The organism is Pantoea allii (genome assembly GCF_002307475.1).
Lineage (GTDB): Bacteria > Pseudomonadota > Gammaproteobacteria > Enterobacterales > Enterobacteriaceae > Pantoea > Pantoea allii.
Genome location: NZ_NTMH01000057.1, coordinates 1 through 103,016, shown reverse-complemented (window position 1 = coordinate 103,016; position 103,016 = coordinate 1). Strand labels below are relative to the sequence as shown.

At 53.4% G+C, this 103,016-nt stretch carries 83 protein-coding genes, 4 tRNA genes, 1 rRNA gene and 3 other RNA genes; 20 read left to right on the top strand and 71 right to left on the bottom strand.

Translation table 11 applies throughout. The features are described from left to right. From CMR03_RS24905 to pepQ, 5 genes are all read right to left on the bottom strand, one after another. A 16S ribosomal RNA gene (locus tag CMR03_RS24905) occupies nucleotides 1-1,447 on the bottom strand; the annotation flags it as partial. A gap of 407 nt (nucleotides 1,448-1,854) precedes the next feature. Continuing rightward, a complete protein-coding gene (hemG, locus tag CMR03_RS24900) occupies nucleotides 1,855-2,391 on the bottom strand; it encodes a menaquinone-dependent protoporphyrinogen IX dehydrogenase (protein WP_096012953.1) in 537 nt (178 codons plus the stop codon). An 18-nt stretch (nucleotides 2,392-2,409) separates the two neighbouring features. Further along, nucleotides 2,410-3,861: a Trk system potassium transporter TrkH gene (gene trkH / locus CMR03_RS24895; RefSeq protein WP_063877935.1), complete on the bottom strand. Its 1,452-nt coding sequence runs from the start codon at nucleotides 3,859-3,861 to the stop codon at nucleotides 2,410-2,412. A 31-nt stretch (nucleotides 3,862-3,892) separates the two neighbouring features. Continuing rightward, nucleotides 3,893-4,510 (bottom strand): IMPACT family protein, encoded by a 618-nt coding sequence (locus tag CMR03_RS24890; RefSeq protein ID WP_096012952.1) that lies wholly within the window; start codon nucleotides 4,508-4,510, stop codon nucleotides 3,893-3,895. Beyond that, the gene (gene pepQ, locus CMR03_RS24885; protein WP_096012951.1) at nucleotides 4,510-5,841 is read right to left on the bottom strand and encodes a Xaa-Pro dipeptidase; all 1,332 of its coding nucleotides are present in this window, start codon (nucleotides 5,839-5,841) and stop codon (nucleotides 4,510-4,512) included. The genes CMR03_RS24890 and pepQ overlap by 1 nt, the downstream gene beginning before the upstream one ends. A 185-nt stretch (nucleotides 5,842-6,026) precedes the next feature. On the opposite strand from pepQ, the gene fadB reads away from it, so the two are divergent. Continuing rightward, nucleotides 6,027-8,210, top strand: a complete 2,184-nt coding sequence (gene fadB / locus CMR03_RS24880) for a fatty acid oxidation complex subunit alpha FadB (protein ID WP_096012950.1) — start codon at nucleotides 6,027-6,029, stop codon at nucleotides 8,208-8,210. Between the two features lie 10 nt (nucleotides 8,211-8,220). Then, complete coding sequence (fadA, locus tag CMR03_RS24875) at nucleotides 8,221-9,384, top strand: acetyl-CoA C-acyltransferase FadA (RefSeq protein ID WP_063877931.1); 1,164 nt, start codon at nucleotides 8,221-8,223, stop codon at nucleotides 9,382-9,384. Between the two features lie 66 nt (nucleotides 9,385-9,450). Here fadA and fre read toward each other — a convergent pair whose 3' ends face one another. Then, a complete protein-coding gene (gene fre / locus CMR03_RS24870) occupies nucleotides 9,451-10,152 on the bottom strand; it encodes an NAD(P)H-flavin reductase (RefSeq protein ID WP_063877930.1) in 702 nt (233 codons plus the stop codon). A 42-nt stretch (nucleotides 10,153-10,194) separates the two neighbouring features. Then, complete coding sequence (gene ubiD, locus CMR03_RS24865; protein ID WP_096012949.1) at nucleotides 10,195-11,679, bottom strand: 4-hydroxy-3-polyprenylbenzoate decarboxylase; 1,485 nt, start codon at nucleotides 11,677-11,679, stop codon at nucleotides 10,195-10,197. A 302-nt stretch (nucleotides 11,680-11,981) separates the two neighbouring features. Here ubiD and rfaH point away from each other — a divergent pair, with 302 nt between their 5' ends. After that, the gene (gene rfaH / locus CMR03_RS24860) at nucleotides 11,982-12,470 is read left to right on the top strand and encodes a transcription/translation regulatory transformer protein RfaH (RefSeq protein WP_063877928.1); all 489 of its coding nucleotides are present in this window, start codon (nucleotides 11,982-11,984) and stop codon (nucleotides 12,468-12,470) included. Here the strand turns inward: rfaH and tatD are convergent. From tatD to udp, 9 genes are all read right to left on the bottom strand, one after another. Further along, complete coding sequence (tatD, locus tag CMR03_RS24855) at nucleotides 12,467-13,249, bottom strand: 3'-5' ssDNA/RNA exonuclease TatD (RefSeq protein WP_096012954.1); 783 nt, start codon at nucleotides 13,247-13,249, stop codon at nucleotides 12,467-12,469. The genes rfaH and tatD overlap by 4 nt on opposite strands. A 98-nt stretch (nucleotides 13,250-13,347) precedes the next feature. After that, nucleotides 13,348-14,106 carry a Sec-independent protein translocase subunit TatC gene (gene tatC, locus CMR03_RS24850; RefSeq protein ID WP_063877927.1) on the bottom strand — a complete coding sequence of 253 codons (759 nt, stop codon included), beginning with the start codon at nucleotides 14,104-14,106 and terminating at the stop codon, nucleotides 13,348-13,350. Continuing rightward, complete coding sequence (gene tatB / locus CMR03_RS24845; protein WP_096012948.1) at nucleotides 14,106-14,831, bottom strand: Sec-independent protein translocase protein TatB; 726 nt, start codon at nucleotides 14,829-14,831, stop codon at nucleotides 14,106-14,108. Before tatB ends, tatC begins: the two co-directional genes overlap by 1 nt. A gap of 3 nt (nucleotides 14,832-14,834) precedes the next feature. Next, the gene (tatA, locus tag CMR03_RS24840; protein ID WP_063877925.1) at nucleotides 14,835-15,089 is read right to left on the bottom strand and encodes a twin-arginine translocase TatA/TatE family subunit; all 255 of its coding nucleotides are present in this window, start codon (nucleotides 15,087-15,089) and stop codon (nucleotides 14,835-14,837) included. Between the two features lie 110 nt (nucleotides 15,090-15,199). Next, entirely contained in the window at nucleotides 15,200-16,837 is a 1,638-nt protein-coding gene (ubiB, locus tag CMR03_RS24835; RefSeq protein ID WP_063877924.1) for a ubiquinone biosynthesis regulatory protein kinase UbiB, read from the bottom strand. Then, nucleotides 16,834-17,439 carry a ubiquinone biosynthesis protein UbiJ gene (gene ubiJ / locus CMR03_RS24830; RefSeq protein ID WP_063881074.1) on the bottom strand — a complete coding sequence of 202 codons (606 nt, stop codon included), beginning with the start codon at nucleotides 17,437-17,439 and terminating at the stop codon, nucleotides 16,834-16,836. The genes ubiB and ubiJ overlap by 4 nt, the downstream gene beginning before the upstream one ends. Before the next feature lie 11 nt (nucleotides 17,440-17,450). Continuing rightward, nucleotides 17,451-18,209, bottom strand: coding sequence for a bifunctional demethylmenaquinone methyltransferase/2-methoxy-6-polyprenyl-1,4-benzoquinol methylase UbiE (gene ubiE, locus CMR03_RS24825; protein ID WP_063877923.1), 759 nt, complete (start codon nucleotides 18,207-18,209; stop codon nucleotides 17,451-17,453). A 76-nt stretch (nucleotides 18,210-18,285) separates the two neighbouring features. Then, complete coding sequence (gene rmuC, locus CMR03_RS24820; RefSeq protein ID WP_063877922.1) at nucleotides 18,286-19,785, bottom strand: DNA recombination protein RmuC; 1,500 nt, start codon at nucleotides 19,783-19,785, stop codon at nucleotides 18,286-18,288. Nucleotides 19,786-19,939: 154 nt separating this feature from the next. Further along, nucleotides 19,940-20,701 (bottom strand): uridine phosphorylase, encoded by a 762-nt coding sequence (gene udp, locus CMR03_RS24815; protein WP_063877921.1) that lies wholly within the window; start codon nucleotides 20,699-20,701, stop codon nucleotides 19,940-19,942. 303 nt (nucleotides 20,702-21,004) lie between these two features. Here udp and CMR03_RS24810 point away from each other — a divergent pair, with 303 nt between their 5' ends. Then, the gene (locus CMR03_RS24810) at nucleotides 21,005-21,841 is read left to right on the top strand and encodes a dienelactone hydrolase family protein (protein WP_096012947.1); all 837 of its coding nucleotides are present in this window, start codon (nucleotides 21,005-21,007) and stop codon (nucleotides 21,839-21,841) included. A 64-nt stretch (nucleotides 21,842-21,905) separates the two neighbouring features. On the opposite strand, the gene metE is transcribed toward CMR03_RS24810, so the two are convergent. Then, a complete protein-coding gene (gene metE / locus CMR03_RS24805) occupies nucleotides 21,906-24,176 on the bottom strand; it encodes a 5-methyltetrahydropteroyltriglutamate--homocysteine S-methyltransferase (RefSeq protein ID WP_096012946.1) in 2,271 nt (756 codons plus the stop codon). Between the two features lie 138 nt (nucleotides 24,177-24,314). Between metE and metR the strand changes: the two genes are divergently transcribed. Next, nucleotides 24,315-25,244 carry an HTH-type transcriptional regulator MetR gene (metR, locus tag CMR03_RS24800; RefSeq protein ID WP_063877918.1) on the top strand — a complete coding sequence of 310 codons (930 nt, stop codon included), beginning with the start codon at nucleotides 24,315-24,317 and terminating at the stop codon, nucleotides 25,242-25,244. 72 nt (nucleotides 25,245-25,316) lie between these two features. Then, a complete protein-coding gene (locus tag CMR03_RS24795) occupies nucleotides 25,317-25,796 on the top strand; it encodes a YehS family protein (RefSeq protein ID WP_063877917.1) in 480 nt (159 codons plus the stop codon). Nucleotides 25,797-26,025: 229 nt separating this feature from the next. Here CMR03_RS24795 and CMR03_RS24790 read toward each other — a convergent pair whose 3' ends face one another. Beyond that, nucleotides 26,026-26,886, bottom strand: coding sequence for a carboxylate/amino acid/amine transporter (locus tag CMR03_RS24790; RefSeq protein WP_063877915.1), 861 nt, complete (start codon nucleotides 26,884-26,886; stop codon nucleotides 26,026-26,028). A gap of 358 nt (nucleotides 26,887-27,244) precedes the next feature. On the opposite strand from CMR03_RS24790, the gene glpT reads away from it, so the two are divergent. Next, nucleotides 27,245-28,585 carry a glycerol-3-phosphate transporter gene (gene glpT, locus CMR03_RS24780; RefSeq protein ID WP_096012945.1) on the top strand — a complete coding sequence of 447 codons (1,341 nt, stop codon included), beginning with the start codon at nucleotides 27,245-27,247 and terminating at the stop codon, nucleotides 28,583-28,585. Between the two features lie 40 nt (nucleotides 28,586-28,625). On the opposite strand, the gene yigL is transcribed toward glpT, so the two are convergent. Both yigL and pldB read right to left on the bottom strand, forming a co-directional pair. Then, entirely contained in the window at nucleotides 28,626-29,426 is an 801-nt protein-coding gene (gene yigL / locus CMR03_RS24775) for a sugar/pyridoxal phosphate phosphatase YigL (RefSeq protein WP_063877913.1), read from the bottom strand. Between the two features lie 54 nt (nucleotides 29,427-29,480). Then, nucleotides 29,481-30,473: a lysophospholipase L2 gene (gene pldB / locus CMR03_RS24770; protein ID WP_096012944.1), complete on the bottom strand. Its 993-nt coding sequence runs from the start codon at nucleotides 30,471-30,473 to the stop codon at nucleotides 29,481-29,483. A 114-nt stretch (nucleotides 30,474-30,587) separates the two neighbouring features. Between pldB and rhtB the strand changes: the two genes are divergently transcribed. Further along, nucleotides 30,588-31,211: a homoserine/homoserine lactone efflux protein gene (gene rhtB, locus CMR03_RS24765; protein ID WP_063877911.1), complete on the top strand. Its 624-nt coding sequence runs from the start codon at nucleotides 30,588-30,590 to the stop codon at nucleotides 31,209-31,211. A 73-nt stretch (nucleotides 31,212-31,284) separates the two neighbouring features. Here the strand turns inward: rhtB and rhtC are convergent, their stop codons facing one another. The 3 genes from rhtC to pldA are packed head-to-tail and all read right to left on the bottom strand — an operon-like array spanning nucleotide 31,285 to nucleotide 34,646. Further along, the gene (rhtC, locus tag CMR03_RS24760; protein WP_096012943.1) at nucleotides 31,285-31,908 is read right to left on the bottom strand and encodes a threonine export protein RhtC; all 624 of its coding nucleotides are present in this window, start codon (nucleotides 31,906-31,908) and stop codon (nucleotides 31,285-31,287) included. Between the two features lie 12 nt (nucleotides 31,909-31,920). Further along, nucleotides 31,921-33,747: an ATP-dependent DNA helicase RecQ gene (recQ, locus tag CMR03_RS24755; RefSeq protein ID WP_063877909.1), complete on the bottom strand. Its 1,827-nt coding sequence runs from the start codon at nucleotides 33,745-33,747 to the stop codon at nucleotides 31,921-31,923. Nucleotides 33,748-33,770: 23 nt separating this feature from the next. Further along, entirely contained in the window at nucleotides 33,771-34,646 is an 876-nt protein-coding gene (pldA, locus tag CMR03_RS24750; RefSeq protein WP_063877908.1) for a phospholipase A, read from the bottom strand. Nucleotides 34,647-34,836: 190 nt separating this feature from the next. Here pldA and CMR03_RS24745 point away from each other — a divergent pair, with 190 nt between their 5' ends. Further along, nucleotides 34,837-35,307, top strand: coding sequence for a thioesterase family protein (locus tag CMR03_RS24745; protein WP_063877907.1), 471 nt, complete (start codon nucleotides 34,837-34,839; stop codon nucleotides 35,305-35,307). Between the two features lie 58 nt (nucleotides 35,308-35,365). Here the strand turns inward: CMR03_RS24745 and CMR03_RS24740 are convergent, their stop codons facing one another. Further along, on the bottom strand, nucleotides 35,366-35,839 hold the full coding sequence (locus tag CMR03_RS24740) for a nuclear transport factor 2 family protein (protein ID WP_063877906.1): 474 nt from the start codon (nucleotides 35,837-35,839) through the stop codon (nucleotides 35,366-35,368). 233 nt (nucleotides 35,840-36,072) lie between these two features. Between CMR03_RS24740 and CMR03_RS24735 the strand changes: the two genes are divergently transcribed. Then, nucleotides 36,073-36,450: a winged helix-turn-helix transcriptional regulator gene (locus CMR03_RS24735; RefSeq protein WP_096012942.1), complete on the top strand. Its 378-nt coding sequence runs from the start codon at nucleotides 36,073-36,075 to the stop codon at nucleotides 36,448-36,450. A gap of 120 nt (nucleotides 36,451-36,570) precedes the next feature. Next, nucleotides 36,571-37,470: an EamA family transporter RarD gene (gene rarD / locus CMR03_RS24730; protein ID WP_096012941.1), complete on the top strand. Its 900-nt coding sequence runs from the start codon at nucleotides 36,571-36,573 to the stop codon at nucleotides 37,468-37,470. Here the strand turns inward: rarD and CMR03_RS24725 are convergent. From CMR03_RS24725 to CMR03_RS24685, 10 genes are all read right to left on the bottom strand, one after another. Further along, nucleotides 37,441-38,493 carry an AbrB family transcriptional regulator gene (locus CMR03_RS24725; protein WP_096012940.1) on the bottom strand — a complete coding sequence of 351 codons (1,053 nt, stop codon included), beginning with the start codon at nucleotides 38,491-38,493 and terminating at the stop codon, nucleotides 37,441-37,443. The two genes, rarD and CMR03_RS24725, sit on opposite strands and share 30 nt — an antisense overlap. 97 nt (nucleotides 38,494-38,590) lie before the next feature. Beyond that, nucleotides 38,591-39,544 carry a magnesium/cobalt transporter CorA gene (gene corA, locus CMR03_RS24720; protein ID WP_014606985.1) on the bottom strand — a complete coding sequence of 318 codons (954 nt, stop codon included), beginning with the start codon at nucleotides 39,542-39,544 and terminating at the stop codon, nucleotides 38,591-38,593. Between the two features lie 167 nt (nucleotides 39,545-39,711). Continuing rightward, nucleotides 39,712-39,768, bottom strand: coding sequence for a YsgD/CorL family protein (gene ysgD, locus CMR03_RS25965; protein WP_349887138.1), 57 nt, complete (start codon nucleotides 39,766-39,768; stop codon nucleotides 39,712-39,714). Nucleotides 39,769-39,835: 67 nt separating this feature from the next. Then, nucleotides 39,836-41,998 carry a DNA helicase II gene (uvrD, locus tag CMR03_RS24715; protein ID WP_096012939.1) on the bottom strand — a complete coding sequence of 721 codons (2,163 nt, stop codon included), beginning with the start codon at nucleotides 41,996-41,998 and terminating at the stop codon, nucleotides 39,836-39,838. Between the two features lie 54 nt (nucleotides 41,999-42,052). Beyond that, nucleotides 42,053-42,769 (bottom strand): 5-amino-6-(5-phospho-D-ribitylamino)uracil phosphatase YigB, encoded by a 717-nt coding sequence (yigB, locus tag CMR03_RS24710; protein WP_096012938.1) that lies wholly within the window; start codon nucleotides 42,767-42,769, stop codon nucleotides 42,053-42,055. After that, on the bottom strand, nucleotides 42,766-43,671 hold the full coding sequence (xerC, locus tag CMR03_RS24705; RefSeq protein ID WP_063877900.1) for a tyrosine recombinase XerC: 906 nt from the start codon (nucleotides 43,669-43,671) through the stop codon (nucleotides 42,766-42,768). Before xerC ends, yigB begins: the two co-directional genes overlap by 4 nt. Beyond that, nucleotides 43,668-44,372 carry a DUF484 domain-containing protein gene (locus CMR03_RS24700; RefSeq protein WP_063877899.1) on the bottom strand — a complete coding sequence of 235 codons (705 nt, stop codon included), beginning with the start codon at nucleotides 44,370-44,372 and terminating at the stop codon, nucleotides 43,668-43,670. Before CMR03_RS24700 ends, xerC begins: the two co-directional genes overlap by 4 nt. Further along, nucleotides 44,369-45,193 (bottom strand): diaminopimelate epimerase, encoded by an 825-nt coding sequence (dapF, locus tag CMR03_RS24695; RefSeq protein WP_063881073.1) that lies wholly within the window; start codon nucleotides 45,191-45,193, stop codon nucleotides 44,369-44,371. Before dapF ends, CMR03_RS24700 begins: the two co-directional genes overlap by 4 nt. Before the next feature lie 29 nt (nucleotides 45,194-45,222). Further along, nucleotides 45,223-45,432: an LPS translocon maturation chaperone LptM gene (lptM, locus tag CMR03_RS24690; RefSeq protein ID WP_063877898.1), complete on the bottom strand. Its 210-nt coding sequence runs from the start codon at nucleotides 45,430-45,432 to the stop codon at nucleotides 45,223-45,225. A 136-nt stretch (nucleotides 45,433-45,568) separates the two neighbouring features. Continuing rightward, nucleotides 45,569-48,127, bottom strand: a complete 2,559-nt coding sequence (locus CMR03_RS24685) for a class I adenylate cyclase (RefSeq protein ID WP_096012937.1) — start codon at nucleotides 48,125-48,127, stop codon at nucleotides 45,569-45,571. A gap of 311 nt (nucleotides 48,128-48,438) precedes the next feature. On the opposite strand from CMR03_RS24685, the gene hemC reads away from it, so the two are divergent. Genes hemC through hemY form a run of 4 tightly spaced genes read left to right on the top strand, consistent with a single transcriptional unit; the run spans nucleotide 48,439 to nucleotide 52,462 of the window. Then, nucleotides 48,439-49,380 carry a hydroxymethylbilane synthase gene (hemC, locus tag CMR03_RS24680; protein WP_063881072.1) on the top strand — a complete coding sequence of 314 codons (942 nt, stop codon included), beginning with the start codon at nucleotides 48,439-48,441 and terminating at the stop codon, nucleotides 49,378-49,380. Continuing rightward, nucleotides 49,377-50,105: a uroporphyrinogen-III synthase gene (gene hemD / locus CMR03_RS24675; protein ID WP_096012936.1), complete on the top strand. Its 729-nt coding sequence runs from the start codon at nucleotides 49,377-49,379 to the stop codon at nucleotides 50,103-50,105. The genes hemC and hemD overlap by 4 nt, the downstream gene beginning before the upstream one ends. A gap of 24 nt (nucleotides 50,106-50,129) precedes the next feature. Beyond that, on the top strand, nucleotides 50,130-51,263 hold the full coding sequence (hemX, locus tag CMR03_RS24670; RefSeq protein ID WP_096012935.1) for a uroporphyrinogen-III C-methyltransferase: 1,134 nt from the start codon (nucleotides 50,130-50,132) through the stop codon (nucleotides 51,261-51,263). A 2-nt stretch (nucleotides 51,264-51,265) separates the two neighbouring features. Beyond that, nucleotides 51,266-52,462, top strand: a complete 1,197-nt coding sequence (gene hemY / locus CMR03_RS24665; RefSeq protein WP_063877894.1) for a protoheme IX biogenesis protein HemY — start codon at nucleotides 51,266-51,268, stop codon at nucleotides 52,460-52,462. 694 nt (nucleotides 52,463-53,156) lie between these two features. On the opposite strand, the gene CMR03_RS24660 is transcribed toward hemY, so the two are convergent. The 17 genes from CMR03_RS24660 to trxA form a co-directional block, all read right to left on the bottom strand. Further along, a non-coding RNA gene (locus CMR03_RS24660) (RtT sRNA) lies at nucleotides 53,157-53,287 on the bottom strand. A gap of 32 nt (nucleotides 53,288-53,319) precedes the next feature. Further along, nucleotides 53,320-53,396, bottom strand: a tRNA-Pro gene (locus CMR03_RS24655). Nucleotides 53,397-53,416: 20 nt separating this feature from the next. Next, nucleotides 53,417-53,503 (bottom strand) — tRNA-Leu (locus tag CMR03_RS24650). Nucleotides 53,504-53,519: 16 nt separating this feature from the next. Then, nucleotides 53,520-53,595: transfer RNA gene (locus CMR03_RS24645), tRNA-His, on the bottom strand. A 95-nt stretch (nucleotides 53,596-53,690) separates the two neighbouring features. Then, nucleotides 53,691-53,767, bottom strand: a tRNA-Arg gene (locus CMR03_RS24640). Nucleotides 53,768-53,925: 158 nt separating this feature from the next. After that, complete coding sequence (wecG, locus tag CMR03_RS24635) at nucleotides 53,926-54,666, bottom strand: lipopolysaccharide N-acetylmannosaminouronosyltransferase (protein ID WP_096012934.1); 741 nt, start codon at nucleotides 54,664-54,666, stop codon at nucleotides 53,926-53,928. Between the two features lie 36 nt (nucleotides 54,667-54,702). Then, nucleotides 54,703-56,046: an ECA oligosaccharide polymerase gene (wzyE, locus tag CMR03_RS24630; RefSeq protein ID WP_096012933.1), complete on the bottom strand. Its 1,344-nt coding sequence runs from the start codon at nucleotides 56,044-56,046 to the stop codon at nucleotides 54,703-54,705. Then, the gene (locus CMR03_RS24625) at nucleotides 56,043-57,110 is read right to left on the bottom strand and encodes a TDP-N-acetylfucosamine:lipid II N-acetylfucosaminyltransferase (protein ID WP_096012932.1); all 1,068 of its coding nucleotides are present in this window, start codon (nucleotides 57,108-57,110) and stop codon (nucleotides 56,043-56,045) included. Before CMR03_RS24625 ends, wzyE begins: the two co-directional genes overlap by 4 nt. Further along, the gene (gene wzxE, locus CMR03_RS24620; protein ID WP_096012931.1) at nucleotides 57,107-58,357 is read right to left on the bottom strand and encodes a lipid III flippase WzxE; all 1,251 of its coding nucleotides are present in this window, start codon (nucleotides 58,355-58,357) and stop codon (nucleotides 57,107-57,109) included. The genes CMR03_RS24625 and wzxE overlap by 4 nt, the downstream gene beginning before the upstream one ends. Further along, complete coding sequence (rffA, locus tag CMR03_RS24615) at nucleotides 58,357-59,487, bottom strand: dTDP-4-amino-4,6-dideoxygalactose transaminase (RefSeq protein WP_096012930.1); 1,131 nt, start codon at nucleotides 59,485-59,487, stop codon at nucleotides 58,357-58,359. The genes wzxE and rffA overlap by 1 nt, the downstream gene beginning before the upstream one ends. Further along, nucleotides 59,474-60,181 (bottom strand): dTDP-4-amino-4,6-dideoxy-D-galactose acyltransferase, encoded by a 708-nt coding sequence (rffC, locus tag CMR03_RS24610; RefSeq protein WP_063877888.1) that lies wholly within the window; start codon nucleotides 60,179-60,181, stop codon nucleotides 59,474-59,476. Before rffC ends, rffA begins: the two co-directional genes overlap by 14 nt. Nucleotides 60,182-60,217: 36 nt before the next feature. Further along, entirely contained in the window at nucleotides 60,218-61,477 is a 1,260-nt protein-coding gene (gene wecC, locus CMR03_RS24605) for a UDP-N-acetyl-D-mannosamine dehydrogenase (RefSeq protein ID WP_096012929.1), read from the bottom strand. After that, complete coding sequence (wecB, locus tag CMR03_RS24600; RefSeq protein ID WP_096012928.1) at nucleotides 61,474-62,604, bottom strand: non-hydrolyzing UDP-N-acetylglucosamine 2-epimerase; 1,131 nt, start codon at nucleotides 62,602-62,604, stop codon at nucleotides 61,474-61,476. The genes wecC and wecB overlap by 4 nt, the downstream gene beginning before the upstream one ends. Before the next feature lie 10 nt (nucleotides 62,605-62,614). Further along, nucleotides 62,615-63,664: an ECA polysaccharide chain length modulation protein gene (gene wzzE / locus CMR03_RS24595; RefSeq protein WP_063877885.1), complete on the bottom strand. Its 1,050-nt coding sequence runs from the start codon at nucleotides 63,662-63,664 to the stop codon at nucleotides 62,615-62,617. A 27-nt stretch (nucleotides 63,665-63,691) separates the two neighbouring features. Beyond that, complete coding sequence (wecA, locus tag CMR03_RS24590; RefSeq protein ID WP_063881071.1) at nucleotides 63,692-64,777, bottom strand: UDP-N-acetylglucosamine--undecaprenyl-phosphate N-acetylglucosaminephosphotransferase; 1,086 nt, start codon at nucleotides 64,775-64,777, stop codon at nucleotides 63,692-63,694. Between the two features lie 278 nt (nucleotides 64,778-65,055). Further along, nucleotides 65,056-66,315, bottom strand: coding sequence for a transcription termination factor Rho (gene rho, locus CMR03_RS24585; protein WP_063877884.1), 1,260 nt, complete (start codon nucleotides 66,313-66,315; stop codon nucleotides 65,056-65,058). Between the two features lie 342 nt (nucleotides 66,316-66,657). Further along, on the bottom strand, nucleotides 66,658-66,990 hold the full coding sequence (gene trxA, locus CMR03_RS24580) for a thioredoxin TrxA (RefSeq protein WP_003851963.1): 333 nt from the start codon (nucleotides 66,988-66,990) through the stop codon (nucleotides 66,658-66,660). 117 nt (nucleotides 66,991-67,107) lie between these two features. Here trxA and rhlB point away from each other — a divergent pair, with 117 nt between their 5' ends. Beyond that, nucleotides 67,108-68,400: an ATP-dependent RNA helicase RhlB gene (rhlB, locus tag CMR03_RS24575; protein ID WP_063877883.1), complete on the top strand. Its 1,293-nt coding sequence runs from the start codon at nucleotides 67,108-67,110 to the stop codon at nucleotides 68,398-68,400. A 7-nt stretch (nucleotides 68,401-68,407) separates the two neighbouring features. Next, complete coding sequence (gene gppA, locus CMR03_RS24570) at nucleotides 68,408-69,892, top strand: guanosine-5'-triphosphate,3'-diphosphate diphosphatase (RefSeq protein ID WP_096012927.1); 1,485 nt, start codon at nucleotides 68,408-68,410, stop codon at nucleotides 69,890-69,892. Nucleotides 69,893-69,922: 30 nt separating this feature from the next. Here gppA and rep read toward each other — a convergent pair whose 3' ends face one another. Next, nucleotides 69,923-71,944 (bottom strand): DNA helicase Rep, encoded by a 2,022-nt coding sequence (gene rep, locus CMR03_RS24565; protein ID WP_063877881.1) that lies wholly within the window; start codon nucleotides 71,942-71,944, stop codon nucleotides 69,923-69,925. A 157-nt stretch (nucleotides 71,945-72,101) separates the two neighbouring features. On the opposite strand from rep, the gene ppiC reads away from it, so the two are divergent. Then, nucleotides 72,102-72,383, top strand: coding sequence for a peptidylprolyl isomerase PpiC (ppiC, locus tag CMR03_RS24560; protein WP_063877880.1), 282 nt, complete (start codon nucleotides 72,102-72,104; stop codon nucleotides 72,381-72,383). Here ppiC and CMR03_RS24555 read toward each other — a convergent pair whose 3' ends face one another. After that, on the bottom strand, nucleotides 72,384-74,441 hold the full coding sequence (locus tag CMR03_RS24555; RefSeq protein WP_096012926.1) for an AsmA family protein: 2,058 nt from the start codon (nucleotides 74,439-74,441) through the stop codon (nucleotides 72,384-72,386). 63 nt (nucleotides 74,442-74,504) lie between these two features. Further along, nucleotides 74,505-75,278 carry a cyclic-guanylate-specific phosphodiesterase gene (pdeH, locus tag CMR03_RS24550; RefSeq protein WP_063877878.1) on the bottom strand — a complete coding sequence of 258 codons (774 nt, stop codon included), beginning with the start codon at nucleotides 75,276-75,278 and terminating at the stop codon, nucleotides 74,505-74,507. Nucleotides 75,279-75,546: 268 nt separating this feature from the next. On the opposite strand from pdeH, the gene kdgK reads away from it, so the two are divergent. Beyond that, on the top strand, nucleotides 75,547-76,479 hold the full coding sequence (gene kdgK / locus CMR03_RS24545; RefSeq protein ID WP_096012925.1) for a 2-dehydro-3-deoxygluconokinase: 933 nt from the start codon (nucleotides 75,547-75,549) through the stop codon (nucleotides 76,477-76,479). 568 nt (nucleotides 76,480-77,047) lie between these two features. Next, a complete protein-coding gene (locus tag CMR03_RS24540; RefSeq protein WP_063877876.1) occupies nucleotides 77,048-77,920 on the top strand; it encodes an alpha/beta hydrolase in 873 nt (290 codons plus the stop codon). A 4-nt stretch (nucleotides 77,921-77,924) separates the two neighbouring features. Here the strand turns inward: CMR03_RS24540 and CMR03_RS24535 are convergent, their stop codons facing one another. From CMR03_RS24535 to CMR03_RS24450, 17 genes are all read right to left on the bottom strand, one after another. Continuing rightward, on the bottom strand, nucleotides 77,925-79,433 hold the full coding sequence (locus tag CMR03_RS24535) for a M16 family metallopeptidase (RefSeq protein WP_096012924.1): 1,509 nt from the start codon (nucleotides 79,431-79,433) through the stop codon (nucleotides 77,925-77,927). A gap of 245 nt (nucleotides 79,434-79,678) precedes the next feature. Next, nucleotides 79,679-80,968 carry a dicarboxylate/amino acid:cation symporter gene (locus CMR03_RS24525; protein WP_172823917.1) on the bottom strand — a complete coding sequence of 430 codons (1,290 nt, stop codon included), beginning with the start codon at nucleotides 80,966-80,968 and terminating at the stop codon, nucleotides 79,679-79,681. A gap of 218 nt (nucleotides 80,969-81,186) precedes the next feature. Beyond that, nucleotides 81,187-83,196, bottom strand: coding sequence for a biofilm formation regulator HmsP (gene hmsP / locus CMR03_RS24520; RefSeq protein WP_096012923.1), 2,010 nt, complete (start codon nucleotides 83,194-83,196; stop codon nucleotides 81,187-81,189). 205 nt (nucleotides 83,197-83,401) lie between these two features. Next, the gene (locus CMR03_RS24515) at nucleotides 83,402-84,409 is read right to left on the bottom strand and encodes a family 8 glycosyl hydrolase (RefSeq protein ID WP_096012922.1); all 1,008 of its coding nucleotides are present in this window, start codon (nucleotides 84,407-84,409) and stop codon (nucleotides 83,402-83,404) included. A 9-nt stretch (nucleotides 84,410-84,418) separates the two neighbouring features. Next, on the bottom strand, nucleotides 84,419-84,865 hold the full coding sequence (bcsD, locus tag CMR03_RS24510) for a cellulose biosynthesis protein BcsD (protein WP_096012921.1): 447 nt from the start codon (nucleotides 84,863-84,865) through the stop codon (nucleotides 84,419-84,421). Further along, on the bottom strand, nucleotides 84,865-88,671 hold the full coding sequence (locus CMR03_RS24505; RefSeq protein ID WP_096012920.1) for a cellulose biosynthesis protein BcsC: 3,807 nt from the start codon (nucleotides 88,669-88,671) through the stop codon (nucleotides 84,865-84,867). The genes bcsD and CMR03_RS24505 overlap by 1 nt, the downstream gene beginning before the upstream one ends. 11 nt (nucleotides 88,672-88,682) lie before the next feature. Beyond that, nucleotides 88,683-91,598 carry a cellulose biosynthesis cyclic di-GMP-binding regulatory protein BcsB gene (bcsB, locus tag CMR03_RS24500; protein ID WP_096012919.1) on the bottom strand — a complete coding sequence of 972 codons (2,916 nt, stop codon included), beginning with the start codon at nucleotides 91,596-91,598 and terminating at the stop codon, nucleotides 88,683-88,685. Further along, nucleotides 91,595-93,700: a UDP-forming cellulose synthase catalytic subunit gene (bcsA, locus tag CMR03_RS24495; RefSeq protein ID WP_063877864.1), complete on the bottom strand. Its 2,106-nt coding sequence runs from the start codon at nucleotides 93,698-93,700 to the stop codon at nucleotides 91,595-91,597. The genes bcsB and bcsA overlap by 4 nt, the downstream gene beginning before the upstream one ends. A 54-nt stretch (nucleotides 93,701-93,754) precedes the next feature. Beyond that, the gene (gene bcsQ / locus CMR03_RS24490) at nucleotides 93,755-94,558 is read right to left on the bottom strand and encodes a cellulose biosynthesis protein BcsQ (protein ID WP_063877863.1); all 804 of its coding nucleotides are present in this window, start codon (nucleotides 94,556-94,558) and stop codon (nucleotides 93,755-93,757) included. After that, complete coding sequence (gene bcsO, locus CMR03_RS24485) at nucleotides 94,549-95,148, bottom strand: cellulose biosynthesis protein BcsO (RefSeq protein WP_096012918.1); 600 nt, start codon at nucleotides 95,146-95,148, stop codon at nucleotides 94,549-94,551. The genes bcsQ and bcsO overlap by 10 nt, the downstream gene beginning before the upstream one ends. Before the next feature lie 859 nt (nucleotides 95,149-96,007). Beyond that, nucleotides 96,008-97,036, bottom strand: coding sequence for a dipeptide ABC transporter ATP-binding subunit DppF (gene dppF / locus CMR03_RS24480; protein WP_096012917.1), 1,029 nt, complete (start codon nucleotides 97,034-97,036; stop codon nucleotides 96,008-96,010). Further along, the gene (gene dppD / locus CMR03_RS24475; RefSeq protein WP_096012916.1) at nucleotides 97,026-98,012 is read right to left on the bottom strand and encodes a dipeptide ABC transporter ATP-binding protein; all 987 of its coding nucleotides are present in this window, start codon (nucleotides 98,010-98,012) and stop codon (nucleotides 97,026-97,028) included. The genes dppF and dppD overlap by 11 nt, the downstream gene beginning before the upstream one ends. Nucleotides 98,013-98,024: 12 nt before the next feature. Continuing rightward, entirely contained in the window at nucleotides 98,025-98,927 is a 903-nt protein-coding gene (gene dppC / locus CMR03_RS24470; protein ID WP_063877858.1) for a dipeptide ABC transporter permease DppC, read from the bottom strand. Between the two features lie 9 nt (nucleotides 98,928-98,936). Next, nucleotides 98,937-99,956, bottom strand: coding sequence for a dipeptide ABC transporter permease DppB (gene dppB, locus CMR03_RS24465; RefSeq protein WP_063877857.1), 1,020 nt, complete (start codon nucleotides 99,954-99,956; stop codon nucleotides 98,937-98,939). 203 nt (nucleotides 99,957-100,159) lie between these two features. After that, the gene (gene dppA, locus CMR03_RS24460) at nucleotides 100,160-101,770 is read right to left on the bottom strand and encodes a dipeptide ABC transporter periplasmic-binding protein DppA (RefSeq protein WP_063877856.1); all 1,611 of its coding nucleotides are present in this window, start codon (nucleotides 101,768-101,770) and stop codon (nucleotides 100,160-100,162) included. 910 nt (nucleotides 101,771-102,680) lie between these two features. Further along, nucleotides 102,681-102,810, bottom strand: a non-coding RNA gene (locus CMR03_RS24455) — RtT sRNA. Between the two features lie 34 nt (nucleotides 102,811-102,844). Beyond that, nucleotides 102,845-102,974: non-coding RNA, RtT sRNA (locus CMR03_RS24450), on the bottom strand. Nucleotides 102,975-103,016: the final 42 nt, after the last annotated feature.

Genomic DNA, 103,016 nt, shown 5'->3' with positions numbered 1-103,016 from the left:
GGTTAAGCTACCTACTTCTTTTGCAACCCACTCCCATGGTGTGACGGGCGGTGTGTACAAGGCCCGGGAACGTATTCACCGTGGCATTCTGATCCACGATTACTAGCGATTCCGACTTCACGGAGTCGAGTTGCAGACTCCGATCCGGACTACGACGCACTTTATGAGGTCCGCTTGCTCTCGCGAGGTCGCTTCTCTTTGTATGCGCCATTGTAGCACGTGTGTAGCCCTACTCGTAAGGGCCATGATGACTTGACGTCATCCCCACCTTCCTCCGGTTTATCACCGGCAGTCTCCTTTGAGTTCCCGACCGAATCGCTGGCAACAAAGGATAAGGGTTGCGCTCGTTGCGGGACTTAACCCAACATTTCACAACACGAGCTGACGACAGCCATGCAGCACCTGTCTCAGAGTTCCCGAAGGCACCAAAGCATCTCTGCTAAGTTCTCTGGATGTCAAGAGTAGGTAAGGTTCTTCGCGTTGCATCGAATTAAACCACATGCTCCACCGCTTGTGCGGGCCCCCGTCAATTCATTTGAGTTTTAACCTTGCGGCCGTACTCCCCAGGCGGTCGACTTAACGCGTTAGCTCCGGAAGCCACTCCTCAAGGGAACAACCTCCAAGTCGACATCGTTTACGGCGTGGACTACCAGGGTATCTAATCCTGTTTGCTCCCCACGCTTTCGCACCTGAGCGTCAGTCTTCGTCCAGGGGGCCGCCTTCGCCACCGGTATTCCTCCAGATCTCTACGCATTTCACCGCTACACCTGGAATTCTACCCCCCTCTACGAGACTCAAGCCTGCCAGTTTCAAATGCAGTTCCCAGGTTAAGCCCGGGGATTTCACATCTGACTTAACAGACCGCCTGCGTGCGCTTTACGCCCAGTAATTCCGATTAACGCTTGCACCCTCCGTATTACCGCGGCTGCTGGCACGGAGTTAGCCGGTGCTTCTTCTGCGGGTAACGTCAATCACTGCGGTTATTAACCACAATGCCTTCCTCCCCGCTGAAAGTACTTTACAACCCGAAGGCCTTCTTCATACACGCGGCATGGCTGCATCAGGCTTGCGCCCATTGTGCAATATTCCCCACTGCTGCCTCCCGTAGGAGTCTGGACCGTGTCTCAGTTCCAGTGTGGCTGGTCATCCTCTCAGACCAGCTAGGGATCGTCGCCTAGGTGGGCCGTTACCCCGCCTACTAGCTAATCCCATCTGGGTTCATCCGATAGTGAGAGGCCCGAAGGTCCCCCTCTTTGGTCTTGCGACGTTATGCGGTATTAGCCACCGTTTCCAGTGGTTATCCCCCTCTATCGGGCAGATCCCCAGACATTACTCACCCGTCCGCCACTCGTCACCCGAGAGCAAGCTCTCTGTGCTACCGTCCGACTTGCATGTGTTAGGCCTGCCGCCAGCGTTCAATCTGAGCCATGATCAAACTCTTCAATTTAAGTTTGATTTGCTGAAACCAGTTCAGCGGTGCTCATCTGTAAAACGTCATAATGAATTTCATTATGTGTTCACTCGTGAGACTTGATATTTTTTACGTCCGGAGACGCTGATATCAATCCTGCGAGTGCCCACACAGATTGTCTGATAAATTGTTAAAGAGCAGTGCGAACAGCGGGTTAACCGTCTGTCGCGAGGTGGCGTATATTACGCTTTCCTCCTTCAGAGTCAACCTCTTTTTCAGAAGTTTTTCTCCGGCGGTTCAGTTTCCCGAACCTCTCAACACCGCATTCCGTAAGCCGTTGTGCCGTGTCGATGGAGGCGCATTATAGGGCGTTCGCGCGGCCTGACAAGGGTTAATTGCAAAAATATTACTGTTCGTCTCAAATTTCGCCAGATCGCGTTATTTCAGTACGATTTGCCTGGTAACTGTGCAAAATCCCTGGCAAAACGCTGTACCTGCTGCCAGTCGGTATATTCCACTTCTTTCGTCGCATCAGTTTCCCCCCCGGTCATGCGCATTATTAACTGAATCATGATCCGGTCAAACCAGCGATAGCGGGGATAATAGAGCGCACCAGCGAAAACAGCACAGCAATCAGGCTGCCAGGGCGACTGCGTTAAGAACTTGACGGTATAACCATTCGTTTCGGGCGTACGCTTCTCTGGCTTGCGCGCCGTCAGGTTAACGGAGAAGAAACCGCTTACGCGCTGCTGCAACGCAGCCAGATTATGCTTCACAAATTCACTTACCACTGGCTGGAAATGGCCATAGCGGATTGAAGCACCAATCAACACCCGATCGTACTGTTGCCAGTCAATGGCCTTTGCATCCTGGATATTGATGACATCGCAAGATTGCTGCCCCTTGATCTTATCTGCGATAGCAGAAGCTATTTTTTGCGTTTGACCATCACGGGTCGAAAAGAGAATTAACGCTTTCATCATCTGCATCCTTATTAGTTATTCTCGCCAGAAGGTCGGCGTGAATAACACCAGCAATGTGAATACCTCAAGGCGACCAAACAGCATAGTAGAAATCAAAATCCACTTTGCTACATCGTTCATAGAGGTGAAGTTATCAGCGACCACGCCCAGACCCGGGCCAAGATTGTTTAATGTCGCGGCGACCGCAGCAAATGCAGAGAAATCATCAACGCCGGTGGCAATAATCGCCAACATGCTAATCAGGAACACCAACGCGTATGCCGAAAAGAATCCCCATACGGCTTCAAGGATACGTTCCGGCAGTGCGCGATTGCCCAGTTTAATGGTGTAGACCGCATTGGGATGGACAAGGCGCTTAAGTTCGCGATTACCCTGTTTGCACAGCAGCAGAATACGAATCACTTTTAAACCGCCGCCCGTAGAACCCGCACAGCCACCAATAAATGCAGAACACAACAGCAACACCGGTAGAAACAGCGGCCAGCGCGCAATACTGTCTGTGGTGAATCCCGCAGTGGTTGCCATGGATACGACCTGGAAAAAGGCCTGGTTCAGCGTTTGCCAGCCACTGTCATACACATTGTGGAGCCACAAGACGATGGTGCAAATCAGCACCAGCGTCAGTTGCACCCCGATAAACATACGGAACTCAGGATCGCGCCAGTAAGCCCGCAGGCTGCGGTTACTGAGTAATGAGAAATGTAGGCCGTAGTTACAACCGGAGATCAGCAGGAACACCGCCACGATGGTGTTGATCGTTCCACTCTGGAAATAGCCGATACTGGCATCGTGCGTTGAAAAACCGCCAATGGCGATAGTAGAAAAACTGTGGCCGATTGCATCAAAGGCAGGCATCCCGGCAAACCACAGGGCCAGCGCACAGGCGACTGTCAGTAAAACATAGATGAGCCAGAGCGTCTTGGCCGTTTCCGCAATGCGCGGGCGCATTTTGTTGTCTTTCAACGGGCCAGGCATTTCAGCACGATACAACTGCATGCCACCGACGCCCAGAATCGGCAGGATAGCCACGGCCAGCACAATGATCCCCATGCCGCCAAGCCACTGCAACATCTGGCGATAAAACAAGATGGCCTTGGGCAAGGAGTCCAGCCCCACCAGCGTGGTCGCGCCCGTGGTGGTCAGGCCGGAAAAGGATTCAAAAAAGGCGTCCGTAACGGAAAGATGCGGCTGCTCGGCGAAGATAAACGGCATGGCACCGACGCTGCCCAGCACGGTCCAGAACAGCACAACAATCAGGAAGCCTTCCCGGGGTTTCAACTCCGTTTTCTTCTTACGATTCGGCCACCACAGTAACGAACCGATCACCAACGCCATCATAAAAGTCTGGCTGAAGGCTCGTCCGGCACCGTCACGATAAATCAGCGCAACAAGGCCGGGTAAAATCATCGTTACCGAGAAGAGGATCACCAACAGACCGACAATGCGGGTAATGGCGCGAAAGTGCATTAAGCCGTTCCTTTAATCAAAGAGAAGAACATCATGGTGTAAGCGGAAGAAGCGTTAACGCACCCCGGCTGAAGTCTGACAGATTTTGCTTGAATCCATCAATTTGTCCATAAGGCAGCGCCAGTGTCAGAAAGATACGCTCAAGATACTCACTTTCTGTGATGCTGCCTTCAAAGCGTTGCACCAAACGCTCAATATCACTCAACTGGCCGTAATCACATTGCAGGGTAAACTGCTTTACCGGCACTTTCCGCTGACGCGCCAGCTGTTTTAATCCTTGCTGAACGCCGCCACCATACGCTTTCACCAGGCCGCCCGTGCCTAACATGATGCCGCCGTAGTAACGCACAACCACTGCGGTAATTTCTCCGATATCGGCACCCATTAACTGCGCCAGCATGGGTTTACCTGCCGTACCGGAAGGCTCACCATCATCGGAAAAGCCCAACTGCTGTGAGTCGTTGGGCGCACCCGCGACCCAGGCCCAGCAATGATGGCGGGCAGTGGGATGATCCTGCTTTACCTGCTGGACAAAAGCACGCGCCGCTTCCACGCCACAGGTGTGAGCCAGCAGCGTAATAAACCGGCTCTTCTTGATCGTCTCTTCACTGACGCTCAGCGCCTGAGCAGGAATATCAAAAGCCTCCATCAGGCAAGGTGCAGGTCGCGCGTCATGTTTTCGACGCGGTTCGCATGGATAATCACGTTGTCCTCAATGCGGATACCGCCATAAGGCTTAAGCGCATCCAGTGCCTGCCAGTTAAAATGCGAACTGAATTTACCTGCACGCAACAGGGCCAGCAGCGAATCAATAATATAGAAGCCGGGTTCAATGGTTAACACCATTCCCGGCTGGATCACCCGGGTACAGCGTAGGTAAGGATATTGCGCAGGTGCAGCAAGATGTGTACCGCTTTCATCCTCCATAAAGCCGGCGACGTCATGCACCTGCAAACCCAGCGGATGACCTAAACCGTGCGGCATAAAAGGGCCCGTCAGATCGTCGGCGACCAATGCCTCTTCACTTATACCGTGGACCAAATCAAACGTCGTCAGCAATTTCGCAATACGCTGATGCATTTGCAGATGATAATCGGTGTAGCGCACGCCCGCTTTCAGCGTGGCAATCAAAGCCAGCTCTTCCGCGTTCATCGCCTCAACCATTTTGGCATACAGCGTTCCGCTTTGTGCGGCATAACTGCGGGTCAGGTCGGCGGCATAACCTTGATATTCCGCGCCGGCATCAATCAGGAAACTGTAGCGTTTAGCTGGCGGTTGATGATCCAGTTTGGTGTAGTGGAGCACGGCGGCATGTTCATTCAGAGCGATGATATTGCCATAGGGCACATCGGTATCCCGATGCCCGGTTGCCGTCAGGTAAGCCTGATTGATATCGAACTCACTCAGGCCAGCTGAAAAGGCCTCTTTCGCTGCACGATGCCCGGCCACGGCAATTTTTTGCGCCTGACGCATACAGCTGAGTTCGTAGTCGGTTTTAATACTGCGGTGATAATGCAGGAAATCGATCACCCCTTTTGGATTGATATTCCCCGCGTTGATACCCAGCTGTGCCGCGCGTTCGGGCACCGGGCCAATATAGGCCACGTTTTCACGCTGGGCAGGAAGGAGATCGCCAACAGCATTCGCGTTTGCCAGGCCGACAATCTCAATATCATCGGTCCAGAAACTGTGCGGGAGAGGTTCAACGTTGTGCCAGTAGTCCACGGGCGAATAAAACCACAATCTCGGTTTGTTCACGCCATCAATCCACAACCAACAGTTTGGTACCTGTGTCACGGGCACCCAGGACTTAAATTGCGGGTTAACCTTAAACGGATAGGTATGATCATCCAGAAACACGGTGAGCAACTCGCCAGAATGGATCAGCATTGCATCCAGTTTATGACGTGCTAATACCTGCTGAGCACGTTGTTGCAAGGTAGTGATATGCGCGTGATACAAGCTTTTCAATGAATCCATTGCCGCCTCTCCAGTATCCAGAAAAGCCGCAGTTTATCACAGCCGAAATGCGGATGCCGGGTTCAGCGCAGCTGTGATCTTGTTAGCAAATAAACAAAGACTTGTTTGCAAAATATTAACATCACTCCCAAACTCACGATCATCTGGTATGACCAGATCACCTTTCGCGGTTTCAGGAGACGTACATGCTCTACCAAGGCGCTAACCTCACTCTTAACCAGTTGGATGATGGCATCGTCGAGCTGGTGTTTGATGCCCCCGGCTCCGTTAATAAGCTGGATACACAAACCGTCGCCAGCCTCGGCGAAGCGATTGCCGTGCTGGAGCAACATGCCGATCTGCGCGGCGTGCTGCTAAGTTCAGCCAAACCCGCCTTTATCGTGGGAGCTGACATTACCGAATTTCTGGCGCTTTTTGATGCGCCAACGGAAAAGCTGAGCCAATGGCTGACCTTCGCCAACAGCATTTTTAATCGCCTGGAAGATTTGCCGGTTCCCACCATCGCCGCGATCGATGGCTACGCGCTGGGCGGTGGCTGTGAATGCGTTTTAGCAACCGATTTGCGGGTTGCCACACCAACCGCCCGCTTAGGCTTACCCGAAACCAGGTTGGGTATTATGCCGGGCTTTGGCGGCAGTGTTCGCTTACCTCGCCTGTTAGGCGCTGACAGCGCGCTGGAAATCATTGCGGCAGGTAAAGACATTGACGGTTTAGCCGCACTGAAGCTTGGCCTGGTCGATGCGGTTGTCAGCCCTGATAAACTGCGCGATGCCGCGCTGACGATGCTTAAAGCGGCAGCCAGTGATGGCAGCTGGCGGGCACGTCGCGCCCCTAAATTAGCCCCGTTAAAGCTGAGCCCTGTCGAGGCCGCAATGAGCTTTACGATCGCTAAAGGCATGGTCATGCAAACGGCCGGAAAACATTATCCCGCGCCGATCACTGCCGTTAAGACGATTGAAGCCGCAGCCGCATTAGGCCGTGACGATGCGTTAAAACTCGAAACGGCAGCGTTTGTTCCTCTGGCACAGTCTGACGTGGCCCGCGCGCTCGTGGGCATTTTCCTCAACGATCAGTACATCAAGGGCCTGGCCAAAAAACGCAGCAGTGAAAGCGGCGCGCCAAAACAGGCAGCCGTGCTGGGCGCCGGTATTATGGGTGGCGGCATCAGCTATCAGTCGGCGTGGAAAGGCGTGCCGGTCAAGATGAAGGATATTAATCCGCAGGCGCTTACCCTTGGCATGAATGAAGCCAGTAAGCTTCTGAACAAACAACTGGAACGAGGCAAGATAGACGGGAATAAGCTGGCCGCCGTCATTGCAACCATCCAGCCCACGCTGGATTATTCCGGGTTTGATCAGGCCGATGTTGTGGTTGAAGCCGTGGTGGAAAACCCGCAGATCAAAGCCAGTGTGTTAGCGGAGACTGAGAAACACATGCGTGCCGATGCTATCCTGGCGTCGAATACCTCTACAATTCCCATCAGCCAGCTGGCCCAGGCGCTGCAACGTCCTGAAAACTTTTGTGGGATGCACTTCTTCAATCCGGTCCCTCGTATGCCACTGGTAGAAGTGGTTCGCGGTGAGAAAACCAGCGAAGCCACCCTGGGGAAAGTTGTGGCATGGGCCAGTAAAATGGGCAAAACCCCCATCGTGGTCAATGACTGTCCGGGCTTCTTCGTTAACCGTGTCCTGTTCCCTTATTTTGCTGCCTTCGGCATGTTGCTACGAGACGGCGCGGATTTCCGTCAGATCGATAAAGTGATGGAAAAGCAGTTTGGCTGGCCGATGGGGCCTTCCTGGCTGCTGGACGTGGTGGGGATTGATACAGCACATCATGCGCAAAGCGTGATGGCGGATGGTTTCCCACAGCGAATGAAAAAGGATTATCGCGATGCTATCGATATTCTGTTTGAAGCAAAACGCTTTGGTCAGAAAAACGGTAAAGGCTTCTGGCGTTGGGAAGAAGACAAAAAAGGGAAGCCCAAAAAAGTGCCTGATGCTGAGGTAGATGCCTTGCTTGAACCTGCCTGTCAGCCAAAGCGGATATTTAGTGACGAAGAGATTATGAACCGCATGATGCTGCCGATGCTGAATGAAGTTGTCCGCTGCCTTGAAGAGAAAATCATTGCCTCCCCTGCCGAGGCGGACATGGCGCTGGTATATGGTCTGGGATTCCCACCATTCCGTGGAGGGGCTTTCCGTTATCTCGATACGCTGGGTAACAGTAACGTCGTGGACCAGGCGAAACGCTATACGGCACTGGGCGGTCTGTATGCGCTACCGGCCCTTTTGTCCGAAAAAGCGCGCCACCATGAAAGCTGGTATCCCGCCGTCAAACCGATTGATGAAGCCGCGTTCAGAAGCGCCTGAGGGAATAAAAATGGAAAATGTAGTCATTATTGACGCGGTGCGTACACCAATGGGTCGTTCCAAAGGCGGCGCTTTCCGCCACGTGCGTGCTGAAGACCTGTCTGCGCATGTTATGCGGGCGCTGCTAAGCCGCCAGCCGGCGGTCAATGCAGCAACGCTGGATGACGTTGTCTGGGGCTGCGTACAGCAAACGCTGGAGCAAGGTTTCAATATTGCCCGCAACGCCGCGCTGTTGGCAGAAATCCCGCATGTCGTCCCGGCTACGACAGTCAATCGCCTGTGTGGCTCGTCAATGCAGGCGTTACACGATGCCGCCCGCGCCATTATGGTCGGTGATGCTCATGCCTGTCTGATCGGCGGTGTCGAACACATGGGACATGTCCCCATGAGCCACGGCGTTGATTTTCATCCCGGCTTAGGGCGCACTGTTGCGAAAGCGGCAGGGATGATGGGATTAACCGCAGAGATGCTGGCGCGCATGCACCACATTAGTCGCGAGCAGCAGGATGCATTCGCTTTGCGCTCCCATCAACGTGCCTGGCAGGCGACACAGCGCGGCGATTTCGCAAATGAAATTGTTGCGATACACGGCCACGACGCCGACGGCGTGCTGAAACGCTACGACTTCGACGAAGTGATCCGTGAAGATACCAGCCTGGAAGGGCTTGCGGCACTGCGACCTGCATTTGATCCCGTGACCGGGACGGTCACTGCAGGCACATCCTCAGCCCTGTCGGATGGGGCTGCCGCCATGCTGATTATGAGTGAAAGCCGGGCACGGGAACTGGGCCTGAAACCACGCGCCCGTATTAAAAGTATGGCGGTGGTGGGCTGCGATCCCTCGATCATGGGTTACGGTCCGGTACCTGCCAGCAAGCTGGCTTTGAAGCGCGCGGGGCTGAGCGTGAACGACATTGACATCTTCGAGCTTAACGAAGCCTTTGCCGCGCAGGTTCTGCCCTGCATTAAGGATTTGGGCCTGTCAGACAAACTGGATGAGAAGGTCAACTTAAATGGCGGTGCTATTGCGTTGGGCCACCCGCTGGGCTGCTCAGGCGCACGCATCAGTACGACGTTGCTGAACATTATGGAACGCCGCGATGCGCAGTTTGGCCTGGCATCAATGTGCATTGGCCTGGGTCAGGGCATCGCCACCGTGATTGAGCGCGTTTGATACGTTGGGACGTTATTATGGGATTGACCCGCCTGTCAGGGGCGGGTTTTTTCTTTCTGCGTGCGATCAGATAAAGGCAAAGGCATCGCCATACATCTGTGATTCGACTGCGCCACGCTCTGAACAGAAGCGATCGCGGGCAATTTTAGCCATTTCAAAGCGCCCGGCGATATAGATCTCATGCTCACTCAGGGTGGTAAAGTCCTGCATCACTGCCGTTAATACGGTGCCTGAACGCCCCTGCCAGCCAGCTTCAGGCTGTTCCACCACCGGAATCACCTTGAGATTAGGATGCTTGATAGCCAGCGCGTCTAGCTCATCCATATCGTACAGGTGTTTCAGCTCACGGCCGCCCCAGTAGATCGCAATGTCACGGTCAGGCTTCTGTGAAAGTGCCGTCAACAAAATGGATCGCGCATAGGAAAAGCCCGTGCCACCCGCAATTAAAATCAAGGGCTTGTCACTCTCTTCACGTAACCATGCATCGCCGTGAGGAATATCAACAACGATTTGCCCGTCTTGCTGGATGCGGTCCATCACGGCCATCGCATAGAGGTTGAGCTCCGACGCCCCGATGTGCAGCTCAATGATTTCGGTTTCCATTGGCGTAGAGGCTACAGAAAACGGGCGCTTATCACGCTCATCCATCACTACCATAAGATACTGTCCTGCACGAAAGCTAAAATCCGCCTCCGGAATCAGACGAACGCGATACACCGTGTCGGTAATCGCTTCAACTGAAGTTACTTTACAGCTTAACGTTGTCATGCGTTCCCTCTGTCGGGTCGTCTTTATGGTTATTGCGCGCCATCAACGCTGTGATGGCTGTTCAAAAATACCGAGGTCATCCCAGATAGCGTCGATACGCGCAGTGACTGCCGGATCTTTAACAATCGGCGTGCCCCACTCTCGTTCTGTCTCGCCCGGCCATTTATTGGTCGCATCCAGGCCCATCTTGGAACCCAGTCCTGAAACCGGTGACGCAAAATCAAGATAATCGATTGGCGTGTTTTCCACCAATACGGTATCGCGCGCCGGGTCCATTCGCGTAGTAATTGCCCAGATAACGTCGTTCCAGTCCCGGGCATTAACATCGTCGTCACACACAATAACAAATTTGGTGTACATGAACTGCCTAAGAAATGACCAAACGCCAAACATCACGCGCTTGGCATGACCGGCATACTGTTTTTTAATCGTGACGACCGCCAGACGGTAGGAGCATCCTTCCGGTGGCAAATAGAAGTCGACGATTTCCGGAAACTGTTTAACCAGAATAGGCACCAGCACTTCATTTAACGCCACGCCCAGAACGGCAGGTTCATCTGGCGGACGTCCTGTGTAGGTTGAATGATAAATAGGCTGATGCCGCTGCGTAATATGCGTAACGGTAAAAACCGGGAAGCTGTCGACTTCATTATAGTAACCGGTGTGGTCGCCATAAGGACCTTCTGGGGCCATATCGCCGGGTTCAATATAACCCTCCAGCACGATTTCCGCGCTGGCAGGCACTTCCAGATCGTTGGAAATGCATTTAACCACTTCGGTTTTGTTACCCCGCAGCAGACCCGCAAAGGCATATTCTGACAAGGTGTCCGGGACGGGCGTCACCGCGCCAAGGATGGTTGCCGGATCCGCGCCCAGCGCAACGGAGACCGGAAAACGCTCGCCTGGGTGGGCTTTGGTCCACTCCAGATAATCAAGGGCGCCGCCGCGATGAGAAAGCCAGCGCATGATAAGGCGGTTTTTACCAATAACCTGCTGGCGATAGATGCCCAGGTTCTGCCGCTCTTTGTGCGGCCCGCGGGTTACGGTGAGCCCCCAGGTAATCAGCGGAGCCGCATCGCCGGGCCAGCATTTCATGACGGGAATCCGCGTCAGATCGACGTCATCGCCGCTGAAAACCTCTTCCTGACAGGGTGCATTGCGCAACCTTTTGGTGGGCATATTCAGCACCTGCTTAAACTGCGGAATTTTGCTGAACAGGTCACGGAAGCCTTTCGGCGGCTCAGGCTCTTTTAAGAAGGCCAGCAGTTCACCCACCTCACGCAGTGCACTGACCTCTTCCTGTCCCATTCCCATGGCAACGCGCTTTGGCGTACCGAACAGGTTGCACAGGACGGGCATGTCGTAACCCTTTGGGTTTTCAAACAACAGTGCCGGGCCACCTGCTCGTAAGGTGCGGTCCGCAATTTCCGTCATTTCCAGTTCGGGGTCGATCTCGTGCGATATACGCTTCAGTTCACCACGCTGTTCAAGCAGCGCAATAAAGTCTCTTAAATCCTGATATTTCATGCGGCTTCAACTTTCCGGCCAGAGTGAATGGGTCATTATAGGGCTGATTGTGGGGGATGTGTTGAGCTTTATGCACCGCATCCTCTCCCTTACCTGTCACTGACGGCAATCAGGCGGCTTGCGGCAATAATTTTTGCCCCGTTGGTTGCGAATAATTCACAGTTATTCACTTTATGCGGTGGTACTCACCATTCAGAACAATCTTAGTTTATTTTCCATGCAACGCCGCTTTCCAACCCCCAATGCGCTATAACTCTGGCTGGAGGTTTGCTATTCTTAGCGTCCATTCATTGGGAGCAGTTATGGAATCCTGGTATTTACTCTATTGCAAACGTGGGCAGCTATTGCGTGCGAAAGAGCATCTTGAGCGGCAAGACGTAAATTGCCTGAGTCCGATGATCGCGCTGGAGAAAATCGTGCGTGGTAAGCGAACTACCGTCAGTGAACCGCTGTTTCCAAACTATCTGTTTATTGAGTTTGATCCGGAAGCCATTCATACCACAACCATAAGCAGCACGCGTGGCGTCAGCCATTTTGTCCGCTTTGGTACGACGCCGGCTACCGTGCCTGCCGTGGTTATTGATGCGTTACAAACCGACGTGCCTCAAACGCTGCTCGATCCCGAAACACCGCAAAACGGTGATGAGGTGATCATCACCGAGGGAACGTTTGAAGGCTTGCGGGCGATTTTTTCAGAGCCGGATGGCGAAGCGCGCTCAATCCTGTTGTTGAATCTGCTGAACAAACAGGTCGTACGCAGCGTGGACAACCGGCAGTTCCGCAAAGCTTAGATCAGCCTAAATAGCTTACGCGCATTGTGATCCACCTGTTTTGCCAGCGTCCCGGCATCTTCGCCGCGCCAGATTGCGACCTGCTGCAGGATATGCGGCAAAAAGCAGGGTTCATTCCGTCTTGATGTAGGACGGGGGCGCATATCACGTGGCAGCAGATAGGGCGCATCCGTTTCCAGTAATAATCGATCGGCGGGAATCAGCGGCAACATCTCACGCAGCGCGATACCACGGCGTTCATCGCATACCCAACCCGTAATGCCTACTGACAGCCCCATTTCCAGGCAGGCCGTTAACTCTTCACGCGTGCCGGTAAAGCAGTGAATGACGGCGGCAGGCAGTTTAGGCAACCAGGGTTCAAGCACGGCGGCAAAACGCGCATGCGCTTCCCGACAGTGAAGAAACACGGGCATATTCAGCTCAGCGGCCAGCGCCAGCTGCGCATCAAACGCATACTCCTGCTGCTGGTGAGCGGCCAGGTTACGATTGAAATCCAGTCCGCATTCACCGATTGCCACCACCTCTTTTTTCTCAGCCAGGCGGCGCAACGTGCTCGCAATCTCCGCTGACCATTCACTGGCATGATGTGGATGCACGCCAGCAGTTGACCAGCAATAATCCTGATGGGCCTCTGCCAGTTTTTGCGCCTGCTGACTTTCAAGCGCGTTGGTGCCGGTAATCAACATGCCGGTGACGCCCGCTTCGCGCGCGCGTGAGATCACCTTTTTCCGATCGGAGGCGAACTGCGTGCTGGTCAGGTTTACACCGATATCAAACATATTTTTTCCACTCTTTATCATTAACACCATAAACAAAAACCGCCTGGCGGCGGTTTTTGACTTGACTCTCCCGCCTGTGCGGGATGCTGGATCTGACATCAGGAGTCGGCGTTATCTTCCTCATCCTCTGCCTGACGGCCTTTCCCCACATAGTAACGTGAGAAGAATACGCCGACTTCAAACAGGCAGTACATCGGAATAGCGAGCAAAGTTTGGGAAAAAACATCTGGCGGTGTGAGCAACATCCCAACAACAAACGCACCAACCAAAATATAGGGGCGTTTCTTTTTTAAATCGTCGGGGTTAGTGATGCCCGTCCAGCAGAGCAGCACAATCGCAACCGGCACTTCAAACGCCACACCAAATGCCATAAACAATGTCATCACGAAATCGAGATAGTTGGTGATGTCTGTTGCGATGGTCACGCCCTGCGGAGCCGTTTTAGCGAAGAAGCCAAAAGCCAGCGGAAAGACGATGAAGTAGGCAAACGCCACGCCAACGTAAAACAGCAGGGTGCTGGAGAACAGTAACGGCATGACCAACTTGCGTTCATGACGATAAAGGGCTGGCGCGACAAAGGCCCAGACCTGATAGAGGATAACCGGCACGGCAAGAAACACCGACACGATCATCGTCAGCTTAATCGGGGTAAAAAAGGGTGACGCGACATCAGTCGCGATCATGCTGGCACCCGCAGGCATCTGATTAATCAACGGCGATGCCACCGCGTGGTAGATGTCGTTAGCAAAGTAGATCAGGGCCAGAAAGATGACCAGCACAGCACCAATACAGTTCAACAGACGCTTACGCAGCTCAATCAGATGGCTGATAAGTGGTTGGGTATCTTCAACGGCCATTATCGTTCATCACTTGCAGAAGGAGTAGAAACTGAACTTGCTGACGGCGCAGCGCTTTCGGGCTTAACCGCAGGTTGTGCATCGACACGCGCTGGCGACTGTGCCGGTGCACTGGCGAGCCCAGGCGCAGGATACGACTGAACCGGCGCGGGCTCAGCACGGCTGGCAGTCGGTTGAGAAGCAACAGGTTCAGGTGTCGTCGGCGGTGCCTGTACAGGTGCAGGGTACGACTGGACCGGCGCGGGCTCAGCACGGCTGTCAGTCGGTTGAGAGGCAACAGGTTCAGGTGTCGCCGGTGGTGCCTGTACAGGTGCCTGCGCCTGATGCTCACTGGTCGCGGGGGTAACCGGGTGCAGCGTATCAGCGGTCGATGTATGTTGTGGAGAATGAATGGTATTGGCTTCGTCTTCGTCTCTTTCAATATCAATGCTCTGCTTTACCGAGCGCTTCATTGAATCCGCCGTTTTACGCAGCTCTTCCATGGATTCTTTAAGCTCGGGCGACAGCGTGCCCCGACCAGCCTCCTCCACCTTTTTCAGGCTGTCCTGCAACTCCTGCAGCTTCAGCTCTTGCGCCAGCTCACTTTGCACGTTGGCGGCCAGCGAGCGAATCGCTCTGATCCAGCCCATGACCGTTTTAACCGCAAGCGGAAGCCGTTGCGGGCCAAGAACGATCAGCCCGATCACGAATACCAATACCAATTCACCAAAACCAATATCGAACACGGTTTACACCTGCTTGTCGTTCTTGACTTCGTCTTTTTGAGCCGACGTTGGCTGCTTATCCGCCAGCGTTTTGGCATGGAAATCAGCGTCCTGCTCTTTCGGTTGATCCTTTTTATCGTCTTCATCGCCCATGGCTTTCTTAAAACCACGGATAGAAGAACCTAAATCCGAACCCAGATTACGTAATTTGTTGGTACCGAACAGAAGAACCACAATCACGGCAATAATTAACAGCTGCCAAATACTAATACCGCCCATGAGATAGCCTCGATTTTTTTGTTAAACGCTGTGGCGTAATGCCCTACAGAAACCCGTATTTATTCGGGCCCGAATCAGCGACATTACCGTGTTTCTGGCGCAAGTGACAATCAGTTTGTCTTACGCCAGCCAATTAACCAGCTGACAAAGCCCGCCGCCATTAATGCCGCCGGGAACAGGTCCCATTCAGGCCTGCTGAGGAGCACCGCCGTTCCGCTAATCAGCAATGTCGCACCTACGCCAAACAGGTAACGAGCCTGATGCTGACGTGTACGTTGGACACTTATATCGTTCGCGAGTTTATCCACGCTGAGACGTAGCTGCTTATGCTGACGCAAACTGTCGTAAAACAGCTCTGGCAGCTCTGGCAATTTTTCTGCCCAGTAAGGGGCTTTTTCTTTCACGGCACGGATAATCGCCGGAATACCGATCTGATCCTTAATCCAGTCCTCAAGGAACGGTTTTGCCGTTTTCCATAAGTCCAGTTGCGGATAGAGCTGGCGACCAATCCCTTCGACATACAGTAAGGTTTTTTGCAGCAGCACCAACTGGGGCTGCACTTCCATATTAAAGCGACGCGCTGTGTTAAACAGGTTCAGCAGCACGTGACCAAACGAGATTTCCGCTAGCGGTTTCTCAAAAATAGGCTCGCATACGGTACGGATGGCAAACTCGAAATCTTCAACATTGGTGTCGGCTGGCACCCAGCCCGAGTCGACATGCAGCTCCGCGACTTTGCGGTAATCACGGTTGAAGAAGGCAATAAAATTCTCTGCCAGATAGCGCTTATCTTCTTTATTGAGCGATCCGACAATGCCGCAGTCGATACCAATATACTGCGGGTCTTCAGGATGATCGTAGCTGACAAAGATATTGCCGGGGTGCATGTCGGCATGGAAGAAACTGTCGCGGAAAACCTGCGTAAAGAACACCTGAACGCCGCGCTCCGCTAACAGCTTCATGTTAACGCCGTGCTGCTCCAGCGTTGCCACATCAGAGATAGGAATGCCATAAATGCGTTCCATCACCATCATGGTTTCACTGCAATAGTCTGAGTAAACCTCCGGCACATACAGCATGCGGCTGTTTTCAAAGTTCCGTCGCAGTTGAATCGCATTGGCCGCTTCGCGTAACAGGTTTAACTCATCAATCAGGGTTTTCTCGTAATCCCGAACCACCTCAACCGGGCGCAGACGGCGGCCATCGGGCAGCAGACGGGGCACCCAGCGGGCAATGCGGTAAATGAGCTTCATGTCCGCTTTAATGACCGGCAGGATATCCGGACGGATGACCTTGATGACGACTTTTTTACCTGTGGATTTTAGCGTTGCCGTATGAACCTGAGCGATAGAGGCCGAAGCCAGTGGGATAATCTCGAAATCATCAAACCAGGATTCAATCGGTGCGCCCATTGAGGCTTCGATCTGCGCTTTAGCCTTGACCCCATCAAAGGGGGCAACGCGGTCCTGCAGGACCGCAAGTTCATCGGCAATCAGCGGCGGAAACAGATCACGACGCGTTGACAGCATCTGCCCAAACTTGATCCAGACCGGGCCTAACTGCTCCATGGCCATACGTAAACGTACGCCAAGGAGTTCTTGCTTGTGCTGGTTGGGGATCCAGAAAATACAGCGGCGCCACAGTCGCAGTGGAAGCGTCAGACGCATCTGTGGAATCAGTTCATCAAGGCCGTACGTCAAAAACACCTTAATAATAAAATATAACCGGCGGATCTCTCCAAAACTCATTTCGCCTCCAGCTGTGCCAGACGCGCATCAAGCGCCTCAAGCGAACGTTCCATCGCGCTAACCTCCTCAGAGAACCAGGCAAATTCCAGCGCACCAGGCGCCACCCGCCACTCTTCTGTTAATGCCTGACCAAGGTAGTCCTGACGCCGTTGTGTTTCTGCTTTGAAAAAGCGCAATGCACGCTGTGCACCCTGACTCATCCCCTGAGCGGCAATGTCACCGACCCAGGGGGCAAGGTATTCAGCAGGGTCCAGCTCGGCCAGATCCATTAGCGCAGAAAAGTGCTGAACCACCTGCAAGTCACCTTCAACCTGTAACTCACCGCTGCGAATCAGCGTCGTAAGCTGCTGGCGATCGCGTAATTTTGGCAAGGATTTGAGCTGTGTAATGACCGTGCAGTCACTCTTGTCCTGCCAGTCACTGAGCACGTCCAGTTGCTGTTCGCTAAATACCAGCACCAGCGGCCAGGATAGCTCAGTTAAACGTAACGTCAGTACCTTACCGACAAGGCGCTGGCGTGCGCTTTTCAGGCCACGGTCACGATACAGTATGCGGTTTAACGCCGTCTCAATACCGGCGGTGATTACGGGTGTTAAGGTCATCGCCATAATGGTTAAAATTTGAACCCACGATGAAGCGCCACGATGCCACCTGTCATATTGAAATAGGTGGTGTTTTCAAATCCTACGTCATTCATCATCGCTTTCAGGGTTTCCTGATCGGGATGCATACGAATGGATTCAGCAAGGTAACGATAGCTTTCCGCGTCCTGAGCGACCAGTTGCCCGATACGTGGCAGAACGTGGAAGGAATAGGCATCGTAGGCTTTGCTCAGCGGTTCGATAACCGGTTTGGAGAACTCCAGCACCAGCAAACGTCCACCCGGCTTCAGCACGCGGAACATCGACGCCAGCGCTTTCTCTTTTTCAGTCACGTTACGCAGGCCGAAAGAGATAGTGATGCAGTCAAAATAGTTATCAGGGAACGGCAGTGCCTCGGCGTTAGCCTGCACATAGCTGACGTTACCTACCACGCCCAGATTGCGCAGCTTTTCCCGGCCCATCTTCAGCATTGAGCTGTTAATGTCAGCCAAAACGACCTGACCGGTTTCGCCCACCAGGCGCGAGAATTTTGCGGTTAAATCGCCTGTCCCGCCCGCCAGGTCCAGCACACGCTGGCCGCGGCGCACGCCGCTGCTGTCAATGGTAAAACGCTTCCAGACTCGATGGACGCCAAACGACATCAAATCGTTCATCAGGTCATATTTTGCCGCTACGGAGTGAAACACGTCCGCGACTTTGTCGGCTTTCTCGCTTTTGGCGACCGTCTGAAAGCCAAAATGGGTGGTTTCCTGCTGTGATTCATCTGCCATCGGTTTTACCTGCTCCACAAACAATACTTACCGAAGTGTATCAGAGTCATGGAGGTCAGGCACGTTGGCGACCTGCTTATTCGCGAAGGTGCCGGACCTGCTCATGATGTTCGTCTGGATGGTTCTCATCATCTGGCGCGCTGTCGTGCTCATTTTCAGGCATAGCTTGCTCGACCAGGTGCGGGTTAATGGCGCGTTTGACTTCTACGCCCAGATCGCGAAAGCCTTCCGCCTGTGCGATAAGATTGCCCCGCCCTTCTGCCAGCTTTTTCATTGCCTCGCGATAGCTGTTCTGCGCCTTATCAAGGCTATGACCAATCCCGCTCATATCATCAACAAACAGCCGCATTTTGTCATACAGCCGGGAGGCCCGCTCTGCAATGCGCTGTGCATTACGACTCTGATGCTCATAGCGCCAGAGATTGTTAATCGTCCGCAGGGCCACCAGCAGCGTAGTCGGGCTGACCAGCATGATGTTCTGCTGAAGGGCTTCACTGATTAATTCTGGCTGACGATCAATAGCCAGCAGGAAGGCCGGTTCAACCGGAATAAACATCAACACATAATCCAGCGAGCGTAAACCGGGTAATTGTTGATAATCTTTGCGGCCCAGTAGACGAATGTGCCCACGCAGGGCGCTGACATGTTCCTGAATGGCCTGTTCACGCTCAACGTCATCATCGGCATTAAAATAACGCTCGTAGGCCACCAGCGTCATTTTGGCGTCGATAACCACATCTTTTCCCTGCGGCAGGCGGACAATCACATCAGGCTGCATACGACTTTGCTGTTCGTTCTGCATGCTGACCTGAATATCATACTCATAGCCTTCACGCAGCCCTGAGGCTTCCAGTACCCGACTCAGTACCACTTCGCCCCAGTTGCCCTGAATTTTGTTGTCGCCTTTCAGCGCCTTAGTGAGGTTAAGCGCCTCCTGAGCCATCTGGGCATTTAACTGCTGTAACTGACGAATTTCATGGGTCAGCGTGTGCCGCTCACGGGCTTCCGCGCCAAAGCTTTCATTCACCTGGCGACGAAAACCATCAAGCTGTTCCCGGAGCGGCCCTATCAGGCTGTTCAGGCTTTGTCGATTCTGTTCATCGACCCGACGTCCACTGTTTTCAAAAATTCGGTTGGCAAGGTTTTCAAACTGCGCGCTGAGCCGCTGCTCACTGTTTGTCAGCAGGCGCTGTTTTTCTTCCGCTGCGAAGCGGGTTTCTTCCAGGCGAATCGTGACCTCACGCAGTTCCGCTTCCTGGGCGCTGTTCACTTCCAGCTGGTTCCGCAGTTCACGAGTGAGCTGTTCACTCTCGTTGCGCCAGTAATCAAGCTGTTGCAGGCGCTCACTGGCCCCACTTAATGAACCATGAAGCTGCCTCAACTCCTGCTCGCGCTGCTGCACCTGCTGCTGAAGCTGCTCGATTTGCTGTTGCTGACGCTGCTGCGCCTCGTTGAGCAAGCGGCGTTCCGTGGAAAAGCTGGCTAACTGATGGCCGACGCGCATTTGCGCCAGTATCCAGCCCACACCAAGGCCGACAAGCGCCAGGCAGATGCTGATAATGATGTGCTGATCCATATTTTCCCCGCTGGTCAGACTAATGAGGGAAAAGGTAAATTCGCACTGTATGAATGTCCAGATATATTTACTGGCGTTGGAAGCGGTGACGCAACAATCTGTCTGGGATGAGACAGGCAGGCCTGATCACTCGCCTGCCTGTTAAAACAGGGGATTACAGTAAACGGCGCGCGGCTTCTACCACGATTTTCACCGCATCGCTTTCCGTCTGCTTCATCGTCACGGCATCCGGAATTTCTTTCTGCGTACGGTTGACGATCACGCCCGCCACCATTCCCGCTCTCAGCCCCTGGCTGGCACACATGGTTAACAGGGTCGCCGACTCCATCTCGTAGTTCAGCACGCCCATCTGCTGCCACTCCTGCATCGATCCCTGGAAACGGTTAACGACGCGACCGGAAAAGGTATCGTAACGTTCCTGACCGGGATAGAAGGTGTCAGAGGAGGCCGTAATACCGATATGCGTTTTGGCACCACAGGCTTCTGCGGCCGCCACCAATGCTGTAGTACAGGTGAAATCCGCCACCGCCGGGAATTCCATGGGGGCGAAATGCAGGCTTGCCCCGTCCAGGCGTACTGAGGCCGTTGTGACCAGAACATCCCCCACGTTGATATGCGGCTGAATCGCCCCCGTTGTGCCCACGCGCAGGAAGGTACGCACGCCAAGCTGCGCCAGCTCCTCGACGGCAATTGATGTCGAAGGCCCGCCAATCCCTGTGGAACACACGACAACCGGCTTGCCATCCAGCTTAGCCAGCCAGGTGGTGAATTCACGATGAGAAGCCAGGTGCTGTGCATCTTCCATCAGCCCGGCAATCTTTTTTACGCGCTCAGGATCGCCGGGAACAATGGCCAGCGTCGCCCCCTGCAGATCAGCTTTGGTCAGGCCAAGATGGAAAACGTCAGACTGTGTCATATCAGACTCCGGGTTAAGGAAAATTTTCACGCCACTTTACGTCACCGGGCGAGGTAAATATGTGACTAAATTCACTTAAGAAAATGAAAGTTACATTTTCTAAGAAAAATAGGGTGATCAATATCACACATCCATTCATCGCCTTGTGTATTGCTACATATGGTGATGTGGAAGCTATCGCGGGAATGTTAAAGAGAAGTGTAATTTTATTGGTTAACCACTCTGTTACTCCCTGTCTGGAACCTGTCACAGGTGGCCAGGCTATAGTTACGTGATTGCGCCTATGCTTGCACGGAGAGAATGATGAAGACCGACGATAATATGACACAAAAATCAGCTGCAGGCGCGTTTGCTCCGGCAGTTCAGCCCACAGCATCAACCACGATTATTACCGACAGCCCCACCATCCATTCGGGGGAAACCTCTATTCCGAGTCAGGGCGAAAACCTGCCGGCTTTTTATGCGAAACCGCAGTCAGCAGACGGTCCTTTGCCGGTGGTGCTGGTGGTACAGGAAATTTTTGGCGTTCACGAACACATCCGCGATATCTGTCGTCGGCTGGCGCTGGAAGGCTATCTGGCGGTCGCGCCAGAACTGTACTTCCGTGAAGGCGATCCGAATGACTACCATGACATTCCGACGCTGTTTAAAGAGCTGGTCAGCAAAGTGCCTGACAGTCAGGTGCTGGCGGATCTCGATCACGCAGCGAACTGGGCTGCCCGTAACGGTGGGGATATTCGCCGCATGGGGATTACCGGTTTCTGCTGGGGTGGACGCATCAGCTGGCTTTATGCCGCGCACAACCCGCAGCTGCGCGCCGCCGTGGCCTGGTATGGTCGTCTGGTTGGCGAAAAAACCATGAAGCAGCAAAAGCACCCTATCGATATCGCCGTCGATTTGAACGCACCGGTTCTGGGATTATACGGTGGTCAGGATGACGGCATTCCGCTGGAGAGCGTCGAGCAGATGCGTCAGGCACTGCATGCGGCCAATGCCAACGCTGAGATTATTGTTTATCCCGATGCCGGACATGCTTTCAACGCTGACTATCGTCCGAGCTACCACGCAGAATCGGCAACCGATGGCTGGGCGCGCATGTTAGCCTGGTTTACGCAATACGGCGTTGCACCCGCGACGTGATCAAAAAAAGGGGGCGCGCAAGCGCCCCAACATACTGACAACGTATTGACACAACACCAGGAAATCAGGCGGTTTCACCCCGCAGGTTTTTTGCCGCTTTAACCATGTTAGCCAGTGCCTGTCGGGTTTCGCGCCAGCCACGGGTTTTCAGGCCGCAGTCCGGATTCACCCACAGACGTTCTTCTGGAATACTTTGTGCCGCCTTACGTAACAAATTTTCTATCCACTCGACATCGGGTACGTTGGGCGAGTGAATATCGTAAACACCGGGCCCGATTTCGTTTGGATATTCGAACGCGTTAAATGCATCCAGCAAATCCATATCAGAACGCGACGTTTCGATGGTAATCACGTCCGCATCCAGTGCCGCAATGGATGCCATGATGTCGTTAAACTCGCAATAACACATGTGCGTGTGAATCTGTGTGTCGTCTTTGGCGACGGCGGCGTTTAACCGAAACGCCTCTACCGCCCAGCGCAGATAGTCGGCCCAGTCTGACTGATGCAGCGGTAAGCCTTCACGCAGTGCAGGCTCATCAATCTGAATGATGCCAATACCGGCGGCTTCCAGATCGGCAACTTCATCACGCAGCGCCAGCGCAATCTGTTTGGCGATCGTTTCACGTGACACATCCTCACGCGGGAATGACCAACAAAGAATCGTTACCGGACCCGTCAACATGCCTTTTACCGGCTTATCGGTGAGTGACTGAGCATACCTCGCCCACTCGACGGTAATGGCTTCCGGACGGCTGACATCACCAATGATCACCGGCGGTTTAACACAACGTGAACCGTAGCTTTGTACCCAACCATTTTGCGTAAACACGAAGCCATCCAGATTCTCGCCGAAGTATTCCACCATATCGTTGCGTTCGGCCTCGCCATGAACCAGCACGTCCAGCCCCAGACGCTCCTGTTCAACAATCGCCTGCTTGATGTGCCCGGCAATACCGGTACGGTAATGCGCGCTATCTATTGCGCCTTTTTTGAAGTCGAGCCGCAGGCCACGAATTTCGGGGGTTTGTGGAAAGGAGCCGATGGTAGTGGTCGGCCACGCGGGCAGATTGAAACGCTGGCGCTGTGCTCTGGCCCGCTCGGGGTAAGCACTGGCGCGCGCGGTATCTTTGGCCTGAACGTTTGCCAGACGCTGCGCAACAGCCGCATTGTGAACGCGGCTTGAGTGAGCGCGTGCCTGAACCGGCGCGCTCCACTCCACCAGGGAGCCGGGATCGTTGTGATTAAGCGCCGTGCTCAGTAGCGACAGCTCACGACATTTTTGCAACGCAAAGGCAAACCAGCTTTTCACTTCATCGTCCAGACGGGTTTCTACGCTGAGATCGATGGGGCTGTGCAGCAGTGAGCATGAGGTACCAATCCACAGGTGCTTGCGAGAGCCCACCAGCGGCTGCAGGCGTTCAAACCAGTGGCTGAGATCGGCACGCCAGACGTTACGACCATTGATGACACCGACAGACAGCAACCACTCTGCGGGCAGTTGTTGGTTCAACCGCTGAATGTCATCTTTGCCCTGCACCAGATCCACATGCAGGCCTTGCACGGGCAGTGACCTGATGACATCCAGGTTCTGACCGATGCTGTCAAAATAGGTGGTGAGCAGCAGTTTGCTATAACCCTGTAATGCAGCGTAAGTGAGTTTAAACGCATCACGCCATGCCTGCGGCAGTTCCAGCGCCAGGGCGGGCTCATCAATCTGTACCCACTCTATGTTGCGCTTTTTCAGTTCGGCCAGGATCTGCTGATAAACGGGCAGAATGTCGTTCAGCAGTGACAGACGATCAAACGGCACACCTTTTACTTTCCCCAGCCAGAGGTAGGTTACCGGGCCTAACAATACGGGCTTGATGTGATGACCCAGCGCCAGCGCCTCGTCCACGTCATCCAGCAGTTGAGTCCAGGTTAATGAAAACGACTGCCCTTGAGTGAATTCTGGCACGATGTAGTGATAGTTGGTGTTAAACCATTTGGTCATTTCCGCCGCTGCCGCCGGCTCACCCGTCGGTGCACGACCACGGCCCAGGCGGAACAGCGTATCCAGATCAACGGAGCCATCGTTGTTTTGATGGCGAGCAGGCACATTGCCCAGCATCAGGCTGGTCGTCAGAACGTGATCGTACCAGGCAAAATCACCGACCGGCAGCACATCGACGCCGGCCTCTTTCTGTTGTTGCCAGTGGCGGGCGCGCAGTTCGCGACCCACCGCCAGAAGTTCTTCCTGCGTGATGTTGCCAGCCCAATAACTTTCTTGTGCTTTTTTCAGCTCACGACGCAGGCCAATACGTGGAAAACCGAGAGTATGATTCAGGATAGTCATTCACTATTCTCCAGAAATTCTTCGGCTTTAGCGGGTCGCTAAAGATGTTTAGCCGTCCAGATGTTTACACCGCTATATTCTGCGGGTACTGTATGTTCCTCAAGCGCAAATTATTCAGTTTCGATGTGAAGGACTCTCATGATCGAATTCAAACACCTCCGGACGCTTCAGGCTCTGCAGAATACGGGCTCGCTGGCAGCGGCAGCGGCTCAGCTTCATCAGACACAGTCGGCGTTATCACATCAGTTCAGCGATCTGGAACAGCGGCTGGGATTCCGTCTGTTTGTCCGTAAAAGTCAGCCATTGCGTTTTACGCCGCAGGGCGAAATTTTATTGCAGTTGGCAGAGCAGATACTGCCGCAGATTCAGCAGGCACTTCAGGCCTGCCACGAGCCGCATCAGACAACCCTGCGCGTGGCGATTGAGTGTCACAGCTGTATCCAGTGGCTTACGCCGGCATTAGATAAGTTTCGCCAGAGCTGGCCCCAGGTGGTGATGGATTTTAAATCCGGCGTGACCTTTGATCCGCAGCCCGCCCTGCAGCAGGGGGAACTGGATATTGTATTAACCTCGGATATCCTGCCGCGCTCAGGCTTGTTCTATTCCCCGATGTTCGATTTCGAAGTCCGACTGGTGCTGGCACCGGATCATCCTCTGGCACAGGTTGAACATATTTCCCCTGACGATCTGGCGGATGAAGTCCTGATGATTTATCCGGTACAACGCCAGCGGCTGGATATCTGGCGTCACTTTCTGCAACCTGCTGGAATCAGCCCTGCACTTAAGAACGTCGATAACACCCTGTTAATGATTCAGATGGTATCGGCGCGCATGGGAATTGCGGCACTGCCGCACTGGGTGGTAGAAAGCTTTGAAAAACAGGGACTGGTGATCACCAAAACGCTGGGCGACGGCTTATGGAGCCGCCTTTATGCCGCCGTGCGCGACGGGGAACAGCGTCAGCCGGTACTGGAAGCCTTTATGCGTTTTGCCCGTCAGCATGCCTGCGAGCATCTGCCGTTCGTCAGGGACGCCGCGCATCCTGCTAAGGTTTTATCGCGTGAGTGACAAAGCTGCACGGTAGCAGGCAAAATCCCCTATAATGCGCAGCCTGTCGATTTACCATGAGAAGATCTCACCATGACTAACAACGATATTCTGCGCAGCGTGCGCTATATGCTCGATCTGAACGATGCCAAAATGGTGGCGATTTTTGCGCTGGCTGAATGTGAGGTTGCTCAGGCTGATATCACCAGCTGGCTGAAGAAAGATGAGGATGCGGCATTCCGTCCCTGCCCCGATGTTGTGATGGGATATTTCCTTAACGGTTTAATTTTTCATCGCCGTGGCAAAAGTGAAGACGCGCCCGCGCCGTCCATTGAGCGCAAGATGAACAACAACATCTTCATGAAAAAGCTGCGCATCGCGTTTGATTTAAAAACGACGGATATTCCTGAGGTGCTAAAAAAGGCCAATTTTACGGTTTCTCAGGCAGAGATTGGCGCGATCTTCCGCAAACCGGATCATAAAAATTACCGTGAATGCGGTGACCAGATTCTGCGTAATTTCCTTAAAGGGCTGACGATGATTCATCGGCCCGCCACAGGCAAACCCGCTTAAAACGCAGCTCGATGGTATTTCACCCGGTCGGGAAAGCAGACATCCGTGCCCGTTTGCTTTCCTGCCTGACGCGCAGAGGCTGTGTACTGCCGCTCGCTCGCGAAATATGTCATCACGAGTAAGCATAAGCCGTTCAGCCTTTAGCGCATCAGGCGTTACTCGCCGGACGAGGCGCCCGGCGCGCCTTCTCATCCCTCACTGACCTTTTTTCCCGCTAAGGTCAGCCCGGCTATTTCGCGCTGTTACCGACTACCCAGCGCTTATGTACCCACAGCGACGCCATAATCACGAGGGCACCAGCGATAAAGCTTGGCCAGTGCGGTTTTTGCTGCCATATCGCAAGGTTAACCAGCAATCCGGCCGGAACGTGCATGTTATTCATAATGCCCAACGTGCCGGCATCGACCTGCGTTGCCCCATAGTTCCACATAAAATAACCCAGTCCCGACGCCGCAACGCCCAACCATACAAGGATTCCCCACTGCAGCGTCGTCGTGGGTAATTTGTTGGGATTGCCCCAGGCTGCCCAGGCAATAATAGCTATCAGCACCGCGCCCAGATAAAACCACGAAAACGCCGTGTGCTGCGGCATCGGCCGGGTTTCCTGCAAACGTTTATAGCCCACCATCCCGGCCGCGAAGCAGATATTGGCTAACTGCACTAACAGCAGACCAAACCAGAAGTTTTCGCTGACTTTGTCGTAGCGAATAATCGCCGCGCCCGCAACGGCCAGCAAGGCACTGAAAATGTATCCGACGCGCAGAGGCCTCCGACTTATCAGGTCGTAGATCAAGGTGACATAGAGCGGCGTCATGACGGTAAACAGCAGGAATTCTGACACGCTCAAATACAAATAGGCTTCAAAACTCAGTAAATACATAATGCCCAGTTGCAGCATCCCGACCAGCATATAGAGCAAGAGCGTTGAAGGCCGGTAGCCACGCCAGCGCAGGAACGGCAGAAAGACAATGGCGGCCAGCGCCAGGCGCATCAATACGGAAAACCAGCTGTCGACCTGCCCGGCAAGGTACTCACCGATCAGGCTAAAAGAAAATGCCCACAGAATGGTAGTAACGATCAATAAAAGCACGGTAACAACCCCGAAATAAACAGAGCGTCAGTGTAAACAAAGTCCTGAATCAGAGCCGATTTATCTGGTTGACATCTGGTTACTTACCAGGCATTCAGGCGTTATCCTTTTTCTCTGCCTGTTTTATCCTTCCCACACCACGCCTGTTGCCGCCAAAAATGTGCGAAAAAGCGCATCTGCCTGGCATTTTCGCGCTTTGCTGTAATAAAACTGTAACAAATTTGTCATTCATCACAGTAAACAGCACTGCCTCTGTCTATTCTCTGCGCGAAATGGTGCATCGCGAGCACCATTTTTTTATGTTTCGACCCAACCTGCTGGGGAATCAAAACCATAATGCGCCCGGAGGGCCACCATAATGTTAAGTATTTTTAAACCTGCACCACACCAGCCCCAGGTGGCAGAGGATCGTGTCGATCCCCTCTATCGCCGCCTGCGTTGGCAGATCTTCATCGGTATTTTCTTTGGCTATGCGGCTTACTATCTGGTCAGGAAAAATTTTGCCCTGGCCATGCCTTATCTGGTTGAACAGGGCTTCTCGCGCGGCGATCTGGGGTTTGCGCTTTCGGGCATCTCTATCGCTTACGGCTTTTCCAAGTTCATTATGGGTTCGGTATCGGATCGCTCTAATCCCCGCGTTTTTTTACCTGCCGGATTGATTCTGGCCGCTGTCGTGATGCTGTTCATGGGGTTTGTTCCCTGGGCGACCTCCAGCATTATGGTGATGTTTGTCTTGCTGTTTATCTGTGGCTGGTTCCAGGGGATGGGCTGGCCGCCCTGCGGACGCACCATGGTGCACTGGTGGTCGCAAAAAGAGCGTGGCGGTATTGTGTCGGTGTGGAACTGTGCGCATAACGTCGGCGGGGGAATTCCTCCCCTGCTGTTTTTGCTGGGAATGGCGTGGTTTAACGACTGGAAAGCGGCCCTTTATATGCCCGCCTTCGGCGCGATTGCCATTGCAATCCTGGCCTTTGCGCTGATGCGAGATACACCACAGTCCTGTGGCCTGCCGCCTGTTGAGGCTTATAAAGACGATTATCCGGCGGATTACAACGCGAGCCATGAAGAAGAATTCACCGCAAAACAAATCTTCATGAAGTATGTCCTGCCAAACAAATTACTGTGGTATATCGCCCTGGCAAACGTGTTTGTTTATCTGCTGCGTTACGGCATTCTGGACTGGTCGCCGACGTACCTCAAAGAGGTAAAACACTTCACCCTGGATAAGTCATCGTGGGCTTACTTCTTCTATGAATATGCAGGAATTCCCGGCACGCTGTTGTGCGGCTGGATGTCAGATAAAGTCTTTCGCGGAAACCGTGGAGCGACGGGCGTGTTCTTTATGACGCTGGTCACCATCGCGACGGTGGTTTACTGGCTTAATCCGCCAGGAAATCCCGGTGTAGATATGGCCTGCATGATAATCATTGGCTTTTTGATCTATGGTCCGGTGATGCTGATAGGGCTACATGCGCTGGAACTCGCACCGAAAAAAGCCGCCGGGACGGCAGCCGGTTTTACCGGATTGTTCGGTTATCTGGGCGGTTCGGTCGCAGCCAGCGCCATTGTGGGTTACACGGTGGACTATTTTGGCTGGGATGGCGGCTTCCTGGTGATGATTGTGGGCTGTGTGCTGGCGGTGATTTTGTTACTGCTCACCATGGTCAGCGAGCATAAACACAAACAAAAACTGGCGTAACCGTCAGAAGGCCGGTTCGCCGGCCTTCTGCGCAGGCGCGCTACGATAAATACAACTTTCTTAGCGTTGCCGGCACCGCATCCTCGGCGTTGCTGCCAATCACTTCCAGCTCCGGCAGGGTATCTTTCAGACGCTGGTGCGCGTTAGCCATAATGCAGCCCTTGCCTGCCATACTCAGCATTTCTACGTCGTTCATACCATCACCAAAGGCAATACAGTCTTTCAGCGTAAAGCCTAACTGTTTCGCTACGGATTCAAGTGCATGACCTTTAGAAACACCGCCCGCCATCACCTCCAGACAGGTCGGCAGTGAAAAGCTGACGTTAACGCGATCGCCCCAGCGCGCTTCAATCGCCAGCTCCATAGGAATCAGATGCTCAGGCTCTTCACAGGTGAAAAAGACTTTGCTGATGCCGTCAGTCGGCAATATACCCGGTTCATAAACCTGATAATGGAAATCGGATTCGCGAAAATAGTCTTTCTCTGCCGGGCTGCAACGGCTGACAAACCACTCATCATCGCGATAAACGTGCGTCAGCACTTCCGGATGATGGTACTGCAGCCCAAACAGATCCTGGGCAATATCCATATCCAGATTGTGGCTAAAAATCAGCTCTCCTGCGGGATTGTGCACGCGCGCGCCGTTTGACGTAATCATATACGCCGGAATACCCAGCTTGTCGCGCATTTGCCCAACATCAATATGATGGCGGCCCGTGGCGAAAATAAAGTGAATGCCTTGTGCAACCAGCTGTTGCAAGGTTTCGCGGGCATCAGGCGTGAGGCGATGTTCGGGGGAAAGCAGTGTGCCGTCCAGGTCGGACACAACAATGTGGTACATGAAAACCTCGGGTATCTGTGTCGGTTGGCCGTAGCCGGTAATGTAAACGGAGTACTAATGATGCGACAAAAAGAAATCGACGATCGCATTGAGTGCTTCAGCACGCATGCTGTCTTTTTCAAACAGGATCTCGTGGCGCGCACCTTTAATGATCTGGGGTTTGCGTCCCTCACAGGGATGCCCCGCCGCCGCCATGGCGGTACAAAAAAGATCTTGTGAGCGGTTATCTACCACGCTGTCTTCGCTGGCCTGCAGCAGCAGCAGCGGGGTCGTCATTTTATCCACCTGACTGAAGATGTTACGTCCGGCATGAATGCCTTCCCGAACCCAGTGATAAGTGGGTCCGCCAACACGAATGGCCGGATCGTCCGCATAAAAACGCAGGCTGCGCCGATAACGCTCATGGCTGTGTGTCAGGCGATTAATGCCAAAAGGATGCGCCCGCCAGCGCCCTGTGCCTAACGCATAGCCATCGCGCACGGCAGGCCTTTTTTCCGCCCAGTCGAGTATTTTATGCGCCAGAAAAGAGGGTAACGGCAAAGCAATGCCAAACATCGGCGCGACCAGTGCCGCAGCATGAAACGCACCAGGCTGACGCGCCAGAAACAGGGCCAGAATCGCCCCGCCCATCGAATGGGCTAACGCATAACGCTGCTGGTAATGACGGCTTACAATCTCTTTGAGATAAAGCGTTTCGAGATCATCAACATAGTGGGAAAACTCCACGACATGTCCACGATGAGAGTCGTCCAGCAGGCGATCCGATCGTCCCTGTCCCCGATGATCGAACACGATCACGTCAAATCCGCAGTGGAACAGATCGTAAGCCAGCTCGGGGTATTTAACGTAGCTCTCAATGCGCCCGGGTACGATCAAAATAACGCGCTTGTGTTTCGGTGAAATGAACCGGACATAACGTAACGTCAGATTTTCAACGCCGGTAAATTCACACTCTTCACGGCTGTGCCAGAAATCAAGCAATGGGCCGGTAGCAAAGGCGGCAAACGCCTGTTCACGTTGCAGCCAGCTTGCTCTGTGTTGCTTCATCCGCCCTCCTGGTTGCCGAAAAAAAAGAGTCTGAACGGCCGCATGATGCCCGTAGCCCTGCGCATCATTCTGGCGTATTGTGTCACACTTCAGACGCGACAGGGAGTACAACCCATGACCATCGAATGGTGGCTGACCTATCTTCTTACCACCACAATTCTTAGCCTTTCGCCCGGCTCTGGTGCCATTAACACCATGAGCACCGGCATCAGTCACGGTTATCGTGGCGCGGTCGCGTCTATTTCTGGCTTGCAGGTCGGTCTTGCACTGCATATCGCCCTGGTGGGGATCGGTCTTGGGGCGCTCTTTTCCCAGTCGCTGCTGGCGTTTGAGATTTTAAAGTGGGCTGGTGCAGGTTATCTGGTCTGGCTGGGCATCCAACAGTGGCGCACTGCGGGTGCCATTGACCTTAACGCCATGTCGAAAGCCATGCCGCGTCGTCGTCTGTTCAAACGGGCGGTGATGGTGAACCTGACCAATCCGAAAAGCATTGTGTTTCTGGCGGCGCTGTTTCCCCAGTTTATCCTGCCTCACCAGCCACTCATGCTGCAGTATCTGGTACTGGGCGTAACAACCGTCCTGGTGGATATCGTGGTTATGATTGGCTATGCCACGTTAGCCACGCGCATTGCAGGATGGATTAAAGGACCTAAGCAGATGAAGCTGATGAACCGCATTTTCGGCGGCTTATTCATCGCGATTGGGGGACTGCTCGCCAGCGCCAGACGTATCGCCTGACCGGGCCGAGGCTGCCGCTGACAGTGACCCTGTCGGCGGCTGCATTAGCGCTGAAGTGACCGATAATCGGCTATCAGCGCGACAGGATCAGATGAATGCCAAAACCAGCGAACAGCACGCCCGCCACGCCATCCACCCACTTGGCAGCACGTTGATATTTATCCCGCATCCACGGCAGGGAAAAAATAGCGGCGACCAGAGAAAACCACGCAAAAGTCTCGACACTTATCAGCACGAACAGCCCCCAGCGTTCCAGCTCGCCCATGTCGTTACCGATAAACAATGAGAAGACGCTACCAAAGTAGATCACCGCTTTCGGGTTAGACAAGTTGGTCAGCAGGCCTTTAATAAAGCTTCTGCCTTTCTTTGGCAGCTCGGCGACAGGTTCCTGCTGGACGGGCTGCTTATGACGCTGGCGCGCTGAGCTGATTAACTGCCATCCCATCCATAACAGATAAAGTCCGCCTCCGACCATGATGATTTGGTGTAACCAGGCCATCTTTTGCAGAATCAGATGCAGGCCCATTAATGCCACCCCAGCCCAGACCATAACGGCCAGCGTAATGCCCAAAACACCCAACATGGCTTCTTTGCGCGAACGACTGGCGGCGGTTTGCGAGACAAAAAAGAAATCGGGGCCGGGGCTCATCAGCGCAACAAGATGGACCAGGGCAATGGTACTGAACAAGATCAACATGGTAACGCCTCTTTACTCTTCATCGAGATGTTCTTTAATCATCAGCAAAAAGGGCTTACCAAAACGTTCCAGTTTGCGATGACCTACCCCATTCACGCTCAACATTTCAGACGCACTGACCGGCATCTGCTCAGCCATCTCCAGCAACGTGGCGTCGTTGAATACCACATAGGGAGGAATATTCTCTTCATCCGCAATCGCTTTACGCAGCTTGCGCAGTTTAGCAAACAGCTTGCGGTCATAGTTGCCACCATAGACTTTTGCCGACCCGCTGCTTTTCGGTCTGGCGGTTATCAGTCTTGGCACCGCCAGCATCAGCGGGACTTCACCGCGTAATACCGGTCGGGCGGCTTCCGTCAGCTGCAGCGCGGAGTGCATAGCAATGTTTTGCGTAACCAGTCCCAGATGAATTAACTGACGCAAAACACTGACCCAATGCTCATGGCTGTTTTCTTTACCCAGCCCATACACGGGCAGCTTGTCGTGTCCCTGCTCACGGATGCGGTGATTATTGGCACCACGCAATACTTCAACAATGTAGCCCATACCAAAACGCTGGCCGACACGATAAATACTGGAAAGCGCCTTCTGGGCCTCCACCAGGCCGTCATAGCGTTTAGGTGGATCGAGGCAAATATCACAGTTTCCGCAGGGTTGCTGTCGTCCTTCACCAAAGTAGTTCAGCAGCACCAAACGACGACAGGTCTGCGCTTCGGCAAACGCATTCATCGCATTCAGTTTATGACGTTCAATATCCTGTAACGGGCCGGGCTGCTTCTCTTCAAGGCATTTACGTAGCCAGGCCATATCAGCAGGATCGTAGAGCATCATGGCTTCCGCAGGCAGGCCATCACGTCCGGCGCGTCCTGTTTCCTGATAATAAGATTCTATATTGCGCGGAATATCGAAGTGCACCACAAAACGCACATTCGGCTTGTTGATGCCCATCCCAAATGCCACGGTCGCCACCACGATTTGCAGATCATCGCGCTGGAATGCTTCCTGTACGCTGGCGCGCTGCGCGCTATCAATACCGGCATGATATGCCCCGACGCTCAGGCCACGGCTTTGCAGACGCGCTGCCGTATCTTCGACTTTTGCCCGGCTGTTACAGTAGATAATGCCGCACTTACCCCGTTGATCCTGCACGTAGCGCAGCAACTGATCGGTCGGCTTAAACTTTTCCACCAGGGTGTAACGAATGTTCGGACGGTCAAAGCTACTGATTTGAATCAGTGGGTCCTGCATATGAAGCAGGTTAACGATATCAAGACGGGTCGTTTCGTCAGCGGTCGCCGTCAGGGCCATCACAGGCAGATCGGGGAAACGCTGGCGCATCTTACCCAGCGCGCCATATTCCGGACGGAAATCGTGCCCCCACTGCGAAATACAGTGCGCCTCATCCACGGCAAGCATACAGGGCTGCCAGTGCGCCAGGCTTTCAAGGAAGTTGTCCATCATCAGACGTTCTGGCGCAATATAAAGCAGCTTAACGCGCCCATTGCGGCAATCCGCCATCACGGCCTGCTGCTGCTCGCGCGTCATGGTCGAATTCAGACAGGCTGCGGCCACGCCGTTCGCCAGCAGTTGATCTACCTGATCTTTCATCAGAGAGATTAATGGTGACACCACCAGCGTCAGCCCCTCGAGCACCAGCGCAGGGATCTGATAGCAGAGTGATTTACCGCCGCCGGTTGGCATCACCACCAGACAATCCCGCCCACTCAGCGCTTCATTGATAATGGCCTGCTGACCGGGACGAAACTGCTGGTAGCCAAAAGTATCCTGCAATACCTGCTTAGCCAACGCTTCCTGATTAAGAACTGCCGAGGTTGCCACTGTATTCCTGACTTAATGGTTAATTAGAACAAATCGTTAAGCGTTACACCTACGCCCAAACGTGTCTGACGGTGGTTATAGTCAATAAGGGATTCGCCATAGCCGCTGAACAGCTGGGTGTAGAAACGCACGTGCGTAGTAATCGGGTAGCTCCAGCCCAGCGTAGCGCCGCCATAGCCGCTATTCCAGTTATAGTTGCCTTCCACGCTGAAAATGCTGTCACCCATCGCGTAACCCACTTTGGCACGGTAGTAGCCCATGTATTTCGTAATATCGGGGTTATCATCCGTACTGGCGCTTTCAGAAATACGGAACCAGGGTTTGATCTCCACCAGGAAATTACCGTTTTGCGCCATCAGGCGGGTATAAACGCGGTTCCAGCTGCGGGAAGTCGGATCGCTGCGACCATTGGACTGATGATTAACGCCCACTTCAACATCACGCAGCGTCCAGCCAGCGAGAGAGTAATCTGTCGCCCAGCCCAGGAAAATCTGTGGCTCGTAGTTCGTCTCCCGGAAAGGTGACGACTCTTTTTTATTCGATACCTGCCACCATGAGCGCTGCGTGTAAGACGCCGCTAACACGGAGTTATCACCCACGATGCCGCGCCATAGCGGAAATGCCAGGCTGAGCTGGAATTTCACTTCGTCTTTGCGTGCGTTTTTTGCCCAGTTATAAGAGGAAATCGCCTCTTTATTGATGTCGCTGGTGTACGTGTACAGCAGATAGTTATTTTCGTAAGGATAAAGCACAAACGGATTGTCGTGCTGCTCCAGCAGATTGGCAATAATGCTGCCCCTCACCTGCGGTGCGTCGTGAACGTGTTTGATCGTGGCTTCGTCCGCCTGCGCCAAAGCAGGAAGTAACATTGCCGCCAGCAAGGCGCGATGCTTACGCATAGGATTCTCCGGTGAAAACTGCGTATTCATAAAAGCGAATGGGTGTCTTAAAAAGCAGGACATTCTACACACAAATGTGAGCGAACATCAGCGCTGATTTCCTAAACTGGAAAGCCTGTCGAGCGAAGCATAGAATAAACAACTTGTTAACATCTACAGTTTATTTGCCAGCTATTCAGGACTAAACACCATGTCATCCGTGCTATTGACTCAGCAGGAAGCTCGCCGCCTGGTCGGTGAAATTTTTATTTATCACATGCCGTTTAATCAGGCTCTCGGCCTGGAGCTGGATCGCCTTGACGCCGACTGCGCTGAAATTAGTTTTACGAACAAAACCATGCTGGTCGGCAATGCCGCTCAGCAGATCCTGCACGGTGGCGTGACCGCCGCCGTACTGGATGTGGCAGCAGGTATGGTGTGCGTCAGTCATGCGTTGACGCGTGATGAAAGTATTCGCGAGGAGGTGCTGCGCCAGCGGCTGGCTCGTATGGGAACGATTGATATGCGGGTTGACTATCTGCGTCCCGGTCGGGGCGAGCGTTTTATTGCCACCAGCCGTTTGCTGCGCGCCGGGAATAAAGTCTCTGTCGCACGGGTTGAATTACACAATCAGCAGGGTGACTACCTGGCGACCGCCACGGCAACCTATCTGACAGGCTGACAGGGAAAAGGAACGTGGGGCTGCCGCGCTGGCGCCCCACGTCTGCGTCAGCTGGGCATCAGAACAGGGTATTCGCATTAGCCGATTTTTCAGGCACCTCCTGAACCACATCCCAGTGCTCAACAATTTTTCCTTTTTTAACCCGGAAAATATCCGTCACGGCCCGACCACGATCGTTTTTACCATTGGTTGAGTGCACATGTAGCCACACCAGATCGCCATCCGTTGCACTGCGTACGATGCGTGCTTTTGACTGCGGGTTTTTCCTGAAAAAATCGGAAAAAAAGTTAACAAGCGGTGCCTTACCATTGGGCAATCCGGGATTGTGCTGGCGGTAATCGTCCGCCACAACCCGGGCCGCTTCTGCGACATTATGGTGATTAAAAAATTGATCATAGAAGTTGAGCACCAATGCACGATTAGCCTCTTCCGTCTTGAGATCGCGGCCGTCGCCGGGTTGCGCGGCGTAAACCGCGCCCGCTGTCAGGATACCTACCGCCAGCAACAGGTTTTTCAGAAAGGTGGTCATCATTATTCTCCTTGCGCATTTGTTATGGCGCTAACCGCTACGCGCCCGAAAGTCAGTCCTGACAGGCCGCCAAAGATGAGCCGGACTCGCCATCAGGTTTTGATATCACACCAGGTCACAAAAATAGACTGGTCACGTTGTGGATGTTACATTCGCCAAAAATGGTTAACAAGAAGTCACGTTGTGATGACCCAGTCACGTGAACGTGACTATTGACGCTGCGCAGGAACTCACCGATGCCAAAATCTTTACCCGCAACCTTTACTTACGAGCAACCTTGTCCCATCCGTGACGTACTTGACCGGATAGGTGATAAATGGAGTTTATTGATTCTTGAGGCGCTGGCCGAACAGACGCTGCGGTTCAATGAGCTTCACCGTCATATCGGGGATGTTGCCCGCCAGGTCCTGTCGCGCAGTCTGAAACGGCTGGAAATGGACGGTTATATCCTGCGGACGCTCTATCCGGAAGTGCCGCCACGGGTTGAGTACAGCCTGACGGATTTAGGCCGTTCATTTCTCAAACCCATGCAGCAACTGATTGAGTGGGCAGACAGCAATCATCAAACCATTTGTCTTGCTCGCCAGCGCGCCCTTGAGCCGGATAAAGACTGACCCTGTTTTATCACCCTATCTGGCTACAGAGATAACGAAGACTGCGGTAATATTGCGGCCCTCTGTCACGCCGCTTCACCTTAGTGACCTCCGGTACAGGACGAATTTTCAGGATATGTTATGGACACCCAGCAAACCCGTCAGGGAATAGGTTTTGCGCTTGGCGCGTATTTCATTTGGGGCATTGCGCCCGCCTACTTCAAAGTAGTCAAGGCCGTTCCTGCCACCGAAATCATGACCCACAGGGTGATCTGGTCAGCCCTGTTCATGCTGTTATTGATCACACTGAGTCGCAGTTGGGGCCAGGTCAGAAGCGTGCTGCGTCAGCCCAAAAAAGTGTGGCTACTGGCACTCACGGCGGTCACGGTGGGAGGGAACTGGCTGCTGTTTATCTGGGCGGTGAACAACCAGCACATGCTGGAGGCAAGCCTGGGCTATTTTATCAACCCATTGATTAACGTTGTATTTGGCATGATTTTTCTGCGTGAACGCTTTCGTCGTCTGCAGTGGCTGGCGGTGGCCCTGGCGGCCTTCGGCGTGCTTTTGCAACTGTGGCAATTTGGCTCTGTGCCGGTGATTGCTTTAGGCCTGGCGTTCAGCTTTGCGTTCTACGGCTTAATGAGAAAGAAAATTCAGGTCGATGCCCAGAGCGGCATGCTGATAGAAACGCTGTGGCTGTTTCCGCTGGCCGCACTCTACCTGTTTGGCTTTGCCGACAGCAGCACCAGCCACCTTAGCGCCAATCCCATGAGCCTGAACCTGCTGCTGATCGCCGCAGGCATCGTCACCACCATTCCGCTGATGTTCTTCGCGGCAGCCTGTACCCGACTGCGCCTGTCCACGGTGGGCTTCTTTCAGTATCTTGGCCCGACGCTGATGTTCCTGCTGGCGGTGCTGTTTTATGGCGAAACGGTTACGCCAGATAAAATGGTGACCTTTGGGTTTATCTGGCTGGCGCTGCTGGTCTTTATTCTGGATGCCGTGGCATTTTCAGCGCGGAGCCGTGCGCGCAAAGCGTGATATAAAGCGCGCCATTGCCGGGCCGGTCAGAAGAATGGTGAACAAGCGCAGAGTCTGCATCGCCATCACAAACGCCATATCTACCCGGCTTCCGGCAGCAATAATCGCCACCGTGTCCAGTCCACCCGGACTGGTGGCGAGATAGGCGGTCATCAGATCGATATGCAAAACGCGGGTTAACATCCAGGCCAGTCCACCGCACAGCAACATCAGGCCAAAAATTGACAACAGCATCTGCGGCAACGTACTTAACGCCAGTTTGAAAATCGGTCGGGTAAAGCGTAACCCCACGCTCCAGCCAATCAAGGCGTACGCCAGCGCAAGTAGCCATTCAGGCATCTGCAGCACTGCCGTGCCGGTTGAATGCAGCGTGGCGCCAATCAGTGCCGGTATCAGTAATGCCCCGGACGGAATACGCAGCCATGGCCCCAGCCAGGCGCTGCAGATGACCAGGCACATCGTTACCAGAAAACCGCCGTTAAGCGCGGGAAACCATATCAGTGAACCCGCATGACCGCCGTCGCCCAGCCCGATACGCGCCACCATGGCCGCCGCGCCCGCAACAAACAGCACACGCAGATACTGCATAAAAGCAACCAAACGCACGTCGGCACCGAATTCGCCCGCCATCGCCACCATCGCTGAGGCACCGCCCGGTGAAGACCCCCACGCGCCCGTGGGACCGGGAAGCGGGCTGAAACGCACCAGCAAAAAGCCCGACAGGCCACTGGCCGCCAGCGTCAGCAGCAGTACCGCTAACACAACAGGCCAGTCCTGTAACAGCGGCGTCAGGATAGAAGGTGACAGGCTCTGCGCAATCATGCAGCCCAGTACCGCCTGCGACAGCAGAAATAACCGCTTATTAATACGCAGTGTGGCACCGGACAGGCCCATGACCACGCCAACGATCATCGGCCCCAGCAACAGGGCGGCAGGTACGTGAAAATACTGGAAGATCGCACCGAGTAATACTGATGACACTAACAGCAGCAGCCACTGCCAGCGCAACGAAAGAGAGTCCATAAAAAAATCAATCAATTATGAAAATTGAGCGGGTAGATTAGCAGAATTAAGGCGGCAGGCCAGCAAAATGGGCCGAATTAACAGCCCGTGCTGATGATTAAAGCCAGTTTTTACGCTTGAAATAGAGATAAGGCGCAAGGCCTGCAAGCATCATCAGGCAAATGGCGCCAGGATAGCCAAAGCTCCACTTCAGTTCAGGCATAAATTCAAAGTTCATGCCGTAGCTGGATGCCACCAGCGTTGGCGGCAGGAAAACCACGGATACCACCGAGAAGATCTTGATGATGCGGTTCTGCTCAATGTTGATAAAACCCATCGCTGCCTGCATCAGGAAGTTTACCTTCTGGAACAGCGACTCATTGTGTGGCAACAGCGACTCGATATCCCGCAGAATTTCACGCGCCTGCTCCAGTTGGTTGCCTGGCAAACGTGCCTTACGGACCAAAAAGTTAAGTGCACGCTGGGTATCCATCAGACACAAACGCACCTTCCAGCCGATATCTTCCAGCTCGGCTAATCGTGATAACGCCTGGTCGTATTCCTCACCCTGCTGGCCTTCCATGATGACGCGGCTGAGCTTTTCCAGAGCGCTGTAGATGTTTTCAATCTCGTCCGCCAGCTGTTCAATTTTCGTCTCGAACAGATCAAGCAGCAGCTCATAAGCGTTGCCATCAATCAGTGTCTGGTTACGGGCGCGCATACGGTAAAGGCGAAAGGCGGGGAGTTCACGTTCGCGCAGCGTATATAAACGCCCTTCGCGGATGGTAAACGCAACGGTTGAGTTGCCAGCGTGATCTTCGGCATCCTCAAAGAAGAAGAAGGAGTGAATGTGCAGGCCGTCTTCATCTTCGAAGAAACGCGCCGAGGCTTCAATGTCTTCCAGTTCAGGGCGCGTTGCCAGGCTCTGGCCCAGTTCGGATTGCACGCGATCGCGCTCGCCTTCTTCAGGCTCGACCAGGTCAACCCAAACTGACGTGGTCAGTTTATCGCTTTCATCTTCCAGTTCCAGACGCGTCAGGCGGCTGTTATCAAGTTTAAATGCGCTCAGCATAGCAAGACTCCCCATTGCAGACTTTATGGGACAACGCTGTCGGCCGGTCTGAATTCAGACCCGCGAACCTGAACACGGATAAAGGATAAATCAGTGCTGACTCGTGCGACGGATTAAAAAGGGAGGTCGCTGATAACCGCTAAGGCTACCAGCGTAATGAGATAGCCTTAGATGTTATTCCTGAAAACCAGGTTAATGAGCCAGCATCGACTGGGCGTGTCCAAGGCATTGTCCTCTCATGATAATAGTGCGCGCATGTTACGCTGAGACGAAAAAGTCGTCAACACGCGACTAAACGGTTTCCAGTTTGGCGTAGGCTGCCACCAGCCACTTGATCCCTTGCCCCTGAAACGCCACCTGCAGACGGCTGTGTTCACCGCTGCCCTCCAGATTAACGATAGTGCCTTCACCAAACTTGGCGTGACGAACCCGTTGCCCCAGCGAGAATCCCGTGTCGCTTTTGGTCATCGGCGTGCCCATGCGTTGATGACTGACCGGGCGCGTTACACTGGCGCGTAAGCGCACTTCTTCGACACAGGCTTCCGGCAGCTCGCCAATAAAACGCGAGGGCCGATGGTAGACTTCTTTACCGTAGAGACGGCGGGTTTCGGCGTAGGTCAGCGTGAGCTTCATCATCGCGCGCGTGACGCCGACGTAAGCCAGGCGACGCTCTTCTTCCAGTCGACCACCTTCATCCAGCGCCATCTGGCTAGGGAACATGCCCTCTTCCATGCCGACGATAAACACCTGGCTGAACTCCAGCCCTTTCGCAGAGTGCAGCGTCATCAGTTGGACCGCGTCCTGCCATTTATCCGCCTGCCCTTCCCCGGCTTCGAGGGCCGCATGGGACAGGAATGCCTGGAGCGGCATCAGATCTTCATCTTCATCCTGGTAGCTGAACTGGCGCGTGGCCGTCACCAGTTCCTCAAGGTTTTCGATACGGGCCTGGCCCTTTTCACCCTTTTCCTGCTCGTACATGATCCACAGGCCAGAGTCCTTGATAACTCTGTCGGTCTGCACGTGCAGCGGCATCTCCGCGGTTTCGCTCGCCAGTGAATCCACCAGCTCACAAAAGCGCTGCAGCGCTGAGGCCGCGCGGCCGGCAAGGGCGCGCGACTGGAGCAGCTCACGCGTTGCCTGCCATAAGGTCATCTGTTTTTCGCGTGCTGTCTGACGTACCACATCCAGCGTGCGGTCGCCCACACCACGCGTTGGCGTATTCACGACTCGCTCAAAGGCCGCGTCGTCGTTGCGGTTAGCCATCAGTCGCAGATAGGCCAACGCATCTTTGATTTCCTGACGCTCGAAAAAGCGCATACCGCCATAAATACGGTACGGCATACTGGCCTGCAGCAGGGCCTCTTCCAGCACGCGCGACTGGGCATTGCTACGATACAGGATGGCGCAATCCGCCAGCGCATTGCCGTTTTCCATCCAGGCTTTGATGCGGTTGACGACAAAGCGTGATTCATCCAGCTCGTTAAAGGCACAGTAGACAGAAATGGGTTCACCATCGCTGCCGTCGGTCCACAGCTCTTTCCCCAGTCGGCCGCTGTTGTTGGCGATCAGGGCATTCGCAGACTTCAGGATGTTGTTGGTCGAGCGGTAGTTTTGTTCCAGACGAATGGTATCCGCGCCGGGAAAATCCTTCAAAAAGCGCTGGATATTTTCCACCTGCGCACCACGCCAGCCGTAAATGGACTGATCGTCATCACCGACGATGATCACTTTGCTGCTGTCGCCCGCCAGCATGCGAATCCAGGCATACTGAATATTGTTGGTATCCTGAAACTCATCCACCAGAATGTTAGTGAAACGCTCTCGGTAGTGATTCAGGATGTGGGGTTTGTTTAGCCACAGCTCATGCGCCCGCAGCAGCAGTTCTGCAAAGTCGACCAGCCCGGCGCGATCGCAGGCTTCCTGATAGGCCTGATAAATCCGTAGCCAGGTTTGTTCTACCGGATTGCCATAGCTCTCAATATGCTTTGGCCGCAAACCTTCATCTTTCTTGCCGTTGATGTACCACATGCCCTGACGCGCTGGCCACTGCTTCTCATCCAGGTTCATCGCTTTGATCAGGCGCTTCAGCAACCGCAGTTGGTCTTCACTATCGAGGATCTGGAAATCCTGCGGCAGACCCGCGTCAAGATGGTGAGCACGCAGCAGACGGTGTGCCAGGCCATGAAACGTCCCTATCCACATTCCGCCCTGACTGGTGCCAATGAGCTGCTCGATACGGTGGCGCATTTCTGCCGCCGCCTTGTTGGTAAAGGTCACCGCCATAATGGAGTACGGCGAACAGTTTTCTACCGACAATAGCCAGGCGATACGGTGCACCAGAACGCGTGTTTTTCCGCTGCCCGCGCCCGCCAGCACCAGCAGGTTACTGCGCGGGGCCGCAACGGCATCGCGCTGTTTGTCATTCAAACCGTCGAGCAGTTCAGAAACGTCCATAAGCACCAATAAGTCAGAAAATGCGAAGCATAAGACTGGATAAATTTACAGCCATTATAACAGCGAGGTCAGTGATGCCAACTGTGAAATTTCAACGTGCGGCAGCAGGCGGGCATCATCAATGTGCATCAGGTTGCCCTTACGCAGATTAATCCAGCAAGCTTGCATGCCAAAACGAATCGCGCCAGCCACATCGGTAGTGAGATCGTCGCCGACGTGCAAAATATATTCTGGGGCGATATCAAGGCGTTGTGCAGCCAACTGATACATATCCTGCCACGGCTTGGCGCGTCCATCCGGTCCTGCCCGCAGTGAAAACTGGAAGTAGTTTGCCAGACCGAGTTTTTCAGGCTGGGCATTGCCGTTGGTGATGGCCACCAGCGGCACTTTTTTCGCCAGGGCTTTCAGCGTGTGATGCGTTTCAGCCGGCATATCCACCTGGCTGCGCCACTGATGAAACACATCCATTACCTGCGCCGCGCCCCTGGCGGCTTCGGTTGCCGTTAAGCCGGCATGACACATAACATGTTCTACCGAACGGCGACGCCATTCAGACACATCATGGTAGATATCGGGTTCACGTAAACATAGCTGATTACGTGATTCGGCCACGTCTTCAGGCGTAACGTGACGCAGTGCCGGATGGAAAGCCTGCAGGGCCGCATGGGATGCTTCTGTGGTTTTACGAATCACAGGATAGTTGTCATAAAGCGTGTCATCTAAATCGAAAGTGATTGCTTTAATGTCACGCAGAGGGCGATAAAACTTCATTCACTCTTTCCTCGTTTGGCGCGGGGATGGGCGGCATCATACACCGAGGCCAGGTGCTGAAAATCAAGATGGGTGTAGATTTGTGTGGTCGAGAGATTCGCATGGCCCAGTAATTCCTGCACGCCACGCAGATCGCCGCTCGACTCCAGCAAGTGGGTGGCAAAAGAGTGACGCAGCTTATGGGGATGAATGTGGCTGGTCAGGCCCTGCTTAATCCCCCACTCTGCAAAACGCTTTTGCACATTACGCGCCGAGATACGAGAGCCGCGACTGGAGAGAAACAGCGCATCATCTGCGGGATTAAACGCGATACGCAGCGGCAACCACTGCTGAATCCAGCTAACGGCGGTGCGGCCAATCGGCACGCGTCGCTCCTTGCTGCCTTTTCCTGTCACCCACACTTCGCCCGCCTCAAGATCGACATGGCGACAATCCATATTGACCAGCTCGGAAAGACGTAATCCCCCGCCATACATGACTTCCAGCATGGTGCGATCGCGTATTGCCAGCGGATCATCAAGGTCAATATCCAGTAACTGGCTGACATCATCAACGTCGATATTTTTTGGCAGGTGGCGGCCATTGCGCGGTGTGGCGATCCCTTTCGCCGGATTGGCAGGCAACATGTCCTGGCTCACCTGCCAGTCAAGAAAACTGCGCAATGCGGACAGGCGCAGCGCCAGACTACTGGCGGCCAGACCTGCGCGCCGGCTGCGGGCGGCCATGCTGCGGACCATAGCCGGATCGAGCTGTGACCATGCGCTGATTTTCATCTCGTCGGCAATCGTCACCAGTGCGGCCAGCTGACGCGCGTAGCTGCTCAGGGTGAGAGGGCTGAGCTGGCGTTCAACCTTCAGGTGGCGCAGAAAGCCGTCAACGGTTTCCTGCAACACGCTGCTCATGCGCGCTCCACCCAGCGCTCCAGCAACGCAGGCATCATCTGTGAAAGGTGTTGCAGCAGTAGAGTTCCCATACCCGACTGATAGTGCAGGCTGTCACGGCTACTGAAGATAATGATGCCAAGCTCACCGTCGTCACCCATCAACGACATGGCCACTGAGCCAATGGCTTTTGCCTGCGGCAGCAACAGCAACAGTTCCGGGCCATTAATACTGCCCAGATAGTGCTGTTCATTACCGAAGCGCTGAATGCGAAGAGGTTCGAAAGCCTGACGCGCCAGGCCAAGCTGCACAAAGTCAGACGGCGCGCCCAGCCGCCACCGGTCATTAAACAGGCGGATATTAGCGCCCGCAAGGCCAAGATCGCGCGCCCAGCGGTGCAGGCGATTAAGCATATCCTGCAATGAGCTGGCGGCGGCCAGGTGACTTTGCAGCGAGAGCAGCCGCGCGAATAACTGCTGGTTCGCGGTGGCCTGCTCCATCAGCAGCGTGATCTCTTCTTCCAGCCGCTGAATGTGGTTGCGCTGGCGCGCCATGTGCCATTCCACCAGCGATACGCTTCCGCGAACCGGATGCGGCACCGCCATCTGTTCGACCTGACGCGCGTTGCGCATAAAGAAGTCAGGATGCTGTCGCAGATAGTCACTGACGGCCTGATCGTCCAGCAGGACAGCATTTTCCGCCTGCTCTTCGATATTTTTCATAAGTGAATAAACCCATCGTAAACATGTGTGGCCGGGCCGGTCATATAGAGCGGCTGTCCGACGCCTTTCCAGGCGATATGTAACGAACCGCCTGGCAAATCAACGCGTACTTTCTGGCTTAAAATACCCTGCTGGATACCACAGGCCACCGCTGCGCAGGCACCACTGCCGCATGCCTGCGTTTCGCCTGCACCGCGCTCATAGACGCGCAGCCGGATGTGCTCCGGATTAATGATTTCCATAAAGCCAACGTTGACGCGCTCCGGGAACCGCTCATGGCTTTCCAGAACCGGGCCTAAAAGCTCAACCTGGGCAGTTGTCGTGCTTTCCACCTGGATCACGCAGTGTGGATTGCCCATAGAGACGGCACCGAACATCACCGTTTGCTCCGCGACGCGTAGCAGATAAAGATTCTCGGCTTTATTGGCGCGAAAAGGCACCTGCTGGGGTTCGAAATTGGGCTCGCCCATATTCACGCGCACCAGATCGTCCGGCGTAACGCTTAACACCATGCGCCCCGCCTGGGTGCTCACGCGAATATCGCTTTTATTGGTTAGCCCTTTTAACTGAACAAAACGGGCAAAGCAGCGTGCGCCATTACCACACTGCGCGACTTCGCTGCCATCAGCGTTAAAAATGCGATAGTGAAAGTCGAGATCGGGATCGTAAGGCGGTTCAACAATCAGTAACTGATCGAAGCCAATCCCCAAATGGCGATCGGACAGCCGGCGGATCAATTCCGGCGAGAAAAAGACGTTTTGCGTCACGGCGTCCACAACCATAAAGTCATTGCCGAGACCGTGCATTTTGGAGAACTGCATTTTTTGCTCCGCCGGATGCGCCATAAGTGTTATTTCATTTGTGAGCTTGAATCACCCGTCACCAGACCACCCACATCCGCTTTAGACGCGTCGGTTTTCTGTTTTTGCGTTGATGCTGGCGTCGGCGCAGTTTGTTTTGGCGTGTCCTGCGGTGGGAAGTAGAGCGGTCCTTTCAATCCACAGCCTGCAAGGCTTGTCAGTGCCATTGTCATCGCTAACAGGCTTATCACTTTCTTCATTCTATATGCTCTTCATATCCTGTGACCTGGATGCTTATCATCGCAGTTGAAGGTGGAAAAGCAACAGGAAATGCCAGCAAATCACGTGAGCGTTGTGGCAAGCCTTAAAGATAGCGTCACAGCGGGCCTGTAGAACTCAATGCACCTGATAGCGCGGCTGATAATCGTTGTTGTCGTTATCAGGCTGCGAGGCACAGAGTTCGGTGAGTGCCTGATTTCTGAATGGAATGACCTGATAACGTTCGCCGGTGTTCACGATCTGGTAAAACTGCGGCAGGTTAAAATTGATAAAACTTGAGCCGTAAGTGAAGCGATCGTGTGACGAGGAGTAAAAACGGCTAACGTCGCGCACCAGCTCTTCTTTGCTGCCTTCGCAGTGGTGATACACCTCAACACGGTTGCTTTCATCCAGAATATAAATGTTGAAACCCCGATCGTCGGTGGTGTCCTCAAAAAAGAACTGGATGATGCCTTCGCTGGCGTAGCCATTGACCACAGGCGGCAATGGCGTCTGATTCGACTCGACCTTAATCGACAGGCCGTGGAGCTTGTTGTTGGAGATGGCACCATAAAACTCAACGGCATTTTCCAGCTTCTGAACCGACACACCCATGCGTTCAAAGAACAGTCCCCAGGTCTGGCCGGCCATGCGCAGTGCTTTGAAACGCCCAGGCTCCTGACGCGTACTGGAAAGACGCAGTTCAATACATTCTGACACCAGCTGCTGCACGCGGGTACGGATTAATCCACGGAGATGCTGGCTGTAACAGAACACCTCCACGGTGTCAGGCGGTGAAGCATCCTGATGCATTTTGCCAAGAATCGTTTTCAGCCCTTCAATCATCGCCTGTTCGCCGCTGAAGTGCAGTGTACGAACTTCATTCCATGAGTTGCGATACAGCAGATCGATACTGCCAATCAAACACTGCTGCTGCTGGCCAAAGCTGAACACATCAAGCTTGCGGAAATCGAAGTGCACCACCTGGTTACGAAACGCCGAGGTCGGATCGTGCTCAAGGTTAACGATGATGGCCAGATGGCGAATTTCACACGGGCTGTAAAGCGCCTTAGGCGTTGGCGCAGGCAGACGCAGCGGGAAATGGCTGGAAACATCGTCCACCAGTTCCTGCAGACGCGCCAAATCGCATAGCTCATTGCCCTTGATGTGCAGGCGCGTTTTGCTGGTCAGTAACCCATTGAACCAGGCCCAGGCCACCAGCTTGTTAAGATAGCGGTTATATTCCAGCGGCTGGTGACTGATGATCGAACTCATATCCGGCGACTGGTTATACAGATACCAACCCGGGCGATTAGCACGGCCGGGTGGCACATGAATAAAGGTCAGGTTAGGTTCCGAGAGATCGGGGGAAATTTGCGGATTGACCAGCGTCACCTTGCCGGGCAGCGCTTCAAAAGCGGCGTACAATTTACGGGTCAGCACGCCGATATCCTGCGGGCTGGCGCTGACGCTTAAATTGTTGCGACGGGCAAAACGAATAAGGTTGCGATAGCTTTGCATCATCGCATCCAGCAATTCATTGTGTGCTTCACGCACGCGCTCGATTTTCCATTCTGCGCGGTTGTCCAGAATGGCGAGTTTTTCCTCATCCCATCCCCAGGCTTTAACCAGTTGCGACAGAATCTCACGACGCCAGCCACTGCGCTGCTGGTGCTCCTCGGTCGTCAGTTTTTCGCAAACTTTCAGGTAGAAGCAACGGCGGACCAAATCGAGGCGGGGCTGATCGTCAATGCTGGTGAGGTAGTGCGTCACGCGCTCCAGCATCATACAGTAAGGATCAAGACCGAAGCAGACGATCTCCCCGTCGTGCAAACGCTGTTTGATATCCATTGCCAGCAGTTTGGTGTCCGGGTATTCCCAGCTATAGGCTTCCAGCAACAGCGTTTTCAACACCGCTTTATAGGGCGAATCGATACTTTTATACAGCTGCCACAGGCTGGCACCGAAATACTCTTCGGCTGACAGCGTGCTGAGCCCGCCCAAATCCAGCCACTCGTTCGGGGTGAGTACGCCTTTCGCATAGAGCGACATCACATAGTCATCGTAATGATGCTCTTCTTCGCCAGGCACCATATTCCACAGAATACGTTTACCGGCCATTCTCACCGCCGTGCGATAGAACTCATCCAGCAGCAAAATATGCTGGGTAGAACCGCAATCTTCGCCACCAAGATTGCCGCTTTCATTGTGGCGGAAGCGGTTTTCATCAATCAGGAAAAAGCTGACTTCGATGGCCTGCGAGGCACACCATTTTTGCAGCAGCGCACATTTACGCTGCAGATTCAGGCGTTCTTCGTTATCCAGCCAGGATTGATGGCAAACCCAGATATCCAGATCGGACACGCTGTTTTGCCCGACGGAGGAGGTGCTCCCCATCGAATAGATACCGGTGATGGGCAACTCGCCTTTCGGCGCTTCGACCAGGGAAAGTTCCTGTTCGCCCGTTAACTCTGCGAGCAGTTGCAGCTGGTTTTCATCAGGCGTGAAGACGTTGATGCCGTGGGGAACGCTACCTTCAAGGTAACCCGGCATCAGCGGATGTTGATAATGTAGTAAGATCGGAAGCAGACTGTAGACGCGCTGAAAAGCGGGTCCCATGGCAGCCAGAGCGCGGTCAACGCGTAGCTGGTTAATTGCATCCAGTCTCTGTTTTAGTGTCTCAATGTAGAGGTACAAGACGTTTCGCCTGGTTGTCCTGGAGTTAAAAACCCTGTTCCCGCTATCTGCTACTTATTAATTGAGTGTCGTGCAGATAATTGCTGGAAACGTGATCAATCTATCACTCGTCGGATTGACCGTAAAGAAAGTTACGCTACCGACATTTTAGCACGGTTTCGTCTACTTTTCGCTCACTCTGCTCATAGCCTGAGATTACTGCCTGATATGTCAGGTTTAATCTACGGGCGGTTCTTTTCAATCCGTTGAAACTGACAGCATTCCCTCAACGATGATAGGATATTCGATGAACGATCTAAATGGTTAACGGCATGTTAAACAAAATTTTCAGAATTGCTACACGACAAAGTCCCCTTGCCATGTGGCAAGCACAATATGTACAGCAGCGTTTGCTCAGTGCCCATCCCGGCCTGCGCGTGGAGTTGGTGCCCATGGTGACAAAGGGCGACATCATTCTTGATACACCGCTGGCAAAAGTGGGCGGTAAAGGGCTCTTCGTTAAAGAGCTTGAGCAGGCGATGTTAGAAAACCGGGCCGATCTGGCCGTGCATTCGATGAAAGATGTGCCCGTGGCGTTCCCGGAAGGGCTGGGCCTGGTCACCATTTGCCAGCGTGATGACCCGCGCGATGCGTTTGTCTCCAATCACTACGCGTCGATAGATGCGCTGCCACAGGGTGCCGTTATTGGTACGTCCAGCTTACGGCGTCAGTGTCAGATTAGCGCACGTCGTCCAGACCTGGTGATTCGCTCTCTGCGCGGTAATGTGGGAACACGATTGAGCAAGCTTGATGCCGGCGAATATGACGCCATTATTCTTGCCGCCGCCGGGCTGAATCGCCTGGGGCTTGCCGATCGCATTCGCCAGCCGCTGCCTGCGGACGTTTCTCTGCCGGCCGTGGGCCAGGGCGCAGTCGGGATTGAATGTCGGCTAGACGACAGCACCTTAATTGGATTGTTACAGGCATTGAATCACGACGATACGGCGGTCTGTGTGAAAGCCGAACGCGCCATGAATACCCGACTTGAAGGCGGCTGTCAGGTTCCCATCGGCAGCTTTGCCGTGCTTGAAGGTAACGAACTCTGGCTTCGCGGCCTGGTGGGCGCACCTGATGGTAGCGTCGTGGTGAGCGGTGAGCGCCGTGGACCACGCGATCAGGCAGAACAGATGGGTATTTCGCTGGCAGACGAGTTGCTCAACAGCGGCGCGCGTGAAATTCTGCACGACGTTTACCAGGGACAACCTCCCGTATGACCATTCTGGTGACACGCCCGGAACCCGCAGCGGCTGAGCTGGTCTCACGCCTGCACGCTCAGGGTAAACAGGCGTGGATCCTGCCACTGATTGAATTCGCCCCGGGTAACGATCTGCAGCAGTTACCGGCAGCCCTTGCCACACTGAAACGCGGCGACCTGGTGTTCCTGCTTTCGCAGCAGGTTATTCACTTTGCACAGCACGCCATCAACGCATGGCCCGCCGACGTAGACTATTATGCAATTGGTCGCAGTACCGCTTTGGCTTTTCATACGATCAGTGGTTTGCAGGTGACCTATCCTCATGCGCATGAAACCAGTGAAGAGTTGATAAAACTGGCGACACTGCAGCAAATGGCGGGTAAGCACGCGCTTATCCTGCGAGGAAACCAGGGGCGCGAGCTGCTGGCAGAAACACTGATAGCACGCGGCGCACAGGTCACCTATGCGGAGTGCTATCAACGTTGCCAAAAACACTATGACGGTGCCATTGAAGGCCGTCGCTGGCGCGATCGTAATATTGACACGCTGGTTGTGACCAGCGGTGAGATGTTGCATCAGCTGTATTCGCTGTTCCCCGAGGTCGATCGTGAGGAATGGCTGCTCCGCTGTCGACTGCTTGTCGTCAGCGAACGTTTGGCTTCCCTGGCCGCCAATCTTGGTTGGCAGACGATTCAGGTAGCCGATGGTGCCGATAACGATGCGCTGCTGCGCGCGTTATGTTGAACTTAACAATGGGATGTGCCAGATATGACGGAACAAAAAGACACCTCCGCCGTGGTTGAAGAAACCACTCCAGCGGTTGATCGCCCCTCTTCTACCCAGGAAAAATCACCGCGTAAGCGTCATAACGGCGGCATGGTGCTGGGTGCAGTCGCGATCGTCATCGCACTGGCGATTGGCGCAGGGTTATACCTGAACGATAAACACCAGGCCGAACGGCAGGCGCAAACCAACCAGGATCTGAGCGACCAGCTCGCAAAGCTGCAGCAACAGGCGAACAGCGACAAACAGCAACTCACTCAGCAGTTGAATGCCGCAGAGAAAACGCTGGAGACCGCCCAGTCGCAACAGGCTGCTTCGGCGAAAGAGCTGGAAACGTTGCGTGAAAAGATGGCGTCCATATCAGGTAACGACGTACGCAGTTGGTTAGTGGCCCAGGCGGATTACCTGGTGAAGCTGGCCGGTCGTAAATTGTGGAGCGACCAGGATGTGACTACCGCTGCAGCGCTGCTAAAAAGTGCCGATGCCAGCCTGGCAGACATGAACGATCCCAGCGTTATGAACGTTCGTCGTGCATTGACTCAGGATATCAGTACGCTTTCCTCCCTCTCTCAGGTGGATTATGACGGCATCATTCTGAAACTTAACCAGTTATCAAACGGTGTGGATAACCTGCGTCTGGCGGATAACGATAGCGATGAAGCGCCCATGGACAGCGACAGCGGTGAGCTATCCAGTTCCATTCGTGAATGGCGTCAGAACCTGGTGAAAAGCTGGCATAATTTTATGGATGACTTTATTACCATCCGTCGCCGCGATAATACGGCGCAGCCGCTGTTGGCACCGAATCAGGATGTTTACCTGCGCGAGAACATCCGCTCTCGCCTGCTGATCGCGGCTCAGGCCGTGCCGCGCCATCAGGAAGAGATTTATAAGCAATCGCTCGAAACCGTCTCTGCATGGGTACGTGCATGGTATGACACCAATGATGCCTCGACGAAAGCGTTTCTGGCTCAGTTGGATGAATTAAGCCAGCAGAACATTAATATGGACCTGCCGGACAGCCTGGAAAGCCAGCCGTTGCTTGATAAGCTGATGCAAACCCGCGTTCGTAACCTGATGGCACAACCCTCTGCCGCCGCTAACCAGCAGGGAGGCTAATCATGCTTAAGGTATTTATCCTCTTTGTCCTGCTGATTGCCGGCATTGTACTGGGGCCGATGATCGCGGGCCATCAGGGCTACGTGCTGATTCAGACCGACAACTGGAACGTTGAAACCAGCGTAACAGGCCTGGCCATTATCCTGATTATCAGCCTGTTAGTGATTCTGGCGGTTGAATGGATACTGCGCCGTCTTTTCCGTACCGGGGCGCGTACCCGCGGCTGGTTCACCGGTCGTAAGCGCCGTCGTGCCCAGCGCCATACGCAAAATGCCCTGCTTAAGCTGGCAGAAGGCGATTTCAGGCAGGTTGAAAAACTCCTGTCTAAAGACGCCGAGCATGCTGATGTCCCCGTGGCTAACTATCTGTTAGCGGCGGAAGCCGCACAGCAGCGTGGCGATGAGATGCGGGCCAACCAACATCTTGAACGCGCGGCTGAGCTGGCAGGCAATGACGTGATTCCGGTTGAGATTACCCGAACCCGCATTCAGTTGGCTCGTCATGAAGATCATGCCGCGCGCCATAGTATCGACCGCCTGCTTGAGGTGGCGCCACGTCACCCGGAAGTGCTTCGTCTGGCTGAGCAGGCTTATGTTCGCACCAACGCCTGGAGCGCACTGCTGGACATTCTTCCCGCCATGGAAAAATCACAGGTCGGAACCGAAGAGCAGCGCACCCTGCTACAGCAGCAAGCCTGGCTGGGCCTGATGAACCAGGCGATGGCCGATCAGGGCAGCGAAGGATTGAAACGCTGGTGGGGCAATCTGAGCCGTAAAACACGTCATGAGACAGCATTGCAGGTGGCGATGATTGACCATTTGATTGAGTGTGATGATCACGACACCGCGCAGGAGATTTTGCTGGATGGGCTGAAGCGTCATTACGACGACCGCCTTGTACTGCTGATGCCTCGTATCAAGAGCGGCAATCCAGAAGCACTGGAAAAAGCCTTACGCCAGCAAATCAAACAACATGGTGCCACGCCTTTACTGCACAGCACCCTGGGGCAGTTGCTGATGCGCCACGGCGAGTGGGAGCAGGCAGCAGAATCACTTCAGCAGGCGCTGGCTCAGCGCCCTGACGCATTTGACTACGCCTGGCTGGCGGATGTTTACGATCGCCTGCGTCGCCCGGAAGACGCGGCAAAGATGCGCCGTGAAGGCCTGTTGCTGACGTTGAAAAACAATCCCGATGCCTGATTGATAGCACCTTAGCGCATCACATAAAAAAACCGGGTTAGCCCGGTTTTTTTACATCCGTTATTTCAGGCAAAAAAAACACCTGCCATAAGCAGGTGTAAGATCAGGTCGGTTTGACAACCGAAAGGTACCCGACTCAACGTGGTGTCTGATAACCCTGTAAGACTTTCGCGATACAGGCAGGCAGACAACAGGTACCCAAATTGGCTCTGCGTCATTCCCAGGTTTATGTAGCCTAAGCAGACATAAGAGGTGGAATGAGCATCTACACTCTGATTATTGCATAATTCATGCCAGTTGCAGATTTTATTTTATCTTGTCTTAAAAATCATAAACTTAAAAATAAAAAAATGATCAGGCTGATTGAGATTTGTGATATCCGTCGGGTTATAACGACAAAACCCGGCATGGATGTCGCAAATAAGCGACATACAAAGTAAAGACCTGTCAATTACTTATAAAACAACCCGTTAAGCGTCTCGGTTTTGCGACAGTTTGTGTTATGGCATGATCCGGGGTTGATCCATTGAGAGGTCTGTCGCTGGGCGGGCTGGTTAATAAGATATCAATCGCCCCTGGGCCGTTGCACTCGCAACGTTGTCTCGCTTCGCTCGGCGCAAACGGCCTTCGGAGGTGCTCATCCTCATTTTACACAGACGAAAAAAAACCTGTCTTTTCAGACAGGTTTCTAAAATGGTCGGCGAGAGAGGATTACGCGCCCCTGCGGGACGCGCCCTTCGGGCCGTTGCCTTCGCAACGTTGTCTCGCTGACGCTCGGCACAAACCTCCTTCGGAGGTTCTCATCCTCATTTTATTCAGGCGAAAAAAAACCTGTCTTTTCAGACAGGTTTCTAAAATGGTCGGCGAGAGAGGATTCGAACCTCCGACCCACTGGTCCCAAACCAGTTGCGCTACCAAGCTGCGCTACTCGCCGATTTTTTATTTTGTTTTGCCTGGTGCGAAGAGAGGGACTTGAACCCTCACGTCCGTTAAGACACTAACACCTGAAGCTAGCGCGTCTACCAATTCCGCCACCTTCGCGTATCCCAGCAAAATCTGGGGTGGCTAATGGGACTCGAACCCACGACAACTGGAATCACAATCCAGGGCTCTACCAACTGAGCTATAGCCACCACTGTACTGAATGTTGCAAGTCAAACCCACAGCATTTAAAACTTTGTTACTAACGCGGTACTCAAACCACCGAAGCTCTTACGCACAAACTAAATGGCGCGCCCGACAGGATTCGAACCTGAGACCTCTGCCTCCGGAGGGCAGCGCTCTATCCAGCTGAGCTACGGGCGCGTAGCGCCGTTGCGGATGTGCATACTAGAGATAAGCGCCCATCCTGTCTAGTGCTTTTTAAAGAAAATAGCGCGTTTGATTACGCTTTGTGCATTTCGTCGACAATTACCGCATTTACGCCAGCACAAGTGCTAAAAACCTGGCATTAATCAGCGATCTCAGAGATCACCACGCCAGTGATAACGCAAATATTTCACCAGCTTTAACTGTCTATGTATGCGGCTGGGTTGCTTAATCAAGCGATAGAGCCACTCCAGTCCAAGCTTCTGCCAGATTAAGGGCGCACGCTTTACATGCCCCGTAAACACGTCGTAAGTGCCGCCTACGCCCATATATAACGCATCGGGCCAGTGATGCCGACACTCGGCCATTAAACGCTCCTGCCGTGGCGAACCCAGCGCCACCGTCACCAGCCGGGCACCACTCGCCGCAACGCGGGCAAACAGAGCGTCTCGTTCGTCAGGCGAAAAATAGCCATCCTGAGCACCGACAATATTCACATTCCACTGACGACGTAATTTATCGCAGGTTTCATCCAGTACCGTCTGCCGGCCCCCAATCAGGAACACTGGCGTTCCATTGCGGCCCGCGCGCTCCATCAAGGCTTCCCACAGGTCTGCACCAGCAATGCGCTGCACTGAGGCGTGAGGATATTTCTTGCGAACAGAGCGCACGATGCTGATGCCGTCGGGGTATTTGAATTCAGCCTGCTCAATTTGAGCGCGCAGCGCCTCATCGTGCTCGGCATTCAGCACCTTTTCCGCATTGATAGCCACCAGCGTTCCTGTCCGAATACCTGACAGCGGCATCAGGAAATCCACAAAAGCAGTCATGCTGTTAAAAGCGTAAAGCGTAATACCGCGAATCACATAGCGTGGCGTATCGGAAACCGTGCTCATTTCTTTTTAATTCTTCCCTTAAAGACCAGCGGTTAATCAGGATGGGCTATGAAGCGCCCGTTCACTGCGGCTGCGAATCAGGCCGACATGATCCAGTAACCAGAAAAGCAATTTCGCCATTCCCAAACAGGCGGCAAAAATAATACAGAAAAACACCACTCGCGATCCAAACGCATCCAGCCCTTCTCGCGCCAGCACAATCATGTTGAACACCGCACCAAAACAAAAACTCTGCAGAATCGCACCGGTGTAACGATTCGATTCATCGCGGCCACGCTGATATAAGGTATCAAAGGCCTTGATGATTAACCCGACAGCCACGGCACCTGGCACAATCGCCCAGACGCCGCCCATAACCAGTAACGAACCGATTAAGGTGGGTGAAATGGCCAAACCGGAATGATTATTCAGCACATCCCAGGTAAAGTAGTTGGCGCTGTTCAGGACCGCCATGGGACGATCGGGCCACAGCCATGATGGGATAAATACGTAGAAATCACGCCACAAAGGCGCTAAGCCCTGAAAATCTATTTTATGGTAATTCTCCAGCAGCAGAGCCAGATTTTCCCACGGCGAAAACGTATCGCGCGTCAGGTAGAGAAAGGTGTAAAAAGCCTCATCACCCATGACATCCAGATTGTAGCGACGCAACGCCAGCCAGAACATCCCGGCAATCGCCATGACGCCCGCCGCGGCCAACATCCACAATGTTATCCAGCCACGCGTAATGCCAATAAACAGAAACAGCGCAAAGGCGATAATGATATTGGCACGCGTGCCACCGACCAGGGCATAGGTCAGCAAGCCAAAGCTTACCGTGACAATAAGAAACAACAGCCAGTTACGTCGTGTGGGATGTAAGAAATAGGGAATCAACATCGCCGGGATGAAGAAATAGAAGAATCGCTTCAGCGCCACGCTAGACACTTCGCTGGAAAAAATCTGGTTGTAGGCCGTGAGGCGGAACAACAAAAATCCGTTATGGGCAAAGAACACCGTAACCGTAGAAATCGCGACCAGTGCCAGTAATCCACAGGTCAGATGCGTCTCTACCCGGTTCATCCGCAGCCAGGGCCTGGCGGGCGGTGCCGCTATCGGCCTGAGGCGCACTTTGTAACTCACAAAGTAGATAGCATAAAACGCCGTGGCGGAAAGCAGCGCCTGCAGTAAAAAATCAGCCGAAACCACCTGCGTATCAAACCGAAACACCAGAACAGAGGTTAGCGGGAAACCGAAGTAAAAGGTCAGCAGAAACAATAAAGTAAAAAACAGGTGAAAGTTAAATCGCGCCTGCTTTAGCTCGCGTAAATTCAGGGTCACAATGGTCACCAGTGACAGTACATAGACTATCAACAGACCACTAAACGCCATAAGACTCATGAGGGCTCTCCTTCGCAAAGGCGCAACGCCGTTCGCCAGCCTGCCAGATAGCCTGGGGCCAGAAAAGCAATGCTCTGTTTATCACATCCTGATAATTGTCGACGCGCCTCTGCAACAAGATCCGGCGTCAGCACGTCATCACTGAACAAGACAGGAAGTTGCTGTGCGGTAACATCCCGCCAGAACGGATTTTTACGCGTCAGGACAAAAGGCACATTAGCCTGAATCAACAAACACAACGTTCCCACACCCTGTTGCCGTTCGAACATAAAATAGCCTACATGACAACGCCCCAACAGCGCCATATAGTCATCAAAAGCAAGGTTGTCACGTAATAACCTTACCTGCCCCTGAGGAAAAAGCCTGTCAGCCGCGCGCTGAATCTGCCCGATATACTCATCGTTACCGGGGGGATAACCCAGCGGCACCTCAATGCGAACATCTTCACCAAACTGGGCCTTAATCGCTTTCAGCCCCTCAATATGGCGGTTACTGGCATCACCAGAATTGCCCAGCAGCACGGTAAAAGTCTTGTCAGGATGGGGCGTGACCGCTGCAGCGGGTAACTTGGTGGGGAAATAAAGCAAAGAGTGCGGTACAGACTTGTGGCGTTGCTGGTAATGGTGCAGGTCGCCCTGGGTGGCAAACAGGTGCGCAACGCGCCCCTGCGCGATACGACGCAGAAAATAGAACAGACGAAACCGCAGGCTACGCGAATCTTCATACAGGTCCGCGCCCCAGACATGCCAGTAAAGCTGAGAACGGCGTAACCTGCCACTCAGCAATGCCAGCCACAGCCAGGGATTAAACTGTCCATGGCAAAAGAAACGTTGCTCGCGGTTTTTCGCTCGCAGTAACACTGCGTCAGACAGAGCTTTCTTACTGCTAAACGTTTCAATGTGCAGTGCGTCAAAACCTTTCAGGCTTTCAGGCTGCTGCGTCACCACCATAAAGTGACGCGGCGCTGCCGCAGGCAGTTCGGTGCTCATCACGTCATTAAAAAAACGTAATACCGTGAGATTGTGATGGGGAATGTTGGAGCCCAGGACATGAAGTAAAGTCATTTTTTTCGACAGTAAACAATAAATGCGCCACAGCAGAGCGCGAAATAAGTAACGTAAGTGAACATATAGGCTTGCGCTGCGCCACTTGCCCCGTGTAACGGAATAAGCCAGCGTGAGAACAGCGTCAGCAAAATAAACTGGCTGATTTCGGTCAGCACGTAAAAGCGTAACGAGGCTTTCGCGATGACCAAATAGCCGAAAACGTAGGCACCCACTTTGAACACATCGCCGCACAGTTGCCAGACAAACAGATCGCGCATGTCGTGAAACGCTGCCGAAAACAGCAGGCTGATAGCAATATCGCGCATGATCCAGACGCTCAGGCTGGCTACCGCGACGGCCGGTAACACAAAGCGTAACGCCCGCCCGATCTCGCGTGCAATAGCCTGTTTGTTGTCTAGCCTGGCAAGCGTTGGTAAGAGCCAGACGCTAAACGTTGCGGTGATAAACTGCAGATAAGCGTCGGAGATACTGGTTACGCCCTGCCACAAACCTACCTGAGCCCAGCCATTACTGGCCGCCAGTTGATTTCGCATCATCACCCAGGCCACCGGCAGTGTGACCGCGGTGATCAACGCCATGAGGGTATATTTTGCCAGATGACGCGCCATTTCCGGCTGCCATGTTGGCCGCAGCCAACGTAACGGAAGCGGAACACGGCGTTTCAGTATCACCAGCGCAGGAAAAACGAGTAGTGCCGGCACCAGCGCCAGACCGGTTAATGCGCCCGCATAGCCTCCCAGCCACCAACACAGCACGTAACCCAGCACGCCCGTCAGGCTGCCTGAAATCAGGGCCAACGCATTACCGCGTGCATCACGGTAGCCTTTTATCAATGCCAGCAACAGGTTTGCCCACGCAATACCGAACTGGAGAAAGGCAACAATACGTATCACGTTTTGATAGCGTTCGTCACCAAACAGCGCGGTGCTGACGGGCGCGGCAGCCAGCAAAAACACCAGCGCCAAAAGCGTGGAGAAACCCGTTACCATTGTCGAGGCGGTTCCGACGAGTGCCCGTAGCTGCTGAGGTTGCTGTTGATATTGCGCAACATACGTGGTGACGCCGTTAAAGATACCGGCACCGGCCAGAACGCCCAGTACGATGATTAACTGGCGAAAGTTACCCGCCTGGCCCACGCCTTCCGGGCCAAAACTGACGGCCAGTAACTTGACCACCAACAAGCCAGCAACAATTTTTACCAGCGTTGATGAGGCGGTCCATACCGATGCTTTGGCTAATGACATCAGGAAAAAAAGCTCAGCAACGAACCGATCACGGTACTCTGATTGTTATCCGACAGGTTATAAAACAGCGGCAAACGTAATAAGCGCTCACTCTCGGCAGTGGTAAAACGGTCGTCACCGGCAAAACGGGAAAAACGCAGGCCCGCAGGTGAGCTGTGTAAGGGGATATAATGAAATACGGCCAGGATTTCGGCTTCTTTGAGCCAGTTGATCAGCGCCTGACGATGTTGCTGATCGCGCAGTTTGATATAGAACATATGCGCGTTATGCTGGCATTCGGCCGGAATCGACGGCAGCGTGAGCTCGCCTTTTTCCACCAGCGGCTTCAAGGCATCGTAGTAACGCTGCCACAGGCGTAAACGCTGCTGGTTAATACGTTCAGAGGACTCCAGTTGCGCCCAGAGATAAGCCGCCTGTAGGTCAGCCATCAGATAGCTGGAACCCATATCGCGCCAGGTATATTTATCCACCTGCCCCCGGAAGAACTGACTGCGATTGGTGCCTTTTTCGCGAATAATTTCCGCACGCTCCACCAGGCTGGCATCATTAATCAGCGTCGCGCCACCTTCACCGCCGGCGGTGTAATTTTTGGTTTCGTGGAAGCTAAAACAGCCGATATGGCCAATCGTGCCCAATGCCCGCCCTTTGTAACGCGACATCACCCCCTGGGCAGCATCCTCGACGACAAACAGCTTATACTGCGCCGCCAGTGCCATAATGACGTCCATTTCGCAGGCAACGCCCGCATAGTGGACCGGCACAATAGCACGGGTCTTATCCGTAATGGCCGCTTCGATCAGGGTTTCATCCATGTTCATGGTATCGGGACGCACATCCACAAACACAATTTTCGCGCCACGCAATACAAAGGCGTTGGCGGTCGAAACAAAGGTGTAACTCGGCATGATGACTTCGTCACCGGGCTGGATGTCGATCAACAGTGCAGCCATTTCCAGCGATGCGGTACAGGAAGGCGTGAGTAATACTTTCGCACTACCGAAGCGCTGCTCCATCCACTGCTGACAACGGCGAGTATAACCGCCATCGCCACACAGCTTGCCGCTGCTCATTGCAGACTGCATATAGTCGATTTCGCTTCCCACGACCGGGGGCTCATTAAAGGGAATCATGACCTCTCCTGTAAAACCAGTACGCTGTACTTTCCAGCCGCGCGCCACAGCGTAAATAAAGACGCATCGCCGTAAGATTACTGATTTGCGTCGCAACCCGCAGGCGCTCTAGCTGGCGTGCGCGACCCCAGTCAGCCGCAGCCAGCATCAGGCGCTGACCAATACTTTGCCCCTGTGCCTCGGGCACCACGGCCAGCAGGCCAATGCGCGCATCGCCTTCTACTTCACGTAACGAGACAAAGCCCTGCAGCGCGCCGCTCTCATCGCTGGCCACCAGGCACTGGTGATCGAAGGTGCCACGTACTGCATTTTCGATCCATTGAGCATAGAAACGCGCACTGTCTTCTGGCGCAAACCACGGCGTGCGAAAACGACTTTGACGAAAAGCCACAGAGGCCGCTTCACGTAGTACGGCAATTTGTGTTTCCCGTGCAATGCGAATACCTGTCTGCCGTTCGGTGCGCTTGATCGTCAACGACAAATCCACTTCACCTTCCACCAAATGAAACTGGTGCTGATTTAAGGCATCGATGATCTCGGTTTGTTCGGCAGGCACTTTAATTTGAAACAACGCACAGGGATGCTGAAGTGCGCGCTCAAGCGGCAGATCGCCCCCTGTTTCCAGCCTTACGGTGTCTATGCCGAAGAACTGGCTCTCCCATGCAAGTGGATTAACCTTCAGGTGGACAGACATAAGTTAACCGGATCCTTTGTTGACCAGTGGCTTCTTTTAGCGCCAGACACCTTTCGTATCAACAACCCATTGCTGAGTAATATGCGCAGCTTCAACACGGCGGAACGCATGATGATCAACCAGCATCACCAGGATATCAGCCTCTTGCAGCGCCTGCGCCGTTGAAACCAAGGTAGCCTGCGTCGCTAAACTCTCGGGGATCTGCTGAATATGTGGCTCTGTCACCCACGTACGGCCCTGATGCCAGTCGGCAATCAGATGCACCACTTCCATGGCCGGGCTTTCACGCAGGTCATCAATATTCGGTTTAAACGCCAGCCCGAAGCAGGCAATGGTCAGATCGCTGGCACGTTTTCCGGTCTGCATCAGGCAATCTGCCAGCGCCTTTTTTACCTGATCCAGAACCCAGTGCGGCTTGGCATCATTCACTTCGCGGGCGGTACGGATCAGGCGCGCTAAGTCAGGGTTTTGCGCCACAATAAACCAGGGATCAACGGCGATGCAGTGCCCGCCGACGCCGGGGCCTGGCTGCAGGATATTGACGCGTGGATGGCGGTTTGCCAGGGCAATAAGCTCCCAGACGTTAATCTGCTGCGCAGCGCAAATCAGTGACAGCTCATTGGCAAAGGCGATGTTCACATCGCGGAAGCTGTTTTCTGTCAGCTTGCACATTTCAGCGGTACGGGCATTTGTCTCGACGCATTCGCCCTGTAAAAAAATACGATACAACGCACTTGCGCGGGCAGAACAGGCCGGCGTCATGCCGCCAATCACGCGATCGTTACTGATCAACTCCACCATGACCTGGCCAGGCAAAACGCGCTCGGGACAGTAGGCAATGAAAATATCCGGATCATCGCCGTGCTGTGGAAAACGCAAATCAGGACGTGCTGCCGCCAGCCAGTCGGCTAGCTGCTCTGTACTACCCACTGGCGAGGTCGATTCCAGAATAACCAGATCGCCTTTTTTCAGTACCGGCGCAACAGATGCGGCGGCAGCGCGAACGAAACGTAAGTCGGGTTGACGTTCCGCCATAAACGGCGTGGGCACGGCGATCAGAAAGGCATCTGCCGCTTCTGGTTGCGTCGTTGCGCGTAAATCACCACGCGCGACCGCAGCCTGAACCACCAGATCTAAGTCGGGTTCGACAATATGAATAGCACCACGGTTGATGGTATCAACGGCGTGAGCATTAATATCGACGCCCACGACTTTCTTTCCCTTTGAGGCAAAAACGGCTGCAGTTGGCAGCCCAATGTAACCCAGTCCAATAACGGAAATGGTTTCAAAACTCATAAGTTGGCTCTGTTATCTTTTAAAGCTTGTAAAATTCGCCCGCAGGCATTGCCATCCCCATAGGGATTATGGGCGCGGCTCATGGTCTGCCAGGCCTCGTCATCATTAAGTAATGCACTGACTTCAGAAACAATTTTTGCCGTATCCGTGCCCACCAGCTTTACCGTTCCCGCGTCGACAGCTTCTGGACGCTCGGTGGTTTCGCGCATCACCAAAACGGGTTTACCCAGCGAGGGTGCCTCTTCCTGAATACCGCCAGAATCGGTGAGGATCAGCCAGGCGCGGTTCATTAACCAGACAAACGGCAAATACTCCTGCGGTTCAATCAGCACGATATTGTCAATACCGCGCAGAATGCGGTTAACAGGTTCATGCACATTGGGATTGAGATGCACCGGATAGACGATTTGTGCATGAGGATGCTGGCGCGCAATCTGGGCCAGCGCGCTGCAGATGCGTTCAAAACCCTCACCAAAACTTTCACGGCGATGACCTGTGACCAGAACCAGCTTTTTGCTTTCATCAAGAAACGGATAACGTGCCGTCAGTTGCGCATTAATCTCGTTATCGTCCAGTACCCGATCACGTACCCACAGCAGGGCATCAATAACCGTATTGCCGGTTACCACAATGCTGTCGTCGGCCAGGTTTTCATCAAGCAGGTTCTGTCGGGAACGCAGTGTGGGCGTAAAATGCAAACGGGCCAGATGACCTGTCAGCTTACGATTACCTTCTTCCGGCCATGGCGATGCCAGATCGCCCGTGCGTAAACCGGCTTCAACGTGACCCACGGGAATTTGCTGATAGAACGCCGCCAGACTGGCCGCGAGCGTGGTGGTGGTATCACCATGGACCAGCACAATGTCGGGCTTGAAGTCGAGTAGAACAGTGTGCATCCCTTGCAAAATACGGCAGGTTATTTCCGTTAACCCCTGCTCGGGTCGCATAACATTGAGATCGTAGTCAGGCTGCAGCTGAAATAAGCTCAGCACCTGATCGAGCATTTCACGGTGCTGAGCGGTGACACACAGCCGGGATTCAAAAGCAGGGTCCTGCGCCAGCGCTTGCACAAGTGGCGCCATCTTAATGGCTTCAGGTCGGGTGCCAAAAACTGTCAGAACTTTCACACTGTTTCTCTCAATCTTGTGTATCTGACATCGGGCGCTGACGACGCGCCAGCGCCACGCCCGCACCAACCAGTGCCCCTACCGCGCCCCACATCACCATCATAAATACCCGGCGGGGGCTGTCGCGTGAAACCGGCTCTTCCGGCGTACGCAAATAACGGTAAGTCTGGAATTTGTTGTTTAGTGTGGGTCCGGCATCCAGTGTCGTCAGCATCGCTTTATTTTGATCGTAACTTATGTCAAAGCTCGGCCCCGTGGCGCGCAGGGTTTCTAACTGTCCCTGCAATAACGGTTGGCCGATTAAAAACAGATCGCTGTCAGCAAGATTCTCACTCACTTCACGCGTCTGCTTTTCGTTAATGCCCTGTTCGCTGGCAATTTTCAGCGCCTGTTCCAGGCGATGTTGCCGACGTTGAAACACGGCATTAGCGACATCCTCCTGACGTTTGACCTGCGCTTTAAGTTGACCCTCTCGCGCTTGCCACGCGCCTTTTAACTCCGCGTTAAGATGGCGCGCGGCGCGCTCACTGGCATAGGCAATATACTGGCGCAGTAGATTGTTGGCATCACTGGCAGTTTCTGCTTTTAACTTGACGCTGTCGAAGGTATTACGTGCGGTATCCGCGGGCGTAAACTGGATGTTATCAATCATATCGTCCAGCAGGGCAGCATCATTATGGGCGTTGCCGCTTTTACGGCTTTTATAATAATCAGTTTGCTGCCAGAACTCCCGGCGGGTATCCCAGGATGAGAGCTGCATCAGGAACTCCCGATACACGTCGTCCATGACGGTAGGTAACGGGCTATTTAACGTCAGCGCGTTACTGCGCATATCCAGATTATTGAGAAACTGTTGCTGGGAATAGTAGGAACCCAGCATATTCACCGTTGGCCGCCCCGTTATCGCGGTGGTGCTCCAGACCTGTTTCATCAGTAACGTCGCTATCCAGGCTATCAATGCAAACAGCACCGCACAGCCGACTATCCAGCGTTTTCCACGCCATAAGCGACAGCCCAGGCCGCGAATATCCAGTTCGTTCTCCACAACGTTAGCGCGCATCAGAGCGTCATCCTTTGTTAAGTCTTATCAGGGTTCATTTTTCTTAGTATTACTAAAATTATTTAGGCGGCGTTTAAATCGCCTGACCTTTCTCGCGACACGCCACGCATGTTTCAAACAATAGCCGTACCCCATGAAGGCTATCAGGAACAGTATCAACATCACCCATTCAGGAATAAAGGCAAGGTATTCACCTAAAACACCGATTCCTGCAAGCAAAGCAGCAGCAGCGGTAATCAATACGAAAGCCTGACGAGGAGTAAAACCCGCGCGCATTATCAAATGATGAATATGCTGGCGATCAGCGGAGAAAGGACTCATTCCTTTACGCAATCGGCGGTACATAATCGCGACCATGTCCATCAGAGGAATGGCAATCAGCCATAATGCTGTGACCGGTGTGATGGGATGGCTCAACCCCTGGGTGGTTTCCAGCAAAATCCAGATGATCGTAAAACCAATCATCGTGCTGCCGGCATCGCCCATAAACACTTTGAAACGCCGCCCCAGGAAACCAAGGTTCAGTAAAATATAGGGCATCGTGGCAGCTATCATAGCAAAGCACCACATTGCGAGGCTGTGCTGCCCATCCAGATAAAGGATGATCCCCATTGCTGCAAACGTCACCGTTGAAAGGCCGCCCAGGAGCCCGTCAATACCGTCGACCATATTGAAAGCGTTAATAGCTGCCCAGACTGCAAAAAGTGTCAAGACATAACCAAAGGGGCCAACTGTTAACTCGACCGGACCGATAATAAATCCCAGACTCAGCAAATAGAGCTTGGCGCAAAACATCATCACCAAAGCCACAATACCTTGCACTGTCGCCCGAATTTTCACACTGATATCGAATCGGTCGTCAAGCGCACCAACGAATACCAGTACCCCCGCACAAGCCAGGTAAAGCTTAGCGTGCGGCAAGTAATAATCTGTAATGAAGAAGGCGAAACAGATTCCTGCATAAACAGAGATTCCGCCAACGAGTGGAATGACGCCATGGTGACGCTTTCGAAGATTTGGCTTGTCTACCAATCCAATTTTTTCGGCCACTTTGCGAGCAAGGAAAAGAAACACCAAGGAAAAGATAAAAACTAAACCAAGCTCAGTACTCATAGTGAGTAAATTCACGTTAAACGCTCTCAGCTATCATCCTGGAACTCACAATACGCTAAAGATCGCGCATATCACTGTTCCAGATTCCGAATTCGGCATGAAGAGGTGCACGAACGGTTAAACGTCCACCACTTCCACCGTCATTATTATTACGCTTGCCAGGATTCAATCCTATAGCCCGGAAATGAAAAACGCCACGTCAGAACGTGGCGTCAGGGCTATTTTATGATCATTTAAAGCAAAAAAACGCCATCATGGTTGGATGACGCCTTAAAGGATCAAGAACGCTTCATCATGTCGAAGAATTCATCGTTGGTTTTGGTCATGGCCAACTTGTTAATCAGGAACTCCATCGCGTCGATTTCACCCATTGGATGAATGATCTTACGCAGGATCCACATTTTCTGCAGTTCTTCCTGAGAGGTTAGCAGCTCTTCTTTACGTGTACCGGAGCGGTTGTAATCAATCGCCGGGAAGACACGTTTTTCAGCAATTTTACGCGCGAGATGCAGTTCCATGTTACCGGTACCTTTAAACTCTTCGTAAATCACTTCATCCATCTTCGAACCCGTATCCACCAGGGCCGTCGCAATGATGGTCAGGCTTCCGCCCTCTTCCACATTACGTGCCGCACCGAAGAAACGCTTAGGACGATGCAGGGCGTTGGCGTCCACACCACCGGTTAAGACTTTACCGGAAGCCGGGACAACGGTGTTGTAGGCACGGGCCAGACGCGTGATGGAGTCGAGTAAAATGATGACGTCTTTTTTATGTTCAACCAGGCGCTTGGCCTTTTCGATCACCATCTCGGCCACCTGAACGTGACGCGAAGCCGGTTCGTCGAAGGTAGAAGCAATAACTTCACCTTTAACCAGGCGTTGCATCTCGGTGACTTCTTCCGGACGTTCATCGATCAGCAGCACCATCAGCACGCAGTCGGGATGGTTGTAGGCAATGCTTTGCGCGATGTTCTGCAGCAGCATCGTTTTACCGGCTTTTGGCGGTGCCACAATCAAACCACGCTGGCCACGACCAATCGGTGACGCCAGATCCAGTACGCGAGCGGTTAAGTCTTCAGTAGAGCCATTACCCCGCTCCATACGCAGACGACTGTTAGCGTGCAGCGGCGTGAGGTTTTCGAACAGAATCTTGTTACGCGAGTTCTCTGGTTTGTCGTAGTTAACTTCGTTAACTTTCAGCAGGGCAAAGTAGCGTTCACCTTCTTTAGGTGGACGGATTTTGCCGGCGATGGTGTCACCAGTGCGGAGGTTAAAGCGGCGAATTTGGCTGGGAGAAACGTAGATATCATCAGGACCGGCGAGGTAGGAGCTGTCTCCAGAGCGGAGGAATCCAAATCCATCCTGCAATATCTCCAGCACACCATCACCGAAGATGTCCTCGCCGCTTTTCGCGTGCTGCTTCAGGATTGAGAAAATAATGTCCTGCTTGCGCATACGAGCCTGATTTTCCAGCCCCATATTCTCGCCGAGGGTAATCAGCTCAGAAACCGGCGTATTCTTTAATTCGGTAAGATTCATATTGATGGGTTCTTAAACTCGGGGTAATACTCGAAATGTTTGTCGTGAATGGTATGGCAGTTAATCCATGCCTGTTCTGTTAATGACTTTTTTCAACTCTTCTCAACGATCATCGTCTTGAATAATGACTGGGAGCGAGGAGACGGTCGACTTAGTCAGAGTAGAGCTAGTCGTTAGATTGCTAAACCGCTGGTAGGTACAGTATGACAGGGTCTAACAAGAGAAAACTTTGAATGCTAACTACAAGGTATGTTCATAGTGCAGTGAAAATAAGTTAGCACGCTTGAAAGCGAACGTCCAGCAGCAGGCAAAAATTTAACCACTGCCGGACGTTCTGCCTGATTACGCCAGGTTGGCGTTCAGGAACTCTTTTAATTGACCTTTGGACAATGCGCCCACTTTCGTTGCAGCGACTTCACCGTTTTTAAACAGCAGCAGCGTAGGAATACCGCGGATGCCGTATTTCGGCGCAGTACCTGGGTTATCGTCAATATTCAGCTTAGCGATGGTCAGTTTGCCATCATACTCTTCTGCAACTTCATCAAGGATGGGCGCGATCATTTTACAAGGACCACACCATTCAGCCCAGAAATCTACCAGTGTAACGCCGTCGGCTTTTAGCACGTCGGTGTCGAAACTGTCATCGGTCAGATGAACGATTTTATCGCTGCTCATGTTTTACTCCACAAGATTGTGCCTGGCGAATTGGCGTAATATAAACCAATGTTGGTTGACTTTATTTCATCGGATACGCTTTCGTAAAGCGATAGTAAGCTGATATTCTACCACACTATGAGCAAAACACACTTAACTGAACAGAAGTTTTCCGACTTCGCCCTGCACCCTCTGGTGGTGGAAGCCCTTGATACTAAAGGGTTTTATAACTGCACGCCTATCCAGGCGTTAGCACTGCCATTTACGCTTTCAGGGCGTGATGTCGCAGGTCAGGCGCAAACCGGTACCGGCAAAACGATGGCGTTTTTAACGTCAACGTTTCATCATCTTCTCTCTCACCCTGCTCCAGAGGGCCGCCAGGTTAACCAACCGCGCGCCTTAATTCTGGCACCGACACGTGAACTTGCAGTGCAAATTCACGCCGATGCGGAACCTCTGGCGGCATCGACCGGCCTTAAATTAGGTCTGGCTTACGGTGGCGATGGCTACGACAAACAGTTAAAAGTGCTGGAACAAGGTGTCGACATTCTGGTGGGCACCACCGGCCGTTTAATTGACTATGCCAAGCAGAATCACGTCAACCTTGGTGCCATTCAGGTCATGGTGCTGGACGAAGCCGATCGCATGTTCGATCTCGGCTTTATAAAAGATATCCGTTGGTTGTTCCGCCGCATGCCTGCCGCGACCCAACGCCTGAGCATGCTTTTCTCTGCCACGCTTTCTTACCGCGTGCGTGAACTGGCATTCGAGCACATGAACAGTGCCGAATACGTTGAAGTTGAGCCTGAACAAAAAACCGGTCATCGCATCAAAGAAGAGCTTTTCTATCCGTCAAACGAAGAGAAAATGCGCTTGCTGCAGACGCTGGTGGAAGAAGAGTGGCCCGACAGAGCAATCATTTTCGCTAACACCAAGCACCGTTGCGAAGACATCTGGGGCCATCTGGCTGCAGACGGTCATCGGGTCGGGTTGCTGACCGGCGACGTGGCGCAGAAGAAACGTTTACGTATCCTGGATGACTTCACGAAAGGTGATATTGATATCCTGGTGGCAACTGATGTGGCAGCACGCGGCCTGCATATTCCCGCCGTTACCCACGTGTTTAACTACGATCTGCCTGACGACCGCGAAGACTATGTTCATCGCATTGGCCGTACTGGCCGTGCGGGCGCAAGCGGTCACTCTATCAGCCTGGCGTGCGAAGAGTACGCGTTAAATCTGCCCGGCATTGAAGAGTACATTGGTCACAGTATCCCGGTGAGCAAGTACAACAGCGATGCGCTGTTAAGTGAATTACCGCCACCGAAACGTCTGACGCGTAGTCGTTCAGGCAACGGTCAGCGTCGTGGAGGCAACAACACCGGCCGCCGCGGTGCACCACGTCATAACAACCGTAAACGTTCGGGTTAAGTTGACCATGCTAAGCGCATCGACTCTCTATGCTGCCATTGATTTAGGTTCTAACAGCTTTCACATGCTGGTAGTCAGCGAAGTGTCGGGAAGTATTCAGACCATCGCTAAAATCAAACGCAAGGTGCGCCTGGCCGCTGGCCTGGATAAATCGAATTGTCTGTCCGCCGACGCCATGGCTCGCGGCTGGCAATGTCTGCGGCTTTTCTCTGAACAGCTTCAGGATATTCCCCCCGATCAGATTCGGGTGGTAGCAACCGCCACGCTGCGTATCGCGGCGAATGCGCAGGAATTCCTTGATAAGGCACAGCAGATTCTGGGTTGCGCCATCAATGTGATTAGTGGCGAAGAAGAAGCGCGTCTGATTTATCAGGGCGTGGCGCATACCACCGGGGGTTCTGATCAACGCCTGGTGGTAGACATTGGCGGTGGCAGCACAGAGTTAGCCACTGGCGATGGTTCGCATGCCAATGTGCTGTATAGTCTGCAAATGGGCTGTGTCACCTGGCTGGAGCGTTTCTTTGGCGATCGCCACCTGGCTAAAGAAAATTTTGACCAGGCAGAAGAAGCAGCCAAAGCGATGCTAAAACCTGTTACCACAGAACTGCGCAAACAGAGTTGGGAGGTTTGCGTTGGTGCTTCTGGAACGGTTCAGGCCCTCCAGGAAATCATGGTGGCCCAGGGCATGGATGAGCGCATCACCCTGAGCAAGCTGCAACAGTTAAAGCAGCGCGCTATTCAGTGTGGCAAACTCGAAGAGCTTGAAATTGAAGGCCTGACGCTGGAACGCGCGTTAGTGTTCCCCAGTGGGCTTTCCATTCTTATTGCCATCTTCCAGGAACTCAATATTGACAGCATGACCCTGGCCGGTGGCGCGCTTCGCGAAGGTCTGGTGTACGGTATGCTGCATCTGCCTGTTGATCGCGACATTCGCAGCCGCACGCTGCAAAATGTGCAGCGCCGTTTCAATATTGATGTCTGTCAGGCCGACCGGGTACGCCAGCTGGCGGAAAGCTTTTTTCGTCAGGTGAGTGTTAGCTGGAAGCTAGACCAGCGCTGTCGGGAGCTACTGCTTAGTGCCTGTACGATTCACGAAATCGGACTGAGTGTCGATTTTCGTCAGGCCCCGCAGCACGCGGCCTATCTGGTTCGCCATCTCGACCTTCCGGGTTTTACACCGGCGCAGAAAAAGCTGCTTGCCTGCTTACTGCAAAATCAAAGTGGCAGCATCGACCTTGCTCTACTGACGCAACAAAATGCCCTACCACCGCGTCTGGCCGAGCGTTTGTGTCGTCTGCTGCGACTGTCCATTATCTTCTCCACTCGCCGTCGTGATGACACCTTACCCGCCGTTCGTATGCAGGCAGATGATGAAGCCTTGCATGTCACGCTACCGGCAGGCTGGCTGGACGTCCATCCGCTGCGGGCCGAGCTGCTTGAACAGGAAAGCCATTATCAGTCCTATGTCCACTGGTCTTTGACGCTTTCCTGACCCCGCTTACCTCATCCGCTCAGCGACTGATTAGCTCTTTTTCGCCTTTTCCAGCATTGCACGCAATCCGGCCACGCGACTCTGGCCGGTTTTCATGCGCTCTTCTGCACTCACCACTTTCCGCTCGGTTTCCCAGATCACATCGTCCTGCGGCAGTTCCAGCAAAAAGCGGCTGGGCTCGGGACGAACCAGTTCGCCATACTGACGGCGCTCCCGGCATAAGGTAAACGTCAGCTCTTTCTGCGCGCGGGTGATGCCGACATACGCCAGACGGCGTTCTTCCTCAATGTTATTTTCATCGATGCTGCTCTGGTGCGGTAGCAGCCCTTCTTCCATGCCAACCAGGAAAACGTAGGGAAACTCCAGCCCTTTAGAGGCGTGAAGCGTCATGAGCTGCACCTGATCGAGCTCTTCGTCGCTCTCACCGCGTTCCATCATGTCGCGCAGCGTGAAGCGCGTGACAACCTGGGCCAGCGTCATGGGCTCATCCAGATCGCTACCTTCCAGCATTTCCGTCATCCACTGAAACAGGGTATTGACGTTTTTCATGCGCATTTCGGCAGCTTTAGGGCTGCCCGACGTTTCAAACAGCCAGCTTTCGTAATCGATGCCGCGTATTAAATCGCGCACGGCATTAACCGGCTCACGTTCGCTGAGCTGGATAATGTCATTGAGCCAATGCGTAAAACGCTGCAAATGTTCGAGCCCACGCCCGGTCAGCGTTTGTCCCAGACCGACATCAAAACTGGCATTAAACAGGCTTTTGTTACGTACATTGGCCCACTCGCCCAGCTTTTGCAGCGTTGCCGGACCAATTTCGCGCCGTGGTGTATTCACAATGCGCAAAAAAGCACTGTCATCATCGGGATTCGTCAGCACTCGCAGGTATGCCAGCAGGTCCTTGATCTCGGGACGCGAGAAAAAGGAGGTCCCGCCGGAAATGCGGTAAGGGATGCGGTTCTGCATCAAGAATTTTTCAAACACGCGGGATTGATGGTTACCGCGGTACAGGATGGCGTAATCTTTATACTGGGTTTTATTGATAAAGTGATGGGCGATCAGTTCGCCCGTCACCCGTTCTGCTTCGTGCTCTTCGCTGTTCGCGCTGAGGACCTTGAGTTCACTGCCCAGACCCAGTTCAGAAAACAGACGTTTCTCAAACACATGCGGATTATTGGCGATCAGGATATTCGCCGCTTTAAGGATACGTTGTGAAGAACGGTAGTTTTGCTCAAGCTTAACCACTTCCAGCGCCGGGAAATCCTCATTAAGCAGGACCAGATTTTGCGGGCGCGCACCGCGCCAGGAGTAAATAGACTGATCGTCATCCCCTACGACGGTGAAACGCGCCCGGGCACCGACCAGCAGCTTGACCAGTTCATACTGACTGGTGTTCGTATCCTGGTACTCATCCACCAACAGGTAACGAATTCGTTGTTGCCAGCGCTCGCGGACGTCCTGATTACGCTGTAGCAGAAGCGTCGGTAACAGAATTAAGTCGTCAAAATCCAGCACGTTACAGGATTTAAGATGCCGATCGTAAAGTGCATAGCAGTGGGCAAAGAGGTTATCGCGCTCTGAGCGGGCTAATGCTGCCGCTTTCGGCGGATCGACCAGATCGTTTTTCCAGTTAGAAATGGTGGAAATCAGCTGCTGCAGTAATGTCTTATCCTCTTGCAGCCATTCGCTGGTCAGATCTTTGAGCAACGCCAGTTGATCCTGATCGTCGAACAGGGAAAAGTTGGACTTCATCCCCAGCGCCACATATTCGCGCTTGATAATCTCCAGCCCCAGCGTGTGAAACGTGGAGATCATCAGGCCGCGTGCCTCTTTGCGTCCCAGCGTTTGCGCCACGCGCTCTTTCATTTCGCGCGAGGCTTTATTGGTGAAAGTGACAGCAGCAATATGGCGAGCCTGATAGCCACATTCACGAATCAGATGCGCGATTTTATTGGTGATCACGCGGGTTTTCCCCGAGCCTGCACCCGCCAGAACCAGACAGGGACCGGTAACAAATTCGACGGCTCGTTGTTGGCTGGAGTTTAAACGCATAGGGAATCGCTCTGTTGAAATAGAAGACCGATTTCGAACCGCAGTGAGGGCGGTAGCCCGTCAGCACTGACTCAATGAATATGCGCCGTTAACACATCTGCGATTTGAAAAGACAGGTTTATAATGGGGGACGATTATACACAACAGAGACATCATCATGGCGAAAACTGCCGCGGCTTTACATATTCTGGTGAAACACGAGGCGCAGGCGACTGCCCTGCTGGAAAAACTGCAAAAAGGCGAAAATTTCCAGCAACTTGCCCGCAAACATTCGCTCTGTCCCTCTGGCCGGAACGGGGGTGATTTGGGAGAGTTCCGTCGGGGGAAAATGGTCGCGGCCTTTGATAAAGCGGCGTTCACCTGCCCGTTGTTACAACCTTTTGGGCCGGTGAAAACCGCTTTTGGTTACCACATTATAAAAGTGCTCTATCGTAACTGATCACTTCTTCTTCATTTGCTGCAGTACCCGGCTGCACTGGTTATCGTCCGTATCACTGGGCGAAATCAGCGCCAGGAGCGCCGCTGCGGGCCCGACGACGGCACCCAGCGCTACCGCCGCCGCACCGCGTGCCAGTAAGGGACCAGTCTTCACGCCGGCATCCGGATTTTTGAACGTGCCGCGAACGTACAAAGGAGAGCGTAAGGTCACGACGCGAATACCTTTACTCTCTGGATTAACAGAAAGATCCAGGCGTTCATTGGCGAAGTTTGCAGTTCCTGTCACGTTGATGACGGCATTTTCCGTATCAAACACAAACAGTCCTGGCGTGGCCAGACCATTTTGCAGCTTAAGATCGGTTGCCGCGCAGTTAATACGGACCTCATCGTCACCAAACAGCTTGCCGACCAGATAATTACCAACGTTTAATCCCGCGATTTCCATCAGATTGCGGCTGATCAGCCCGTCGTTCATCAGCAGTTTTAACTGACCATTACTGGTAGCCAGCAGGTCAGCAACGGAATTACCGGTGCCGGTTAAGCTGGCATCACCGTTCAGTTGTCCCTGGCTGTTCTGCATTGCCTGCACATTGGGAAACAGCTGGCGCAGACGAAGTTTGCGGGCATGAATATCAGCCCGGCCCCGCATGGGCGAGCGATCGCCTTCCAGCCGAATCGTACTGTTGAGGTTACCGCCAGCCATGCCGAAACGTAGCGGATCAAGCAGCAAATTACCGTTATCCAGCTGTAAATGGGTATAAAGATCGCTTAATGGCAGCGAATTGCTGTGTTCGATACGTTTGCCGCTAAACTTCACATCCGCATCCATGACGTTCCAGTTTTTAGTATCAAACTTGTCGTGAGGCAGGACACGATCGGCAGGCTGCGTGGTTTTTTCACCGCGTTTCGCCTTGGCCAGTGCGGTTTTCTCGCTGCCCTTACCAGAATCAACCCCGATTAGCGGGCCTAAATCCGCCATGCGTAATTGATCCGAGCGGAGTTCACCCACCAGTTTTGGTCGCGGCTTGCCCTGGCTGTAGGTCAGGGAACCGTGGATATCGCTGTCGCCAATATGACCATTAAACCCCTGGTAACGGAAAACCCCGCCCTCTTTCCCCGTAAATTTAGCGATAAGGCGACCATCGGTTTCATAAGGCGGCGTATCAGGTAATAAAACGCCAGTCAGGCCATACAGATTCGCCAACGTATCACCCGAAAAACGCAGGCGCACATCCAGTCCACCCAGATTCAGTGGGTCCTGCACACCGCCAGTCAACTGAACGCGCGTACTGCCGTTATGCACGTCTGCCTGTACCGGGAAAGGCGTTGTCTGGCTGCGCAGGGATAACATGCCGCCGATCTTGCCCTCACCCGTGAGTTTTTCATTGTTGTAGCTGCCCGTTGCCTGCCAGCCAAAGACAAAATCACCTGCCCCTTTTTGTCTGTCGTCACCGCCCGCGATTTGCGAATAAGGCACAGGCTTACCCAGTGGGTTGACGTTAAGCGTCACATCCGCCTTGTTAACGGCATCGCGATAAAGGATTTTCCCCTGATCAAACAGGATATTATCCAAACGGAATGACCAGGCCGATGGCGGCGACTTGTCGTCTTTGCTGTCGCTGTTCGCGAGGGTAAAGGTCCAGTTGTTTTTCTTATCCGCGGTTTGGATCAGACGCGCGTCCGGCTGCTGCAGCTTTATCCAGGGGATAAAAACCTCTTTATGCAGTAATGCCAGCGGCGCAAGTGTGGCGTCCACACGTTGCAAATGCACCATAGTGACATCGGGAATATCAGGGGGATTACCCAGCATAATGTCTTCGGCGTGCAGATGAGGCCAGGGTATCCAGGCACGCCATCCGGGTTCTTCACGGTTACGCTGCCATGCGATTCCCAAATCACCACGAATGGCAAAGGGCCGGTTAAGTTCCGCAGACACTTTCTGGTTAATTGTTGGTTTCAGGCGATTCCAGTCGAATGTTGCAATGACCACTACCACCACGACGATCAGCACGACTAAAATCCCGCCAATCCAGCTTACAGTTTTTCCGGCGCGTGACATTAGGCTTCCTCCCTGCTCTTTCACGGTCTCCGTTAAAGATAGTCGAGAGCGCGCGGGAAGGGATCAATCAAGTTGTACAGGCAGATGCTCCAGTTCGGAAAAAGGCGCCGGGCGTGAAAAAAAGTATCCCTGCGCTGCCATCGCGGGTGACGACTTAACCTGCTCCCACTCATGTTGCGTTTCGACGCCTTCAACGATCACGCCGTTGCAATAGCGATTGATCAACGACAGCAGCATGGGAAACAACACCTGGCCTTCATCTGACGCGCGTAACAGAATAAAAAGTTCACGTGACAGCTTGATGTAGTCGTATTTAAGCTCAGTTAATGCAGAGAAGTTCGCCATACCTGAGCCGAAATCATCCAGCCACAAGGGTCCCAGCTCGGGCATTTGCGCCACCATCTCTTCCTGAGGCAAGACATGATGCTCGGTCAGTTCAAAGCGCACCCAGGGTAAACGGGTAATCAGACTACGAATCGGCAAATGATGTTGTATTAATGACAATGAAGGGCCGTCAATATTCACTGAAGCCATGACGTTATTGCAGGCAAAAAAAGATTCCCACTGGGCGAGCAGCTCTAACTGCTCCTGCACAATATCAAGGCGTTGCGCGATTTCCAGCGCAGAAAAATAGGCTTCAGGAGACAGATTTTTCGTCGGTTCAGACGGATGTGTAACCGCCGTCAGCAGTTCAACCGCCAACAGTCGCCCTGAGACTTTATAGATAGGCTGAAAGGTATAGCGGCGTTGACACTGCTGCCAGAAGAGACGTTTTTTCTGCTGGGGATTGATGTCAGTTGAAGAAGGTAGCCATTGACTAATATTCTCCATAACCATGGTCTTTTCCTGGTTGATAGTAAGCGCCTTCATCTGGCGGCTCAGCGGTAATTATCGCTTAAGTTTCGATAACATAGTGAAAACCGGGCCACGTTGAAGCAACGAGTCTACGCCTCTTTTATTGCGACAATCGCCGAAACAAGCCGCTTTATCGGGTTAATTATCGCTTTACATCACCATAAATTAAATTAAAACGGCGTTTTAAAACGTTGACGACAACGCTGACAAACGCGAGACTGAAGCAAACGTTAACGACAGGCCTGAAACCATGACGCACATAAACATCGCCATTATGGGTGAATGCATGATTGAGCTATCCGAGAAAGGTGACAACATCAAACGCGGCTTTGGCGGTGACACGCTCAATACCGCTGTTTACCTTGCCCGGCAGGTCGATCAACACACTATCAAGGTGGATTACGTTACGGCGCTGGGGAACGATCCCTTTAGCGCACAAATGATTGCCAGCTGGCAGCAGGAAAACGTCAATACCGGACTGATTCAACGGCTTGAAAACAAAATGCCAGGCCTGTACATGATCCAAACCGATGAAGAGGGCGAACGCTCGTTCTGGTACTGGCGCAGCGATGCGGCGGCCCGATACTGGCTTGATGGCCCTGAGGCAAAAGCGATTTGTCAGCAGCTTGAGCATTACGACTATCTGTATCTCAGCGGTATCAGCCTTGCGATTCTGCCTGAGGAGAGCCGTGCAGCACTCATGCAGTTACTTGCAAACTGCCGCAAGAACGGGGGCAAGGTGATATTTGACAATAATTACCGGCCTCGCTTGTGGAAAGATAACGCCAGTACCCGCCAGGCCTATCAACAAATGCTTGAAAATACGGATATTGCTTTTCTGACGTTAGATGATGAGCATCTGTTATGGGGCAATCAGCCTGTGGAGGATGTCATTGCACGGGCGCGTCAGGCGGGCGTGAGTGAGATTGTTATCAAGCGCGGAGCAGAATCCTGTCTGATTGCCGTTGAAGGCCAGCCAGTAACCGAGGTTCCGTCAATCACGCTGGCGAAAGAAAAGATAATCGATACTACCGCGGCCGGCGATTCGTTCAGCGCGGGCTATCTGGCACAACGCCTTGTGGGCGCATCTGTTAAAGATGCCGCGTTGCGCGGTCATCTCACAGCCAGCACGGTTATTCAGTTTCGTGGGGCAATTATCCCGCGGGAAGCGATGCCCACGTAATCGCCGCGCATCGCCCAGGAGTGGAAGACCTTAAAAGCCTCATGAAGTGGCCAGGGAACATACTTCCGCGGTCCTGGGGGGCGATGACTGGGAGACTGGCTGGGCATCCTTCTGGCAATCTGGCGATCGGGACAGGCTGGTGATCGATGCAAGCCTATAGCACCGCAGTTCTGACTCAGCGGCGCCGGGCTTGCCAGTTGCACAACGCGAGCCGCGCAGGAACACATCACTTTCATTAAAGAAAAACGGGGGAAATATGTCTGCCGTTTCCGTCAGGGCAACATGAAACCCCCTGCATTTAGCTTAAGTCAGTCATCCCGTTTTATTCTTGCGCCATCCCGCCCTCGTCCGTTAATAACCGCTAATCTTAATTATTTTTTATTCCTTTAAAATTATCAGGTTAGCGCAATATCACTGATGCCAGGTATAGTCTGAATCTCGGCGTTTGCGCGGTTTTAAGTTGGACGATTAGGCTAAAAGAAGCCATCTTTTAAACAGCGACAGCAGGATGCTGTTTTCACGGCCGCGAACAAAACAACGACAACATCTCTCGCATCAGGACACAGCTATGAATACAGAAATTATTAATATCTGGCCAAATGGTGATGCGCCCGGTGCCAGCGATTCTCGTGCTCAGCCCCAGATAGTGGATACAGCAAAAGAGTACGAACCCTACGATCGCGTGGCAACCGGCGTGCGCTGCCCGGAAATGGCTATCTGGCACCCTGTGGAATCCAATGGAATTACGTTACTGGTCGCGCCAGGCGGCGGCTATCAACGCATCATGATCGATCGTGAAGGCAGCGCGCTCGCCACCTTTTTTACTTCAATGGGTTATACGCTGGCCGTGATGACCTATCGCCTGCCCTACGACGGACATCATGAAGGGCCAGATGCACCGCTGGCAGATGCACAGCGCGCCGTTCGCGTACTGCGTGAACGTGCACAGCGTGGGCTGAACGGTAAGTACATCGTCATGATGGGCTTTTCGGCTGGCGGTCACGTTACCGCGAGTCTGGGTACGCGTTTCGCCGAGAAACTCTATCCGGTTCAGGACAGTGCTGAAAACTTTTCACCCCGCCCGGACGCTATGGTGCTGGTTTATCCGGTCATCAGTATGCGTGACGGTCTGGCCCATGAAGGTGCACGCACCCGCTTATTAGGAGCATGGCCCGATCAGAAAGCCATTGATGCTTACTCTCTTGAAACCCGGGTGCACAATCAGGTACCGCCGACCTTGCTGATCCATGCCGCCGATGATGACGCCGTCCCCGTTAACAACAGCATGGTATTTTTTAGCGCATTACGGGAACACAATGTGCCAGTTGAAGTGCATTTCTACCAGAAGGGCGGGCACGGTTTTGGTATCCGTGGCGTAGCGGATTTGCCCCTCGCCAGTTGGCCGATGTTAGTGACCGAATGGCTCAGGGCAAAAACCTGAGGGATCAGGAAGCCGGAGGCGCTGTGTCACCTGCGGCGCTGCTCTCCGGCTGGCTGGCATCACTGCTGATCGTCGGTGAAGATGCTGTCGCGGGCGGCGTCATGAGCTTATCCCAGCCCGACTTGAGGCTTTTCACATTGGTTTCGGTTTCGCCTTCCGGCTGAATCAACACCATCATTAATTCCTGGCTGAGTTGCTGACGCAGCTCCTGATTCAGCTGATCGCGCGTTAAGCCAGCAAGGAAATCCTGACGCAGCTTTTGATACTGCTCTGGCGCAATATCCACCACTGAATTGCGCTGAGAACGTAAGCGCTGGCTGATTAATACGTCAGTGTCTGTGCGGGCATAGGTCGTGAAAAGCTTATTCAGCTCCAGCAGCTTTTGCGCCATCAGGGCATCAAACTCGTCCTGAGGCAAACCGTTATCGCGAACGGCAGCCAGCTCGCGAGCGACCAGATTCATGTTCTGTTCAAGACTGTCATTACGCGTGTCCATATTGATGGAACACTGCGCGCGCTGGTACAGCACCCGACAGTCAAAGCCAACCTGCACACCTTGTGCTTTCCTGTTGCTCATGGCCCGCTGAACGTGCCAGAACAGGGCTTCACGCGCCAGATCGCCTCGCCAGTAACGCTGTAAGTTCTGCGAATCCCGGATGGGCTGCCACGGTGTATCCCAGACAAGCGACAACCTGTCCTGCGTTAATGCTCCGCTGACCAGATTGACGGGATCGTGCGGTAAAGGCGACAGCGTAGGCATCGCCGCTGGCGTGCTGCGCTTACCTTCCAGCGGTGAGAACGCTTTGTTGATCTGCTCGGAAAGGCTGCGACTGTCTACGTTACCGACGACATACAGTGTCATCGCATCTGGCGTATACCACTGCTGGTAAAAACTTTTCAGCTGCGCGGTGTCCACCGGCGCGCGCGGTTTTTCAGCCGGGTCATGCGCTAACAATGCCGACCCTTTCAGACGATAGCGCCACCAGACATCCTGAGTATCCGCCGGCCAGGTTCTTACCGGGTCAGAAGCGGACAAGGCTGTGTCCACCACCTGATTGGTAATGGCCATATCCCCTGCCGTAGCCGCCAGCCAGTTCAAGGCTTCTTTCAATAGCTCAGGACGGTTGTTAGGCAGGCTTAAGTTGTATTGCGTGTAATCATACGAAGAAATAACGGGCGGTAAAGGTCGCTGTGGATCGATACTCTGCTGCCACAAAGCGCGCTGCTGGTTAGTATCCAGCGCCGTGTTATGCACCATCGCCAGACGTGACAGAAGATGGCTAAAACCGGTTTGCTGCGCACTTTCTACCAGTGAGCCGGTGTTTACCACCATACGCAATTCAATGCGATCGCTTGGCCGTTGCGGTGTTGCCAACAGTTGCCAGTTAAATCCGTTATCCAGTCTTCCCTGTTGCCAGGCTGGATCAGGTTGCAGCGTTTCTGCTGGCACACCGTAACTGGTCGCTGCCAGCACTAATCCACCAACCAAAAGCCGAATTCTGGTGCCCTGCATGTGAACCCCTACTCAAACAATTCAAAAATCGTTATCACTGGCACGTTTAGCCGCGTTTATAAGCGGACCGATCATTGCCGATTCGCGCTGCCGATCATTAACAACAGGTTTGACCACAGGAAGACCGGGATGTCACGCAACGAAGTGAAAAACGTTGAAAAAAACAAGTGGGGTTTATTATCCAAATGCCCGCTGTCAGGGCAAGTGACAGCGGGCATTTGAGAGGATTAAATCACATTCAAGCGTTAAATCGCCGATTCTGACGGGTTTTTTGCCTTATTTTTGCCCGCCAGCGTGTCGCCCAGCTGTTTTTTATCCAACTGATCGACCCATTTTGCCACGACCACCGTTGCAACACCGTTACCCACCAGATTGGTCAGCGCACGTGCTTCGGACATAAAGCGGTCAATGCCTAAAATCAGTGCCAGACCTGCAACCGGTAAATGTCCCACTGCCGAAAGCGTCGCCGCCAGGACAATAAAGCCACTGCCCGTTACCCCGGCTGCGCCTTTCGAAGAGAGCAGCAATACGACCAACAGCGTGATTTGATGGAAGATATCCATGTGGGCATTGGTTGCCTGGGCGATAAAGACGGCCGCCATCGTCAGATAGATTGAGGTGCCATCCAGGTTAAAGGAATAACCGGTTGGAATCACCAATCCGACAACGGACTTCTTACAACCCAGCCGTTCCATTTTATCCAGCATACGTGGCAGTGCGGATTCTGATGAGGAGGTTCCCAGCACAATCAGCAGCTCTTCTTTAATGTAGGCAATGAATTTAAAGATGCTGAAGCCACCGAACACGCGCGCAATCAGCCCCAGTACCACCACCACAAACAGAATACAGGTGATATAGAAGCAGATAATGAGCTGCCCAAGCTGTACCAGTGAACCGACGCCATATTTACCGATGGTAAAGGCCATGGCACCAAATGCCCCAATAGGTGCAAGGCGCATGATCATATTGATGATGCCAAAAATAACTTTGGAGAAGCTTTCGATCACGTTGAAAATTAAGGTGCCGGTGTTGCCCAGACGATGCAGCGCAAAACCGAACAGGACGGCAAACAGCAATACTTGCAGGATATTACCGCTGGCGAAGGCACCAATCACGCTGCCCGGAATCACATCCAGTAAGAAGGCAACGATGCCCTGCTGCTCGGCCTGCTGGGCATAAATGGCCACGGCTTTCGCATCCAGCGTCGCCGGGTCGACGTTCATGCCCACACCAGGCTGGACGACGTTAACCACGATCAGACCAATCATCAGCGCGATGGTACTGACGATTTCAAAGTAGAGCAGCGCAACCGCACCCGTGCGGCCCACGGCTTTCATGCTTTCCATTCCGGCGATACCGGTCACAACCGTACAGAAAATAACGGGTGCGATGATCATCTTGATCAATTTAACGAAGCCATCCCCTAACGGCTTCATTTGGGTACCTAATTCTGGATAAAAATGGCCCATGAGTACACCAATGGCAATGGCGACCAGAACCTGGAAATAAAGGCTTTTAAATAGTTTCATAAACAGGTATCCACTAACGAATAGGGTAATGTTGTCGGATTTTTTATTGTGACTGGCTGGCAAGGCAGGCCGGACCAGACAGTTGACAGAAAATAACACTCTGTTTACGTGATTAATACAGGGCTGCAAAGTCAGGGGAAATGATACAAGCGTAATTCTGAACTGAAACGCTTCAGCAAGGGGTTTTGTAACTAAAATTCTTGCAAAATCAAGGGATCAGAGGGTTATTCGTGCAGTAGCGGCTTGCCAATCCATTGTTCGTTAAACTGCGCCAGCGGGACGGCCTCAGAATAGAGATAGCCCTGACCAATCGTGATACCACGCGCAAGCAGCCAGTCGCGTTGCTCGCAGGTTTCCACGCCTTCGGCAATCACATCCAGGTCGATAATGTCCGCGATGGCAGCAACGATGCGAACCATGGTGTCATCCTCGGGTAAGGCGGCGACAAAGCTGCGATCCATTTTCAGCTTGTTAACAGGTAATGACTTGAACTGATGAAGGTAGTTGAGATTGGAATACCCCATGCCGAAGTCATCAAGCGCGACAGCAACACCGGTTTTTTGCAGCATGCGTAGCAGGGAAATGGCCTGTTCAGCATCGCCGATCTCCGCCGTTTCGGTCATCTCCAGCACCAGCGAGCCCGGCGCGATAGAATGGCGCGCCAACAGCGATTGCAAATGGCTGACGATGCTGGCATCACGTAACTGTACGGCTGAAATGTTGATGCTTAGCGGCACCGTCATGCCATGGCGCTGCCAGCCCGCCAGAATGCGACAGGCTTCTTCAAATACCCAGCGTCCAATAGCAGAAATCACCCCGATTTCTTCGGCACTGGCAATAAACTCCTCGGGTAAACCGTAACTCCCGTCAGCCTGACGCATCCGCAACAGCGCTTCCGCCCCGGCTAAGTTACCGGTCCTCATATCGATCTGTGGTTGCAGGTAGAGGGCAAACTGGTCGTCGTGCAGGCCTTGTAAAATATCGTGTTCCTGGGTCAACCGTTTTTGCGCGCGTTCGGTCAATGCAGCGTCAAAAAACAGGATCTGGTTTTTCCCCAGCCGGCGCGCGGACATCATTGCCGAGGTCGCTCTGTCCAGCATCTCAACGGCGCCCGTCGTATCGCGCTCTTCGCTTAATGCCAGACCGATACTGGCGTTAGGCCGCAGCTGTAGCTGATGCAGGTTTACAGGTTGATTCAGGCGAATCATCAGATTGCGGGCCAGACGCAGGGCGCGGAACGGCGTGTTGGCCGATTTCATCAGCAAGACAAAATCACTGGTGGTGATCTGCGCTAATACGGTGTGGTCATCAAGGGTGCTGCGAATTTTCTCGACCAGCGTCAACATCAGCGTATCGCGCTGCTCATCGCTTAGTACGCCATTCGCTTCCTGTAAGGTCTCAATACGGATGACCATGACACTAAAGGCCTGTCGTCGATAACCGATGAACTGTTCCAGCAACGCCACAAACAGCGCCCGGTTAGGCAGGTCGGTGACGTCAAAATGCGTTGTTAACCGGCTCATCTCGTCATGAATGGACTCCAGTACATGTTGATTGCGGTTGTAACTGCGAATCAACATACCGATTTCGTCGTCGCGGTGATCCGCCGGCAGCGTCAGTTTATGCGTAAGAATCGACTGGGGCGGCAATTCCTGTATTTCACGTGAAATACGCCGCAGTGGATGTACAACCAACCGGTTGATGCACCAGCTAATGGAGACGGAGAGGATCAGCGCCAGCAGCAGATAGGTGACAATCATCGTAGAGAGCGTACTCAGGATAAACTGATAAACACGCGATGAGTTGGCCTGCAGCACCAGATAAGCCAGCGGCTTGGGTAAGCCCGTATGCTCCACCGAATAGAGCGGCAGCGTGATTTGTACCGGCAGCTCAAACAGGCGGGCCACCAGCCTGGGCACCGGTTTTTCGTTTTCAAAATTCGCGTGTAGCGCCTGAAAAGCATTCGGCAATACCACATCCGCACGCGACAAAATGCCTGCCGGTTTAAGTGAGTTAAGGATGCGTTCGGCCTGAGGGATATCAGCTTTTAATACGGCATCAGACAGGGGCTGACGCACGGTGTGCGCGATATTCTCCATTTGCTGGGCGTATTCAATCCTGCGCTGCTGCACAAAATGGAACAGTTGAATAACGATAAAAATACTGATGGTCACCGTCGCGATAAGAGAAACCGTCGCCATCTGTTTTATCGTAAGTGATCGGCTTACGCGCAAAAATTTACTCCCGGCTCGCTAAGAGCGTAGATATCCGTCAAGAAAAGCGCGTCAAGTATATCCTATCGCAGCGTTTTTTTGTGGCTTAAGGCGGCGGAAGCAGAGGATTCAGAAAGGCGGAGACAGCAAAAGCGAAATTTGCCACAGCCGCATCCTTTCAGTGGCGAATAACGAAAGGATGCCGCCGTTGCGATTCAGACAGTTATCAATGCTTTTCCTGATAAGCCATCCAGGTCAGTAGCTGCAGGCTGGCAGAAAAGTAGTTCTGCTCAGGCGCCAGTTTGTCACTCAGGTAGCCCGTTTCGTTGAGCACCAGATCGCGCACCGCCAGCAAGCCGCCTTCCAGATGGTAAGGTGCTGCCGTATTGGCCAGGACATCGAACCAGGCCGGCGTATTCATACGACCGTAACCCTGCCAGAGACGCTGGAAAGGGCCCAGCGCCAGGCTTTGTGGATCGTACCACCAGATATTCAGCGGTACGCGGATGGCATCATAACTAAAGCGGTTCGAATAACCGACCGCGGGGGCCACTGAACCGTCCGCATTCAGCGCAACCCAATCCAGTGGAAGATCGCTGTTGCCAAAATGCATCTTACCCAGCAGCGTCATCCCACCATCAATCAGCTTGTTCCAGACCTGTAAATGGCTGCGCTGACCAAACTCCTGCCAGGCGACAAACAAGAAATAAGAGGGATTTAAAACAACATAACTGTTTTTATTGAATCCCTGCGCGCCAGGCATCAGCACGGTGTAACCACCAAAGTCCGCCACATCAAGTTTGACTATCGCACGTTGAATACGATCTGATGCCTGCTGGTAGTCGGCCACATTCCACTTTTGCGCCGCGCGTTGTAATGCCCATGCAATCAGCACATCGCCATCGGAAGCGTTATTTTTATCCGCGATGGGGTCCTGAGCGGTGGGGACATAGCGCCAGTAAAACAGATCGTTTTGCGGATTGTGCAGGGTGGTACGCGTCCATGTCCAGAGCCGATCGAAGGTTGCACGGTCGTTGTAGGCTACCGCCAGCAACATGCCATAACCCTGGCCTTCTGTATGACTGACATTATTATTCGCCGTATCAATAATGCGTCCGTCTGCCTGGAGAAAACGGCTCTTATACGTATCCCAGCCATTTGCCATTGCCTGGGCATTGAAAAACATCACCATAAAACAAACCAGAACACCTGACCACACTGGCTTAACTCTCATCAGAGCACCTTATTGATATCGAAAATGCATGGTATTGCCATCGTTCAGTTCCAGCACAACCGGCACTGCTTTGCTGCCGCCCTGCCCCTGAAGCCAGCCGGAAAACAATCCCGCCAGTATGGCACCCAATGCCGACTGCCAGTGTGCGGCTGGCTGATTGCTGTCGCCTGCAGGTAATGCATAATGCTTAATTAACACGGCATTTTCCTGCGGCTGTAACTGAACAAATCCCCAGTTAAACCGGGCCAGTTGCAGGTTAAACTCGCGTTCAAGATCCTGCACAGTACGCGATTCAGGTAAAGGATAGCGCGCCGCCAGCGATTCACCCATGCTGTACAGAAAAGCCTCTGCCTGCTCCTGACCGGCGTTGGCAATCATCCCTTCGACCAGTACGCTGACCAGATCAAACCAGCCGGGCTGATGCGGGTGGGTTCCCCCACCAAATGCTTCACTCATTACTTCTCTCCGAACAGATAACGGAAATAGAGCTGTGCGGTGCTCTCGTTATAATCACCAAAGGTGTCATAACCCAGCTGCCCGCCAATCGTGACATCTTTATCAATTTTGTAATCCGCTCCCGCATGCAGGTTATAACCTACACCGTTTTTGCTGTTGCCGTCATAGAAGGCGCTTTTCACATTGCCGTTGGCAGCCAGCGCTTCCAGCTGCGCCTGGCGGGACGCATCGCCTGGGAAATACGCACTCTTATCCTGGCTGTAGCTCTGATAGCCCACGGCACCGCCAATATTGACTTTAAGATCGTCAAACGTGCGCGAGAAGTCGATCGGGAAGGAGATGGACGCATAGTCCTGCGGGCTGAAATAGCCGCCCTGACCATAGCTAAAGTAGCTGAGGTTTTTCGAGAAGTTCATCCACGACAAACTCATGCCCACCTTAAGTTCACGATCGTCAGCATAAAAGGGACGGACATAAACACCCGCATTAGCCTGCAGGTTGTTGTTACTGGCTACGTTATTCCCCACGTAGCTGTAAGCGCCAGCCCCGACAAACAGACCGGCATCGCCATTGTCATAACTCAGTAACGCATTGCCACCGTTTTTGGTGACGTTACCCCAACGTTTACCGCTGGATTTATCTTCCGTGCCGACATAAGACAGCAGACTGTCGGTAATCGCACGGCGCTCACCGGTCAGAATCAGCGTCAGGAAATCCGTGAGTTTCGGCGACCATTGCACACCACCCACCAGCGTATTGAGATCCTGGCCCAGCGGCGTGCTGCCGAGATCGATTTTATAGCTATCGCCCTGGAGTGCCAGATTCAGCTCGACGCCGGATGCGCTTTGCGAATCGGTCGTGGCATTGGGAACATCATCAATTTTGGCGATACCGGCAGCCACCACTTTGCCCTGCTCCAGCGCATTCGTACCAAAACGACGCCAGGCATCGCCTGCACCGCTTCCGGCGGTGAGTGAAACCGGCGTCATCGTAAAGTTGAACCGCGCATTGCCAAACGGCACGGTAGAGAAGGTCAACGGTGCTTTCGCTTCCGTCAATTGACTCAGCCCTGACTCACCGTCACGCCCGCGGACCTGTACCGCGCCCTGCGCCCAGGTGCCGGTTTTCTCCTGCAGGGTCTCCATCATGGTGTCAATGTCGTGCAACGTCTGTGCCTGCTGCGAAGGAACCGTGTTGGCACGGGCAACGGCGACATCCTGCGATCCCTCTGCCGAGACCGGGGCAACCTGCCACGGCAGCACGGTGCCATAACTGGACGGCGAGTGTCCAACAGGGGAGGTGCTGCGGTCAATAAAGGGATTGTCGGCCAGCGCCAGTCCACCAATGGTAGGCGTTGCGCCAGCCTGTGCGCCTTGCAGACCAATAATCTGCCCGCGTGCAGCGCGTAAATAACGCATGGCTTGCGTATGTTCGCCATTGGCCTCGGCGACCTGAGCCAGCAGCAACTGACGTTGCGGTGTCTGGCTCTGTGTAAGGCCACGGGTCAGTTCATTGGCACGCTGCACGTTGTTTTGTGCCAGTGCGACATTGATGGCCCCAACGCGCGCATCCTGGGAGGGCGTATCCTGCGTCATCAGGTAATCGTAAACCACGCCCGCGTCTTTGTTCATTTTGCCGTCCTGGTAGAGACGGGCCATGGCAAACATCAAATCACGGTTTTGCGGATCGCGCTGCAGTGCACCAACCAGCTTATCGTAGGCAGCGGCATACTGTTTCTGCTGTCGTAGCCGATCAACATCGTTAATCAGATAACCTTCGCGTATATCTGCCAGCTGTTTTGGTGTGCTGCGTGCCTGCAGTTCTGGCAAGCTGAGAAAACGCTGCGCCTCATTGTCCAGTCCGGCCTGATTCAGTACGGCTACCTGAGTAGCATAATCACCAACATTACCCTGAACACCGCGCTGCATATTACCGCGCACCACGGCCACCGCCGTGGTGATATCGCCCGCTTTCGCCAGCTTCTGCGCCAGGTTTCCGGCATCAACCGGGTTATCTGGCGGATTCACCGCCAGCGCTTTTAACGTGTTTGCCGCCGCCGCATTCGATCCTTGTGCCAGATACTGATCGGCCGTCGCCATCTGCAGATTGAAATTCACACGCTGGGCCAGCTCCCGCATATCACGGGTTTGGGCGCTGGCAGGGATCTGCGCCAGCAGCGAACTTGCCTGCTGCCAGGCACCGCTTTCACTGGCGTTAATCGCGCCCGCATAGCGTTCTGTGATGCTGGCACCACTGCGCATGACCGGCTGCATGACGCCCGCAGCCAGCATGGTATTCCCTTGCTGGCGGTAAAGACGCGCCAGGTCGAGACGCAACCAGCCGTCCTGCGGATAACGTTGAATGCCCTGCTGCAGTGTTGCAATAGCGGCACTGATGTTACCTGCCGCAACCTGACGTTTCGCCTGCTGGCGAATCGGGTCAACGCTGCTGCCTCGCGGCGCCACACTTTGCCTGACGCTTTCGGGCAGCGAAGCCAGTAACGTATTGGCTTCAGCGCTGCGGTTCTGCTGGCGCAGTACATAGAACAACCCTTCGCGCGCGCTGCGGTTATCGGGATCGTTTTTCAGTATCGCGCGGTAAGCCTGCTCCGCCTGGTCGGGTTGATTACTGCGGCGCAAAATGTCGGCGCGGAATAAGCCCGCCGCCACGCCCTTCTCGCCTTCTGCATGCGTAAGCGGTTCGCTGATCGCCAGTGCCTGTGCACTGTCGCCATTTTTCAATGCTTGCTGGGCGCTGGCTAACTGTGCATAAAAACGGGCATCGGCTGCCTGCTTCTGGCGATCGGCGCTTTGATCGCCGCCCAGTTGCGCCGCACGCTCCAGATAATCCGCTGCGTCCTGGTAACGGCCTTCTCGTTGTGCCACATATCCCATTCCGGCAAGCGCATCCGCGTCCTGTGGGTTGGCCTGTAACACCTTTCCAAAATTGCTTTGCGCGCTGTTCACGTCGCCGCTGTTTAGCGCGCTAAAACCTGCGCCTTTTTCTGCCCCTCCCACGTTTTTACGGTAATAGTCCATTACCGCATTATCCTGGGGGTGCCGCTGCTGCCAGGTCTGATAGAGCGGCGCGTCCGACGTCTGCGGGCCGAGCCACAACAGCGCCTGACGAAGAGAACGATCGGCATCCTGATTGCCGCTTGCCAGCGTACTGAGCAAGTCAATGCCTTCACGCCGGGTAGCGTCCTGATAAGTCAGCGCCTTACCCAACGCCAGTTTGGCACCCGTATCCTGCGGATGCTGCGCTGAAAAAGCACGTAACGCTTCAATAGCCTGCGGCAGCAGCGTGCGGTCACCGGCCATGGTGAGGTAATATTCGGCGGCAACGCTGGGTGGCGGTTCATTGCCGCTGAACGTATTACGCCAGGTCTGTAAGGCAGCCGCGATATTCCCGCTTCTTGCCTGCTGGCGAGCCAAAGAGAGCTGCGCCTGAGGAATGGTCTGCAACTGACGGGCATTATCCAGTTCAGACAGGTGCGGATCGTCAGGCGAAACCTGACTCAGACGCGTGCGATACTGCATCGCCCCTGCGCTGTCACCGCTTTGCTGTGAATAGAGCGCCAGCAGATAAAGCGCCTGGCTATTGTTCGGCTCAACCATTAACACTTTTTGCAGCGACGCTTTTGCCAGATCGTCATGGGCTTTTTGATGCCAGTAAGCCGCCTGATCAAAGAGCGCCTGTAACGCTGGATTGCTGCTCTCCGCCGCCTGCAGCGGCAGAGACAGTGAGAGCGCGCTACCCAGTAACAACGCACGACAGATACCGGCACTGATTTGGTTTTTATTCATTATTATGGCCCTTACTTCTTACCGGCATCGCGATCGTGTTTTGGCTGTAGTCGCCGCGAAGCATGTCGTTTCAGCATAACCCACGCAGCACTCCCTACGACGGCGGAAAGCAACAGCGCCGTCAGCGCCATCAATACCGAGTGCTGGTTGGCATACCACACCACCATCATGTACCACGGCATTTCACCGCTGGGGAACTGCGGACCTACCCGGAAGCTCCGGATACCGTTCTCATCAGTCATAATCGCGGTATCACCCCGCACCGCGGCGTTGATGCGGGCGGAGCCCAAATCATCATGCAGACGCAGCAGTTGATCATCGCTAGTCGCCACTGCCATCACCACCAGCCGATCCGGATTCCACATTGAGCGATAGCTTAAAAAGCCACGCCAGGACTCATTCGAAGAGAAATAGCGATCGGCATCCAGCGGTTGACGATTCCAGTCACCCATCAGCCAGCTGCGTAACTTTTCGAGCGTCGTGGGTTCTTTCACCCCTATCGCACTGCCGCTGGCGTCATAGGGTGAGTTTGCCAGCATTGCCTGGTTAAACGCGCTGTTGCCTGTGGTACTGACTGCCAGTATGTCGCTTTGCTGAACGCGGGCCAGATTATTGCCCCCATTTGGCAAGCCAAAGAGTACCTGGTTTTGTGCCAGCGCCACGCCCGTGGCATTGCCGGCCCTGGCGGACAGATTTAATAGTGTTGATATCTCCGCATCACTGGGATTCGCAGGCAGGAGCAGCGTGGTCTGTGAAAAGTCAGCAAGTCGGGAAAACGGAAAGGAGGCACCGACAAAGTATGAGAGATTCGGCAACATACTGAAGTGCCGCGTATGGCTTAAATCAATCCATGAGTCGTCTTCAATACGGCTTTTGATGTTGTTGTTCAACAATACACCGCAGGGCGCATCGGCTTTTGGCTTGATATTGAAGTAGAGCGCCAGTTGGTTGTCGCCATAAATCAGATAGGGATCAAGGTTGATTTGATAGTGCTCCTGACGCGCATCACCGCCTAAGCGGTGCCACGCGCTCTCCAGCAACCCCACTTTATTAACCGTCAGATTACGCAGGAAAGTGCCGTTTAACGTAACGTTAAGCAGCGAGTTTTTCTCGTCAATCCAGTTTTCTGATGGAAAACGGTAGTGCAGATACAGCGGAACCGAATCGCCATCCCACAGGAACAGGTCGGGTGCTGCCCGGAAATTCACCCGCATCGCATCGTGCCAGATACCGGTCGCCGTAAGGCTTTGATCTTTCCGCAACAGCTCACTCAGTCGTACCGGATGCGCCGTGTTGATCCAGTGCGGTGCATCGTAAGGCGTACGGCTGGCTATGGATTGCGGTTTGACCTGCAAGCTGTTGCCGTCAGTGGTAAGAGGCTGGATGGTCAGACGATTGGCGGCCTGGCGCAGCTGACTTTCATCCTCACCACTGACCAGCAAGAGCTTATAAACCGGATTACCCGGGTTATCGACCATTTGCAAAGATGGGCCACTGCTGGCAGGAAAGGTTAACGTGCCAATCTTGTCACCAGGGTGACCAAACAGAATGCCGTTTTTTTCCGGCAGATTACCGCGCACCACAGGGAAATTAATGCCACGGTAATCACTCTGGATGCCCAGCCAGGAGGCCACCAGCACCGCCGCCGTCACCGCATCTGGCGCGACATTGCTGGTAAAGCCAAACGTCACCTCGGCTGCGGTCATACGCTGCGGATCGACAAATGGCCGCGGGAAATTACGCAGGCTGGTACCAATGTTTAACTGCTGGCCCTCAAGGCTCAACATTGTTTTAGGCAGAATGGTTACCTGATACTGCTCTGCACTGTCTTTTTCACACAGCAGCTTATCGGCGTCGTTAATTTTGAAGCTCAAATTGTTGTTAGACACAATCATCGCCGCCGGAATGTCCAGCTGATAATCGCTTTCATCGCTGTCACCCGACCCCAGCGGCAGCGTGCCAAGCGGTTGTCCGTTTAACATCAACTGCAGTGAGGTATTGCGCGCAGCCAGCGCCTGAGAGACGCGCAGTGACAGATTAAGACGGGCGTTAGTCACCACCTCATCGCCTGGCAGCGTAAAAATAATGCCTGACTGTAGCTGACCGCCGGTCAGCGTAATGCCCTGGCGCTGTCCCATCTGTGCCACGTTCAGCGTGCTGCTCACCGGTTGGTTGAGCATGCTGCTGGCCAGGGATGTCGTGCCGACAGCGGTAACGGCCTCGCCTGGCCTGTAAGGCGTGGCGCCAGCGGCGGCCTCCAGACCCGGTTCCGCATTATCGAGACCGGCTGGCGGTGGAACATGTGATAACGCGCTGCTGTCCTGGGTAACGGGCGAACGGCTACTGTCGGACGATGTCTCTACGGAGGCGGGTACCCCTTCGCCATTCGGTTTTGGCGTATCCGAGGCGGTTGCGCCCGAAGTCACTTCATTAACGGGCGCGGTGCTACTGGCGGGTGCCGTACTGTTCTCAGGCAAACCCGTACTGCCAACCGGTGCCGCCGGGTTACCTGTCGTACCGTCAGTGTGGCGAGTCAGAGCAGGATCGCTGCCCGGTGCCGCGCTGTTATTCGGCGCAGCATTGCTGTTCGGGGCGGCATTGTTGTTCGGTGCAGCACTGTTAATCGGCGCAGCACTATTATTCGGTACGGCACTGTTAATCGGCGCAGCACTATTATTCGGTACGGCACTGTTAATCGGCGCATCACTGTTATTCGGCGCGGCACTGCTATTCGGTGCGGCACTGTTATTCGGTGCAGCATTGCTATTCGGTGCCGCGCTGTTATTCGGCGCAGCACTGCTATTCGGTGCCGCACTGTTATTCGGCACTACGCTGCTCTCTGGAAGAGGCGTTTCAGCCGAGGCCGGCATGACCCACAGCACAGCCGACAGAGAACCCGCCAGCATCGACTGTATCAAGATCCTCATACTGCGCTGTCCTCTTTCGCCGCAACGTCCGGGCCGCTCTTACGTTTCTCACGACGATCTATCCAGGTCAGCCAGAACAGTTCGAAAACCGTACGAATGATGGTTCCCAGAGAAGTTAACGGGTTGTCTTGCTTATATTCAGGCTGGATCCATGCATCAGCACGTGCCAGCACCACACGGACCAGTTCACGGCGACGCGCCAGCGGCATCGCGCCAAAGCTCAGACGAATGCTTTCTTCATCGCCCGAGATTTTAGTCGCCGGGATAGTAATGGTGCCTGACTTCAGTAACAGATCGATCTCTTCAATCGTATCCTGCTCATGACGGTTGTCCGGTGCATCCAGATTCGCACCGCCCATCGACAGGTCGCTGGTCATGGTGCGGGATGAGATACCGCTGGCGTAATGGATAATGGCCGGAATCTGCACTTCAATACGAATCGTTTTTCGTACCTGCTTGGTTTCGCGTGCCACGGCAATCGCCGCCATTAAAATGATTAAGCTGAAGACAGCCCAGCCTACATTGAGCGCAATCACGTAGGGGTCAACGCCAAAATAGTCATGCATCGTGGCACGTACAACGCCCGCGACAATGCCAATGCTAAGCAGAATCGCGACAATCACGTGTGGACGTACGATATGGAAATCGAAGAAGCCCTGATCCAGCACCCCGCCCTTATCCGTCACGTTAAATTTCCCATGTTTGGGTGAAAGCAGCGTGATAAGCGTCGGGATGACCAGATGGAAGCACATCACCGTTTCATAAATTTCGCCCCAGAAGGTGTAGCGGAAACGGCCATTCATGCGTGAGTTAACGTACAGAGACAGCACCAGATGCGGCAAAACGTAGGCGAAAATCAGCGACGCCGACGAATGGATGATATTCAGATTAAACAACAGATAGGCCAGCGGTGCGGTCAGGAAGGCCACACGTGGCAGACCGAACTGGAAATGCAACATGGCATTCAGGTAACACAGCCGCTGCTGCCATTTTAAGCCTCGTCCCAACAATGGGTTATCCACGCGAAAAATCTGTGTCATACCGCGTGCCCAGCGGGTGCGTTGAATCACATGCAGCCCAAGGCGCTCTGTGGCCAGCCCCGCCGCCAGCGGAATCGCCAGAAACGCCGAGCCCCAGCCCAGACGCTGCATTTTCAGCGCAGTGTGCGCATCTTCGGTGACCGTTTCTACAGCGAAACCACCGATCTCTTCCAGCGCTGAACGACGAATCACGGCACAGGAACCACAGAAGAAAGTCGCATTCCAGTTGTCGTTGCCCTGCTGAACCGGGCCATAAAACAGCGATCCTTCATTCGGGATACTGCGAGCCGCACGCAGATTGCGCTCAAAAGGGTCGGGAGAATAAAAGTAGTGCGGCGTCTGCAACAGAGCCAGCTTAGGATCGGTCAGAAACGGGCCAACCGTGGCCTGCAGGAAAGTGCGGGTCGCGACGTGGTCACAGTCAAACACGCAGATCAGCTCACCTTTGGTGATCTTCATCGCGTGATTAAGATTACCGGCTTTAGCATGGCTGTTATCGTCACGCGTGATATAACCCACGCCGACATCGGCAGCGAAAACGGCAAATTCTCTGCGTTTACCGTCATCAAGCAGGTAAACCTTTATTTTATCGCGTGGATAGTCGATGCACTGAGCCGCCAGCACCGTATCACGCACGACGTCGAGGCTTTCGTTATAGGTCGGAACATAGACATCAACCGTCGGCCATAAGCTGGTGTCTTCCGGCAAGGGTTCAATAGTACGTTTTAAGGGCCATGTGGTTTGCAGGAAACCCAGGATTAAAATCAGCCAGACGTACAGCTCGGCAATATATAAGCCGATGCCAAGAATCGCTTCGATTTCCGAATTAAAATACAGGGTTTCAGTCGTTCGCCACCATATATACCGGGATGACATCAGGGCGGACAGAATAACCATTACCACCGTTATTTTACGGCTTTTGCTTACCCCTAACAAAAACACCATACCAATGCTGATCAAGCCAAAAATATACTGCTTTTGGCTATCCATCGGCGTGATAATGATCACCGCGGCAACAGGTGCAAGCACCAGCAGCAGCAGGTAAAACCCGATTTTACTCATGTCCCACCCTGAAAAGAGCTGTTTTTTTAAACCTGGCAAGCCAGGTCATTACATTTAGTAGTTGCTGGTGTGAATCTGAGCCTGAACTTCGCCATTACCTACAGTGATATTCAGCGTACTGGCGACACGTTTGGCGATCAGTTCAATATCAAAGGCAGCGGCGGATGAAGGGCTAAAATCATAAACAGACTGCTGTGATGCATTGGCTTCGCCCACGCTTTCATCGCGATGAATCTGGCCCAAAAGATTATCGCCGAGACGTTGCTGAATAAAAGCGGTCACATCACGATTAATATTTCGACGATTGTCACACTGATTCAGAACAAAATAATGCCCATGTTTACTATTCAGCGGCTGACCAATCAGGCGATTTTCCTCAATATGGGGTAATAACGACACTGAGGCGGTATCGGCTAACATCACCACCAAATGCATATCGGCTAATGCCTTGATTGCTTTAAGCGCTGGCCCGGGGCCCGGAGGAAAATCCGCAACCATGACCAGACCCGGATAGTTCAGTAAGGTGTCGAGACCTCGCTTGATAAAGTGAGGATCTTTCGCCAGGTTCTCTTCAAACCGTTCACGCTGGGATTCAGTGACATTGCCATAGGGGAGAACAAAAATATTCCCGCCGGTGGTCAGAATAGACTGGCTCCAGTCCGCCTGTTCCTCAGAACGTGCAACAAAGCCCCGCCCATCATGCAGCGGCACGCCAAAATGGAGGCGCAATGCATTCTGTACATCAAAATCGATTGCCAACACTTTGCTACCCGAGCGGGCCAGACTCCAGGCCAGATTGGCTGCCAACGTAGTTTTCCCCACCCCACCTTTGGGCGAGCACACACAAACTAACGGCATAAGGCAATCTTCTCCAGTAGCGGTTTTAATAACGTTTCTTTCGGTAAATTTTCTGATCCACTGTTGCGCGCGCGGAACAGTCCGCTAAAGCGGCCATTGTCCGTCTCGGCAGGCGCGTCACGATTCGGCTGCGCCGTGACAGGCGGTGTCGGTATTGCGTTCTCCTGTACGGGAGAAGCCTCTGCTGTTTTCTGCACCTCTGCAGAGACGGATTGCGCTGCGGGTGCCGGGAACAGGGATGAAGCGGAGGAGGTTGAAACGGGCACCACCACTTCAACATGAGGTTCATTGCCGTTCAGGCTGCTCATGATGGAGCTGGAAGACGCCGCTGCGGGCTTGGTCACATTCGGAGATAACGCGGCCACAGCAGTCGTGCTGAATTCATCACCCTGAATCGGTTGTGGCTGTGGCAGATCAATGCGTTGGCCACCACTGAAAGGCATTTGCGTCTCTTCGCACGCCAGTTGACGAATGAGAGACCATTTACTTTTATCCGCCGCTTCCTGCGATTGGCCTGACATATCCTGAAAGGCGATGTCGAGCGTTTTTGTCTTTTCCTTAAAACGCTGTAAGTCGTCGTAATTTTTCATAGACCATGGCCTACAACAGAGGGAGGATTTTTCCAGGAATATATCATAATAATTTAAACACAGTGAGATAATTCTGATTACAAAACCGACATATTCAATAAGAAAGCTTAATGCTAATAGCCATTCTTTAGCAATAAATGAGTACCTTTTCACATATATCACTAAAAATTGTTGAGACAACTTTAAGTTAAATATCATCACAAATGATTAACATCTTAGCGATCGCTAACATCAGGATAGCTGCTGTTACAACCTTTTGTATTTACTGGTAAAAAAAAACCTCATTCGCTTTCGGGTTTTACAGGCCTTTTTGTGCCCGTCTGGAGAGACTTTTACGTTATCGAATTATGGTTGGTAAAGTATTACTGTGCTAATTATCACCGGATAAAAACCGTTCAATGTTGAAAACGTTGCCTTTTACGCCTTTTCAGGACAGTGACTTTTTTTCTTCCATCCGAAAATTAAAAAAATTGAGAGGTTATTCTCTCGTAAATGAATGGAACTCAAAGTCTGAAAAAGCACAGAGAAAAACGCTGTTTGTTTGACCATTTAATCCAACCCGCTGCATCTCTATTCTGGACAGTGAGGCTAATGATTCGGCTTGTCGCAAAGGTTGCGTTAACGCAGCGCGCCAGGCATGACCCCATTCGAATACCTCACAGGGTGTTTTTCACTGGATGAGCTGTCACATTGAACAAAACACCAGGCATTATCGGGGCGCTTACAGACAGGCGAGGCAGAAGGGGAAGGCCGTAATGTTATCGGGCCGGGTAATACGATGAAAGCGTTGCTGTAACCTGTCATCTTGATGGCGGAATCCTGGCCGTTTCTACCCGCAAGGATTCCGCCCCCCAGTATGTTAAGGCTGACTGGCAGTTTCACCTGATTCAATCAACTGGTTTTCATCCTGATCAACTGCGAAGCAGGCGATCTGCTGATCACCGTACTGCTTGAGCTTAGGCTGCAGCTGAACGCAGGTGCCAAAGCGACGCCGGCAGCGCGCGTTAAATGCGCAGCCCGGAGGCGGATTGAGCGGGCTGGGCAGTTCGCCGGTCAGCTTAATACGTTCGCGGCGCTCGTCAGGATTGAGCCGCGGCGTGGCAGAGAGAAGCGCTTGTGTATAAGGATGGCGCGGATTGGCAAAAATCGCCTCTTTGCTGCCCTTTTCAACACAACGACCCAGATACATCACCATCACTTCATCGGCAATATGCTCTACCACGGAAAGATCATGAGAGATAAAAACATAGGACAGCCCCATCTCTTGCTGTAGATCCATCATCAGGTTAAGCACTTGTGCACGTACCGACACGTCCAGTGCTGAAACCGGCTCATCGGCAATCAGCACGTCTGGCTCAAGCATCAGGCCACGGGCAATCGCAATACGCTGACGTTGACCCCCCGAAAACATATGCGGATAACGATCGTAATGCTCGGTTTTCAGCCCCACTTTGGCCATCATCTCCAGCGTTTTTTCGCGACGTTCCGCTTTGCTGAGTGAGGTATTAATCACCAGAGGTTCTTCCAGGATCTGGCTGACTTTTTTGCGCGGATTCAGCGAGCCGTACGGATTCTGAAACACGATCTGAATTTTCTGCCGACGCAGCTTCTGCGCCTGAGGATCGTGTTTTAACAAATCCTGGCCGTGCCAATAGAGCTGCCCTTCTGTCGGTGTTTCTATCATGGTCAGTAAACGGCCCAGCGTAGACTTGCCACAACCCGACTCACCGACAACCGCCAGGGTTTTACCACGTTCCAGATTAAAAGAGACGCCATCCAGCGCTTTTACCAGCCGCTCCTGACCAAACAATCCTTTCTTCACCGGATAGTGTTTTTTCAGGTCGATGGCCTGTAGCAGATACTCGTGCTTAGTATTATCAGGACTCATAAGTTGGTCTCCCGGCATCGTCCAGCGGATAGTGACATTTGGACTGACGTCCCGGAATCGTCCGCAGTTCAGGTTCTTCTTTACGGCAACGATCGTTGGCATAAGGACAGCGTGGATTAAGCAGGCAGCCTAACGGGCGATCGTATTTTCCAGGCACAACACCGGGTAAGGAGGCCAGCCGCGCTTTATCCGCCGCGAATTCCGGCAACGCCCTGAGCAGAGCCTGCGTATAAGGATGACGTGGTGCTTTAAAAATGTCGGTCGCTTTGCCGCTCTCCACAACCTGCCCGGCGTACATCACAATAATGTGATGTGCGGCTTCTGCCACCAGCGCCAGATCGTGCGTGATCAGGATCAGCGCCATGTTTTCCTGCTGTTGCAGATCCAGCAACAGCTCAATGATCTGCGCCTGAATCGTTACGTCCAGCGCGGTGGTGGGCTCATCAGCAATCAGCAGCTTTGGACGACAGGCAATCGCCATCGCAATCATTACGCGCTGGCTCATCCCGCCTGAGAGCTGGTGAGGATAAACATCCAGACGCGAGGCAGGATCGGGAATGCCCACTTGATCCAGTAAGTCGATTGCCCGCTGACGGCGGGTACTTTTATTACCGCCCTGGTGCACCTTAATGGCTTCCATAATCTGATAGCCCACGGTGTAGCACGGGTTCAGGCTGGTCATCGGGTCCTGAAAAATCATCGCGACTTCAGCGCCCACTAACTGGCGACGCTCTTTTTCAGAAATACGCTGCAAATCCCGTTGATTGAATTCGAGTTTTTCTGCCATCACTTTGCCGGGAAAATCAATCAATCCCATGATAGCCAGAGAACTGACGGATTTACCCGAGCCAGACTCGCCGACAATGCCCACGACCAGGCCCTGCTCAACCTGATAACTGATGCGATCGACTGCCCGGAACGGTGCCTTCTCGTCGCCGAAATGCACCGACAATTTGTCTATATTTAATAACGCCATCTCGGTGCCTCTTTACTGCTTGAGTTTCGGGTCGAGTGCATCACGCAAACCATCGCCCATCAGGTTAAATGCCAGCACGGTAAGCAGAATGACTAACCCAGGGAAAGTCACCACCCACCAGGCACTTTGCGCATACTGCAATACGTCGGAGAGCATGGTGCCCCACTCCGGCGTTGGCGGCTGCGCACCCATACCGAGAAAGCCCAACGCCGCCATGTCGAGAATGGCGTTGGAAAAGCCTAACGAAGCCTGAACGATCAGCGGTGCCAGACAGTTAGGTAAAATATTCACGAACATCTGGCGCAGCATACCGGCCCCCGCCACACCAGAAGCGGTCACGTAGTCCCGGTTGACTTCAACCAGCACCGCCGCGCGCGTCAGACGGATATAGTGGGGCAGCGCGACAAACGTCAGCGCGATAGAGGCGTTGACGATCGACGGGCCAAAAATGGCTACCAGCACCAGCGCTAACAGCAGGCTTGGCAACGCCAGCATAATATCCACCAGGCGCATAATCGTGGCATCAACCGCCCCGCCGATATAACCGGCCAGCAAACCAAAAATGACGCCAAAAATCAGCGACAGCACCACCACCATGCAGCCCACCAGTAACGACAGGCGCGCGCCATACATCAGGCGCGATAAAATATCGCGGCCGACATCGTCGGTGCCCAGGATGTAGCTCCAGTTTCCGCCTTCCTGCCAGACAGGAGGATGCAGCAGAGCATCACGAAACTGTTCGGCTGGGCCGTGCGGTGCCAGTACATCCGCAAAGATGGCGATCAACAGCATTAACACGATGTAAACCAGGCCGGTTACCGCACCTTTATTACGTTTGAAGTAGTGCCAGAATTCCTGAATCGGGGTCATCGGCTTGGGTGCAATATTTACGCTTGCGGGATCAACAACAGACATGATGCCCCCTTATTTCTTATGACGTATGCGCGGATTCACCACGCCATACAGCAGATCAACCAGCAGATTGACCAGGATAATCAGTATTGCCGTCAGCAGCACACCGCCCTGCACGACCGGATAATCACGGCGTTGCAGCGCTTCGATTAACCAGCGCCCCAGGCCCGGCCAGGAAAAGATGGTTTCGGTCAGGATAGCGCCTGCCAGCAAGGTGCCGACCTGCAGGCCAATCACGGTGACAACCGGCAACATCGCATTACGCAGAGCGTGAATGACAATGACGCGCATACGCGTCAGGCCTTTCGCACGCGCCGTGCGGATATAATCTTCACCCAGCACTTCCAGCATGGAGGAACGCGTCATACGCACGATGACCGCCAGCGGAATCGTACCCAGCACGATAGCGGGTAAAATCATGTGCATGACCGCATCTTTGAAGTCGCCAGGCTCACCCCAGATCAATGTATCAATCAGCATGAAACCGGTCAGTGGATGGCTGTCGTCCAGGAACACGGTATCCGCAACACGGCCAGAAACCGGGGTAAGGTTGAGCTGCACCGAAACCAGCATAATCAGCATGATGCCCCACCAGAAAATCGGCATGGAGTAGCCGGTGAGGGAAATACCGACGGCGGTGTGATCAAACACCGAGCCACGTTTCACCGCAGCCATAACGCCGACCGGAATCCCGACGCATACCGCAAACAGCATTGCGCACATCCCCAGCTCAAGCGTGGCTTTAAAGCGCGGGACGAATTCGGTCCAGACGGGAATGCGGCTTTTCAGTGAAATGCCTAAATCACCATGCAGCACGCCATAGATATAGTGCAGATACTGTTTCCACAGCGGCTGATCGAGCCCCATCATCGCCATCAATTCAGCATGACGCTCAGGGGAAATACCGCGCTCGCCCGCCATGATAAGCACCGGATCGCCCGGAATCATATGAACAAACGCGAAGGTCAATAATGTAATACCGATGAACGTTGGGATGACAAGCCCCAGACGCCGGAGTATGAACTGCAGCATAGGCGTAATTCTCAGTCGTTTTCCCCTGGCCCTGGCCAGAGATAACATTGCTCATTAACCGCATCCAACGAAAGCCGGACGCGACGCAAGAAGCGCTTCTTAGGTAAAAGTAAATAGCCGGAAAAAAAGAGCAGATAACAGGCGATCGGAGGAGATCGCCTGAGGGCCGGCAAAACCGGCCCTTACTGCAATAATCCGAAAGGTTATTCCTGAATATCGACGGTATCGAAGTGATGTTTACCTAATGGATCGACGACATAGCCAGTGACTTTCTTACTGACAGGCTCGTAAACGGTTGAGTGAGCAATGATCAGCGCAGGCGCCTGGTCATGCATCACTACCTGAGCTTGCTTGTAATACTCAATACGTTTGTTGTGATCGGATTCTGCACGTGCTGGCTGAATCAAATCTTCAAACGGCTTATAGCACCAGCGGGAATAGTTCGAACCATCTTTGGCCGCCGCACAGCTGAACAGCGTTGCGAAGAAGTTATCTGGGTCCCCGTTATCACCGGTCCAGCCCATCATCACAGTTTGATGTTCGCCCGCTTTGGCGCGTTTCAGGTACTCGCCCCACTCATAGGTCACGATTTTGGCTTTCACGCCAATTTTTGCCCAGTCAGACTGAATCATCTCCGCCATACGGCGCGCGTTCGGGTTGTAAGGACGCTGAACCGGCATTGCCCACAGATCGATAGAGAAACCGTCCGCCATACCCGCTTCTTTCAGCAGGGCTTTGGCTTTTTCAGGATCGTAAGCATAGTCTTTAACGTCCTTGTTATAGCCCCACATTGTTGGTGGGATCAGGTTTTTCGCTGGCTGGCCAGCGCCCTGATATACCGCATCGATAATGGCTTGCTTGTTAACCGCCATGGTCAGCGCCTGACGCACTTTCACGTTATCCAGCGGTTTTTTCTCGGTATTAAATGACAGGTAACCGACGTTCAGACCAGGCTGTTCCATCAGGTTAATTTTGCTGTCTTTTTTCATGCTGGCGATATCGGCCGGATTTGGATACGGCATGATCTGACATTCGCCTTTCTGCAACTTGGCATAGCGAACTGACGCATCTGGCGTGATAGAGAAGACCAGGCGATCAATTTTTGGCTTGGTTCCCCAGAAATCCGGGTTAGCTTTATACAGAATACGCGAGTCTTTCTGGTACTGCTGGAGCACAAATGGCCCGGTACCGACAGGATTCAGGTCAACTTTCTCTGGCGTACCGGCCTTCAGCATGTTGTCGGCATATTCTTTGGACAGGATGGAAGCGAAATCCATACCCAGATCGGCCAGGAAAGGCGCTTCAGGGCGCGTCAGCACAAAGCGTACCGTGTGATCGTCCACTTTTTCGATTTTGCTGATCAGCTTCGGCATATCCATACCTTCAAAGTACTCATAGCTGCCGCCAGAGACATTGTGGTACTTGTTGCTTTTATCTAACTGGCGCTCGAAAGAGAACACCACGTCATCAGCATTGAATTCACGCGTAGGCTTAAAATCTTTAGTGGTTTGCCATTTCACGCCATTGCGTAAATGGAAGGTGTAGGTTTTGCCGTCAGCGCTGACGTCCCACTTTTCTGCCAGGCCCGGCACCAGTTCGGTGGTACCGGTTTTGAATTCAACCAGACGGTTATAGATAGGCACAGAGCTGGCATCGTATGTCGTACCAGAGGTAAAGAGCTGCGGGTTGAACCCTTCCGGAGAACCTTCAGAACAATAAACCAGGGTTTTCGCTTGAACACTTGCGGCTATGGTCATGGCTATCAGGCTCAGACCGACCTTCAGCATCCTGGATTTAGCCAGGGAGTTGATCATGCTTTTGCTCCATTGTGATGTGTTGTTGTGTGCATTGCCTGACCTCTGGTTTTTTTATGCGGTTCAGGCGGTCCACCCAGCGGGTGTGATAAGAGTGAGATAGTTTTCTTTTGATAATGCTGATTGATAAGTACCCATCAGAAAAATCTGTATCTGCACTGTTATTGACGCATCAATTTGTCAACAGTTGCAAAGAACGTCAATACAACGGTTAGTTATTTACACAGAGTGTGAGGAATAGCAAGCAACGATAAAAAAAACCCTTACTGACGTTATGCCATACATTGCATAGCGGGACGGGTTTATTCACCATCTATTCTGCTGTGAGAGGCGGCAGACAGTAGTGATTCGCGCTAAAAAAAATCGTGCATCATTTAGCGCCAAATGTTGGATATCTGAACGATTACCCGTGCGTTATGACGTTCATCTAGCGAAAAATGCTGTCATTTTTGAGTGAAAAATTAACAATTATTCTTTTTGGGGCATAACCAAAACTTATCTTTGATCCGCTGACATCCCTCAGGCGAGAAGGCCTGTGTCGGGATGAAGCCGAAAAACGGCTGTCTGTCGGTGAAATTGATTTCAAGGAGGAATTAGTGGTTTTTTGGAAAAATCTGGCATGAGATATTCTAATAGCAGAGCGGGGCAATAAAGCCTGAAAAGCGTTTTTCACCCTGCCTGTGTGGAGATGAACGCCTTTTGCCAGGCCGATTAGCTGCTCGCGCAGGCAAAAACCCCGCTATCGGTGGCGTTGCCTGGGTGGGTTTACCAAAGGAATGGGATAAGGCGCAGGCCGTTGCCTTTGCAACGTTGTCTCGCTGACGCCCGGCGCAAACGGCCTTCGGAGGTTCTCATCCTCATTTTATTCAGGCGAAAAAAAACCTGTCTTTTCAGACAGGTTTCTTAAAAGTGGTCGGCGAGAGAGGATTACGCGCCCCTGCGGGACGCGCCCTTCGGGCCGTTGCATTCGCAACGTTGTCTCGCTTCGCCCGGCGCAAACGGCCTTCGGAGGTTCTCATCCTCATTTTATTCAGGCGAAAAAAAACCTGTCTTTTCAGACAGGTTTCTTAAATATGGTCGGCGAGAGAGGATTACGCGCCCCTGCGGGACGCGCCCTTCGGGCCGTTGCATTCGCAACGTTGTCTCGCTCCGCCCGGCGCAAACGGCCTTCGGAGGTTCTCATCCTCATTTTATTCAGGCGAAAAAAAACCTGTCTTTTCAGACAGGTTTCTTAAATATGGTCGGC

Coding starts and splice junctions, on each gene's coding strand:
- hemG (WP_096012953.1), bottom strand. CDS start 2,391: ATGAAAGCGTTAATTCTCTTTTCGACCCGTGATGGTCAAACGCAAAAA.
- trkH (WP_063877935.1), bottom strand. CDS start 3,861: ATGCACTTTCGCGCCATTACCCGCATTGTCGGTCTGTTGGTGATCCTC.
- CMR03_RS24890 (WP_096012952.1), bottom strand. CDS start 4,510: ATGGAGGCTTTTGATATTCCTGCTCAGGCGCTGAGCGTCAGTGAAGAG.
- pepQ (WP_096012951.1), bottom strand. CDS start 5,841: ATGGATTCATTGAAAAGCTTGTATCACGCGCATATCACTACCTTGCAA.
- fadB (WP_096012950.1), top strand. CDS start 6,027: ATGCTCTACCAAGGCGCTAACCTCACTCTTAACCAGTTGGATGATGGC.
- fadA (WP_063877931.1), top strand. CDS start 8,221: ATGGAAAATGTAGTCATTATTGACGCGGTGCGTACACCAATGGGTCGT.
- fre (WP_063877930.1), bottom strand. CDS start 10,152: ATGACAACGTTAAGCTGTAAAGTAACTTCAGTTGAAGCGATTACCGAC.
- ubiD (WP_096012949.1), bottom strand. CDS start 11,679: ATGAAATATCAGGATTTAAGAGACTTTATTGCGCTGCTTGAACAGCGT.
- rfaH (WP_063877928.1), top strand. CDS start 11,982: ATGGAATCCTGGTATTTACTCTATTGCAAACGTGGGCAGCTATTGCGT.
- tatD (WP_096012954.1), bottom strand. CDS start 13,249: ATGTTTGATATCGGTGTAAACCTGACCAGCACGCAGTTCGCCTCCGAT.
- tatC (WP_063877927.1), bottom strand. CDS start 14,106: ATGGCCGTTGAAGATACCCAACCACTTATCAGCCATCTGATTGAGCTG.
- tatA (WP_063877925.1), bottom strand. CDS start 15,089: ATGGGCGGTATTAGTATTTGGCAGCTGTTAATTATTGCCGTGATTGTG.
- ubiB (WP_063877924.1), bottom strand. CDS start 16,837: ATGAGTTTTGGAGAGATCCGCCGGTTATATTTTATTATTAAGGTGTTT.
- ubiJ (WP_063881074.1), bottom strand. CDS start 17,439: ATGACCTTAACACCCGTAATCACCGCCGGTATTGAGACGGCGTTAAAC.
- ubiE (WP_063877923.1), bottom strand. CDS start 18,209: ATGGCAGATGAATCACAGCAGGAAACCACCCATTTTGGCTTTCAGACG.
- rmuC (WP_063877922.1), bottom strand. CDS start 19,785: ATGGATCAGCACATCATTATCAGCATCTGCCTGGCGCTTGTCGGCCTT.
- udp (WP_063877921.1), bottom strand. CDS start 20,701: ATGACACAGTCTGACGTTTTCCATCTTGGCCTGACCAAAGCTGATCTG.
- CMR03_RS24810 (WP_096012947.1), top strand. CDS start 21,005: ATGAAGACCGACGATAATATGACACAAAAATCAGCTGCAGGCGCGTTT.
- metE (WP_096012946.1), bottom strand. CDS start 24,176: ATGACTATCCTGAATCATACTCTCGGTTTTCCACGTATTGGCCTGCGT.
- metR (WP_063877918.1), top strand. CDS start 24,315: ATGATCGAATTCAAACACCTCCGGACGCTTCAGGCTCTGCAGAATACG.
- CMR03_RS24795 (WP_063877917.1), top strand. CDS start 25,317: ATGACTAACAACGATATTCTGCGCAGCGTGCGCTATATGCTCGATCTG.
- glpT (WP_096012945.1), top strand. CDS start 27,245: ATGTTAAGTATTTTTAAACCTGCACCACACCAGCCCCAGGTGGCAGAG.
- yigL (WP_063877913.1), bottom strand. CDS start 29,426: ATGTACCACATTGTTGTGTCCGACCTGGACGGCACACTGCTTTCCCCC.
- pldB (WP_096012944.1), bottom strand. CDS start 30,473: ATGAAGCAACACAGAGCAAGCTGGCTGCAACGTGAACAGGCGTTTGCC.
- rhtB (WP_063877911.1), top strand. CDS start 30,588: ATGACCATCGAATGGTGGCTGACCTATCTTCTTACCACCACAATTCTT.
- rhtC (WP_096012943.1), bottom strand. CDS start 31,908: ATGTTGATCTTGTTCAGTACCATTGCCCTGGTCCATCTTGTTGCGCTG.
- pldA (WP_063877908.1), bottom strand. CDS start 34,646: ATGCGTAAGCATCGCGCCTTGCTGGCGGCAATGTTACTTCCTGCTTTG.
- CMR03_RS24745 (WP_063877907.1), top strand. CDS start 34,837: ATGTCATCCGTGCTATTGACTCAGCAGGAAGCTCGCCGCCTGGTCGGT.
- CMR03_RS24740 (WP_063877906.1), bottom strand. CDS start 35,839: ATGATGACCACCTTTCTGAAAAACCTGTTGCTGGCGGTAGGTATCCTG.
- CMR03_RS24735 (WP_096012942.1), top strand. CDS start 36,073: ATGCCAAAATCTTTACCCGCAACCTTTACTTACGAGCAACCTTGTCCC.
- rarD (WP_096012941.1), top strand. CDS start 36,571: ATGGACACCCAGCAAACCCGTCAGGGAATAGGTTTTGCGCTTGGCGCG.
- CMR03_RS24725 (WP_096012940.1), bottom strand. CDS start 38,493: ATGGACTCTCTTTCGTTGCGCTGGCAGTGGCTGCTGCTGTTAGTGTCA.
- corA (WP_014606985.1), bottom strand. CDS start 39,544: ATGCTGAGCGCATTTAAACTTGATAACAGCCGCCTGACGCGTCTGGAA.
- uvrD (WP_096012939.1), bottom strand. CDS start 41,998: ATGGACGTTTCTGAACTGCTCGACGGTTTGAATGACAAACAGCGCGAT.
- yigB (WP_096012938.1), bottom strand. CDS start 42,769: ATGAAGTTTTATCGCCCTCTGCGTGACATTAAAGCAATCACTTTCGAT.
- xerC (WP_063877900.1), bottom strand. CDS start 43,671: ATGAGCAGCGTGTTGCAGGAAACCGTTGACGGCTTTCTGCGCCACCTG.
- CMR03_RS24700 (WP_063877899.1), bottom strand. CDS start 44,372: ATGAAAAATATCGAAGAGCAGGCGGAAAATGCTGTCCTGCTGGACGAT.
- dapF (WP_063881073.1), bottom strand. CDS start 45,193: ATGCAGTTCTCCAAAATGCACGGTCTCGGCAATGACTTTATGGTTGTG.
- lptM (WP_063877898.1), bottom strand. CDS start 45,432: ATGAAGAAAGTGATAAGCCTGTTAGCGATGACAATGGCACTGACAAGC.
- hemC (WP_063881072.1), top strand. CDS start 48,439: ATGTTAAACAAAATTTTCAGAATTGCTACACGACAAAGTCCCCTTGCC.
- hemD (WP_096012936.1), top strand. CDS start 49,377: ATGACCATTCTGGTGACACGCCCGGAACCCGCAGCGGCTGAGCTGGTC.
- hemX (WP_096012935.1), top strand. CDS start 50,130: ATGACGGAACAAAAAGACACCTCCGCCGTGGTTGAAGAAACCACTCCA.
- hemY (WP_063877894.1), top strand. CDS start 51,266: ATGCTTAAGGTATTTATCCTCTTTGTCCTGCTGATTGCCGGCATTGTA.
- wecG (WP_096012934.1), bottom strand. CDS start 54,666: ATGAGCACGGTTTCCGATACGCCACGCTATGTGATTCGCGGTATTACG.
- wzyE (WP_096012933.1), bottom strand. CDS start 56,046: ATGAGTCTTATGGCGTTTAGTGGTCTGTTGATAGTCTATGTACTGTCA.
- CMR03_RS24625 (WP_096012932.1), bottom strand. CDS start 57,110: ATGACTTTACTTCATGTCCTGGGCTCCAACATTCCCCATCACAATCTC.
- wzxE (WP_096012931.1), bottom strand. CDS start 58,357: ATGTCATTAGCCAAAGCATCGGTATGGACCGCCTCATCAACGCTGGTA.
- rffA (WP_096012930.1), bottom strand. CDS start 59,487: ATGATTCCCTTTAATGAGCCCCCGGTCGTGGGAAGCGAAATCGACTAT.
- rffC (WP_063877888.1), bottom strand. CDS start 60,181: ATGTCTGTCCACCTGAAGGTTAATCCACTTGCATGGGAGAGCCAGTTC.
- wecC (WP_096012929.1), bottom strand. CDS start 61,477: ATGAGTTTTGAAACCATTTCCGTTATTGGACTGGGTTACATTGGGCTG.
- wzzE (WP_063877885.1), bottom strand. CDS start 63,664: ATGCGCGCTAACGTTGTGGAGAACGAACTGGATATTCGCGGCCTGGGC.
- wecA (WP_063881071.1), bottom strand. CDS start 64,777: ATGAGTACTGAGCTTGGTTTAGTTTTTATCTTTTCCTTGGTGTTTCTT.
- rho (WP_063877884.1), bottom strand. CDS start 66,315: ATGAATCTTACCGAATTAAAGAATACGCCGGTTTCTGAGCTGATTACC.
- trxA (WP_003851963.1), bottom strand. CDS start 66,990: ATGAGCAGCGATAAAATCGTTCATCTGACCGATGACAGTTTCGACACC.
- rhlB (WP_063877883.1), top strand. CDS start 67,108: ATGAGCAAAACACACTTAACTGAACAGAAGTTTTCCGACTTCGCCCTG.
- gppA (WP_096012927.1), top strand. CDS start 68,408: ATGCTAAGCGCATCGACTCTCTATGCTGCCATTGATTTAGGTTCTAAC.
- rep (WP_063877881.1), bottom strand. CDS start 71,944: ATGCGTTTAAACTCCAGCCAACAACGAGCCGTCGAATTTGTTACCGGT.
- ppiC (WP_063877880.1), top strand. CDS start 72,102: ATGGCGAAAACTGCCGCGGCTTTACATATTCTGGTGAAACACGAGGCG.
- CMR03_RS24555 (WP_096012926.1), bottom strand. CDS start 74,441: ATGTCACGCGCCGGAAAAACTGTAAGCTGGATTGGCGGGATTTTAGTC.
- pdeH (WP_063877878.1), bottom strand. CDS start 75,278: ATGGTTATGGAGAATATTAGTCAATGGCTACCTTCTTCAACTGACATC.
- kdgK (WP_096012925.1), top strand. CDS start 75,547: ATGACGCACATAAACATCGCCATTATGGGTGAATGCATGATTGAGCTA.
- CMR03_RS24540 (WP_063877876.1), top strand. CDS start 77,048: ATGAATACAGAAATTATTAATATCTGGCCAAATGGTGATGCGCCCGGT.
- CMR03_RS24535 (WP_096012924.1), bottom strand. CDS start 79,433: ATGCAGGGCACCAGAATTCGGCTTTTGGTTGGTGGATTAGTGCTGGCA.
- CMR03_RS24515 (WP_096012922.1), bottom strand. CDS start 84,409: ATGAGAGTTAAGCCAGTGTGGTCAGGTGTTCTGGTTTGTTTTATGGTG.
- bcsD (WP_096012921.1), bottom strand. CDS start 84,865: ATGAGTGAAGCATTTGGTGGGGGAACCCACCCGCATCAGCCCGGCTGG.
- CMR03_RS24505 (WP_096012920.1), bottom strand. CDS start 88,671: ATGAATAAAAACCAAATCAGTGCCGGTATCTGTCGTGCGTTGTTACTG.
- bcsB (WP_096012919.1), bottom strand. CDS start 91,598: ATGAGGATCTTGATACAGTCGATGCTGGCGGGTTCTCTGTCGGCTGTG.
- bcsA (WP_063877864.1), bottom strand. CDS start 93,700: ATGAGTAAAATCGGGTTTTACCTGCTGCTGCTGGTGCTTGCACCTGTT.
- bcsQ (WP_063877863.1), bottom strand. CDS start 94,558: ATGCCGTTAGTTTGTGTGTGCTCGCCCAAAGGTGGGGTGGGGAAAACT.
- bcsO (WP_096012918.1), bottom strand. CDS start 95,148: ATGAAAAATTACGACGACTTACAGCGTTTTAAGGAAAAGACAAAAACG.
- dppF (WP_096012917.1), bottom strand. CDS start 97,036: ATGAGTCCTGATAATACTAAGCACGAGTATCTGCTACAGGCCATCGAC.
- dppD (WP_096012916.1), bottom strand. CDS start 98,012: ATGGCGTTATTAAATATAGACAAATTGTCGGTGCATTTCGGCGACGAG.
- dppC (WP_063877858.1), bottom strand. CDS start 98,927: ATGTCTGTTGTTGATCCCGCAAGCGTAAATATTGCACCCAAGCCGATG.
- dppB (WP_063877857.1), bottom strand. CDS start 99,956: ATGCTGCAGTTCATACTCCGGCGTCTGGGGCTTGTCATCCCAACGTTC.
- dppA (WP_063877856.1), bottom strand. CDS start 101,770: ATGATCAACTCCCTGGCTAAATCCAGGATGCTGAAGGTCGGTCTGAGC.